Annotated in this window: 100 protein-coding genes and 1 tRNA gene (2 of these 101 cut by a window edge); 50 read left to right on the top strand and 51 right to left on the bottom strand. The window is 62.9% G+C overall.

Annotated features, from left to right (window positions below):
• From pyk to gcl, 5 genes are all read right to left on the bottom strand, one after another.
• Positions 1–419, bottom strand: the start of a protein-coding gene (gene pyk, locus ACFO3A_RS06230; protein ID WP_377724909.1) for a pyruvate kinase. It extends 1009 nt beyond the left edge of the window; 419 of the gene's 1428 nt are visible here — the first part of the coding sequence; the start codon lies at positions 417–419; its stop codon lies off the left edge, out of view.
• 42 nt (positions 420–461) lie between these two features.
• A complete protein-coding gene (locus ACFO3A_RS06225) occupies positions 462–1727 on the bottom strand; it encodes a glycerate kinase type-2 family protein (protein ID WP_377724907.1) in 1266 nt (421 codons plus the stop codon).
• 6 nt (positions 1728–1733) lie between these two features.
• Complete coding sequence (locus ACFO3A_RS06220; RefSeq protein ID WP_377724906.1) at positions 1734–2633, bottom strand: 2-hydroxy-3-oxopropionate reductase; 900 nt, start codon at positions 2631–2633, stop codon at positions 1734–1736.
• Between the two features lie 67 nt (positions 2634–2700).
• Complete coding sequence (gene hyi, locus ACFO3A_RS06215; RefSeq protein ID WP_377724905.1) at positions 2701–3477, bottom strand: hydroxypyruvate isomerase; 777 nt, start codon at positions 3475–3477, stop codon at positions 2701–2703.
• 39 nt (positions 3478–3516) lie between these two features.
• Entirely contained in the window at positions 3517–5322 is a 1806-nt protein-coding gene (gene gcl, locus ACFO3A_RS06210) for a glyoxylate carboligase (RefSeq protein WP_377724904.1), read from the bottom strand.
• Positions 5323–5435: 113 nt separating this feature from the next.
• On the opposite strand from gcl, the gene ACFO3A_RS06205 reads away from it, so the two are divergent.
• Positions 5436–6347 (top strand): LysR family transcriptional regulator, encoded by a 912-nt coding sequence (locus ACFO3A_RS06205; RefSeq protein WP_377724902.1) that lies wholly within the window; start codon positions 5436–5438, stop codon positions 6345–6347.
• A 163-nt stretch (positions 6348–6510) separates the two neighbouring features.
• Here the strand turns inward: ACFO3A_RS06205 and ACFO3A_RS06200 are convergent, their stop codons facing one another.
• Positions 6511–8466 (bottom strand): DEAD/DEAH box helicase, encoded by a 1956-nt coding sequence (locus ACFO3A_RS06200; RefSeq protein WP_377724900.1) that lies wholly within the window; start codon positions 8464–8466, stop codon positions 6511–6513.
• On the opposite strand from ACFO3A_RS06200, the gene ACFO3A_RS06195 reads away from it, so the two are divergent.
• Positions 8449–8781: a hypothetical protein gene (locus ACFO3A_RS06195; protein ID WP_377724898.1), complete on the top strand. Its 333-nt coding sequence runs from the start codon at positions 8449–8451 to the stop codon at positions 8779–8781. The genes ACFO3A_RS06200 and ACFO3A_RS06195 overlap by 18 nt on opposite strands.
• An 8-nt stretch (positions 8782–8789) precedes the next feature.
• Here the strand turns inward: ACFO3A_RS06195 and orn are convergent, their stop codons facing one another.
• Positions 8790–9386: an oligoribonuclease gene (gene orn / locus ACFO3A_RS06190; RefSeq protein WP_377724897.1), complete on the bottom strand. Its 597-nt coding sequence runs from the start codon at positions 9384–9386 to the stop codon at positions 8790–8792.
• A gap of 29 nt (positions 9387–9415) precedes the next feature.
• Here orn and ACFO3A_RS06185 point away from each other — a divergent pair, with 29 nt between their 5' ends.
• Both ACFO3A_RS06185 and rsgA read left to right on the top strand, forming a co-directional pair.
• Positions 9416–10759, top strand: coding sequence for a M48 family metallopeptidase (locus tag ACFO3A_RS06185; protein WP_377724896.1), 1344 nt, complete (start codon positions 9416–9418; stop codon positions 10757–10759).
• On the top strand, positions 10756–11724 hold the full coding sequence (gene rsgA, locus ACFO3A_RS06180) for a ribosome small subunit-dependent GTPase A (protein ID WP_377724894.1): 969 nt from the start codon (positions 10756–10758) through the stop codon (positions 11722–11724). The genes ACFO3A_RS06185 and rsgA overlap by 4 nt, the downstream gene beginning before the upstream one ends.
• 51 nt (positions 11725–11775) lie before the next feature.
• Here the strand turns inward: rsgA and ACFO3A_RS06175 are convergent, their stop codons facing one another.
• The 11 genes from ACFO3A_RS06175 to ACFO3A_RS06125 form a co-directional block, all read right to left on the bottom strand.
• A complete protein-coding gene (locus tag ACFO3A_RS06175) occupies positions 11776–13413 on the bottom strand; it encodes a methyl-accepting chemotaxis protein (protein ID WP_377724893.1) in 1638 nt (545 codons plus the stop codon).
• A gap of 173 nt (positions 13414–13586) precedes the next feature.
• Positions 13587–14507, bottom strand: a complete 921-nt coding sequence (locus tag ACFO3A_RS06170) for a cobalamin biosynthesis protein (RefSeq protein WP_377724892.1) — start codon at positions 14505–14507, stop codon at positions 13587–13589.
• Positions 14508–14565: 58 nt separating this feature from the next.
• Positions 14566–15273 carry a CoA pyrophosphatase gene (locus tag ACFO3A_RS06165; RefSeq protein ID WP_377724890.1) on the bottom strand — a complete coding sequence of 236 codons (708 nt, stop codon included), beginning with the start codon at positions 15271–15273 and terminating at the stop codon, positions 14566–14568.
• Positions 15274–15355: 82 nt separating this feature from the next.
• Positions 15356–15757, bottom strand: a complete 402-nt coding sequence (gene rplS, locus ACFO3A_RS06160) for a 50S ribosomal protein L19 (RefSeq protein ID WP_377724889.1) — start codon at positions 15755–15757, stop codon at positions 15356–15358.
• Positions 15758–15904: 147 nt separating this feature from the next.
• A complete protein-coding gene (gene trmD, locus ACFO3A_RS06155) occupies positions 15905–16690 on the bottom strand; it encodes a tRNA (guanosine(37)-N1)-methyltransferase TrmD (RefSeq protein WP_377724888.1) in 786 nt (261 codons plus the stop codon).
• Positions 16691–16711: 21 nt separating this feature from the next.
• Complete coding sequence (gene rimM / locus ACFO3A_RS06150; protein ID WP_377724885.1) at positions 16712–17281, bottom strand: ribosome maturation factor RimM; 570 nt, start codon at positions 17279–17281, stop codon at positions 16712–16714.
• 78 nt (positions 17282–17359) lie between these two features.
• On the bottom strand, positions 17360–17614 hold the full coding sequence (rpsP, locus tag ACFO3A_RS06145; protein ID WP_377724883.1) for a 30S ribosomal protein S16: 255 nt from the start codon (positions 17612–17614) through the stop codon (positions 17360–17362).
• 226 nt (positions 17615–17840) lie between these two features.
• Positions 17841–18851 (bottom strand): inorganic phosphate transporter, encoded by a 1011-nt coding sequence (locus ACFO3A_RS06140; protein WP_377724881.1) that lies wholly within the window; start codon positions 18849–18851, stop codon positions 17841–17843.
• A gap of 32 nt (positions 18852–18883) precedes the next feature.
• Positions 18884–19531, bottom strand: coding sequence for a DUF47 domain-containing protein (locus ACFO3A_RS06135; RefSeq protein ID WP_377724880.1), 648 nt, complete (start codon positions 19529–19531; stop codon positions 18884–18886).
• Between the two features lie 396 nt (positions 19532–19927).
• Positions 19928–21244, bottom strand: a complete 1317-nt coding sequence (locus ACFO3A_RS06130) for a replication-associated recombination protein A (RefSeq protein WP_377724879.1) — start codon at positions 21242–21244, stop codon at positions 19928–19930.
• Positions 21245–21251: 7 nt separating this feature from the next.
• Entirely contained in the window at positions 21252–22250 is a 999-nt protein-coding gene (locus ACFO3A_RS06125) for an integron integrase (RefSeq protein ID WP_377724877.1), read from the bottom strand.
• A gap of 68 nt (positions 22251–22318) precedes the next feature.
• Here ACFO3A_RS06125 and ACFO3A_RS06120 point away from each other — a divergent pair, with 68 nt between their 5' ends.
• The 11 genes from ACFO3A_RS06120 to wrbA all read left to right on the top strand — a co-directional run bounded on the left by ACFO3A_RS06120 (position 22319) and on the right by wrbA (position 28632).
• On the top strand, positions 22319–22636 hold the full coding sequence (locus ACFO3A_RS06120) for a DUF1010 domain-containing protein (protein ID WP_377724875.1): 318 nt from the start codon (positions 22319–22321) through the stop codon (positions 22634–22636).
• A 16-nt stretch (positions 22637–22652) separates the two neighbouring features.
• Positions 22653–22898 (top strand): DUF1010 domain-containing protein, encoded by a 246-nt coding sequence (locus ACFO3A_RS06115; protein ID WP_377725007.1) that lies wholly within the window; start codon positions 22653–22655, stop codon positions 22896–22898.
• 273 nt (positions 22899–23171) lie between these two features.
• Positions 23172–23618 (top strand): hypothetical protein, encoded by a 447-nt coding sequence (locus tag ACFO3A_RS06110; protein WP_377724874.1) that lies wholly within the window; start codon positions 23172–23174, stop codon positions 23616–23618.
• A gap of 58 nt (positions 23619–23676) precedes the next feature.
• Positions 23677–24114 (top strand): hypothetical protein, encoded by a 438-nt coding sequence (locus ACFO3A_RS06105; protein WP_377724872.1) that lies wholly within the window; start codon positions 23677–23679, stop codon positions 24112–24114.
• Entirely contained in the window at positions 24101–24859 is a 759-nt protein-coding gene (locus ACFO3A_RS06100; protein WP_377724870.1) for a hypothetical protein, read from the top strand. Before ACFO3A_RS06105 ends, ACFO3A_RS06100 begins: the two co-directional genes overlap by 14 nt.
• 179 nt (positions 24860–25038) lie before the next feature.
• On the top strand, positions 25039–25188 hold the full coding sequence (locus ACFO3A_RS06095) for a DUF1010 domain-containing protein (protein ID WP_377725005.1): 150 nt from the start codon (positions 25039–25041) through the stop codon (positions 25186–25188).
• 24 nt (positions 25189–25212) lie between these two features.
• Positions 25213–25533, top strand: a complete 321-nt coding sequence (locus ACFO3A_RS06090) for a hypothetical protein (RefSeq protein ID WP_377724869.1) — start codon at positions 25213–25215, stop codon at positions 25531–25533.
• Positions 25534–25605: 72 nt separating this feature from the next.
• Positions 25606–26367 carry a hypothetical protein gene (locus tag ACFO3A_RS06085; RefSeq protein WP_377724868.1) on the top strand — a complete coding sequence of 254 codons (762 nt, stop codon included), beginning with the start codon at positions 25606–25608 and terminating at the stop codon, positions 26365–26367.
• Between the two features lie 84 nt (positions 26368–26451).
• Positions 26452–27222 (top strand): hypothetical protein, encoded by a 771-nt coding sequence (locus ACFO3A_RS06080; protein ID WP_377724866.1) that lies wholly within the window; start codon positions 26452–26454, stop codon positions 27220–27222.
• Positions 27223–27357: 135 nt separating this feature from the next.
• The gene (locus ACFO3A_RS06075) at positions 27358–28008 is read left to right on the top strand and encodes a uracil-DNA glycosylase family protein (RefSeq protein WP_377724865.1); all 651 of its coding nucleotides are present in this window, start codon (positions 27358–27360) and stop codon (positions 28006–28008) included.
• A 30-nt stretch (positions 28009–28038) separates the two neighbouring features.
• Positions 28039–28632 carry an NAD(P)H:quinone oxidoreductase type IV gene (wrbA, locus tag ACFO3A_RS06070; protein WP_377724864.1) on the top strand — a complete coding sequence of 198 codons (594 nt, stop codon included), beginning with the start codon at positions 28039–28041 and terminating at the stop codon, positions 28630–28632.
• A gap of 154 nt (positions 28633–28786) precedes the next feature.
• Here the strand turns inward: wrbA and ACFO3A_RS06065 are convergent, their stop codons facing one another.
• Both ACFO3A_RS06065 and ACFO3A_RS06060 read right to left on the bottom strand, forming a co-directional pair.
• Positions 28787–30010, bottom strand: coding sequence for a multidrug effflux MFS transporter (locus ACFO3A_RS06065; protein WP_377724863.1), 1224 nt, complete (start codon positions 30008–30010; stop codon positions 28787–28789).
• Between the two features lie 85 nt (positions 30011–30095).
• Positions 30096–31580, bottom strand: a complete 1485-nt coding sequence (locus tag ACFO3A_RS06060; protein ID WP_377724862.1) for an ABC transporter substrate-binding protein — start codon at positions 31578–31580, stop codon at positions 30096–30098.
• A gap of 201 nt (positions 31581–31781) precedes the next feature.
• Between ACFO3A_RS06060 and ACFO3A_RS06055 the strand changes: the two genes are divergently transcribed.
• From ACFO3A_RS06055 to ACFO3A_RS06045, 3 genes are all read left to right on the top strand, one after another.
• A complete protein-coding gene (locus ACFO3A_RS06055) occupies positions 31782–33758 on the top strand; it encodes a sensor domain-containing diguanylate cyclase (RefSeq protein ID WP_377724860.1) in 1977 nt (658 codons plus the stop codon).
• An 11-nt stretch (positions 33759–33769) separates the two neighbouring features.
• Positions 33770–35173, top strand: a complete 1404-nt coding sequence (mpl, locus tag ACFO3A_RS06050; protein ID WP_377724858.1) for a UDP-N-acetylmuramate:L-alanyl-gamma-D-glutamyl-meso-diaminopimelate ligase — start codon at positions 33770–33772, stop codon at positions 35171–35173.
• 108 nt (positions 35174–35281) lie between these two features.
• Positions 35282–37582, top strand: coding sequence for an EAL domain-containing protein (locus ACFO3A_RS06045; protein ID WP_377724857.1), 2301 nt, complete (start codon positions 35282–35284; stop codon positions 37580–37582).
• A 44-nt stretch (positions 37583–37626) separates the two neighbouring features.
• Here ACFO3A_RS06045 and ACFO3A_RS06040 read toward each other — a convergent pair whose 3' ends face one another.
• A complete protein-coding gene (locus tag ACFO3A_RS06040) occupies positions 37627–37938 on the bottom strand; it encodes a hypothetical protein (RefSeq protein ID WP_377724855.1) in 312 nt (103 codons plus the stop codon).
• Positions 37939–38215: 277 nt separating this feature from the next.
• Here ACFO3A_RS06040 and ACFO3A_RS06035 point away from each other — a divergent pair, with 277 nt between their 5' ends.
• The 4 genes from ACFO3A_RS06035 (at position 38216) to ACFO3A_RS06020 (ending at position 48390) form a co-directional block, all read left to right on the top strand.
• Positions 38216–44170: an alpha-2-macroglobulin family protein gene (locus ACFO3A_RS06035; protein ID WP_377724852.1), complete on the top strand. Its 5955-nt coding sequence runs from the start codon at positions 38216–38218 to the stop codon at positions 44168–44170.
• Positions 44171–44193: 23 nt separating this feature from the next.
• Positions 44194–44496, top strand: a complete 303-nt coding sequence (locus tag ACFO3A_RS06030) for a YciI-like protein (protein ID WP_377724850.1) — start codon at positions 44194–44196, stop codon at positions 44494–44496.
• A 171-nt stretch (positions 44497–44667) separates the two neighbouring features.
• Positions 44668–46848, top strand: coding sequence for a penicillin-binding protein 1C (gene pbpC, locus ACFO3A_RS06025; RefSeq protein WP_377725004.1), 2181 nt, complete (start codon positions 44668–44670; stop codon positions 46846–46848).
• 72 nt (positions 46849–46920) lie between these two features.
• On the top strand, positions 46921–48390 hold the full coding sequence (locus ACFO3A_RS06020) for a diguanylate cyclase domain-containing protein (RefSeq protein ID WP_377724849.1): 1470 nt from the start codon (positions 46921–46923) through the stop codon (positions 48388–48390).
• Positions 48391–48403: 13 nt separating this feature from the next.
• Here ACFO3A_RS06020 and proB read toward each other — a convergent pair whose 3' ends face one another.
• The 4 genes from proB to rplU all read right to left on the bottom strand — a co-directional run bounded on the left by proB (position 48404) and on the right by rplU (position 51452).
• On the bottom strand, positions 48404–49534 hold the full coding sequence (proB, locus tag ACFO3A_RS06015; RefSeq protein ID WP_377724847.1) for a glutamate 5-kinase: 1131 nt from the start codon (positions 49532–49534) through the stop codon (positions 48404–48406).
• 138 nt (positions 49535–49672) lie between these two features.
• The gene (gene cgtA, locus ACFO3A_RS06010) at positions 49673–50740 is read right to left on the bottom strand and encodes an Obg family GTPase CgtA (RefSeq protein ID WP_377724844.1); all 1068 of its coding nucleotides are present in this window, start codon (positions 50738–50740) and stop codon (positions 49673–49675) included.
• A gap of 121 nt (positions 50741–50861) precedes the next feature.
• The gene (gene rpmA / locus ACFO3A_RS06005; RefSeq protein WP_377724842.1) at positions 50862–51122 is read right to left on the bottom strand and encodes a 50S ribosomal protein L27; all 261 of its coding nucleotides are present in this window, start codon (positions 51120–51122) and stop codon (positions 50862–50864) included.
• Positions 51123–51140: 18 nt separating this feature from the next.
• On the bottom strand, positions 51141–51452 hold the full coding sequence (gene rplU / locus ACFO3A_RS06000; protein ID WP_377724840.1) for a 50S ribosomal protein L21: 312 nt from the start codon (positions 51450–51452) through the stop codon (positions 51141–51143).
• A gap of 214 nt (positions 51453–51666) precedes the next feature.
• Between rplU and ACFO3A_RS05995 the strand changes: the two genes are divergently transcribed.
• From ACFO3A_RS05995 to ACFO3A_RS05940, 12 genes are all read left to right on the top strand, one after another.
• Positions 51667–52596 carry a polyprenyl synthetase family protein gene (locus ACFO3A_RS05995; protein ID WP_377725002.1) on the top strand — a complete coding sequence of 310 codons (930 nt, stop codon included), beginning with the start codon at positions 51667–51669 and terminating at the stop codon, positions 52594–52596.
• Positions 52597–52651: 55 nt separating this feature from the next.
• Positions 52652–52728, top strand: a tRNA-Pro gene (locus ACFO3A_RS05990).
• 842 nt (positions 52729–53570) lie between these two features.
• Positions 53571–54455 (top strand): replication protein RepA, encoded by an 885-nt coding sequence (locus ACFO3A_RS05985; RefSeq protein WP_377724838.1) that lies wholly within the window; start codon positions 53571–53573, stop codon positions 54453–54455.
• A complete protein-coding gene (locus tag ACFO3A_RS05980) occupies positions 54452–55501 on the top strand; it encodes a site-specific integrase (protein WP_377724837.1) in 1050 nt (349 codons plus the stop codon). Before ACFO3A_RS05985 ends, ACFO3A_RS05980 begins: the two co-directional genes overlap by 4 nt.
• A 221-nt stretch (positions 55502–55722) precedes the next feature.
• Positions 55723–56763: a Fic family protein gene (locus ACFO3A_RS05975; RefSeq protein WP_377724836.1), complete on the top strand. Its 1041-nt coding sequence runs from the start codon at positions 55723–55725 to the stop codon at positions 56761–56763.
• 14 nt (positions 56764–56777) lie between these two features.
• Positions 56778–62075 (top strand): DEAD/DEAH box helicase, encoded by a 5298-nt coding sequence (locus tag ACFO3A_RS05970; protein WP_377724834.1) that lies wholly within the window; start codon positions 56778–56780, stop codon positions 62073–62075.
• A 21-nt stretch (positions 62076–62096) separates the two neighbouring features.
• Positions 62097–64889 carry a helicase-related protein gene (locus ACFO3A_RS05965; protein ID WP_377724832.1) on the top strand — a complete coding sequence of 931 codons (2793 nt, stop codon included), beginning with the start codon at positions 62097–62099 and terminating at the stop codon, positions 64887–64889.
• Between the two features lie 62 nt (positions 64890–64951).
• Positions 64952–69865, top strand: a complete 4914-nt coding sequence (locus tag ACFO3A_RS05960) for an Eco57I restriction-modification methylase domain-containing protein (RefSeq protein ID WP_377724831.1) — start codon at positions 64952–64954, stop codon at positions 69863–69865.
• Positions 69866–69870: 5 nt separating this feature from the next.
• Positions 69871–71814, top strand: a complete 1944-nt coding sequence (locus ACFO3A_RS05955) for a chromosome partitioning protein ParA (RefSeq protein ID WP_377724830.1) — start codon at positions 69871–69873, stop codon at positions 71812–71814.
• 12 nt (positions 71815–71826) lie between these two features.
• Entirely contained in the window at positions 71827–73026 is a 1200-nt protein-coding gene (locus ACFO3A_RS05950; protein WP_377724829.1) for a HEPN-associated N-terminal domain-containing protein, read from the top strand.
• Between the two features lies 1 nt (position 73027).
• Positions 73028–74713, top strand: a complete 1686-nt coding sequence (locus ACFO3A_RS05945; RefSeq protein ID WP_377724828.1) for an ATP-binding protein — start codon at positions 73028–73030, stop codon at positions 74711–74713.
• Positions 74714–74748: 35 nt separating this feature from the next.
• Positions 74749–75528: an HNH endonuclease gene (locus tag ACFO3A_RS05940; RefSeq protein WP_377724825.1), complete on the top strand. Its 780-nt coding sequence runs from the start codon at positions 74749–74751 to the stop codon at positions 75526–75528.
• 617 nt (positions 75529–76145) lie between these two features.
• On the opposite strand, the gene ACFO3A_RS05935 is transcribed toward ACFO3A_RS05940, so the two are convergent.
• Positions 76146–76856 carry a metallophosphoesterase family protein gene (locus tag ACFO3A_RS05935; RefSeq protein WP_377724823.1) on the bottom strand — a complete coding sequence of 237 codons (711 nt, stop codon included), beginning with the start codon at positions 76854–76856 and terminating at the stop codon, positions 76146–76148.
• Entirely contained in the window at positions 76853–77134 is a 282-nt protein-coding gene (locus ACFO3A_RS05930) for a hypothetical protein (protein ID WP_377724822.1), read from the bottom strand. The genes ACFO3A_RS05935 and ACFO3A_RS05930 overlap by 4 nt, the downstream gene beginning before the upstream one ends.
• Positions 77135–77188: 54 nt before the next feature.
• Here ACFO3A_RS05930 and ACFO3A_RS05925 point away from each other — a divergent pair, with 54 nt between their 5' ends.
• The 5 genes from ACFO3A_RS05925 (at position 77189) to ACFO3A_RS05905 (ending at position 80650) form a co-directional block, all read left to right on the top strand.
• A complete protein-coding gene (locus ACFO3A_RS05925) occupies positions 77189–78196 on the top strand; it encodes a hypothetical protein (RefSeq protein ID WP_377724820.1) in 1008 nt (335 codons plus the stop codon).
• The gene (locus ACFO3A_RS05920) at positions 78174–78464 is read left to right on the top strand and encodes a hypothetical protein (protein ID WP_377724819.1); all 291 of its coding nucleotides are present in this window, start codon (positions 78174–78176) and stop codon (positions 78462–78464) included. The genes ACFO3A_RS05925 and ACFO3A_RS05920 overlap by 23 nt, the downstream gene beginning before the upstream one ends.
• A complete protein-coding gene (locus ACFO3A_RS05915) occupies positions 78461–78997 on the top strand; it encodes a hypothetical protein (RefSeq protein ID WP_041835895.1) in 537 nt (178 codons plus the stop codon). Before ACFO3A_RS05920 ends, ACFO3A_RS05915 begins: the two co-directional genes overlap by 4 nt.
• 205 nt (positions 78998–79202) lie before the next feature.
• Positions 79203–79475 (top strand): HNH endonuclease, encoded by a 273-nt coding sequence (locus ACFO3A_RS05910; RefSeq protein ID WP_377724817.1) that lies wholly within the window; start codon positions 79203–79205, stop codon positions 79473–79475.
• Between the two features lie 275 nt (positions 79476–79750).
• Positions 79751–80650 (top strand): SIR2 family NAD-dependent protein deacylase, encoded by a 900-nt coding sequence (locus ACFO3A_RS05905; RefSeq protein ID WP_377724816.1) that lies wholly within the window; start codon positions 79751–79753, stop codon positions 80648–80650.
• 79 nt (positions 80651–80729) lie between these two features.
• On the opposite strand, the gene ACFO3A_RS05900 is transcribed toward ACFO3A_RS05905, so the two are convergent.
• On the bottom strand, positions 80730–81212 hold the full coding sequence (locus ACFO3A_RS05900) for a hypothetical protein (RefSeq protein ID WP_377724814.1): 483 nt from the start codon (positions 81210–81212) through the stop codon (positions 80730–80732).
• Between the two features lie 190 nt (positions 81213–81402).
• Between ACFO3A_RS05900 and ACFO3A_RS05895 the strand changes: the two genes are divergently transcribed.
• The 7 genes from ACFO3A_RS05895 (at position 81403) to ACFO3A_RS05865 (ending at position 89976) form a co-directional block, all read left to right on the top strand.
• Positions 81403–81810 carry a hypothetical protein gene (locus ACFO3A_RS05895; RefSeq protein ID WP_377724812.1) on the top strand — a complete coding sequence of 136 codons (408 nt, stop codon included), beginning with the start codon at positions 81403–81405 and terminating at the stop codon, positions 81808–81810.
• Positions 81811–82004: 194 nt separating this feature from the next.
• Positions 82005–82781, top strand: coding sequence for a hypothetical protein (locus ACFO3A_RS05890; protein ID WP_377724810.1), 777 nt, complete (start codon positions 82005–82007; stop codon positions 82779–82781).
• Positions 82778–83164, top strand: a complete 387-nt coding sequence (locus ACFO3A_RS05885) for a hypothetical protein (protein ID WP_011804260.1) — start codon at positions 82778–82780, stop codon at positions 83162–83164. Before ACFO3A_RS05890 ends, ACFO3A_RS05885 begins: the two co-directional genes overlap by 4 nt.
• A 45-nt stretch (positions 83165–83209) precedes the next feature.
• Positions 83210–84835, top strand: coding sequence for a DUF2779 domain-containing protein (locus tag ACFO3A_RS05880; RefSeq protein ID WP_377724809.1), 1626 nt, complete (start codon positions 83210–83212; stop codon positions 84833–84835).
• Between the two features lie 8 nt (positions 84836–84843).
• A complete protein-coding gene (locus tag ACFO3A_RS05875; RefSeq protein WP_377724807.1) occupies positions 84844–85833 on the top strand; it encodes a helix-turn-helix transcriptional regulator in 990 nt (329 codons plus the stop codon).
• Positions 85834–85837: 4 nt separating this feature from the next.
• On the top strand, positions 85838–87550 hold the full coding sequence (locus ACFO3A_RS05870) for a DUF262 domain-containing protein (RefSeq protein WP_377724805.1): 1713 nt from the start codon (positions 85838–85840) through the stop codon (positions 87548–87550).
• Positions 87547–89976: a DUF262 domain-containing protein gene (locus tag ACFO3A_RS05865; protein ID WP_377724804.1), complete on the top strand. Its 2430-nt coding sequence runs from the start codon at positions 87547–87549 to the stop codon at positions 89974–89976. Before ACFO3A_RS05870 ends, ACFO3A_RS05865 begins: the two co-directional genes overlap by 4 nt.
• A 236-nt stretch (positions 89977–90212) precedes the next feature.
• On the opposite strand, the gene ACFO3A_RS05860 is transcribed toward ACFO3A_RS05865, so the two are convergent.
• The 3 genes from ACFO3A_RS05860 to ACFO3A_RS05850 form a co-directional block, all read right to left on the bottom strand.
• A complete protein-coding gene (locus ACFO3A_RS05860) occupies positions 90213–91304 on the bottom strand; it encodes a site-specific integrase (protein ID WP_313146012.1) in 1092 nt (363 codons plus the stop codon).
• Complete coding sequence (locus ACFO3A_RS05855) at positions 91213–91659, bottom strand: hypothetical protein (RefSeq protein ID WP_377725010.1); 447 nt, start codon at positions 91657–91659, stop codon at positions 91213–91215. The genes ACFO3A_RS05860 and ACFO3A_RS05855 overlap by 92 nt, the downstream gene beginning before the upstream one ends.
• A gap of 295 nt (positions 91660–91954) precedes the next feature.
• On the bottom strand, positions 91955–92980 hold the full coding sequence (locus ACFO3A_RS05850) for a helix-turn-helix transcriptional regulator (RefSeq protein ID WP_377724802.1): 1026 nt from the start codon (positions 92978–92980) through the stop codon (positions 91955–91957).
• Between the two features lie 129 nt (positions 92981–93109).
• On the opposite strand from ACFO3A_RS05850, the gene ACFO3A_RS05845 reads away from it, so the two are divergent.
• Entirely contained in the window at positions 93110–95113 is a 2004-nt protein-coding gene (locus ACFO3A_RS05845) for a TonB-dependent receptor domain-containing protein (RefSeq protein ID WP_377724800.1), read from the top strand.
• Between the two features lie 116 nt (positions 95114–95229).
• Here ACFO3A_RS05845 and ACFO3A_RS05840 read toward each other — a convergent pair whose 3' ends face one another.
• The 7 genes from ACFO3A_RS05840 to ACFO3A_RS05810 all read right to left on the bottom strand — a co-directional run bounded on the left by ACFO3A_RS05840 (position 95230) and on the right by ACFO3A_RS05810 (position 101667).
• Positions 95230–96324, bottom strand: coding sequence for a protein-glutamate methylesterase/protein-glutamine glutaminase (locus ACFO3A_RS05840; RefSeq protein WP_377724798.1), 1095 nt, complete (start codon positions 96322–96324; stop codon positions 95230–95232).
• A gap of 20 nt (positions 96325–96344) precedes the next feature.
• Entirely contained in the window at positions 96345–97037 is a 693-nt protein-coding gene (cheD, locus tag ACFO3A_RS05835) for a chemoreceptor glutamine deamidase CheD (protein ID WP_377725001.1), read from the bottom strand.
• Positions 97038–97151: 114 nt separating this feature from the next.
• Positions 97152–97985, bottom strand: coding sequence for a CheR family methyltransferase (locus tag ACFO3A_RS05830; RefSeq protein ID WP_377724999.1), 834 nt, complete (start codon positions 97983–97985; stop codon positions 97152–97154).
• A gap of 135 nt (positions 97986–98120) precedes the next feature.
• Positions 98121–98609 carry a chemotaxis protein CheW gene (locus ACFO3A_RS05825; RefSeq protein ID WP_377724796.1) on the bottom strand — a complete coding sequence of 163 codons (489 nt, stop codon included), beginning with the start codon at positions 98607–98609 and terminating at the stop codon, positions 98121–98123.
• A 15-nt stretch (positions 98610–98624) separates the two neighbouring features.
• A complete protein-coding gene (locus ACFO3A_RS05820; protein WP_377724794.1) occupies positions 98625–100760 on the bottom strand; it encodes a chemotaxis protein CheW in 2136 nt (711 codons plus the stop codon).
• 43 nt (positions 100761–100803) lie between these two features.
• Positions 100804–101166 carry a response regulator gene (locus tag ACFO3A_RS05815; RefSeq protein WP_377724792.1) on the bottom strand — a complete coding sequence of 121 codons (363 nt, stop codon included), beginning with the start codon at positions 101164–101166 and terminating at the stop codon, positions 100804–100806.
• Between the two features lie 48 nt (positions 101167–101214).
• The gene (locus tag ACFO3A_RS05810; protein WP_377724790.1) at positions 101215–101667 is read right to left on the bottom strand and encodes a hypothetical protein; all 453 of its coding nucleotides are present in this window, start codon (positions 101665–101667) and stop codon (positions 101215–101217) included.
• 118 nt (positions 101668–101785) lie between these two features.
• On the opposite strand from ACFO3A_RS05810, the gene ACFO3A_RS05805 reads away from it, so the two are divergent.
• The gene (locus ACFO3A_RS05805) at positions 101786–102934 is read left to right on the top strand and encodes a hybrid sensor histidine kinase/response regulator (RefSeq protein ID WP_377724788.1); all 1149 of its coding nucleotides are present in this window, start codon (positions 101786–101788) and stop codon (positions 102932–102934) included.
• Positions 102912–103541, top strand: a complete 630-nt coding sequence (locus ACFO3A_RS05800) for a response regulator (RefSeq protein WP_377724786.1) — start codon at positions 102912–102914, stop codon at positions 103539–103541. Before ACFO3A_RS05805 ends, ACFO3A_RS05800 begins: the two co-directional genes overlap by 23 nt.
• Before the next feature lie 89 nt (positions 103542–103630).
• Here the strand turns inward: ACFO3A_RS05800 and fliR are convergent, their stop codons facing one another.
• From fliR to fliF, 13 genes are all read right to left on the bottom strand, one after another.
• Complete coding sequence (gene fliR / locus ACFO3A_RS05795; protein ID WP_377724784.1) at positions 103631–104395, bottom strand: flagellar biosynthetic protein FliR; 765 nt, start codon at positions 104393–104395, stop codon at positions 103631–103633.
• A 26-nt stretch (positions 104396–104421) separates the two neighbouring features.
• A complete protein-coding gene (fliQ, locus tag ACFO3A_RS05790; RefSeq protein WP_377724782.1) occupies positions 104422–104691 on the bottom strand; it encodes a flagellar biosynthesis protein FliQ in 270 nt (89 codons plus the stop codon).
• Positions 104692–104715: 24 nt separating this feature from the next.
• Positions 104716–105462, bottom strand: a complete 747-nt coding sequence (gene fliP, locus ACFO3A_RS05785; protein ID WP_377724781.1) for a flagellar type III secretion system pore protein FliP — start codon at positions 105460–105462, stop codon at positions 104716–104718.
• Positions 105462–105800, bottom strand: coding sequence for a FliO/MopB family protein (locus ACFO3A_RS05780; RefSeq protein WP_377724780.1), 339 nt, complete (start codon positions 105798–105800; stop codon positions 105462–105464). The genes fliP and ACFO3A_RS05780 overlap by 1 nt, the downstream gene beginning before the upstream one ends.
• Positions 105793–106236: a flagellar motor switch protein FliN gene (gene fliN, locus ACFO3A_RS05775; RefSeq protein ID WP_377724778.1), complete on the bottom strand. Its 444-nt coding sequence runs from the start codon at positions 106234–106236 to the stop codon at positions 105793–105795. Before fliN ends, ACFO3A_RS05780 begins: the two co-directional genes overlap by 8 nt.
• Positions 106236–107231, bottom strand: coding sequence for a flagellar motor switch protein FliM (gene fliM, locus ACFO3A_RS05770; protein ID WP_377724776.1), 996 nt, complete (start codon positions 107229–107231; stop codon positions 106236–106238). Before fliM ends, fliN begins: the two co-directional genes overlap by 1 nt.
• 20 nt (positions 107232–107251) lie before the next feature.
• The gene (locus ACFO3A_RS05765; RefSeq protein ID WP_377724774.1) at positions 107252–107803 is read right to left on the bottom strand and encodes a flagellar basal body-associated FliL family protein; all 552 of its coding nucleotides are present in this window, start codon (positions 107801–107803) and stop codon (positions 107252–107254) included.
• A gap of 171 nt (positions 107804–107974) precedes the next feature.
• Positions 107975–109171, bottom strand: coding sequence for a flagellar hook-length control protein FliK (fliK, locus tag ACFO3A_RS05760; protein ID WP_377724772.1), 1197 nt, complete (start codon positions 109169–109171; stop codon positions 107975–107977).
• 3 nt (positions 109172–109174) lie between these two features.
• Positions 109175–109639, bottom strand: coding sequence for a flagellar export protein FliJ (locus ACFO3A_RS05755; RefSeq protein ID WP_377724770.1), 465 nt, complete (start codon positions 109637–109639; stop codon positions 109175–109177).
• Positions 109640–109665: 26 nt separating this feature from the next.
• A complete protein-coding gene (gene fliI / locus ACFO3A_RS05750; protein WP_377724768.1) occupies positions 109666–111072 on the bottom strand; it encodes a flagellar protein export ATPase FliI in 1407 nt (468 codons plus the stop codon).
• Positions 111065–111883: a FliH/SctL family protein gene (locus ACFO3A_RS05745; RefSeq protein WP_377724766.1), complete on the bottom strand. Its 819-nt coding sequence runs from the start codon at positions 111881–111883 to the stop codon at positions 111065–111067. Before ACFO3A_RS05745 ends, fliI begins: the two co-directional genes overlap by 8 nt.
• A gap of 21 nt (positions 111884–111904) precedes the next feature.
• The gene (gene fliG / locus ACFO3A_RS05740; RefSeq protein ID WP_377724764.1) at positions 111905–112900 is read right to left on the bottom strand and encodes a flagellar motor switch protein FliG; all 996 of its coding nucleotides are present in this window, start codon (positions 112898–112900) and stop codon (positions 111905–111907) included.
• 38 nt (positions 112901–112938) lie between these two features.
• Positions 112939–114630: a flagellar basal-body MS-ring/collar protein FliF gene (gene fliF / locus ACFO3A_RS05735; RefSeq protein WP_377724762.1), complete on the bottom strand. Its 1692-nt coding sequence runs from the start codon at positions 114628–114630 to the stop codon at positions 112939–112941.
• Between the two features lie 197 nt (positions 114631–114827).
• Here fliF and fliE point away from each other — a divergent pair, with 197 nt between their 5' ends.
• On the top strand, positions 114828–114914 hold the start of the coding sequence (gene fliE / locus ACFO3A_RS05730) for a flagellar hook-basal body complex protein FliE (RefSeq protein WP_377724760.1). 243 nt of this gene lie beyond the right edge of the window; the window shows 87 of its 330 coding nt (coding positions 1–87); the start codon lies at positions 114828–114830; the stop codon falls past the right edge of the window.

Here is a 114914-nt window from a genome sequence, read left to right as displayed (position 1 = left end):
GCGTCGCAGCGCTCGACACGCACGCGCAGCTTGCCGTCGTCCAGCAGCAGTTCGGCACCGGGGACGAGGGCGGCAAAAATTTCCGGGTGCGGCAGTTGCACGCGCTGTGCGGTGCCCAGGGCGGGATCCAGGTCGAAGCGGAAGGCTGCGCCTTGCGCCAGAACAATCGGGCCGTCGGCAAAGCGGCCCACGCGCAGCTTGGGGCCTTGCAGGTCGGCCAGGATGCCGATGGGGCGGGCGAACTCCTGCTCCACCGCCCGCACGGCGGCAAAGCGCTCGGCGTGGTCGGCATGGCTGCCGTGGCTGAAGTTCATGCGGAACACGTCCACCCCGGCGGTGAACAGGGTGCGGATCATGTCCTGGCTGGAGCTGGCAGGCCCCAGGGTGGCGACGATTTTGGCGCGGCGAGAACGGTGCATGGTGGTGCTCCTTAAGGGGCCATCGATGGCGATGAATGAAAGTCAGGCGGTGATGAGGATGGCGCGAAAGTCGTTCACATTGGTCAGCGTCGGGCCGGTGACGACGCTGGCACCCAGCGCCTCGAAAAAACTGTGTGCGTCGTTGCCGTCCAGGCTGCGCAAGGGGTGCAGGCCCAGGGCAAAGGCGCGTTCCAGCGTGTCCGGGGCGATCTGCGCCCCGGCAATTTCCTCCATGCCGTCCACGCCGTCGGTATCGCCCATCAGTGCGTGGATGCGCGGGTGGCCCCGGGTGGCAATGGCAAAGGAGAGCAGGCATTCCACATTGCGCCCGCCCCGGCCCTGGCCGCGCAGGGTGACGGTGGTTTCCCCGCCCGAAAGGATGACGCACGGTGCGGCAAACGGTTGGCCGCGCTCGGCCACCTGCAGGGCCTGGGCGGCGAGGACTTTGCCGACATCGCGGGCTTCGCCCTCGATGGCGTCGCTCAGGATGTAGGCGCTCAAGCCGTGGCCTTGCGCCACCTGGGCGGCGGCTTCCAGCGCCTGCTGGGGCGCGGCGACGATGTGGGTGGCGTGCCCGGCCAGGCGCGGGTCGTCGGGCTTGACCGATTCGCCCGTGCCGCTGTCCAGCACCGCCAGCACATGGGCGGGCAGTTGCAGGCCGTAGCGGCGCACGATGGCCAGCGCGTCGGCACAGGTGCTGGCATCGCCCACGGTGGGGCCGGAGGCAATGTCCGCCGGGTGGTCGCCTGGCACGTCCGACAGCAGCAGGGTGATGACGCGGGCCGGGTGGCAGGCTGCCGCCAGCCGCCCGCCCTTGATGGCGGAAAGGTGGCGGCGCACGGTGTTCATCTCGCCGATGCTGGCGCCGCTGGCGAGCAGGGCGCGGTTGATGGCCTGCTTGTCTTCCAGGCTGATGCCGGGCAGCGGCAGGGGCAGCAGGGACGAGCCGCCGCCCGAGATCAGGCACAGCACCACGTCGTCCGCCGTCAGGCTGTCGGCCAGCGCCAGCATCCGCTGGGCAGCTTGCAACCCCGCAGCGTCGGGCACGGGGTGGGCGGCCTGCACGATTTCGATGCGCGGGCAGGCCACTTCGTAGCCGTAGCGGGTGACGACCAGGCCGGTCAGGGGGCCGCGCCAGTGGTCTTCCACCGCGCGGGCCATGGCCGCCGAGGCCTTGCCCGCCCCCAGCACGACCAAACGGCCCTTCACGTCTTGCGGCCGGGGCAGGTGCGGCGGCACGCACCGTTGGGGTTGGGCCGAGGCGATGGCCGCCTCGAACATTTCGCGCAGGATGGGGGCCGTGTGCATGGTGGTTTATTCCTTGGCTTGGATTTCGAAGTTGGAGAGCTTTTCCAGCGCCCGCACCATGGCCGAGTGGTCCCAGGCCGCGCCGCCGTGCGAGATGCAGGCGCTGAACAATTGCTGTGCCGTGCTGGTGGCGGGCAGCGCCAGGCCCAGCTGGCGGGCGGCGGTCAGCGCCAGGTTCAAGTCCTTCTGGTGCAGCGCGATACGGAAGCCCGGATTGGGGTTGCGGGCAATCATGCGTTCGCCCAGGATGTCCAGGATGCGCGAGGTCGCCAGTCCGCCCATCAGTGCCTGGCGCACCTTGGCCGGATCGGCCCCGGCGCGGGCGGCAAACAGCAGCCCTTCGGCCACGGCGTTGATGGTCAGCGCCACGACGATCTGGTTGGCTACCTTGCAGGTCTGGCCGTCGCCCGTGCCGCCCACCAGGGTGATGTTCTTGCCCAGCAGCGCCAGCACGGGCTGCACGCGCTCGAACACCTCGGGCTTGCCGCCGCACATGATGGACAGGGTGGCATTCTTCGCGCCCACGTCGCCACCGGAAACCGGCGCGTCCAGGTAGTCGCAGCCCAGGGCTTCGACCCTGGCGGCGTATTCCTTGGTCTCCACCGGGGAGATGGAGGACATGTCGATCACCACCTTGCCTGCGCTCAAACCTTCGGCCAGGCCGTTGTCACCGAACAGGACGTTGCCCACGTCCGGCGTGTCCGGCACCATGAGGATGATGATGTCCGACGCCTGGGCCACTTCGCGGGCATTGGCGCAGGCTTTGGCGCTGGTCTGGGCGATGGTGTCCGGCAGCTTGCCACGGGTGTAGACGGCCAGGTTGTGGCCCCCGGCGATGAGGTGGCCCGCCATCGGGGTGCCCATGATGCCCAGGCCGATGAAGCCGATGTTCAGAGGTGCGGTCATTGTGTTGTCTCCTTGAATCGATGAAAAAATTTTTGCTTGCTTGCGGGTGAATGCGGACGGTTCAGGTTCAGGTCAGCGCCTTGATCCAGCCCAGGCCGTCCTCGGTCTGGCCGGCGGGCTTGTATTCGCAGCCCACCCAGCCCTGGTAGCCGATGGCGTCCAGGTGGCGGAACAGGAAGGCGTAGTTGATCTCGCCCGTGCCCGGTTCGTTGCGGCCCGGGTTGTCGGCAATCTGCACGTGGCCGATGCGCGGCAGCTGCTTTTGCAGGGTGGCGGCAATCTCGCCCTCCATGCGCTGCATGTGGTAGACGTCGTATTGCAGTTGCAGGTTGGGGCTGCCCACTTCGTCCAGCAGGGCCAGCGCCTGGTTGGTGCCGTGCAGGTAGAAGCCGGGGATGTCGAAGGTGTTGATCATCTCCACCAGCAGGCGGATGCCGTTCTGCTCCAGCGCCTGGGCGGCAAAGCGCAGGTTGTCCACCAGGGTCTGGCGCACCACGGCGGTATCCACGCCGGCCGGTGCCTTGCCTGCCAGACAGTTCAGGCGCGGCACGCCCAGGGCGTTGGCGTAGGCAATGGCCTGGGCCACCCCGGCGCGAAATTCCTCCACGCGGGCCGGGTCGCAGGCAATGCCCCGGTCGCCGCCCTCCCAGTCCCCGGCGGGCAGGTTGTGCAGCACCAGTTGCAACTGATGCTTTTGCAGCTCGGCCTGGATGGCTTCGGCGCTGAAGGCGTAGGGGAACATGAATTCCACCGCCTTGAACCCGGCCTGGGCGGCAGCGGCAAAGCGCTCCAGAAAAGGCCGTTCGGTGAACAACATGCTGAGGTTGGCGCTGAGTTGCGGCATAAAAGTCTCCTTGAAACAATGCAATAGGGGGGAAGTCAGTCAGTCGAGCATGGCTTCGGCCATTTTCGCGGCCAGAGCGGTGGGCGCGTCGGCGCTGGAGCTGGCCAGGTCCTCGAACTCGGTGACGTTGTCGATCTCGGTGCCCATGGCGATGTTGGTCACGCGCTCCAGGATCACCTCGATCACCACCGGCACGCGGTATTCCTGCATCCACGCGCGGGCCTGTTCGATGGCCGGGGCCATTTCCTCCTGGCGCTGCACGCGGATGGCCTTGCAGCCCAGCCCTTCGACCACCTTGACGTGATCGACGCCGTAGCCCTGGGGCAGATTTTCATCGGGGTTCACGTTGTCGAAGCCCAGCTGCACGCAGTAGTCCATCGAGAAGCCGCGCTGCGCCTGCCGGATCAGGCCCAGGTAGCTGTTGTTCACCACCACGTGGATGTAGGGCAGCTTGAACTGGGCACCGGCGGCCAGCTCCTCGATCATGAACTGGAAGTCGTAGTCGCCGGACAGGGCCACGACCTGGCGCTCGGGGTCGGCGGCACACACGCCCAGGGCGGCGGGCACCGTCCAGCCCAGCGGGCCGGCCTGACCGCAGTTGATCCAGTGGCGCGGGTGGTAGACGTGCAGGAACTGCGCGGCGGCGATCTGGCTCAGGCCGATAGTGGTGACGTAGGTGGTGTCGCGGCCAAAGGCGTTGTTCATGCACTGGTAGACGCGCTGGGGCTTCATCGGCACGGCGTCGAAATTGGTCTTGCGCAGGTAGTCGGTGGAGGTCTTGCGCTCCAGGCACTCGGCAGCCCAGGCCTTGCGGCAAGGCAGTTGCCCGGCGGCTTTACGTTCACGCGCCACTTCCACCAGCAGGGCCAAGGCAGCCCCGGCGTCGGAGACGATGCCGTAGTCCGGCGCAAACACGCGGCCGATCTGCGTCGGTTCGATGTCGATGTGGATGAACTTGCGCCCGGCGCAATACACCTGGGTGGAACCGGTGTGGCGGTTGGCCCAGCGGTTGCCGATGCCGATGACGAAGTCGCTGGCCAGCATGGTGGCGTTGCCGTAGCGGTGGCTGGTTTGCAGGCCGCACATGCCTGCCATCAACGGGTGGTCGTCGGGGATGCTGCCCCAGCCCATCAGCGTGGGGATGACAGGGATGCCGGTGATTTCGGCAAACTCCACCAGCAGCTTGTCGGCATCGGCGTTGATGATGCCGCCGCCAGCGACGATCAGCGGGCGCTCGGCCTGGGCGAGCATGTCCAGCGCCTTTTCCACCTGCTTGCGCGTGGCCTGGGGGCGGTGGATGGGCAGGGGTTCGTAGGTGTCGATGTCGAACTCGATCTCGGTCTGCTGCACGTCGAACGGCAGGTCGATCAGCACCGGGCCGGGGCGGCCCGAGCGCATCAGGTGAAACGCCTGCTGGAACACGCCGGGAATCTGCGCTGCCTCCAGCACCGTGACGGCCCATTTGGTCACCGGCTTGGCGATGGTGGCGATGTCCACGGCCTGAAAATCTTCCTTGTGCAGGCGGGCCACAGGCGCCTGCCCGGTGATGCACAGGATGGGAATCGAATCGCCCTGGGCCGAATACAGGCCGGTAATCATGTCCGTGCCCGCCGGGCCGGAGGTGCCCAGGCACACGCCGATGTTGCCCGGCCTGGCGCGGGTATAGCCTTCGGCCATGTGCGATGCGCCTTCCACGTGGCGGGCCAGGATGTGGGCGATGGTGCCGCGCTCCTTGAGCTGGGCGTACAGCGGGTTGATGGCCGCGCCGGGCACGCCGAAGGCCTGGGTGATGCCTTCCTTTTCCATGATCAGCACAGCGGCCATTGCAGCCTTCATCTTTGCCATTGTTATTACTCCTTGGACAGTGGTTATGTGTTGGCTGCAATGATGAAAGCGACACCTTCTTTCTGGAAGTCCCGCCTTGCGCATGATGCTTATTCCATGGTGGAATGCTGCTTATGGAACGTATACAGGATATCCGCCTCTTTGTGCGCATCGTCGATCTCGGCTCGTTCAGCAAGGCGGCGGCAGAAATCGGCATCGGCCAGCCCGCTGCCACCAAGCAGATCAACCGTATGGAGCAGCAACTGGGCGCCCGCCTGCTGCACCGCACCACGCACGGCGTCACGCCCACCGAAATCGGCCTGCTCTATTACGAAAAATGCCGCCTGATCTGCCTGCACGCAGACGAGGCCAGCTCCGTCGCCGCCCTGCTGCAAACGCAGGCGCAGGGCAGTTTGCGCATCAACACCTCGGTGGCCTTCGGGCGGCGCGTCATGGCGCCGCTGGTGATGGAGTTCATGCGCATCAACCCCGAACTGCACATCGAGCTGCATTGCGACGACCGCTACGTGAACCTGATCGAGCAGGGCGTGGACGTGGCCGTGCGCCTGGGCAAGCTGGCCGATTCCAGCCTGGGCGCGGCCTACCTGGGCCTGAACCCCTGGGTGCTGGTGGCTGCGCCCGGCTACGTGCAGGCGCACGGGCGGCCCGTGCTGCCGGAAGAGCTGGCGCGGCACGATGTGCTGATCTACAGCTCGGTGCAGGGCGACGAGCGCTGGCAATTGCAGGGCGTGGACGGGCGGCAGGCCAGCGTCACGGTGCGCGGGCGGCTGCGCTCGAACAACCTGTCCATGCTGCTGGCCGCTGCCCGCGAAGGCTTCGGCATCGCCGCCCTGCCGCGCTACGTGGCGCACAAGGCGCTGCACGCCGGGCAGGTGGTGAGCGTGCTGGACGACTGGGCCTTGCCCCAGCAGGAAGTCCACGCCGTCTTCCCCTCGCCGCGCCTGGTGCCGACCAAGGTCAAGCTGTTCGTGGCCTGGTTGCAGGGCCAGTTCGGCAACCAGTGGTGGGGGCGGGCGGATGCTTGAGGTTCTTTTTAAAGAATAGCTGCTTTCGCAGGTATTCAAACGATTTCAGATGGTTTTCTATCTGAAATCATTGTAATTAAAGCGGTAACAGCTATTGAAATAGAAAAACAGCGCAAAAAAACCGGCCTCGAAAGGCCGGTTTTTTCAGCGCGTAAACACGTGCTTAATGTTCGCGCACAAAGCGCTTGCCGCCACGCGGCTCGTAGGGCTTGCCGGCGGGTTTGCCGCCACCGAAGCCGCCGCCACGGCGCTCGCCGTCAAAACGGCGGCCTTCGCTGCGTTCGCCAAAGGGCTTGCCCCGGCCGGCAAAGCCTTCGCCGTCACGGCGCGGCGCAAATTCGCGCTGGGCGAAGTCGCGGCCACCGCCGAAACCCTCGCCCTCGCGGCGCGGGGCAAAGCCACGGCCTGCGCCGCCGCCGAAGCCGCTGCGCTCGCCGCCCTCGCGTTGTTGCGGCGGACGGTCGCCGAAGCTGCGGCGTTCAGCGCCGAAATCACGGCGCTCGCCGCCAAAGTCGCGGCGTTCGTCACGGCGCTGCTCGCCAAAGCGGGGGCGTTCGCTGCCGCCAAAGCCACCGCCGAAGCCGCTCTTGCGGCCATAGCCGTTGCTGCTGCCGTTACCGAAGCCGCCACGGCCCCGCGATTCACCGCCGAAGCGGTCGCCGCCCCGGCCCGGGCCGCCACGGCGGCCTTCGTTGGCGCTGGGCATGCGCTGCTGTGGTTCCAAGCCTTCGATCGTTTCCGGCTTGAATTGCTGGCGGGTAAAGCCTTCGATGTCGAACACGCGGCGGCGGTCGCGGAATTCGGCAAAGGTCACGGCCATGCCTTCGCGCCCGGCGCGGCCCGTGCGGCCGATGCGGTGGGTGTAGTCCTCGGCCTTCATGGGCAGGCCGTAGTTGAAGACGTGGGTGATGGTGGGCACGTCGATGCCGCGTGCGGCCACGTCGGTCGCCACCAGGATTTGAATCTGCCCTTCGCGCAGCGCCCGCAGGCGACGGTTGCGCAGCCCCTGGCTGAGTGCGCCGTGCAGGGCGGCGGCGGAGAAGCCGGCTTCGGCCAGATCCTGCGCCAGCCCGTCGCATTCGACCTGGGTGGAGGCGAACACGATGGCCTGGTTGATGGTGGTGTCGCGCAGCCAGTGGTCCAGCAGCTTGCGCTTGTGCTGGGCGTTGTCGGCCCAGTGCAGCTTCTGCTGGATGTTGTCGTGCTTTTGCTGGGGCGTGGCGATGGTGATTTTCTGCACGTTGGCACCGCCTTCGTGCATCACGCGCAGGGCCAGCTGCTGGATGCGTGCGGCGAAGGTGGCGCTGAACATCATGGTCTGCTTGCGCTGGGCGGTCATCTGGTGGATTTCTTCCAGATCGTCGGCAAAGCCCAGGTCGAGCATGCGGTCGGCCTCGTCGACCACCAGGAACTGCACCTTGTCCAGCTTGATCTGCATGGAGCGCTGCAAGTCCAGCAGGCGGCCCGGCGTGGCCACGACCAGATCGGCGTTTTGCAACTTGGCGATCTGCATCTGGTAGGGCATGCCGCCCACCACGTTGGCAATGCGCAGGCCCTTGCAATGCTTGACCAGCTCGATGGCGTCGTGCGCCACCTGCTGGGCCAGCTCGCGCGTGGGGCACAGCACCAGGGCGCCGGGCACGGCAGCCTTGAAGTTGCGCGTCTGCATGGGGTTTTTGCGCTTGGCGCGTTTCGGGGCCGGTTCGCCGCTGGCGGCGGCTTCGGCACGCTGGCGCTCGAACTCGGCCTGCTCGGCAGCGGCCTCGATGGCCTTTTGCGCAATCAGGGTATTGAGTACGGGCAGCAGGAAGGCGGCGGTCTTGCCCGAGCCGGTCTGGCTGGACACCATCAGGTCGATGCTGGCTTCGTCGGCATTGCCCGTGCCCATGGCCAGGGGGATGGCCTTGGCCTGCACTTCGGTCGGCTGGGTGTAGCCCAGGTCGGTCACGGCACGCACCAGGGCGGCGTCCAGGCCCAGGGCTGTAAACGGGTTGGGGCCTTGTTCCTGCACGTCCTGCAGGGTTTCCTGCGCCGTTTCCTGAACGGTTTCTTGTACGGAGATGGACACGGCCACGTCAGCAGCAGCCTGCAGGCTCTGCTCTTGATTTTGAGTATTCATAGTGATGCAAACAACAACGCGGCCACGCCACTGCACGGCAGTGGACGTAAAAAAGGAAATGGCTGCGTTTTGAACGGTTACGGGGAAACATCCACCGTCAAACAGTTCCGTCCGATGCGTGGGGCTGCAGGGTGCAGCGGCATCGCGGTGGGCCTTTGGCGTCCTGGTGCTGGCGGCTTCATGGAAACGGCCTTGGCACGAACTTGCCCGGTGTGTGTGATGGGAAGATGCGGCAAACTTGCCCTAGGGTTAGTCCTGATCAGGCAAGCCCACGATTATAGCCCGTTTGTTGTTTTTTGTCAGAACGTGTTGTAAACACGTTCTCATAGCGCCAGAAAATGCCGGCGGTAGTGCTGCAATTCGTCGATGGATTCCAGCACGTCGGCCAGGGCGGTGTGGCGCTGGGCCTTCTTGAAGGATTTCACCACTTCGGGCTTCCAGCGCCGGGCCAGCTCCTTCAGGGTGCTGACGTCCACGTTGCGGTAGTGCAGATAGGCTTCCAGCTTGGGCATGTAGAGGGCCAGAAAGCGCCGATCCTGCCCGATGCTGTTGCCGCACAGCGGCACTTTGCCCTTGGGCACGTAGCGGCGCAGGAAAGTGAGCAGTTGCTCTTGTGCGTCTTCCTCGGTCAGGGTGGAGGCTTTCACGCGCTCGATCAGGCCGCTGCGGCCGTGCGTGCCCTTGTTCCAGGCGTCCATGGCGTCCAGCAGGGCGTCGCTTTGGTGGATGACCAGCACCGGGCCGGGCACGCGCACTTGCAGGTTGGCGTCGGTCACGATCACGGCGATTTCGATGATGCGCTCGGTGGCCGGGTTCAGCCCCGTCATTTCGCAATCGAGCCAGACCAGATTCAGGTCGGATTTGGGCAGATCGGGCAGGGCAACGGCGGCCGGGGTTTCGCTGGCGGTGGGCAGGAGCATCGGCAAATTGTCGCCTACACTCGCGCCACATGCCGTCTGCCAGTCTTTTTTCCCCCAGTTTTTTCCTCACCGCCGCCTTTGCCTGCGCCCTGGCGCTGCAACTGCTTGCGCAGGTGGGCCTGCTTACCCGCCAGGTGCGCCATGTGGCACGGCACCGCAGCGCCGTGCCTGCCGCGTTTGCGGAAAAAATCCCTCTGGTCGCCCACCAGAAAGCCGCCGATTACACCCTGGCCAAGGCGCAAGTGGCCCTGCTGCAACTGGCCTGGGGCGCGGTGCTGTTGCTGGGCTGGACACTGCTGGGCGGCCTGGATGCGCTGCACCAGGGCCTGCTGGCCTGGATGGGGCCGGGGCTGGGGCAGCAGGTGGCGCTGGTGGCGGCGTTTGCGCTGATCTCCGGCCTGCTGGAGCTGCCGTTTTCCGCCTACCAGACCTTCGTGGTCGAACAACGCTTCGGCTTCAACCAGAGTACGCCGGGCCTGTGGCTGGGCGATCTGCTCAAAAGCACGCTGCTGGCCGCTGCCATCGGCCTGCCGCTGGTGGCCGCCGTGCTGTGGTTGATGCAGGCCGCAGGCAGCCTGTGGTGGCTGTGGGCCTGGGGGCTGTGGACGGGCTTTCAGCTGTTGCTGATGTGGATTTTTCCGACCTTCATCGCGCCGCTGTTCAACCAGTTCCAGCCGCTGGAAGATGCTGCCCTGAAAGAGCGCGTCACCGCCCTGATGCAGCGCTGCGGCTTTGCCGCCAAGGGCTTGTTCGTGATGGACGGCAGCCGCCGCTCGGCCCACGCCAACGCCTATTTCACCGGCCTGGGCAACGCCAAGCGCGTGGTGTTCTACGACACCTTGCTGAAAAAACTCGATGTCGACGAGGTGGAAGCCGTGCTGGCGCACGAGCTGGGCCACTTCAGGCACCGGCACATCGCCAAACGCATGGTGGTCATGTTTGCCATCAGCCTGGGCGGGCTGGCCTTGCTGGGCTGGGTCAGCCAGCAGCCGTGGTTCTACACCGGCCTGGGCGTGGCGCCCACCCTCGATCTGGCCCTGGGCGCCAGCAGCGCCATGCTGGCCCCCGGCGACAGTGTGCCGATGCAGGGCGTGGCGCTGCTGCTGTTCATGCTGGTGGTGCCGGTGTTCAGCTTCTGGCTGGGGCCGCTGTCTGCCCATTTCTCGCGCCGCGACGAATTTCAGGCCGATGCCTACGCCGCCGCCCAGGCGCAGCCCGCGGCCCTGGCCAGCGCCCTGCTCAAGCTGTACGAGGACAACGCCGCCACCCTCACGCCCGACCCGCTGTACGCTCGCTTCTACTACTCGCACCCGCCGGCGGTGGAGCGGCTGGGGCAGTTGCATCAAGCTGGCCGTCTGGAAAGCGCCGCATGAGCCGCAAGTACCGCGCCCCGACCCCTGTGCCGAATGCCGCGCTGGAAAGCGGCCTGATCGTCGGCAGCCACGGCCGCCACTGCGTGGTGGAAAGCGCCGATGGCAGCCGCCGCATCTGCCACCCGCGCGGCAAGAAGAACCAGGCCGTGGTCGGCGATCAGGTGCTGTGGCTGCCCGCCCCGCCGGGCCAGGGCGAGGAAGGCAGCATCGAACAGGTGCAGCCCCGGCGCAACCTGCTCTACCGCCAGGATGAAATCCGCACCAAATCCTTTGCCGCCAACATCGACCAGGTGCTGATCCTGATCGCGGCCGAGCCGGTGTTCTCCGAAAGCCAGCTGGCCCGCGCCCTGATTGCTGCGGAAGATGCGGGCATTGCCCCCATCGTCGCCCTGAACAAAAGCGATCTGGCCCAGCCCTTCGCCCAGGCGTGGGAGCGGCTGGCGGCCTACCGCGCCATCGCCGACGAGGCTGGGCAGCCGCACTATCGCGTGCTGGGGCTGAATCTGGCCCGGCCCGGCGCAGAGCAAGCGGCCCTGCTGCGCGATGTGCTGGCCGACAAGGCCACCCTGGTGCTGGGGCCGTCCGGTTCGGGCAAAAGCACGCTGATCAACCTGCTGATCCCCCAGGCGCAGGCGGCGACGGGGGAAATCTCCCAGGCGCTCAATTCGGGCCGCCACACAACGACGACCACCACCTGGTACTGGCTGGATGCCGCGCGGCGCACGGCGCTGATCGACTCGCCCGGCTTTCAGGAATTCGGCCTGCGCCACATTGCGCCGACGGCGCTGGCGCACCACATGCCGGACATCGGCCAGCACGCCCAGGGCTGCAAGTTCTACAACTGCACCCACCTGCACGAGCCGGGCTGCGCCGTGCTGGCCGAAGTGGGCCACAGCATCAGCGCCCAGCGCCACCGGCTGTATGCGGAGTTTTTTCAGGAGCTGGCAGCGCCTGTCAACTATTGATTTCAAGGTGTTTTATCCTTGAAATCTTTTATTTGTCAGCGGTAAAAGCTATCAAAAGCGGAACACATCCAGCGTGCGCCGCAGCACGCCGGTGCTGCCGTCCATGCGCTCGGCAGACTGGGCATATTCATGCGCCATGCGGGCGTTGTCCTGGGTGACGTGGTCCAGATCGGCCAGCGCCACGTTCACCTGGGCGATGCCCGCGCTTTGCTCGGTCATGGTGGTCAGCATCCCCTGCATTTCCTGGCGCACCTGCTGCACGGCCTGCACCGACTGGCCCATGGATTGGCTGGCCGACTGCATTTGCGCGGCGCTGCGGCCGATCTGCTCGGTGGAGCCGGCGATCAGTTGGCGGATTTCCCCCGCCGCCTTGGCGCTGTTCTGCGCCAGATTGCGCACTTCCGAAGCCACCACGGCAAAGCCCCGGCCCTGCTCCCCGGCACGGGCGGCTTCCACGGCGGCATTCAGCGCCAGGATGTTGGTCTGGAACGCGATGCTTTCGATGGTGGAGATGATCTGCCCCATCTGCTGCGACGATTGCTGCAACTGCTGCACCAGCGTCTGGGCCTGCTGCATGGCGCTTTCGCTTTCGGCGGTCAGGCGGGCGCTGTGTTCCGTTTCGCGCCGGATTTGCTCGGTGGCCTGCTGGCTGTGCGCCACGGTCTGGGCCATCTGCTCCATGGCAGCAGCGGTTTCCTGCAAGTCCTGGGCCTGGCGGTCGGTACAGCTGGACAAATGCACCGCCCCCTGGGTCAGTTCGCGGGCCACGGCGTTGAAGCCGTCGATCTCATGCTTGGCATCGCCGATCACCGCCCGCAGGTTGATGTGGATCTGCTTGATGCGCTCCAGCAGCAGCCCCAGCGGATGGGGCGATAGGGGCGGCGGCAAATTGCCGGACAACTGGCCGCTGGCAATGTCCGAAACCAGGTTCTGAATCGCGCCCAGGGGCCGCGTCACCCGCATATGCAGGCAGCCCAGGGCCAGCGCCGACCAGGCCAGCAGCAGCACCGCCAGCAGCGCCAGTTGCCACGGGGCCGTCCAGCCCAGGGCGGGAAACAGCAGGGCCAGCACCACCAGCGGCACTTGCAGCCCGGCCTGGCGCTGCGTCAGGCTCAGGCGCTGGAATTTGCCCAGGAGATTGCGCCAGCCATACACCCGCACGCGCCCGCCATGCAGTTCGAAACCTGGCCGTGGCCTGGCCCGCTCGGCCAGGATGCGGGCATACAGCTGCTCGGCCTCGGCGATTTCCTGGGCGCTGGGTTTGGCCCGCACCGACATGTAGCCGATCGGCTTGTTGCCCTGCATCACCGGCGTGACGTAGGCCCGCACCCAGTAATAGCCGCCGCCTTTGCGGGCATTCTTCACCGTGCCCTGCCAGATGCGGCCGTGGCCGATGGTGGCCCACAGGTCTTTGAAAATCTCCGACGGCACGTCCGGGTGGCGCACGATGTTGTGCGGCTGGCCCATCAGTTCGGCCTTGCTGAAGCCGCTGACCTCCTCGAAGGCCTCGTTGCAGTGGGTGATGCGCCCCTGCCTGTCCGTGGTGGACATGAGCAAGGCATCGGCCGGGAAATCGTAGCCCTGGGCAGACGCGGCGGCTGTCTGCCCCCCCAAAGAGGGGTCTTGCCGACGCTGCACAGGTGCAGGAGAGGGAAACTGCCGGGACGGGCGGTCAGAAGGAGTAGGCATGGCAAACCACAAAGCTGTAAGAGCCGGTTCATGGCCCTCGGCGCATCCAGTCAGCGCGAACCGCTGTGACCACTGCGCTTGTCAGCCGCGCATGCTAGAAGGTTTTGCCGCTGCGCAAACAAATTGTTGCATGACGCCCACTGATTCATTAATTTTCTTGACGAACGTCAAGATTACCCGAGTAAACGTCCCAGGGTCAGCAGCGCCAGAAGCAACAGCCAGACCGCTACCAGGCGCCAGACCAGCCCCACCAGGCTGTACAGGTGCTGGAACTGCGGCGCCGTGCCATTGGCCATGCCGTAGGGGCCCAGGTTCACATTCAGCGCCCCGGCAGTGGCCGCCACGATCACCCCGTCGCTGTCGTCCGGGGTGTGTTCGGCGTAGCTGCGCCAGCCGGCAATGGTGTCCTCGAAGCTGCCGACCACGGCAAACCCGATGCCGGTGAGCCGCGCCGGCAGCCAATCCCAGGCTTGCCAGACACGCTGGGCGGCTGCCTGCAACGGGGCGCTGGCCGGTTGCACCCCGGGGCCGGGCTGGGCCGACCAATCGCGCCCCAGATACTCTGCCGTGCGGTACAGCACCGCGCCAGCCGGCCCCAGGCCCAGCAGCATCAGCACCGTGAACCAGAAGAACACGCCAAAAACATGGCGGTGCGCCTGCACCACCGAATGCGCCATGACCTGGCCCAGCAGCGCCTGCTCGGACAGATCGGCAACGTCCCGCTGGCACCAGTGGGCAAAGGCGCTGCGGGCTGCAGGCAGGTCCCCTTCGGAGAGCGCATCCCGGATGGCGGTGAAATGGTGGCTGAACTGGCGAAAACCCAGCGTCAGGTACAGCACGGCGACGTTCCACAGCAAGGCCAGGGGCCAGCCCAGGCCGGACAGCAGTCCCCAGTACACCACGCTGGCAAACAGTCCCGGCACGACCAAGGCTACCCCCAGCGCCAGCCAGGGCGAAACCCCCTGCCCGCCATCGTCCAGCGAGCGACGCACGGAGACGGCCCAGGCTTTCAGCCCTTGGTGGGCGGGGTTGTCGCGTTGCAGGGGACGGGCCTGCTCCAGCATCAGGGCAAACAGGATGGCAAAAAAACTCATGCGCCGATCATAGCGGGCGCTGCTGCTGCCAGACTGCCCTCAGAGCGTGAACACGCCCTTATGCCGCCATGAAGCGGTAGAAATTGCGCAACATGCCTGCCGTTGCGCCCCAGATGAAGCGTTCCGCCCCCTGGGGGTCGTGGTAGGGCATGGAAAACCATTCGCGCTCGCGCCCCTGCCAGAACAGGCGATGGCGCCGGTGGTTGGCCGGGTTCAGGATGAAGGCCAGCGGCACTTCAAACACCTGGGCGACTTCCTGCGGATTGGGCACCAGCGGCTGCGGCGGTACCAGTGCCACCACCGGGGTGACGTTGTACGCCGAGCCGGTGGTATACACCGGCAAGCTGCCCAGCACTTGGGCATGCTGCGGGGCCAGCCCGACTTCCTCCCACGCCTCCCGCAAGGCGGTGGCCACCGCATCCTGGTCTTCAGGGTCGGTGCGCCCGCCGGGAAAAGCGACCTGGCCGGAATGGCTGGAGAGCTGTTCGCTGCGCTGGGTCAGCAGCACGGTCAGTCCCTCCTGCCGCTGCACCAAAGGCAAAAGCACCGCCGCAGCGGCCATGGGGCGCTGGGTAAATGCCGGTTCGCCGCGCAGTTCGGGCTGCCAGGCGGGAGGCCGGGCAAAGCGCTGGCGCACGGCCTGCTCGGTCTGGGCCTGTGCCGACACCGCTGGCAAATGGACATCGCACCCGTAAATCGGCACTTGCCGGGGATCGAACGTGGGGATACCCACCGGGCGCGAAAAGCATTGGGACGAAGAAGACATGCACTAAAACAAAAAAGCCGCCACAGCAAAACTGTAGCGGCTTTTGGCCGGTTGCGCCCGCCCCATCCGGTAGGGCGGATGCTTACTCGGCAGCGGCCGGGGCTTCGACAGCAGCGGCCTTGGCCACGCGCTGGGGCAGCTTTTCCTTGATACGGGCTTTCTTGCCGGTCAGGCCGCGCAGGTAGTACAGCTTGGCACGGCGCACGTCGCCACGGCGCTTGACTTCGATTTTGGCGATCAGGGGCGAGTAGGTCTGGAAGGTACGTTCCACGCCTTCGCCGTTGGAGATCTTGCGCACGATGAAGCCGCTGTTCAGGCCACGGTTGCGCTTGGCGATCACCACGCCTTCGTAGGCCTGGACGCGCTTGCGGCTGCCTTCGACCACGTTCACGCTGACGATCACGGTGTCGCCGGGGTTGAAGTCGGGGATTTCTTTGTTCAAACGAGCAATTTCTTCTTGCTCAAGGGTTTGCAGCAGATTCATGGTTCATCCACATTGATCGTAACCGCGCCGAAATTGGCAAGCGCCGGGATTGGCGCCATAGGCTGGAACGGTAAAAACCAGAAATCCAGCGGCCGGATAGAGGATCAAAGAACCCGCGATTATAACCATGCGGGATTTTGTCGGCAACTACTCTGCTGATACGGGTGGGCTGACCGCCTGGGTGCGCAGAAACGCTTCGTCCTGCGCCGTCAAGCGCCCCTGGCTGCGGGCCTGCTGCAACAGCTCCGGCCGCTGGCGGGCTGTCAGCAGCAGGCTTTGTTCGCGCCGCCAGCGTTCGATCTGTGCATGGTGGCCCGATAGCAGGGCTGCCGGCACGCACTGGCCCTGCCAGACTTCGGGGCGGGTGTAGTGCGGGCAGTCCAGCAGGCCGTCCAGCGCCGGGTTGAAGCTGTCCTGCTGAAAACTGCCGGCATCGTGCAACACCCCGGGCTGCAGGCGCGTGACCGCATCGAGCAGCACCAGCGCGGCCAGTTCGCCGCCGGACAGGACGAAATCGCCCAGGCTGATCTGGTGCGTGATGTTGGCGTCGATAAAGCGCTGATCCATGCCCTCGTAGCGCCCGCACAGCAAAATCGCCCCGGCACTCTCGGCCCACTGCGCCACGGCAGCGTGGTGCAACACCGCGCCGATGGGGGAGAACAGCACCACCGGGGCGGCAGCCGTCTCGCCCGCCTGCGCCCGGTCTTGCCGGGCGGCGTCCAGGCAGCGCTGCAAGGGCTCGGCCAGCATGACCATGCCGGGGCCGCCGCCGAAGGGGCGGTCATCGACGCGGCGGTAGTTGCCTTCGGCAAAGTCACGCGGGTTCCACAGCCGCACCTGCACCTGGCCGCTGGCAAAGGCGCGGCGCGTGACCCCGTTGTCCAGGAACGGGGCGAACATCTGCGGAAACAGGGTCAGGATGTCAAAGCGCATGGCCGGGCCGGGAATGTGACGTTAGTAATCGGGCTGCCAGTCGGCGACGATGGTCTTGCCGGGCAGATCGACGCTGTCGATGTAGGCATCGACGAAGGGAATCATGCGTTCCACGGGCTTGCCGTCCACTTCCTGCTCCAGCACCAGCACGGTTTGCGGGCCGGTGGCCAGCAGGTCTTTCACCACGCCCAGGGCGACGCCTTCGCGGTTGCGCACCTGCAGGCCCAGCAGGTCGATCCAGTAATACTCGCCATCTTCCGCCTGGGGAAAGTGTTCGCGGGCCACAAAGATGCGGGCGCCGCGCAGCGCTTCGGCCTGATTGCGGCTGGCCACTTCCGGGCTGGTGGCCACCAGCCCATCGCCATGCCAGCGGATTTGCTTGACGGGCAGCGCGACGGTGCCGGCGAAGGTTTTTGCGCCTTTTTCTGCTGGCAGCAAGAACCATTGCGGGGCCGCCATCAGGGCTTGCGGATCGGCGCTGAAGGCGATGACTTTGAACCAGCCTTTGACGCCCCAGGCATCGGCGATGCGCCCGACTTCGATGGCATCGCTGGGCAGGTCGGTGGCAGGTAGCAGGGGCAACTCGTGCATGGTCGGAAACAATGGAATCGATAAAAAAAGGCTCCGTCAGACATGCTAACGGAGCCTGGCTTGCGGCAGCAGCGCAGTTTAGGCAGCGACCTTGGCAGCAGCTTGCTTGATCAGGCGCTCGGCAGTGTCCGACGCCTGGGCGCCGACGCTCTTCCAGTAAGCCACGCGATCCAGCGCCAGGCGCAGGCCTTCTTCAGCGCCGCGGGCGTTGGGGTTGTAGAAGCCCAGACGCTCGATGAAGGCGCCGTCGCGACGCACGCGCTTGTCGGCAGCAACGATGTTGAAGAACGGACGGGCCTTGGAGCCGCTGCGGGAGAGTCGAATGACGACCATGGTTATTCCTTCGGGTGGTTGCAGTTGCACTGCAGTTGATTTTTCACGACGTTTGAGACACGCGACATGGCCACCCGGCCAGCGACACGCCGAAAGCGCGTGATTATACAGAAAATAAGAAAACCGATTTGAGGATAAAAAGAGAGCTGCTTGCGTTTGATTTGCAAGGATTCCAGAATGAAAACAACCTGAAATCCTTATGTTGAAAGCGCAAGCAGCTTCTTTTTCAATAAAGTTGCAGGCTGATCCAGTACGCCACGGCAGCGACCAGGGCACTGGCCGGAATCGTCAGGAACCAGGCCCAGATGATGTTGCCTGCCACGCCCCAGCGTACGGCGCTGGCCCGCTGGGTGGAGCCGACGCCGACGATGGCCCCGGTGATGGTGTGCGTGGTCGATACCGGTACGCCCAGGACGGTGGCAACGAACAGGGTGATGGCCCCGCCCGATTCGGCGCAGAAGCCGCCCACGGGCTTGAGCTTGGTGATCTTCTGGCCCATGGTCTTCACGATGCGCCAGCCGCCGAACATGGTGCCGCAGCCAATGGCGGCGTAGCAGCTGACGATGACCCAGGTCGGCGGCACGCCGTCGCTGACGGAGGCATAGCCCGTGGCGATCAGCAGCAGCCAGATGATGCCGATGGTCTTCTGCGCATCGTTGCCCCCGTGGCCCAGGGAGTAGGCCCCGGCGGAAACCAGTTGCAGTTTGCGGAACAGGCCGTCGACATTGCCGGGGCTGGAGCGGCGGAAGATCCAGGCGACGATGACCATCATCATCGAGCCGAGCAGAAAGCCCAGCAGCGGCGAGATGACGATGAACGCCACGGTCTTCAGAATCCCGCTGGCGATCAGCGCACTGAAGCCGCCTTTGGCCAGCCCGGCACCGACCAGGCCGCCGATCAGGGCGTGCGAGGAGCTGGACGGGATGCCGTAGTACCAGGTGATGAGGTTCCACACGATGGCCCCCACCAGGGCGCCGAAGACGACGTGGGTGCCGACCATGTCGGCCTCGATGATGCCTTTGCCGACGGTGGCGGCCACGCTGAGGTGAAACACGAAGACCGCAGCGACGTTGAAGAATGCGGCAAAAAGCACCGCATGGGACGGTTTGAGCACGCCGGTGGAGACGACGGTGGCAATCGAGTTGGCGGCGTCATGAAACCCGTTCATGAAGTCGAACACCAAGGCCATTGCCACCAGCAGGATCACCACCCACAGGGCAGCTTGTACGGGTTCCATGGTCAGGAATTTCTTTTTTGTGCGGGAAAAAATCAGGAGTTTTCGAGGACGATGCCTTCAACCACATTGGCCACGTCTTCGCACTTGTCGGTGACCGACTCCATCAGCTCGTAGAGCACCTTGAGCTTGAGCAGCTCGCGCATGTCCTGTTCCTCGCGGAACAGCTTGCTCATGGCGGAGCGCAGCACGCGGTCGGCATCGGATTCGACAATATCGATCTCGTTGCACAGCTTGAGTGCGGCTTCGGCGGTCTTGGCATCGCTGATGCGGTGCAGCAGCTTGACGACGTCACGCACCCGTTCGCAGCAGCGCATGTTCAGTTCGGTCAGTTGCACGACTTCGGGGGTCATGACGCGCACGTCGTACAGAAACATGGTGTCGGCGCAGTCCTGGATCAGGTCGGCCACGTCGTCCATGGTGTTGATCAGCCCGTGGATGTGCTCGCGGTCCAGCGGCGTGATGAAGGTCTGGTGCAGGGTGCGGTTGACCTCGTCGGTGACGCGGTCGGCTGCCTGCTCGGCTTCATCGACGGCCTGGTTGAATTTTTCGCGCAGCGCCACGTCCCCGTAATTGGCAACCAATTCAGAGAAGGCTTGCGCTGCTTCCACGATGCGCTGGGCATGCTGGTTGAACATTTCGAAAAAATTGCCTTCGCGCGGCAATAGCTTGCCAAACAGCATGAACGCTCCTTCGGATGGATTGCGTAAGACATTAAACCCGGTGTGCCCTTCACGCATGAAGCACACCGGTCACGTTTGCACCGCCGTGCCAGCGCCATGAATCACCTGCGCTGGCACCAACGGCCCGGACATATAGCCAGGCCCGCACGATGTGCGGGCCCGCCAAGTGCCGCAATTTTCCACGACAGCGGTGCCTCCCCCGGGGAGCTGCCTAGGCATAACCCTAGGACAACGTGGAAAAGCGGTTCGGAAAAAACTGGGTTTTCGGGAGTTTTTTTCTAGAAATCAAAAGCTTAGAGTTTTAATGCGAAAAAGTTGATGTTTTTTCATTACTTGTTGTTTCATCGCAACGAGGCACACAAGCCATGCCAAAGCGCGAAGCCCCTCTCCCTGCTTTCACTCTTGCGCAAGGTCTTGCTGCGCCTGGACATTGCGCTGGCGCAGCGCCTGCAGTTTCTCGCCAATCTTGATTTCCAGCCCGCGCGGCACGGGCTCGTACAGCATGGGCCGCTCCAGCCCCTCGGGAAAATAATTTTCGCCGGCGGCAAAGCCATCGGGCTCGTCGTGCGCGTAGCGGTAGCCCTTGCCGTAGTCCAGCTGCTGCATCAACCTGGTCGGTGCATTGCGCAAATGCAGCGGCACCGGGCGGCTGCCGTCGCCCTGCACCAGGGCGCGGGCGCGTTTGTAGGCCACATAGCCGGCATTGCTCTTGGGGGCCGCTGCCAGGTACAGCACGGCCTGCGCCAGGGCCAGTTCGCCCTCGGGGCTGCCCAGGCGCTCGTAGGTCAGTGCCGCCTCGTTGGCGATCTGCAGGGCCCGGGGGTCGGCCAGGCCGATGTCCTCCCAGGCCATGCGCACGATGCGCCGGGCCAGGTATTTGGGGTCGGCCCCGCCGTCCAGCATGCGCACCAGCCAATACAGTGCCGCGTCCGGGTCGGAGCCGCGCACGCTTTTGTGCAGGGCGCTGATGGTGTCGTAGAACTGCTCGCCGCCCTTGTCGTAGCGGCGTAGCTGCTGGCCCAGCACCTGCTGCAGCCAGTCCGTGGTGATGGGCGCAATGCCTGCTTGCTGGGCACTGGTTGCCAGCGTCTCCAGCGTATTGAGCAGCCGCCGCGCATCGCCATCGGCATAGGCCACGAGCGTCTGCACGGCATCCGGCTCGATTGCCGGCAGCGCCTGCACGGCCTGCGCCTTGGCGACGATTTGCTCCAGGTCCTGCGTGGTCAAGGCTTGCAGGACGTACACCACCGAGCGCGAGAGCAAGGCGGAATTGACCTCGAACGACGGGTTTTCCGTGGTCGCCCCGACAAAGGTGAACAGCCCACTTTCCACATGCGGCAAAAAGGCGTCCTGCTGGCTTTTGTTGAAGCGATGCACCTCGTCGACGAACACGATCGTGCGCTGCGGCATCAGGCCCGTGGCAACGGCCTGGGCCTGTTCCACCGCTTCGCGGATTTCCTTGACGCCGCCCAGCACCGCGCTGATGGTGATGAACTGGGCGTCGAAGGCCTGCGCCATCAGCCGGGCAATCGTCGTTTTGCCCACCCCGGGCGGGCCCCACAGAATGCAGCTGTGCGGCCGCCCGGACTCGAACGCCAGGCGCAGCGGCATCCCCGGCCCCAGCACGTGCTGCTGGCCGATGACCTCGGCCAGGGAATGCGGGCGCAGGCGCTCGGCCAGCGGTGGGTGGGATGACGGGAAAACGTGGTTCATAGGTGACTCATAACGCATCCAGCGGGCTTTGCACGCCGCGCCCGCCCTTGTTTAAAACATGGGTGTAAATCATGGTGGTGCTCACATCCTTGTGGCCCAGCAGTTCCTGCACCGTGCGGATGTCGTAGCCCGCTTGCAGCATGTGGGTGGCAAAAGAATGCCGCAGCACATGCGGCGTGCAGGGCTTGTCTATCTCCGCGCGGCGTGCAGCTAAAGCCACCGCCTTCTGCACCGATTGCTCCAGCAAGTGATGGCGCCGCTCTACCCCCGAGCGCGGATCGACCGACCGCACCGTGCTGGGAAACACATACTGCCAGCCCCAGGCCGTGGCGGCGTTCGGGTACTTCACGGCCAGCGCATCGGGCAGCCAGACAGCGCCCAGCCCCGCATCCAAATCCTTGCGGTGCAGCGTGCGGGCACGCTCCATCTGCTCGCGCAGCGGGGCGATCAGGTTCTCGGGCAACACCGTCACCCGGTCTTTGTTGCCCTTGCCCTGGCGCACGATCAGCTCGCGCCGCTCAAACTCCACATCTTTCACGCGCAAGCGTAGCGCCTCCAGAATCCGCATGCCCGTGCCGTACAGCAGCGATGCCACCAGCCACTGCGTGCCATTGAGTTGCAGCAGCAGCTCGCGCACCTCGCGCTGCGTCAGCACCACCGGCAGGCGACGCGCCTTCTTGGCGGAAACCACCTCGTCCAGCCAAGGCAAGTCTTGCTGCAACACCTCTTTGTAAAGAAACAGAATCGCCGCCTTGGCCTGGTTCTGCGTGGAAGCGGCCACATTGCGTTCCACCGCCAGATGCGTCAAAAACGCCGTAACCTCCGCCGCCCCCATCTCGCACGGATGGCGCTTGCCATGAAACAGAATGAAGCGCCGCGCCCAATCCACATAAGCCTGCTCGGTGCGGATCGAATAGTGCAGCACCCGGATGCGCTGGCGCAGCAAATCGAGCAACCGGGGCGGCTGCGGCGCAGCGGGGGTGGGCGAAACGGGTAGCACATCCATCAGCAGAATTTTAGGCGGCCTAAACAGGCAAGCGATCAGCGTAAGCTCGTAGCAACAGTGCATGCCGCATGCTTGACTTAGGCCGCACCAGTTTTGTAGGATGCGGCGCTCTAACTCTAGTTAGTCCCCTCATTTACTTTATGCAGGCCGCTATTTATTCCAGCGCTTCGCATTTCTCAAAGGGTTTTCAAGCCTTTTTGGCCTCTAGCCCTTGCGTAGCAAGCACCACAAGCTATCATTCTTGCAGCGCTGCCCCGCTTCCGTGGCGCAGCGCTTTTTCGTGGGCCGCGCCCTTCTCCAAGGCTGGGCGCTTCCTTTTGGCCTTCGGGTCTAACTCTACGTTCAAGCCGACCCGCCTTCGGCGGGCGGCTTACCTTGGCCGTTAGTCCCCTCATTTACTTTATGCAGGCCGCTATTTATTCCAGCGCTTCGCATTCCTCAAAGGCTTTCCAAGCCTTTTTGGCTGGTAGCGCTTGTGCAGCAAGCGCCACCAGCTATCACTCTTGCAGCGTTGCGCCGCTTCCGTGGCGCTGCGCTGTTTCGCGGGTCGCGCCCTTCTTCAAGTCAGGGCGTTCCCTTTTGGCCTTCGGGTCTAACTCTGCGTTCAAGCCGACCCGCCTACGGCGGGCGGCTTACCTTGGCCGTTAGTCCATTTAAAATCCCCATTCATGCAGGCCGTCATTCATTCCAGCGTTTCGCCTTTCTCAAAGGTTTCTCCTTGGGGCTTTTGGCGCTGCGCTGGGCTTCGCCTGCATGCGCTGCGTAAGCTTCAAGCATTTTTGGCCTCCAGCACCCACCCAGCAAGCGCTGGCAGCTATCATCCTTGCAGTCCCTGCGCCGTTTCAAGCGTCGGGTCTAACTATTCGTCGCAGCCGACCGCCTACGGCGGCGGCTGAACTCAGGGCGTTAGGTAGCCACTCTATGAACGATCTTATTTCGAAGCTAAAGACTCCAGAAGAGTGCGCCATATTTGAGAAGAATGTCATAGATCGTGGCCGACCTGATCTAGTTCTTGCTGCACGTAGACGATCTGTTGAACTCCAAGCGCTGAAGTATGGTGCTGCAACTAATGCTGAGCGTGAATGCCTTGAGGCTATATTTGCGTATGAGCAGGTGCTAAGCGCGAAGAATGGAAAGAAGACAAGAGCTTCGAGAACTTGGCCAATGGTAGAAAAATACGGAATCATCGAAGCGGCGCAGCGTGCAGTTGATAGAAAAGAAGATGCGCAGGGCTACTTGGCGTTGCTGGATATGGGTCTTCAAGACTATGCTTTCGAAGCAGTTATCCTTCGTCATCCTGATTCGTTCTCGCCAGCATCTGTTGAGCGCTCGCGCGAGCGTATGGCTGGTCGTAAATATACGCCCTAACCCGGCGCTCAAGCGGACTTGCTACGCAAGCCGCTTACCTTATACGTTAGCACTCAAGATGATCCGCACGTTCCTCAAAGACCTTCCGTACACATTGACGCAACCAATGTATCGTGAGTACGAGGACAAATGCCGGGAATTGGGTGGGTGGCAACAGCATTCGCGGCTTCAGAGAGCGAAGCCGTATCTCGCGCAACGTGATGCAATCCACTTCATTTTCGCTCTTGGCATTTACTATCGTTATGTCATCGCACCACTATCCAGTAGCGCGAACTTCTTCGAGCGTCTTGAAACAGAATTTGAGGCCGGTCTTACCGTTGGCGGCCGCAAAATTGGCGCAGACTTTCGCTCGTCAATTCAGAATGCGGCGGATCATTTCGGTGCCGTCCTAAAGTCATTCGGACTGGGGCCGTCTTTCTTCGCACAGACGGATGTTAAACGCATCGTCATGAACCTAATCGAATTGGAAGAGCGAAGGGCCAATGAGCAAGACTAAATCCCCCTTCAAGGACAACAATCTGTTGAAGCAGCAGATACAGACGTTTCTTTCTCAGCATCACTCCTGTTTTTCGCAGGAGGCCAATAGAACCTCCGCATTCTTTGAACTCGCTGCGTACAACGATCTTGTTAAGTTCTACGAAACGAATGGCTACTTGGTGACGCCTCAGAATCTTCGAGGGAAAGAACGGCAGTTTGTGTACGCATTGAGCCCCAAGGCAAAACCGAGCAACTGTTCTTTTTTCTACGCAGAGAAACGTTACTGCAACGGCGATTCAATGACGTTCGAGATTCGCCACAATTTGAGAATTCAGTCGGCGCATAATTCAGATATCTATGTTTCTCCTGACTACGCGGTAATTGAAAAGGATGCAATTACGTCAACCCATCAGCCGCACTATTACAACGGAAAGGTCGACTACTTCTTCGTCGCCGCAAAGGATGTCAAGACGTTCGCCGAGACCAAGCATTACCAGCCGAGCCCGGAACTCGTACTAAATTTCGTCGGCCTGATCAATGAACTCATGCCAGCACTAATGGGCGGGAAATTCCCAACAAAGAAGCCAAAGCATTGTGGCCCGGCACTTTTCGTTTCCGGTGTTGGGAATGCTCATCTCGTAAAGATCAAGGAAAGCTTGGGGAGTCGCTACAAGGCGAATATTTTCATGGGATTGTTCGCATACCCAAGCCAGGTGCATTCAGCCTCTAATCAAGTGAATATCCACAAGATTGGGAGCGCTTGAGTGCTAACACTGTGGTGCAGGGGACGCTGCGCCAAAAAGCAGCGCAGCGCCCCTGACCTTGAACGTTAGTCCCCTCATTTACTTTATGCAGGCCGCTATTTATTCCAGCGCTTCGCATTTCTCAAAGGTCTTTCAAGCCTTTTTGGCCTCTGGCGCTTGTTCAGTAAGCGTCAGAAGCTATCATTTTTTGTAGCGTTGCGCAGCTTCGGTGGCGCAGCAGTTTTTCGTGGGCTGCGCCCGTCTTCAAGTCAGGGCGCTCCCTTTTGGCCTTTGGGTCTAACTCTGCGGTCAAGCGGACGGCTTCGCCGCCGCTTACCTTGGGCCGTTAGGCCTAAATTATTAAAGGTGCAATAGTGAAAAAACTTAAGGCAAATGGAAGCCGCATCAGTAGCTATCAGGTCAGCGTCATTCCTTATACTGTCGAATCTGGCGAGACATACCAAAAAATTTCACTGGTGGTGGTTGCAGAATCCATCAAATACACCTATGACATACATCAAGACACCCGCCACCCCGATATTCAAAATATCAAAAAACACCTTGAGACTTCTTTGGCTAAGGCTGTTGAGGAATATTTAAATGTTGAGATCTCTGAGTACACAGAGCGTTTCTATCTTTTTGTTGATTTCCAAGGTATTGGGCAGGAGCAATATACAGGCCGTTGCACTGCCTAAACAATCAGTCAAGCCGACCCGCCTGCGGCGGTCGGCTTACTTTGTTCGTTAGGCCTCAGGGAGAATCATCTAATGCAGTCAGTGACGCTCTATCGCTATTGGCAGTTTGGGACAGGATTTCGCTACCTACAAGATGCCAAAGAAGGCTATAGTATCCATGGCTCGGCCGTTGTCATCGGCAACATCGAGGCTCTATTAAAGAAGTTGGAGGATCTCAATCTGTATGTCACGATCCGAGCCGCTGCCAATCTCCGTTCTCTTCTTAAAGACTTGAAGGCAACTCCGGGGGACTCCAAGCTCGATGCTGCACAGGCTCGAAAGTTAAGTAGTACGGTTCGAGCGCTGCGCCAGACACTAGAAGCCGAATTGAAGGGAGTCAACGCCTATGTGGTTTCGCCGAAGCGCATCGAGGTAGAGCGCTTGGTCTCGGACCCAGCGAGTCTGTTTGCACCAGATGTTTTCAATTCCCTTTCTGAGCTCGCACGCTTCGACATCGCTGAAGCAGCCAAATGTATCGCTTTTGAGAGGCCTACAGCTGCTGCCTTTCATTTGATGCGTGCGACAGAAGAAGCGCTCCGAAACTACTACTGCCACTTTGTCAAGCGTGACCGGCTTAGTGTCATGATGTGGGGCCCCATGGTTCAAGCATTGCAGAAGCACAGGCGTGCGAAGCAATACGATGTTCTAAACAAAAACCTGGATAACGTTCGCACTTCATTCCGAAATCCTACGCAGCACCCTGACAAAGTCTACGACATTCACGAAGTACAAGACCTTTGGGGGCTATGCGTTGAGGTGATCAATCGGATGGAGCGTGCAAAGGCCGAGGCCTAACCAGTCATTCCACCGGACGGCCTACGGCCGCCGTGAATTCATTCGTTAGCCCTCACAAATCGCAGCCGTCTTCCGGTACGCCTTATGAACAAGAAATGGTTCGAGATTGCTAAAGACCTTGTAGTTCCGCTACTGGTCGCTCTACTGCCGTTCGCTCCATCGCTTTACGCTCGACTGACCGAACCCACTCTGCATTTCGTCTACGATATCAAGAACGAGCGCAACCCCGTGGCTGAATGGAATCGACAGCTATCCAACATGTTCAAGCAACTGGATGTTTCCGATCAAAAGGCGTTCGAAAACCTTCCCGCTCCGCTTCTCAAGCGAATTGGCGCAGAGATATACAAGTCTCTTCCAGCAATGTTGTCTGGAATCGGGTTTCATCCGACTGATAGTACCAAGGTGCAAATCCTGAACGTCGCAGATCAGGAACTTCGAAATATCCGCGTCCACTTCATGGGCTGCGAGGGCTTCGATACATATGAGACGTGGCCGGACTCAATGGGTAGCCTAAACAATCCAAGTCGAAATGGCCCCAAGCCATCTGGTCAGGTGACTTTACGATACGACAAGCTATCCCCGTCGGCTGATCGTTCGACCAGCATGGCCCAGATTGCTTTCTACGGGGAGAGCACGTCCAAGTGCGAACCGACAGTGGAAGCGGAACTTGCCGATGGAAGAATTGCAGTTGGAAAGAAGGAACCACTTCAAGAGTACCTCAATGGGTCCGCCTGGGATCGTTACAAGAAAGAGCAACGTGTCGACTTCTTCTTCAAGCTCTTCTTGTCCTTCGCGGTGCTGTACATGTTCCTTCAGGTTCGCAGCCTAAAGAGGCGCGTCAATGATGAGGGCTAACCCTGCGTTCGAGGCGACCTGCGCGAAAAGCCGCGCAGGTGCCTCAACTTCGCGTTAGTCGGGCTGTCTCACCGCTGGTCTGATCTGCTCAAAGCATCTTTGGCATTACGCCTGGCGCTTTCTACACTTAGGGCCATGGATGCCTTGTATTTCACCCCGCCAGAGCAAGACCTGGACACCCTGCTGGGCCGCGTGCGCTCCTGCACCTTGTGCGCCGCACACCTGCCGCTGGGCCCGCGCCCGGTGCTGCAAGCGGGCCGCAGCGCCCGCATCCTGATTGCCGGGCAGGCGCCGGGGCGCAAAGTCCACGCCAGCGGCATTCCGTTCGACGATGCCAGCGGCCGGCGCCTGCGTGCCTGGCTGGGCCTGACGCCCGCGCAGTTTTACGACCCGTATCTGGTGGCGCTGGTGCCCATGGGCTTTTGCTACCCCGGCACCGGCACGTCGGGCGATTTGCCGCCGCGTCCCGAATGCGCTCCCACCTGGCGCCAGCCGCTGCTGGAGCGGATGCCGCAGGTGGCGCTGACTATCGTGCTGGGCCAGTACGCCCTGGCCTGGCACCTGCCCCGGGCGCCGCGCAACATCACCCAGATGGTCGAACAACTGCGCGGCAAGGACTTGGCCGAACTGCCCGATACCATCGTCCTGCCCCACCCCAGCCCGCGCAACAACGGCTGGTTGCGGCGCCATCCCTGGCTGGAGGCGCAGGTGCTGCCCTTGCTGCGCCAGCGCGTGGCCCGGTTGCTGGCCAGCCCGGCTTGCCCCACCGCCCGTGACGGGGGATGATGACCAGGTTTTTTCACCCAGGAGGTTTTTATGAGCGTCAAACTTGCAGTGGTTTATTACTCCACCTATGGCACCAACTACCAGATGGCCCGCATCGCCGCCGAAGCGGCCAAGGCTGCTGGCGCGGAAGTGCGCCTGTTGAAAGTCGCGGAAACCGTTCCTGCTGCGGTGGTGGAGGGGCAAGCGGCCTGGAAAGCCCAGGCCGACGCCATGGCCCATATCCCCACCGCCACGGTGGCCGACATGGAATGGGCCAACGCCTATCTGTTCAGCGCCCCCACGCGCTTTGGCGGCATGGCCAGCCAGATGCGGGCCTTCATCGATACGCTGGGCGGCTTCTGGGCCAAGGGCGGTCTGGCGAACAAGGCGGTGTCGGCCATGACTTCGGCGCAGAACGCCCATGGCGGGCAGGAGTCGACGCTGCTGACCTTCTATTACACGGCGATGCACTGGGGCAGCATCATCGTGGCCCCGGGGTTCACCGATCCGGCGATCTTCAAAACCGGCGGCAACCCTTACGGCTACAGCCATACCCAGGGGGCGGAATTCACGCCCGAGGTGCAGGCTTCGATCGGGCACCAGGCGAAACGGCTGGTGGACGTGGCCGGGAAGCTGGCTCCGTAACGGCACTGTTGTGCGATGCGGCTGGCCGGTGCGGGATACGGCCAGAAGAAGGTGAGAATGAAATAAATAAGTAGCTTCTTCCGCTTGTAATTGCTTGGTTTTAATGTGTTTTGTATTTGAAATTCAGTAAATACCAGCGAAAGCAGCTACTTTTTTAATTTTCCCGCCCAATCTCCGGCCAGCGCTGGTGCAGCACGATCCAGGAGACCAGGCCGATCAGCATCAGCCCCAGCGAGGCGCTGGCCAGCGCGATGGCCGAGTGCATGACCAGCGGCGCCAGCAGCCCGGCGACCAGTCCGTTGGCGGTGGAGCCGACCACTGCTTGCAGGGATGAGGCCATGCCCCGGCGCTGCGGGAACAAATCCAGCACCAGCAGGGTGACGACCGGCACCATCAGTGCCCAGCCGAAGGAAAAAATCGCAATCGGCAGCATGGCCCAGCCGGGATGCGGGGGCAGCAGCAGGTTGGCGGCAAGGTTGACCAGCGAGATCACCAGCATGATGAGCAGGCCGTGGCGGATCTGCTTCTTCGGCGCGATCTTTCCGGCCAGCTGGCCGCTGACCCAAGCGCCGCCCATGATGCCGCCGATGTTCAGCACGAACAGCCAGAAGAACTGCGTCGGCGCCAATTGCAGCAGCTCGCCCAGGAAGGCCGGGGCCGAGAGCACGTACAGAAACATGCCGTTGAACGGCACCCCGCTGGCCAGCGCCAGCAGCAGAAAGCGCGGATCGGTACACAGCTCCCAATAGCCACTGAGCAGGTGGCGCACGTTGAACGGCTGGCGCTGGCTGGGGTGCAGGGACTCGGGCAGCACCTTGAAATTGACCGTCCACAGGGCCGCCCCGATGGCGGTCAGCAGCCAGAAAATGCTGTGCCAGCCCAGGGCGACGAACAGCCAGCCGCCCAGGATGGGGGCAATTGCCGGGGCCAGGCCGAAGAAGATGGTGATCTGGCTCATCACCTTCTGCGCCTGGGTGGGGGGGAACATGTCGCGCACGATGGCCCGCGAAACCACTACACCGGCCCCGCACGAGAGGCCCTGCAAGGCACGGAAAACGATCAGCTGCGTCACGTTCTGCGCCAGGGCGCAGCCGGCGCTGGCCAGGGTGAAGGCCAGCAGACCCCACAAAATCACCGGGCGGCGGCCGAAGCTGTCGGCCAGCGCCCCGTGAAACAGGTTCATGAAGGCAAAGCCGAACAAATAGGCCGACAGCGTCTGCTGCATGTGTACCGGCGAGGTTTGCAGCGAGGCGGCAATGCCCGAGAAGGCGGGCAGGTAGGTGTCGATCGAGAAGGGGCCCAGCATGCCCAGCACGGCCAGCAAAATGGCCAGTGTCCAGCGCGGCCCGCGCCATAGCGTTTCGGCGTGAGGGTGCATAACGCAGTCGGAAAGTAAAGCGGCCCATTATCGGCCTGCGGCGCAAAAGGTGCCGGGCCGGGTCTCCCCTCCGGTGCCGCAGCGCTCATTCCCAATACATGGAAGAAAGGTCGTGCGCAAAGGTGGGGTAGTCCACCCACACACCCTGCAAGCCGGTGCGGATGACGGTGCCGATGCTGGCGTTGAACATCCATACGTTGGCCGCATCGGCGGCCAGAAAACGCTGGATATCGGCAAACAGCAGTTGGCGTTGCCGCGCCGAGGGGGCATTCTGGTACCGGGTCAGCAAATCCCGGTACGGCGGGCTGTCGTAGCCGAAGTAGTAGTCCGGCTTGGCGTAGATGCCGTAATCCAGCGGCTCCACGTGGTTGATGAGTGTCATCGCGAACTCCCCCTTGAAGGGGCCGTCCAGCCACTGCGGCCAGCTCAGGGGTTGCAATTGCACCTGGATGCCCACCTGTGCCAGATCGTCGGCAATCAGCGGCCCGCCGATCTGGGCGTAGGGCGTGGGCGGCAATGCCAGCGGCACCCTGACGGGGAGCTGGACCCCGGCAGCCCGCAGGAGCTGGCGGGCGCGTTCCGGGTCGTAGGGGTAGGTGCCCGCCAGCCGGATATAACCCGCTTCGTTGGGGGTGAAGTGGCTGCCGATGACGCTGCCGTAGCCTTGCAGTGCGATGGCGATGAAGCGCTCCCGGTCGATCGCATGGGTGAGCGCCTGGCGCACGCGCACGTCCTGGAACAGTGGCAGGCGGTGGTTCAGCGCCAGCAGCCCCTTGCCGCTGGAGGCGCCCACCAGCACCTGGTATTGCGCGTTGGCGCGAAAGCCGTCCAGCCGGCGGGAGGTGAAATTGAAGAACATGTCGATGCGCTGCGTATCCAGCGCCTGCACGTCCTGCCCTGCGTTGAAATGGAACACGCCCTGTTCCAGCGCGGGCCTGGCCCCCCAGTAGCCGGCAAAGCGGCGCAGGCGGATGCTTTGGCCGTGCTGCCAGTGTTCCAGGCGGTAGGGGCCGGTGCCTACGGGCGCGGTACTCGCCCGGGCTGCGGACTGGGGGTGCAGGATGACGGCGTAGCTATCCCCCAGGCGAAACAGCAGGTGCGGATCAGCGTGGCGCAGGTGCAGCACCAGGGTCTGCGCATCCGGCGTGTCGATGGCGGCGATGTTGTCGAACAGCCCCGGTTTGCCTTTGTTGCCGGAATCGGCCTGCTGGGCACGCAGAAAGCACCAGCGCACGGTCTGGGCGTCCAGCGCTGCACCGTCGTGAAAGCGCACGCCGGGGCGCAGGGCGAAGCGCCAGACACGTTGGTCGGCGCTGGTGTTCCAGGCCTGGGCCAGCAGGGGGCGGGTCTGGCCGTTCTGCTCGATCTTGGTCAGTCCTTCCAGCAGGTTGTAGTGGACCACTTCGGCATTGGCGGCCGCCGGTGCGCTGGTCGGGTCGAGGCTGTCCGGCTCCAGGGACATGCTGATGTGAACGGTATCGCGCCGTTCCTGGGCCTGCGCCGCCCAGGGCAGGGTGCTGGCCGCCAGCAGAACCAGTGCATCACGGCGACGGGGGTGCAAAGGGAGCATAAAAAATAATAATTCTCGGCAAAACTTGATATTTGTGTAATGTAATAGCCATTTTTAAATTTTGTTACTTTTAGGAATAACTCCAGTGGCCTAGGAGACTGCCCACGATTTTTCCATGCCGCCTGGCCTGAAGAGTGCTGGCCACGGGCGCCGTGGGGAAGTGCGTGAGCAGGTGCTCATGCCGGGAAAGCATGGTGGATCATGGAAGCCTTGACCCGTGAAAAAAATGCCGCCTATAAAAAGCAAAAGCGCGGGTACTGGCTCCTGGTGCTGGGGGTGGTGCTGCTGGCCTTGAGCAGCGTGGTCTGGGTCTATGAGCGCCGCTCCGATGAATACAGCCTGCAAGTGCAGGAACGTTTGCGCCTGGTCGGCGAGGTGCAGAGCAAGAGCGTGGCCGACTGGCGGCGTGCCCGCATGGCCGATGCCGGGGCGCTTTCACAGGATCCGCTGTTCTCCAAGGCGCTGGCCGAATGGCTGCACAGCCAGCAGCGTGACCACCGTCAGGAGGCGCTGCTGCGCCAGCGTCTGCGGGTGCTGGTGGAATACGACCAGTACGCGCTGGTCTATCTGCTCGACACCCGGGGCCAGTTGCTGATGAGTACCGACTCCGCGGCCCTGCCGCGCCCCTTGCCTGCGCAGGAGAGGCAGGCATTGCAGCAGGCCCTGGACCGCGCCGAACCCGTCGCGGTGGAGCCGCAGGCACCGGGCTATTTCGCCTTTCCCTTCTTCGGCGTGATGACGCCGCTGTACGACGGGTTCGAGCCGGTTGGCGTGGCGTGGCTGGTGATGGACTTGCGCGGCACCCTGTTTCCGCTGGTGCAGGCGTGGCAGGTGCAGAGCCAGAGCGCAGAAGCGGTATTGACCCAGCTGGAGGGCGAGGACAGCGTCATCAACATCAACCCCTTGCCCAAAAGCGGTGTCGCCGCCCTGAGCAAGCCCTTGCCGCTGACGCGCAGCGGCCCTGCGATGCAGGCCGTGCGTGGGGGGCGAGGAATCGTGCGGGGCGTCAACCACATGGATCAGCCGGTGATCTCGATGGTCAGCGCCATTGACGGCGCCCCCTGGTGGCTGATCGTGCAGATCGACGAGGCCGAAATCCTCAACGATGCCCGCCGCCGCGAGGGGCTGGCCTTTGGCCTGCTGATCGGGGCGCTGTTGCTGCTCCTGGCCTTGCTGGGCGGGATCTGGCAGTGGTCGGCATGGCGGGCCGAACGGACTTTGAAGCGGGAGCTGCAACTGCACATCCGCTGGCTCGACTCGGCGCAGCAGGCGGCAGCGCTGGGCTATTTCGTCTACGACCTGGGGAAAAAGGAGTTTTACATCTCGGAGATCACGGCCCGTATCTTCGGCGTGGCCGCAGGCGGCTGGCTTCCCCTCCATCGTTGGGCCGCGCTGGTGGAGAAAGAGGACCGGAAAGCGGTCTTTGCCGCGCATGAACAGACCATTGCCCAGCGCCAGCATCTGCACGTGCAGTACCGCATTCGCCGGGCAGACAATGGTGTGCAGCGCTGGATCCAGGTCTGGGCCGAGCTCGATGGGCGCGAGGGCGAGAGACCTTCCTGCATGATCGGCATTGTCCAGGACATCACCGAGCGCAAACAGGTCGACGAGCAACTGGAGGAATACCGCCGCCAGCTGGAAAACCAGGTGCGGCTCGATCCCCTGACCGGCATTGCCAACCGCCTGGCGTTGCAGGAGGCCTTGCACAAGGAATGGCGCCGTGCCGCACGGCACGGCCAAAGCGTGGCGCTGCTGATGCTCGATCTCGACTACTTCAAGGCTTACAACGACACCTATGGCCACGTCCAGGGCGATGTCTGCCTGTGCGAAGTGGCCCGGGTGCTGGCCGCCAGCGTGGGACGTGAGGGGGAGCTTGTGGCCCGCTATGGCGGCGAGGAGTTCATGGTGCTGCTGCCTGGATCGACCCTGGCACAGGCCCAGGCGTTCGGCCAGCAACTGGTGCTGGCGGTACAGCGCCTGGACTTGCCGCACGCCGGCAGCAGCGTGCCGGGGCAACGGGTCACCATCAGTGTGGGCGTGGCTTGCGCCAGGCCCGGCGGGCTGCAGGAGCCGGAGCAGACAGACGGCTTCACCGCCCTGATCGAACGCGCCGATGGCGCCCTGTATGCGGCCAAACAGGCCGGGCGCGACCGCTGCTGCGCGGTGCCCGGCCCGTAGAATCGCCGCCCATGCATATTCATATTCTGGGCATTTGCGGCACCTTCATGGGCGGCGTCGCGGCATTGGCGCGGGAAGCCGGGCACAAGGTAACGGGTTGCGATGCGGGGGTCTACCCGCCGATGAGCGACCAATTGCGGGCCCTGGGCATTGACCTGATCGAGGGCTACGGCGCCGAGCAGGTGCAGCTCAAGCCCGATGTGTTCGTGGTCGGCAATGTCGTCAGCCGTGCCCGGCGGGACGACGGCACGTCCAAGTTCCCGCTGATGGAGGCCATTCTCGATCAGGGACTGCCCTATACCAGCGGGCCGCAGTGGCTGGCCGAAAACGTGTTGCAAGGCCGCCATGTGCTGGCCGTGGCAGGCACGCATGGCAAGACCACCACCACCTCCATGCTGGCCTGGGTGCTGGAATGCGCGGGGCTGGTGCCCGGCTTCCTGGTCGGCGGCGTGCCGCTGGACTTTGGCGTCTCGGCCCGCCTGGGGGCCTTGGCCGCCGGGCAGGAACGTCCCCTGTTCGTGATCGAGGCCGATGAATACGACACGGCCTTTTTCGACAAGCGCAGCAAGTTCGTCCACTACCGTCCGCGCACGGCGGTGCTGAACAACCTGGAGTTCGACCACGCGGACATTTTTCCCGATCTGGCTGCGATCGAGCGGCAGTTCCACCATCTGCTGCGCACCGTGCCGGCCACGGGCCGCGTCGTCAGCAATGGCCTGGAAGAAGCCCTGGCCCGCGTGCTGCACCAGGGCTGCTGGAGCGAGGTGCGCAGCTTCGGCAGCGCCGTCAGCGACTTTACCGCCCAGGGGCTGCACCATGCGTTTGACGTGCTGCGTGCCGGGCAGGTGGTGGGCCGGGTGGAATGGGCTTTGAGCGGCGAGCACAACCAGCTCAACGCCCTGGCCGCCATTGCCGCCGCCGAGCATGTGGGCGTGGCCCCGGCCACGGCCTGCGCGGCGCTGGGGCGTTTTCGGAACGTGCGCCGGCGCATGGAGCTGCGCGGCACCGTGGCCGGGATTGCGGTGTACGACGATTTCGCCCACCACCCCACGGCCATCCGCACCACACTGGACGGGCTGCGCCAGCAGGTGGGCCAGCAAACCCGCATCCTGGCCGTGTTCGAGCCGCGCAGCAACACCATGAAGCTGGGCACCATGAAGGCGCAGTTGCCCTGGGCGCTGAAAGAGGCCGATCTGGCCTTCTGTCACACGGCGGGCCTGGATTGGGATGCTGCGCAGGCGCTGGAGCCGCTGGGTGAGGCGGGCCTGACGGCGGGCGATATTGCGACCGTGGTGCAGCAAGTCCTGGCGGCGGTACGGCCAGGAGACGCCATCGTCTGCATGAGCAACGGCGGCTTCGGCGGTATCCATGCGCAGTTGCTGCAGGCGCTGGCGGCGCGGTTCACGCCTGGCTAGGCCGACGGCAGGCGGGCTACGGGTAGGTGTTTCCAAGTAGGTTTGGCGGCGTGGCACCCAGCGCACAATGCGCGTGGAGTGTTATCGGTGCTATCCAGGGAGAAGGTTGTGGCCGTTAAAAAAATCAAACCATCCCTTACCCAGGCCATGGGCTTGCTGTGGGGGCTGGTTGCGGCCTGTGTCCTGGTGCTGCTGGGCAGTCTGTGGCAGTACCACCGTCAGCAAAAGGCGGTCGGTGCGGCCCTGGAGTATTTGTGGATACTGCCCGCCGTGGGCCTGCTCCTGCTGTGTGCAGCGCTGCTGTTGATGCACCGTGTGATGCGCGAGCGCCTGCAGTCGGAGCTCAAGGATTTGACCGACCACCTGCCCGTGGTGGTGTACCGCTACCGGCTGGAGGAGGGCAATCGTTCCAATCTGATTTACATCAGTGAGGGGATCCAGCGCTTTACCGGGAAATCGGCGGCCGAGGTGGTGGCGGACCCGACGCTGTTTTTCCAGAGAATCGCGCCGGAAGATTGCGCCAGGTTTTCCGATGTCGACCGAACCGCATGGCATGCCAAAGAGGAGTTCTTCTGTGAATTCCGCTTTTCCATGCCCGACGGAGCGCTGCACTGGCTGTATGCGAATTCCTCGCCGTTCGTCATGCCCAACGGGGAGATTGTCTACCACGGCTTCATTGAAGACATCACCGAGCGCAAACAGGCCCATGCCCGGCTTCGCCAAAGCGAATCCTTGCTGCAGCAGGTCTTCGATACGTCCAGTGCCGGGATCTTCCTGGTCGACAAAAAGGGCATGATCGTCCTGGCCAACCAGCGGATGGCGGAAATGTTCTGCTGCACGGTGGACGAGCTGATCGGGACGCCTTACGTGGGGCTGGTCGATCCCACCGAACGCAGCGTCAGCCACCAGAAAATGCTGGCCTTGCTGGCCAGCGATATCGATGCCGTCGATGTCGAACGGCTGTATTGGCGCAAGGACGGCAACCAGTTCTGGGGCAACCTGAGCGGCAAGCGCTTTCACGACACGCGTGGCACCGATCGCGGCCTGCTGGGCGTACTGCTGGACATCACCACCCGCAAGCAGGCAGAGCAAGAGGTCAGCAACCTGGCTTTCTACGATCCTCTGACGGGTTTGCCCAACCGCCGTTTGCTGCGGGATCGGTTGCAGCAGGGGCTGGCCATCTCGGCGCGGCAGAACGCCTACGGCGCATTGATTTTTCTGGATCTGGACAACTTCAAGACGCTCAACGACACCCTGGGCCACGATGCGGGCGACCAGCTCCTGGTGGCTGTGGCCAAGCGGCTGCTGCACTGCGTGCGGGAAGAAGATACCGTGGCCCGGCTGGGGGGCGACGAGTTCATCATCCTCCTGAACAATCTTGACCATGTGCAGTCCCGGGCCGTGCATATTGCCAAGGACATTGCCGAGAAAATCAACCGTGCCCTGAACCCTGCCTACGAGTTTGACAAGAACGTCGTGCGCATCACCCCCAGCCTGGGCGTGGCGCTGTTCTTCGGGCATGAGATCGATGCCGATGAATTATTGAAGCGGGCCGACCTGGCCATGTACCAGGCCAAGGAAGCCGGGCGCAATACGGTGCGGTTCTTCGACCCGCAGATGCAGGAAAAAATCAATGCCCATGCCCAGGTGGAGCAGGATCTGTACCGGGCCCTGGAGCGCCGGGAATTTTCCCTGTTCTACCAGCCCCAGGTCGATGCCTATGGCCGCTGCATCGGCGTGGAGGCGCTGCTGCGCTGGCAGCACCCGCAGCAGGGCCTGATTCCGCCGGGCCGGTTCATCCCGGTGGCCGAGGCAACCGGGCAGATCCTGGAAATTGGCCGCCAGGTGTTTCTGCAGGCCTGCCGCCAGCAGGCGGCGTGGCAGGCCTCGACGAATACCGCGCAACTGGAAATTGCCGTCAACGTCAGCGCCCGGCAGTTTCACGCCAGCGCCTTTGTCGACCAGGTGCAGCAGTGCCTGCAGGAAACCGGGGCGAATCCGGAAAGAATCCTCATCGAGCTGACCGAGAGCATCCTGCTCAAGGACATCAACGAGGTGATTGGCAAAATCCGCGCCCTGCAGGCGCTGGGCCTGCAGTTTTCCCTGGACGACTTCGGGACGGGCTATTCCTCTTTGGCGTACCTGAAACGGCTGCCGCTGGCGCAGTTGAAGATCGACCAGTCCTTTGTGCGCGACATCCTGACGGACCGCAACGACCGGGCCATCTGCCGCTCCATCATCGCCCTGGGGCAAAGCATGGGGCTGCGCGTGCTGGCCGAAGGGGTGGAGACGCAGGCGCACTGGCAGTTGCTGCGCTCGGACGGCTGCGAGGAGGCCCAGGGCTACTGGTTTGCCAAGCCCCTGCCACTGGCCGAACTGGAGCGGTGGCTGGCGCAGCACGCCTTTTGAGCAGGCGCCCGCGCTGCGCCCGGTGGGGCTGGAAAGGGTGGTGCTCAGTAGGTCACGGCCATGGCGGCCACGTCCACCGTGATCAGGGGCTTGACCAATATGGCGTGGGTCGCCCGGGCATAGGTGGTGCGCCAGTCCTCGTCGCCCAGCAGGCGCGGGCCGGCGGACTGGGCCACGACCAGTACCTTGTCGGCCAGCAGCACCTTGCCGCTGGCCCGCAGCGGCTCGCATTCCAGAGTGGTGAATTGCACGTCCAGCCATTGACGGGCCGCTTCCACCCCCATGGGCTCCAGGCGCGAGAGGTCGATGCGCCATTCCTGCTGGGGGTTCAACCGTACGATTAGTTCGCTGCTCATAACATCCTCACTGTGTTGTTGGACTGGGCTAAAAAACGGCCAGCTTACCGGAATGTCGGTGCGTCGTCGTGCGGGATTGTCAGCATAGGCGGGGAAAAACAACAAAAAAATAAGAGCTGTTCCCACATGTCCTATCAAGATCTAGCCCAGAAAGTCATCTAAAAGACAGTGCCAGTGTGCGCTGCAAGCAATGCTTTTTTGGTAATGGCCCAAGGCATGGCCCCCGGAGGATGGTGGTAGGCTTGCCCATCTTCGATGCAAGCGGAAGGGGCTTGGCATGTTTCATCGCCGGATAGGGCTGACACTGGGAATTTTTGCTGCCGGGCTGTTGGCCAATCCGGCACTGGCGCTGCAGGTGCAGAAACTCTCCCCCCAGGGGGTGGTGAACGAGGTGCGCCAGGTCGTGCTGCGCACGGATCGGGATGCCGTGCGGTTCGGTGATCCGCAAGCTCCGGCGCCGGCCCGCGTGAGCTGCTCCGTCCCCCAGAGTGCCCAGGGCACGGGCCGCTGGAACAGTGCCCGCGAGTGGGTGTGGCAGTTCGAGCGCCCGGTGCCTGCCGGGGTGCGCTGCCAGGTGCAGTTGGAAAAATCCTTCCAATCCCCTGAAAAATCCCCGCTGACGGGCGCAAGCAGCTATCAATTCGAGGTGGCCGGCCCCCATGTGCAACAGATCTTGCCGGACACTTACCAGCCGATCGACGAGGACCAGGTGTTCGTGCTGCGTTTCAACAGCGCACCGACCAGGGAAAGCCTGCTGGAGCATAGCTATTGCCGCAGCAAGGACGTGGGCGAGCGCATTCCCCTGCGCTGGGTGGAGGGCCAGGATGCGGCCGCCATCCTGGAAGGGCTGCGGCTGAAAAACGCCGTGGAAAAAGCCCCGGGCGAGTGGGCCTTGCTGGCCTGCAACCGGCGCCTGACGGCGGGCAGCGAGGTGCAGCTGGTCTACGGCGCCGGGGTGCAGACGGCAGGGGGCGTGGTCAATCGCAAGACGCGGACGTTCCAGTTCGAGGTGCGCAGCGCGTTCACCGCAGAGATGACCTGCGAGCGCGAGAACGCCCAGGCGGGCTGCCTGCCGATTCGGCCCGTCTACCTTGGCTTCAGTGCGCAAATAGAGAAAACCGTGGCGGCCCAGGTGCGCCTGGTGGGCGGCGGCAGCGCACTGGCGCCCAGGTTCGAGGAGGACGACGAGGGCAATACGGTCACGCGCCTGGCTTTCGGCCCATCTCTGCAACCCGAAACCAGTTACCGCCTGGAGTTGCCGGACAACTTTGCCGACGACAGTGGCCGGCCCCTGAGCAATGCCGCCAGCTTTCCCCTGACCGTCAAGACCGGCACCGCACCGGCCCTGGCCAAGTTCGCCAGCGACGAATTCGGCGTGCTGGAGCGCTTTGCCGAGGAACGTGATGGCGACGGCACTGCGGTGCTGCCATTGACCGTGCGCCATATCGAAGGCCTGGACAAGCGCGATGCGACGGCGCAACTGCGCGATCTGGTGCTGACGGAGGATGCCGCCATCATCGAATGGTGGAACAAGTTGCAGCGCTACCGCTGGGGCAGCGTGCGCCGCGAAGTGGCGGCCAGGGACGTGCAAGGCCCGTTGCCCGCGCCGATGAAGCCGCAGCCCCGGACGAATGGGGAGGATGAGCCGGATTACCGCGAGGTGGACGAGTATTCCGTCTCCACACGCAGCATCTCCCTGCTGCAAGGGCAGAAACAGGTGCAGCAGGTGCTGCTGCCTGCGCCCAAGGAGGGCGACCCCCGCCCCTTTGAAGTGATTGGCGTGCCGCTGAAGCAGCCCGGCTTTCACGTGCTGGAAATCGATTCGCCCAACCTGGGCGCAGCCCTGCTGGACGAGCGTATGGGGGCGCAGCGGCGCATGTTCGTGCGCACCACGGCGCTGGTGACGAATCTGGCCGTGCATGCCAAGTTTGGCCGGGAAAACGCCGCCGTCTGGGTCACCAGTCTGGACAAGGGCCAGCCGGTGGCCGGGGCCCAGGTGCAGATTTCCAGTTGCGATGGCCATGTGCAGGCCCAGGGGCTGACGGACAGCCAGGGCATTCTGCTGCTGCCCGACATCGCCCGGGAGGCACCGCGCTGCAGCCAGTCTGCGCAGAGCGGGACGTGGTTCGTCAGCGCCCGCCAGGATGGGGACATGGCCTTCATCTGGAGCGATTGGCAGCGCGGCATCGAACCCTGGCGCTTCAACCTGCCCCGAAGCTGGGACGACGAAGCGCCGGTCGTGGCGCACACGGTGCTGGACCGCACCCTGGTGCGGGCGGGCGAAACGGTGTCGATGAAGCACTTCATTCGCCGCGAAATGATGGAAGGGCTGGTCGGGGTGAAAGCGCCCCCGGTGTTCGAGGCGGTCGTCACCCACGTCGGCAGTGGTCAGACCTACACCCTGCCCCTGGAATGGAGCGAGGAAGGGGGCTATGCCCGCTACGCCCTGAGCCGCTTTGCCGTGCCCCCTGCCGCCAAGCTGGGGCAGTACCGCATCGAGCTGCGCTGGGATGACGAAGGGCGGGCCATGGCCCTGTCCTCGGGCCAGTTCCGGGTGGAAGCCTTCCGCCTGCCGGTGCTGGAAGGCAGCATCCAGCCCGTGCCCAAGGCGCCCCTGGTGCAGCCGCAGGCGCTGCCGGTGGCCGTGAGCCTGCAATACCTCAACGGCGGCTCGGCCAGGGGCCAGGAGGTCAAGGTCAATGCCCTGCTGCGCAGCCAGGGCGTCTATTTCCCGCGCTGGTCGCGCTACAGCTTTGCCGCACCCGACGGCGCCGTGACCGAGCAGGAACGCCTGCTGGCCGACAAGCTGCCCGTCACCCTCGACGCGCAGGGCCAGGGCCAAGTCCAGCTGCCCAGCGCGGGGCCGGTGCAGCAGCCCCGCGAGCTGTTGCTGGAGGCCAACTTTGCCGACCCCAATGGCGAAATCCAGACCCTGCGCAGCACCCATACCCTGTGGCCGGCGGCGGTGCTGCCGGGCATCCTGGCGGACAACTGGGTGTCCGTGCAGCGCAAGCTGAAGCTGCAAACCGTCGCGGTCGATACCAAGGGCCGCCCGCAGGCGGGCGTGGCCATGAAGGTCGAGGCCGTGCTGACCCGCACCACCACCACCCGCAAGCGGCTGGTCGGGGGCTTCTACAGCTACGACAACCAGACCGAGCGCACCCCCCTGGGGCAGTTGTGCAGCGGCAAGAGCGATAGCGCCGGCCTGCTCTATTGCGAGGCCGACCTGACCCAGCCGGGCCAGGTCGAGCTGATCGTCACCACCCAGGACAAGGAGGGCCGCGTCGCCCAGGCCGCCGATACCGTCTGGGTGACGGGCCAGGGGGAGCTGTGGTTCGGCGGGGAAGACCACGACCGCATGGACCTGCTGCCGGAGAACCCCGGCTACGCAGTGGGCCAGACGGCCCGCTTCCAGGTGCGGATGCCCTTCCGCGAAGCCACGGCCCTGGTCAGCGTGGAGCGTGAAGGCGTGTTGTACGCCGAAGTCGTGCAGCTCAAGGGCCGCAAGCCGGTGGTCGACCTGCCCGTGCAGGCCGGGTGGGGGCCGAACGTGTACGTCAGCGTGCTGGCGCTGCGCGGGCGGCTGTACGAGGTGCCGTGGTACAGCTTCTTCACCTGGGGCTACAAGGCGCCGCGCCAGTGGTGGGATGCCTACTGGCATGGCAACAAGGAATACGCGGCCCCCACCGCCATGGTCGATCTGAGCAAACCTGCCTTCCGCCTGGGCGTGGCCGAAATCCAGGTGCAGGATGCGGGCAGGCAGTTGCAGGTGAAAGTCAGCACCGACAAACCGCGCTACCAGGTGCGCGAGCAGGCCCAGGTCGGCATCCAGGTATTGCAGGCCGACGGCCAGCCTGCGGCCCACGCCCAGGTGGCCCTGGCAGCGGTGGACAAGGCCCTGCTGGAACTGATGCCCAACACCAGCTGGAAGCTGGCCGAAGGGCTGTGGCGCCATCGCAGCTGGAGCGTCAGCACCGCCACGGCGCAGTCTGAAATCGTCGGCCGGCGCCACTATGGCCGCAAGGCGGCTGCCCCGGGCGGCGGGGGCGGGCGCAGCACTACGCGCGAACTGTTCGACACCCTGCTGCTGTGGCAGCCCGTGGTGCAGCTCGATGCCCAGGGCCGTGCCCAGGTGACGGTGCCTCTCAACGATGCCCTGAGCAGCTTTGAAATCGTCGCCATTGCCGACGAGGGGCCAGACCGCTTCGGCACCGGCAGCGCCACCATTGCCACGACGCAGGACTTGCAGCTCATCAGCGGCCTGCCGCCCGTGGTGCGCGAGGGCGACCAGTTCACCGCCATGTTCACCGTGCGCAACACCACCGGTCAGGCCATGCAGGTGCAGATCAAGCCCCAGGTGAGCAGCCTGGAGCTGTCCGCCCAGAAGGTCGAGGTTGCGGCCGGCGATGCGAAAACCGTGCAGTGGGCCGTGCAGGTGCCCACCGCCCTGGCGCAGGCCCATGAAGGGCTGCTGCACTGGCATTTGCAGGCCAGCGACGCCAAGACCGGGGCCAAGGATGCCGTGGCCGTAAGCCAGCGCCTGCTGCCCGCCGTGCCCCTGGCCGTCCAGCAGGCGACGCTGGAGCAGATCGATGGCCGCGTGCAAATGCCCGTGCAATGGCCGCCGCAGGCCGTGGTGGGCAAGGGCGGCTTGCGCCTGACCTTCAGCGAGCGTCTGGCCGACCCCGATGAGGGCGTGCCCGGCCTGCGCGACTGGTGGCAGCGCTACCCCCATAGCTGCCTGGAGCAGACCACCAGCCGGGCCGTGGGGCTGAACGATGCGGCGCTGTGGAGCAGCATCATGGGCCGCCTGCCGACCTACCTGGACGGCGACGGCCTGGCCCTCTACTTCCCGCCGCAGGACGGGGTGCGGGCGCAGGGCAGCGACACGCTGACGGCGCACCTGCTCACGCTGTCGCACTTCATGCGCAAGACCGACCCGCGCTTCACCCTGCCCGAGGCCGAACATGCGCAGATGCAGCAAGCGCTGATCGCCTTCGTCACCGGGCGGCTGCAGCGCAAGTTCTGGAGTCCGCGCGAGGATCTGGCCGAGCGCAAGCTGGCCGCCATCGCCGCCCTGGCGCTGGATGGCAAAGCCACCCCGGCCCTGCTCGACAGCCTGGACATCGACCCCATCCGCTGGCCCACGCACAGCGTGCTCGACTGGCTGACCGTGCTGGCCCACGTCCAGGTGCCGGGCCGGGCCGAGTTGCAGCAGGAGGCGTGGCAGATTCTGCGCAACCGCCTGTCCTACCAGGGCACGCAGGTGGTGTTCTCCACCGACAAACAGGATTACTGGTGGTGGCTGATGCAGGGGCCGGACGTGAATGCCGCCCGCCTGCTGCTGGCCACCCTCGGCAACCCCGATTGGGATGACGAGCGCCCGCGCCTGGTCACCGGCCTGCTGGCGCGCCAGCAAAGCGGTTCCTGGCGCACTACCACCGCCAACCTGTGGGCGGGGCTGGCGCTGCGCCAGTTCAGCAGCGCCTATGAGCGCGACCCGGTGACGGGCGACACCACCGCCATGCTCAACGCCAGCACGCAAACCCTGGACTGGAAAACTCTGCAGCAAGCCAGCAGCCCCTCCAGGGCCGCAGCCGCTGCCGCACAGGCCCAGCCCAGCCGCCTGCTGCCCACCGGCAGCAGCGCCCTGGATGCGCCCCTGCCGGCCAACACCCTGTTCCTGCCCTGGGGCGAGCGCACGCTGGGCCAGTTCAGCGTGCAGCACCGGGGCACGGGCAAACCGTGGGTGGCCATCCAGTCCATTGCCGCCGTGCCGCGCACCGCGCCGTTCGATGCGGGCTACCGCCTGCGCAAAACCGTGACGCCGTTGCGGGGGGCCGACCTCAAGAACCTGCAACGGGGCGACATCGTGCGCGTGCGCCTGGAGGTCGAGGCCAGCGCCGACATGACCTGGGTGGCCGTGACCGACCCCATCCCTGCCGGGGCCACCATCCTGGGCAGCGGCCTGGGCCGTGATTCGGAGATCGCCACGCAAGGCGAAAATCGCAACGCCGACTGGTGGCGCACCCCGGCCTTCGTCGAGCGCGGCCAGGACAGCTACCGCGCCTACTGGAGCTACCTGGGCCAGGGCGCGACCAGTGTCGAATACACCCTGCGCCTGAACAATGCCGGCAGCTTTGCCCTGCCGCCCTCGCGCGTCGAGGCGCTGTACGCCCCGGAGATGTTCGGTGAAGCGCCCAACGCCCGCTGGACCATCGGCGCACCGTAAACACTTTTCAAGGAGAACCCCCCATGCACTACCTCTTGACCTACCACTACAGCGCCGACTACCTGCAACGCCGGGGCGAATTTCGCAACGCCCACCTTGCCGCCGCCTGGGCCGCCCAGGGCCGGGGTGAAATGGTGCTGGGCGGCACCGTCGGCGACCCGCCGGACAGCGCCACCTTTTTGTTCGACTGCGCCGACCCCGGCGTGATCGAGGCTTTCGTCCGGGCCGACCCCTACGTGCAAAACGGCCTGGTGCTGCGCCACACCATCCTGCCGTGGAACACCGTGATCGGCGATGCCGCCAAAACGCCGGTGCGCCCGGAATAAGGTGTTCTCGATAACGATAGCTTGTTCCGCTTGTTTAATAAGGTTTTCAGATATGAAAGTATCTGAAAACCTTTCCATTCAAGCGGAACAAGCTATTTTTATTCAATCTTCCAGCCACACCATGCTCTGGCCGACAGGGGCGCCCGGGTGAAACGCAGCGCCGCCATCCTCATGCTGCTGGGCGGCCTGCTGCCCGGCGCGGCGCAGGCGCTGCCCAGCTACCGCGAGGTGGTGGCCGCGCACCGCCCGTCCGAAACCCTGGTGCTGGCCCACGACGGGCAGGTGCTGCAGCGCGTGCGCACCAACCGTCAGGTGCGCCAGGGCGACTGGGTGGCGCTGGCCGACGTTTCCGCCGCCCTGCGCCTGGCCCTGCTGGCCAGCGAGGACCAGCGCTTTTACGCGCACAGCGGGGTCGATTGGCAGGCCGTATCGGCAGCCGCCTGGGGGAATGTGTGGCACCAGAAAACGCGCGGCGCCAGCACCATCACCATGCAGCTGGCCGGGCTGCTGGATGAAGACTGGCGCACCCCGGCAGGCGGGCGCAGCCTGGGGCAGAAGCTGGGCCAGGCCGTGGCCGCCACGCGCCTGGAGCGCAGCTGGCGCAAGGATGAAATCCTGGAGGCCTACCTCAACCTCGTGCCCTTTCGCGGCGAGCTGGTCGGGCTGGACGCCCTGAGCCGCACTCTGTTCGGCAAGGCCGCACACGGGCTGGATGCGCAGGAGGCGGCGATTGCCGCCGCCCTCATCCGTGGCCCCAACGCCAAGCCCGGCGTCGTCGGCCAACGCGCCTGCGGCGTGCTGCAAAGCGTTGCCGCCGTGCAGCAGCGCCCCCTGCCCGATTGCAGTGCCGTGCGCTGGCGTACCGAGCAGGTGCTCGGCGCCCGGCTGTGGCCAGCCAGCGCCGGCATCGCCCCGCACTGGGCGCAGCGCGTGCTGGCGCAGTGGCCGTCGGGGCAGGCGCTGCCCGGGCGCATCGTCACCACCCTGCATGCCGACGTGCAGCGCGTGGCGGTGGACAGCCTGCAGCGCCACCTGCGCGAGTTGCAGGGCCGCAATGCCGAGGACGGCGCCGTCCTGGTGCTGGACAACGCCAGCGGCCAGGTGCTGGCCTGGGTCGGCTCCTCGGGCAGCCTGAGCCAGGCGCAGGAGGTGGACGGCGTGCTGGCCCAGCGCCAGCCCGGCTCCACCCTCAAGCCTTTTCTGTACGCCCAGGCGCTGCAGCAGCGGCGGCTGACGGCGGCGTCGCTGATCGAGGACTCATCGGCCCACATCAATACCGGATCGGGCCTGTATATCCCGCAGAACTACGACCGGCGCTTCAAGGGCTGGGTGTCGGCCCGCGTGGCGCTGGCCGCGTCGCTGAACGTACCGGCGGTGCGCACGCTGACCATGGTCGGGGTGGAGGATTTCTACCAGCAGCTGGCGCAGTTCGGGCTGGACCTGCCCCAGCCCGCCGGCTACTACGGCTATAGCCTGGCGCTGGGCAGCAGCGAGGTCGATCTGCTGCGCCTGGCCAACGCCTTCCGTGCCCTGGCCAATGGCGGACTGTGGCAGCCCGTGGCCGGGCCGCTACCGGACGCCGCCCAGGCTCCTTCGCCAGCGCTGCCGCCGTCGCACCGGGCCATCGGCCCCCAGGCCGCGTTCATCGTGGGCGACATTCTTGCGGACAGCCTGGCGCGGGCGCCGACCTTCGGGCTGGACAGCGTGCTGACCACCCGGTTCTGGAGCGCCGTCAAAACCGGCACCAGCAAGGACATGCGTGACAACTGGGCCATCGGCTGGTCGCAGCGCTACACCGTCGGCGTGTGGGTCGGCAACGCCAGCGGCACGGCCATGCACGACGTCAGCGGCAGCAGCGGCGCGGCCCCGGTGTGGGCCGACGTGATGGACTACCTGCACCGCCAGCAGCCCAGCCGCGCCCCCGTGCCCCCGCCCGGGGTGCAGCAGCAGTGGGTGCGCTTTGACGGGCAGGGGCTGGATGCCGACCGCCAGGAGTGGTTTGTCACCGGCTCGGCGCAAACCGATTTCGTGCGGGCGGGGGCCACGGAACACGGCAGCGGGCAGGCCCAGGGCTTTGCCCCCCGGATCCTGGCGCCCGCCTCGGGCACCATCCTGGCGCTGGACCCGGACATCCCTCCCGCCCAGCAGCGCCTGTGGCTGCGCTCCAGCAGCAGCGCCGTGCGCTGGCGCCTGAATGGCCGCATCCTGGGGGGCGGGGCGCAACTGGCCTGGCTGCCCATGCCCGGCCAGCATGTGCTGGAAATCGTCGACCGGCAGGGGCGCAGGCTCGATGCCGTCACGGTGCAGGTGCGCGGCGCAGGCCTGGCAGCGACGGCCCCACGCAAACCCTAGGCAAGGAATAAAACCTTATTTTTACAATGGGCCGGATCAATGTCTGGGTGCTGCTGGTCGGCATTGAACGGTATGTTGCTCGCCCGTTATTTTTTCCATCGCCTCGTGCTGTTGTCCTTGCTGGTTTCGCTGGGCATGGGCGGGCTGTTGGCCCGCAATCTGTGGGCCATGCACCAGAATTTGCTGGACAACGCCGAGCGGGCCAGCCGCAACCTGAGCCACACCCTGGCCGTGGGGCTGGAATGGGTGCTGGCCGATGTCGATCGGGACGTGCTGCAAATGCGCAGCACCTTGCAGAACGACGGGCTGCAGGGGATCGACGCCCAGGCCATGCTGGCCGTTTCGGGCAGCGCCCTGCTTCTGCTCGATGCCCAGGGCCGGGGCGTGCGGGACATGGCCTTCGGGCAGGAGCAGATCGACCTGGTCCAGCGGGACTTCTTCCAGGCGCTGCAACGCCAGCCGGATATGGGGCTGGCCATCGGGGTGCCCCAGGTACTCGTCCAGGATAGCCCGCAGGTGCTGCCGCTGGCGCGGGCCTGGCAGCAGGCCGATGGCCGCCTGGGCGGCGTCATTGTGGCCTTCGTGCCGCTGCAGCGGTTGCAGCAGTGGGTTTCGGGCATGCACATGGCGCCCGGCAGCGCGATCAATCTGATTCGGATGGATGGTCAGGTGCTGCTGCGCTTTCCGGCCCTGTCGGCGCTGCCCCGGGCCCATACGCTGGCCGGCAGCGAGAACTTGCGGCGTTACACCGCCAGCCAGGCCGGGGTGTTCACGCGGCCATCGGTGCTGGACGGCATCGAGCGCATCCACAGTTTCGAGCATGTGACGGCCATGCCCCTGCTGGTCAATGTCGTGCAGGCCCGGGACGCCGTGCTGGCCCCCTGGCGCAGCAGCGCCTGGACGCTGGGCGGCATCGCCCTGCTGCTGTTTCTGGGCAATCTGGGGCTGGCCCTGCTGTTCGTGCGCGAGCTGGAGCGGCGCCGGCGCACGCAAAAAGCCCTGCAGGTCGAGAAGGACCGGATGCAGGAAATGGCCCTGCACGACCCGCTCACCGGGCTGCCCAACCGGACGCTGCTCCAGGACCGCATCGAGCATGCCATTGCGGCAGCGCAGCGCGAGGCGGGCGCCATCGGGCTGCTGTACCTGGACCTGGACGGGTTCAAGGAAGTCAACGACCGCTGGGGACACGCGGCGGGCGATCATGTCCTGGTTCACATTGCCCGGCAGCTACAGCAGGTGGCGCGGATGAGCGATACGGTGTGCCGGCTCGGCGGCGACGAGTTCGTGCTGCTGCTGCCCGGCTGCACCCTGGTGGACGTGCGCGAGGTCATCATCCGCGTACTCCAGGCGTGTGCCACGCCGTGCTGGTGGCACGGGGAAAATCTGCAGGCGGTGTACGGCGTCAGCGGCGGCGTCAGCATCTACCCCGAGCATGGCACCAGCTTTGCCGAGCTGTTGCGCCATGCCGATACGGCCCTGTACCAGGCCAAGGAAGCCGGGCGCGGGCAGGTGTATTACTTCCAGGCCGTGCCGTCGTATTGAAGTAGACCCGCTCTCAGTGCAGCACCACCATGTTGTCGCGATGCACCATTTCCGGCTCGGCGCTGTAGCCCAGCACCTGGGCGATTTCGTCCGAACTGTGCTTGCACAGCAGCCGCGCCTCGGCGCTGGAGTAGTTGGCCAGGCCCCGGGCAATTTCCCGACCCTGCGGGTCGCGCACGGCAATCACGTCGCCCCGGAAGAACTCGCCCGCCACCGCCACCATGCCCACGGGCAGCAGGCTTTTGCCCGCAGTTTGCAGCTTGGCGGCGGCCCCGGCATCGACCTGCACCGCACCGGGCAGTTGCAGGTGGTCCATCATCCACTGCTTGCGGGCCTGGATTTTCTGCGTCGGCGCGATCAGCGCCGTGCCGATGGCCTCGCCCTGCGTCAGGCGCAGCAGCACGTCCGGCTCGCGCCCCCAGGCGATGACGGTGGAGGTGCCCGAACCGGCCGCACGCTTGGCGGCCAGAATCTTGGTCAGCATCCCGCCCTTGCCGATGGACGAGCCGGCGCCGCCCGCCATCGCCTCCAGCGCCGGGTCGCCCGCGCGGGCCTGGTGGACGAATGCGGCATCCGGGGTGCTGCGCGGGTCGGCGGTATACAGGCCGGGCTGGTCGGTCAGGATGATCAGCACGTCGGCATCGACCAGATTGGCCACCAGGGCGCCCAGGGTGTCGTTGTCGCCGAACTTGATCTCGTCATTGACCACGGTGTCGTTCTCGTTGATGACCGGCACCACGCCCAGGCGCAGCAGGGTCAGCAGGGTGGAGCGGGCGTTCAGGTAGCGCTCGCGGTCGGCCAGATCGGCGTGGGTCAGCAGCACCTGGGCGCTGCCGACCCGGTGATCACGCAGCTTGGTTTCGTACATCTGCACCAGCCCCATCTGGCCGACGGCGGCAGCGGCCTGCAGCTCGTGCAGCTCCGTGGGGCGGGTTTTCCAGCCCAGGCGCTTCATGCCCTCGGCGATCGCGCCGCTGGAGACCATGATCAGCTCGCGGCGCGTGCCGTCTGCGCCGTGTACCAGGGCGGCCAGCTGGCGTGCCCATTCCCCGATGGCGGCTTCATCCAGGCCGCGCCCTTCGTTGGTGACGAGGCTGGAGCCGACCTTGACGACGATGCGCCGTGCTTCTTGTACAACTGACATGGCTGGTAGAGGTTTCAGGAATGAATGCAGGGTGGCAATAAAGATAGCTGTTTCCGCGTGTTATTCCTTGATTTCAGATGTTTTCATATCTGAAATCTTTTATTTACCAGAGGAAGCAGCTACTGATTTTTCAAATACTCAATCGTCTTGCGCAAACCGGGGGTCTTGCTGCGCCGGGTCGGGCTGCTCGGTGCGCTGCTGCTGGCGCACGTGCTGGTAAATGTTTTTCGCCAGCAGGTCGGTGCCTTCGCGGGCCAGGGCCGAGATTTCAAACACCGGGCCTTTCCACTTGAAGCGCTTGACGAAGTCCTTCACCCGCGCGGCGCGTTCGGCCTGGGGAATCATGTCGATCTTGTTCAGCACCAGCCAGCGCGGCTTGCCGAACAGTTCGGCGTCGTACTTCTTCAGTTCGCCCACGATGGCATGGGCCTGCTCCACGGGATCGACCCCGTCGTCGAACGGCGCCAGATCGACGATGTGCAGCAGCAGCCGCGTGCGCTGCAAGTGGCGCAGAAACTGGTGGCCCAGGCCCGCACCTTCGGAGGCGCCTTCGATCAGGCCGGGGATGTCGGCCACGACAAAACTCTGCTCCGGCCCGACGCGCACCACGCCCAGATTGGGGTGCAGCGTGGTGAACGGGTAATCGGCAATCTTCGGGCGGGCGTTCGAGACGGCGGTGATGAAGGTGGACTTGCCCGCATTGGGCATCCCCAGCAGGCCCACGTCGGCCAGCACCTTCAGCTCCAGTTGCAGGCCGAAGCGTTCACCCGGGCGGCCCACCGTTTTCTGGCGCGGCGCACGGTTCACCGCGCTTTTGAAGCGCAGGTTGCCAAAGCCGCCGTCCCCGCCCCTGGCCAGCACGATGCGCTCGTCCGGCGTCAGCAGCTCGTGCAGCACCTCGCCCGTGGCCTGGTCACGCAGGATGGTGCCCACCGGAAAGCGCAGCGTGATGTCCTTGCCCGCCGCGCCGAACATGTCCGAGCCCATGCCGTTCTCGCCGCGCCCGGCCTCGTAGCGGCGGGTGTAGCGGTAGTCGATCAGGGTGTTCAGATTGGGGTCGGCCACGCCGTAGACGTAACCGCCGCGCCCGCCGTCGCCCCCGTCGGGGCCGCCGAATTCCTTGTATTTTTCGTGCCGGAACGATGCGGCGCCGTTGCCGCCGTCCCCGGCAACAATTTCTATGGTGGCTTCATCGACGAATTTCATGGTGGGGCGTGGCTTTCACAAAAAAATGCCGCTTCGTGCAGCAAGGCCCGCAGCATACGCCAGCAGGCCCGGAAAATAGCAAAGCCCCGACCAGCGGGGCTTTGGCGTCGCTCAGCAGTGCTTAGGCAGCAGGGCTGATGTTGACGGTTTGCTTGGACAGGGCGCCTTTGGTTTCAAAGGACACGTGACCATCGACCAAAGCAAACAGGGTGTGGTCGCGACCAATGCCGACGTTGTTGCCGGGGTGGAACTTGGTGCCGCGCTGGCGCACGATGATCGAGCCTGCGCTGATCAACTCGCCGCCGAAGGCTTTCACACCCAGCATTTTTGGCTTGGAATCACGTCCGTTGCGCGTAGAGCCGCCGCCTTTTTTCTGTGCCATGACTTAGCTCCTGACAGATTAACCGGCAATCGCCACGATCTGCAGTTCGGTGAACTGCTGACGATGGCCCTGGTGCTTGATGTAGTGTTTGCGACGACGCAGCTTGAAAATACGCACCTTGTCGTGCTTGCCATGGGCAACAACGGTTGCCTTCACGCTAGCGCCGGACACCAGGGGCGTGCCCACCTTCAGCTCGGCGCCGTTACCGACAGCCAGAACCTGGTCAAGCACGATTTCCTGGCCTACGTCCGCAGCAATCTGTTCTACCTTGATTTTTTCGCCAGCAGCAACACGATACTGTTTGCCGCCGGTTTTTATGACCGCGTACATAAAACCTCTTTCAGAGTTTTGAATCTTCCACGTGAACCCATTTCCACGGGAACCGCAAATTCTACTGTGAAACCGGAAATTCTGCCAAGTGCAGCCCTGCGCCTGGCCCTGCCGACGGCGGTGGCCTTCCTATAATGGCGCGGTCTTACCGGTGGCCACTATCTTGACTTCCTCAGCTTCTTCCCCCTCCCCCCTCGCCCTGATCGCCAGCGACATGCAGGCGCTCGATCAAGTGATCGCCCAGCGCCTGGACACCAGCGTCGCCATGATCGGGCAGGTTGCCCGCTACATCATCGCCGCCGGCGGCAAGCGGTTGCGCCCGGCCCTGGTGCTGCTCACGGCCGGTGCCCTGGGCGTGAGCAGTGCGGACAAATACAAGCTGGCCGCCGTGGTGGAGCTGATCCATACCGCCACCCTGCTGCACGACGACGTGGTCGATGAATCGACCCTACGCCGAGGTCGCCCCACGGCCAACGAAACCTTTGGCAACCCGGCCAGCGTGCTGGTGGGCGATTTTCTGCACACCCGCTCTTTCCAGATGATGGTGGAAGTCGGCAGCCTGCCGATCCTGAAAGTGCTTTCGGACGCGACCAACATCATTGCCGAGGGCGAGGTGATGCAGCTCATCAACACCCACGACGCCGATCTGGACGAAGCGGGCTACCTGCACGTCATCCGCTCCAAAACCGCCAAGCTGTTCGAGGCCAGCGCCCAGATCTCCGCCCAGCTTGCCGGTGCCAGTGCCGTGGTGGAAGCTGCCTGCGCCACCTACGGGCAGGCGCTGGGCACGGCCTTCCAGATCATCGACGACGTCCTCGACTACGACGGCGACGCACAGGAAATGGGCAAAAACCTGGGCGACGACCTGCGCGAAGGCAAGAACACTCTGCCGCTCATCATCGCCATGCAGCGTGCGGATGCCGCTGACGCTGCCGTGGTGCGCAGCGCTATCGAAAACGGCAGTGCCGACCAGTTGCAAGCCATCCTGCAGATCGTGCGCAGCACCGGGGCCCTGGATGCCACCCGCGAAGCCGCCCACGCCGAGGCCCAGCGGGCCATCGACGCCCTGGCCCCGCTGCCCGCCAACGCCTATACCGATGCCATGCGGCAACTGGCCGGCCAGCTTTTATTGCGCCGAACCTGAAATACGTCACGCTTTCGCGCTAAAATCCGGCGCTTTGGCGGACAACGCTAAAAAACGGGGTGTAGCTTAGCCTGGTAGAGCGCTACGTTCGGGACGTAGAGGCCGGAGGTTCGAATCCTCTCACCCCGACCAGGACACCATAGAAAAAGCCTAAGTGAATCAATCACTTGGGCTTTTTGCTTTGAATCGTCATTCATGCCGATTGAGAGTAAATTTGTCCCACCGTTGTCCCAAGGTTGTCCCAGCCGACCGATGTTGTTTTGACTCTTGGACACGGACTGGGACTTGACCCCGTTTATGGATTTATCTATACTGCTATCCACGGGTGAGCACACAGTGGACCTGTCGGACACCCTCGTAAACACTGTGTGGACTGCGCTGTTAGGGATGCGGTCAAGGGCAGGTGAAGATTGGTGAAACGAGAGATAGCCGATCTGAGAGAGAACGCAACGCTCGGCGAACGTGACGCCGGGGTGGAAGCGTAGTGGACTCAAGCGCACAAGTCCTTACGTCACACCTGAGTGCAACAGTACCGTTTGAGGTGTGGCGACGACTTCAGCACGAAGTGCCACAGCAATGGCGGCTCTCACAAGCGCGTTTGCTTGTGAGGCACTCATGCCATCAACATCCCCTGTCGCCGTGACCGGCGAATTGCCTAAGCTCCTTTTCATTGAGCAACTATCCGCCCTCATCGGGAAGACAGAAACGACTATCCGCACTTGCGCCACGAACGCCAAGTACGCGCACCTGATTCCCCGTCCTTTCAAGCTGCCCAATAGCCGTCGCTTGTGCTGGTACGAACATGACGTTCTGGCGTGGATCAGCTCAACCCGCCCCACCGAGCCTCCACCACCTAGGCGACCACGAGGACGCCCCACCAAAGTGGAGCAGCTTTCCCGCGCGCGCTGGCAGCAGCACGCATCCGCACAACATCGTGCAGCGGGCAAAAAATGAAGCCCCAACGATCCCTCGACATGCTGCTTGAGAGTGGCGGACTGATAAGCGCCAACGCGCCTTTCGGCGATGACTTAGCCTTCCACCACTCACTCTTGTGTTCGCTGTGCTTCCCCCGTCGGGCCGTCCCGAATCGCGAGTTTCTGCGACAAACTGGGGATGGATGGTTACACCTACAAGCCGGTGTTCTTGACTTGGGCGAAGGCCCGGTTCTGCAGCCCGTGCCTTACGGGCCCTTGTCGCGTCTTGCACTCATCTGGATTTCCACCGCTGCCCGACGCTCCAAATCCCGCGAGGTATTCATAGGTCGCAGTGCATCGCAATTCCTCGGGATGCTCGGCTATGACAAACAAGGACGCAGATACTGCACATTGCGGCAGCAACTCCATGCTCTGGCCGCGTGCCGGATACAGCTGGGATTTCGTGGCCGCACCGTCAGCGAGGCAGTGATCAAACGTATTGATGCATGGCTCCCGCTTGCTCAATTACAGCGTGCGACATGGCCAGGCTCGCTCTTGCTCGACGCCGATTTTTTTGACGAGCTTGTGCAGCATTCAGTCCCACTGGACGCGCGCGCTTTGCATGCGCTGCGCGGATCGGCACTGGCTCTCGATATTTACGTCTGGCTTGCGCACCGCCTGCATCGACTCAACCATCGACCACTGTGGCTTCCGTGGCACACGATCAAGTTGCAGTTTGGAAGTGAATATCAAGGCAAGCACGCGCACGGGGATTTCTGCACCAGCTTCAAGCTCGCCTTGAGCAAGGTTTTGATGGTTTACCCAGATGCCAGGGTATGCGTTCAGCGCGGCGGGATTGAACTGCGGCAGTCACCACCACCTGTACCGACCAGAACCTGGCTACCGGCCAACGCTCCTTTGCCAGTCGCACGGGAGGCCGCATGAACGAACTCGACCTCAAGATGCAGGAATTGGTGAAACGCTGTCGGGCGATCCTTGATGCCATGCGGTCGCCAGATGTTCACACTCCGTACAGCCCCTCGCCCAAGACCGAAACTGAATACAAGCGTCAAGCAGAACAACTCATTCATCGCGCGCGACACGCTGAAGGCGGCCTGTTCTATGTGGTTCAGTCAACCGCCAGTGCTTCCACGTTTCGCAAGCGCCTAGCTGCACTCCAACACTTCTTCAGCACACAGCAAGAGCAACTGACGCGACAGCTGAACGCGCCTACTGTGCAAGCCGCCGAAATTTTGCATCTGCAGCTATTGTTGCAGCTGAAACACTTGCAAGCGCTGCAACGACTGCGGAACGAAGGGATGAAAGCTCCACGAGCCAAACGTCGCAGCAAACGCCAGGCCTTGCCTGGGCTACCGGCCAACTGGCGCACCGCTCTGTGCAAGCGCGCAGCAAGGAGCCGATATTTGTTCCCGCTTATCGTTCTGGCCTTGACTGGGTGCCGCCCAAGCGAGTTGGTGAGTGGTATTCACCTATGGCGCAGCAGGGACGAAGCCACCGGTAGATTGCTGATCCATTTCAGCATCGCGGGCGCAAAAGTCAAAGTCTCCCAGGGTCAGCCGGTTAGGACGATCTCGTACGACGCGAAAGACCCGCATCCCTTGGTTGTTGTCATCAATGGATTGCTGGATGCTCAGCCAAAGCCACAGGTTTTCGCTCAGATCAGCAGCGCTGTCAATTTGACTGTGGAGATACGCCGTCTGGCACGCAGTCTGTGGCCCAAGCACAAGCAGCCGATCACGGCCTACTGCTTCCGCCACCAGTTTGCCGCAGACATGAAGGCCAATGGTGACGACGAGGCTACAAGCCGTGGCTTGGGACACATCAGCGCCGAAACCCGACGTGTGTACGGCACTGCTGGTCAAGCCAGCAACGGGGAGCGCGTTCGTCCTATGCGCGTTGACTCACAGCGCCCAGTGAAACCACGTCGTCGAGAGCCATGCACAAAGCGGCGTGGCGACCTGGCACCATAAGACCTGACTGCCCGGACTGCCATGTCGATTTTTCTCATGGCAGCCCGCTTTCTAGGATGCATCAGCCAGCGCCTTAGGCATCGCGTCGCGCCCATGCTGGTGCATGAAGTCTTGCGCCTGCGCCGCAGATGTAGGATTGTCAATAATTGGGGTAATTTCCACAAAAATTCCCTCGATTTTCGGTACTATTACCTCAATTCATCGTATCCAAATGCTTCTGCATGCACTCGCTCTCACCCGAATACATCGCCAAACTGCGCTTCAATGCACGGCAACTGGCGATGCTGCGCACCCTGGGTGAGCAGCGAGGTAGACAACCCCTCCATATAGCTCAGCTGCCCGAGGTCTTGAATGACGTGCGTCGCGTAGCCATCGCCGACTCCATCGAATCGTCCACCCGACTCAATGGTGTCACTGTGGCCGGGCACCGGCTCAAATCCCTAGCGTTGGAAAAGGTGACGCCGCAGAATCGTGCAGAGCAAGAAATAGCTGGCTATCGCGATGCCCTGAAATTGATATGTGACGGCGGTGATCGGATGCCTCTTTCAGAGAGCATCATCTTCCAACTCCACGCCACTCTGCACCGCTACATGCGACAGCCAGGCGGGCAGTGGAAGACCACCGACAGCGACATCATCGAGGGCCTCTCCGGCTACAGTTTTCACCCGGTCGCTGCACACCTCACACCCGTGACGATGGCAAGCTTGGTCGCACGCTACCGTATGGCGCTCGATCAGCAACTTGCCGACCCGTTGGTACTGGTCCCACTGGTCATCTTCGACTTCCTCTGTATCCATCCATTCCCGGACAACAACTGCCGCATGGCCAGGCTACTGAGCTTGCAGTTGCTTTGCCACTTCGACTATGCAGTGGGCCGCTTCATCAGCCTGGAACGCATTTTCGAAGACTCGAAAGAGGACTACTGCACAGCGCTAGGGGCCAGTTTGCAAGGCTGGCATGAGGGTATCCACAACATTACGCCCTGGTTCGATTACTTCTGGGGAACATTAGTGCGCGCCTACGAGGAATTCGAGGATCGGATAGGCACTATCGAACGAGGGCGCGGCGCCAAAGGCGACCGAGTGCGCACAGAGATCCTGAAACACCGATTGCCTTTTTCCATCTCGGAGATCGAGAAGGCTTGTCCCGGTATAAGCCGCGACATGGTGCGTTTGACTTTGCGCACCATGAAAGCCGAGGGGCTGATAGAGCCGACGGGCAAAGGCAGAAATGCCAAGTGGCAGCACACGCAGAACAGGTAAGAAAGGGTTGCACCGTGGATGACGTTTTTCAGTTTCGCAATCAATTAGTCGAGCGCTATAGCAACTTCTCACGCAGCTTTGTCCGCATTGCCGCTCCCGACATTCAGCGAGAAGTCGAGAGCCAGTACCAAGATGGCCGCTACTGGCCAGAACCTCTCGTACAGATCAACCCCAACTACCAACGCAAAGGCACGGTGCAAACGCTGGCAACCGAGGGCGTGCTTCATCCCGTGTGCGCCGACGTATTCCAGGCAGGCAAGCCGGAGGGAAACCCGCAACCCCTGCACCTCTATGCCCATCAGTTGCAGGCACTCGCCAAAGGCCAGTCAGGGCAAAGCTATGTCGTGACCACCGGGACCGGCTCCGGCAAATCGCTGTCATTCTTCATTCCGGTCATCGACCGCATCATCAAGGCCAAGACAGAAGGCGGTAAACAACGCACCCGAGCCATCGTCATCTACCCGATGAACGCCTTGGCCAACAGCCAGTTGGAAGAGCTGGACAAATTCCTGCACGGCTATGCCCCCGATCAGCGGCCCTTCACCGTCGCCCGCTACACCGGGCAAGAAAGCAACCCTGAGCGCGATGCCATAGCCGACAACCCGCCGGACATTCTGCTCACCAACTTCATGATGCTGGAGTACATCCTCACCCGCTTTGACGATGTGGATCGCAAGGTGGTGGACCATTGCGAAGGGCTGGAGTTTCTGGTGCTCGACGAGCTCCACACCTACCGAGGCCGCCAGGGGGCGGACGTGGCCCTGCTCGTGCGCCGCCTGCGTGAGCGCCTCAAGGCCGACAAGCTGGTGTGCATTGGCACCTCAGCCACCATGTCCAGCGCAGGCACCCAGGCGGATCGCAATCGCACCGTTGCAGAAGTCGCCTCCAAGCTCTTTGGCGCATACATCAGTGAGCATGACGTGATCGGAGAGACCCTTGAGCGCGTCACCGACCCTCTCAAGGACGTTTTCGCCATCGCAGCCGAGCTGCCTGCCGCCATCGCACGAGAAACCCACCAATGGCCTGATTTCCAAACCTTCCAGCGTGACCCTCTAGCCATCTGGGTGGAACTCAACCTGGGCATCGAGCTACCCGACCACGAACCACCACGCCGCGCCAAGCCAAAAACCATCCAGACCGCCAGCGAAGATTTGGCACAAGATGCCCAATGCTCCGTCTCTCAGGCCCGCATAGCCCTGCAGCGTTTTCTGGTGGCCGCGCATGACGTTCGCACACCCCAAGGTCGTCCGCCTTTCGCCTTCAAGCTACACCAATTCATCAGCGGCCCTGGCAAGGTGCTCACCACGCTGGAGCCGACGGGCCAGCGCCACATCACCCTGGATGCACAGCGCTTTGCCCCAGGGCGTCAGGCCGAGAGCGTACACCTCTACCCCGCCCACTTTTGCCGAGACTGTGGGCAGGAGTACCTGCCAGTTTGGCAGTCTGGGCAGCATCCCACCATCTACTTGCCGCGAGAAATCGACGACGTCAGTGCCGACGACAGTGAGGATGCCAGCTACGGTTTTCTGTGCCCAGTCAACCCCAGGCAACCGTACACCGGTCAGCTCGAAGACCTGCCTGAGACTTGGCTGGATCTGAGTCGCAATGAGCCCAAGATCAAACCCGCTTACAAAAAGGCGATCCCTTACCATGTGGCCGTTGATCCCCGGGGGCACGAAGGTGCCGGAGAAGCCTTCTGGTTTATCCCCGGCAAATTCCGCTTTTGCTTGAGTTGCGGCACGGTGCATGAGGCACACGGCAAAGACGCCAACCGCCTGTCCAGCCTCTCTGGAGAGGGCCGATCATCGGCCACCACGATGATCGCGCTCAGTGCCCTGCAGCAGCTCTTTGCACTGCCCAATCCCGCACATGGCCAACCCGATCCCCGCAAGTTGCTGGGCTTCACGGATAACAGACAGGATGCCGCCCTGCAAGCCGGTCACTTCAACGACTTCATTTTTCTACTCACCTTGCGCGCGGGCCTCATCGGCGCATTGCAGAACAACTCTGGCGTACTCGATGAAGAACAATTGGCCGAAGCCGTTTTCAAGGCGCTAGGCTTTGACCAAGTCGATCAGGGCACGCTGGTCGAATACCTCCGATCACCCAAGCTCATGGGACCGGCACGACAGCAGGCGCAGCGCACATTACGCTTCATCATCGCCTATCGATTGCTGCGCGACCTGCGCCGTGGCTGGCGCTACAACAACCCGAATCTTGACCAGTTGGGGCTGTTGACCATTCGATATCGTGGCCTGGACGAATTCTGCACAGACACTGGTGCATTCGCAAAAAACAAAGTGCTTGCCAAGCTCAAACCGGCCGACCGTGCCCGCTTGTGCAACCTGCTTTTTGACCACCTGCGCAGCCACCTGTGTCTCGAAACCCGTTATCTCGATCCCGTCGAGCACGACAAAGCCCGTACCAGCGGCCACACCTACCTCACAGAACGCTGGGCATTTGCTCCTGATGAAAAACTGGAAACGGGCCGCTATCTCATCCTTGGCAAGCGCCCTGAATACAAAGGCAAACCGCGTGCTGACTTGGTCACTGGAGGCCCTCGCTCACGCCTTCTGCGCCTCGTCAAAACATCCAGCCTTTGGCAAGACTCGGTCTTCGCCACCGAAACCAAACACTGGAAAGATACCGAGTGGGTAGAACTGATCCAAGACTTGCTGCACGCCGCGAGTAACTGCTATGTGCAAAAGTACGCCATCGATACGGACCTCACCGGCTGGCGCCTCAACGCTGCCGCATTGGATTGGTGCCTGACGGCAGAACAGCCCCAGGACGAGAACAGCCGGATCAACACCTTCTTCCGTGAGCTCTACCTCAGCATCGCTGACCTGCTGCGCTTGCCGTCGCACCCCCTGTTCGAGTTCGAAGCGCAGGAACACACCGCGCAAGTGGATGCGCCGCGCAGACAACTACTGGAACAGCGCTTTCGCTACACCGACAAAGACCGCAACGACTGGGCACAAAACCCCGCACACGAAGCTCCGCTGGAGCGCCTGCCCATCATGTTCTGCTCACCCACCATGGAGCTGGGCGTGGACATTTCTGCGCTCAACACCGTGTACCTGCGCAACATGCCGCCCACCCCCGCCAACTATGCACAACGCAGCGGGCGTGCCGGGCGCTCAGGCCAGCAGGCCCTGGTAGTGACCTATTGCGCAGCACTCAGCCCGCACGACCAATGGTTCTTCCACCACGCCAACGACATGGTGCATGGCGTGGTGCGTGCGCCGACCCTGGACTTGGCCAACCGCGACCTGGTGGAAAGCCACTTGCAGGCGGTCTGGCTGGCCAGCACCCAGATGAAGCTGGACCCCAGCATTGCCCCCATGCTTGATCTCGATCAGGAAGGTAAACCGCTGAAGCCGGAGTACCTGAATGCCTTCAAGGCCCCAGAAGTCGAGTCTCGCGCGCTGACTAGCGCCAACGGTGTGATCAAACAGCTTCAAACCGAACTCGACGGCAGCCACTGGTTCACGCCGGATTACGTACACCAGGTCATCGACCGCGCGCCCCAACAGTTCTCGGGTGCTCTGGAGCGCTGGCGCGTGCTTTTCGATGCGACCCGCCAACAAATGGACATGGCCGACCACATCGTCAAAAGCCATACCGCCTCGCACGCCGAACGCCAGAATGCCCAGCGCCGCTATGGCGATGCTGCGCGCCAGTACGCCGTGCTGCTCAAGTCAGGCAATGGCCAAAACACCGACTTCTACACCTACCGCTACCTTGCCAGCCAGGGTTTTCTGCCCGGCTACAACTTCCCCCGCTTGCCCCTCATGGCCTGGATTCCCGCGCGTGGCGGACAAACCGCCAGCGGCAAGGACGACGAAGGCAGCATGGTCAGCCGCCCGCGCTTTCTGGCGCTGTCCGAGTTCGGCCCACGCAGCCTCATCTACCACCAGGGCCGCATGTACCGCGTGGTGCGTGCCAAGCTCAACGTCGGCAATGCCGACCACATCTCCGGCAACAGCCAGCTCTCCACTATCAGATCCCTGGTCTGCAGCCAATGCGGCTACGCCCACATGGGAGAGCTGGGTGGCAGCCAACCCTTGGTCAACCGCTGTGAAAACTGCGATGCACTACTGACTGAAACCGACTGGGTGCGCGATCTCTACCGCATCGAAACCGTGGAAACCGTGCCAGTCGAGCGCATCTCCATCAACGACGAAGACCGCCAACGCCAAGGCTTCGAACTGCAAACCACCTACCGCTTCCTGCCCGGGCCCGACGGGCAGATTCAAAAGCAGAAGGCCGATGTGCTGCAGGCAGAGCAGGCCCTTGCCGAACTCACCTATGCGCCCGCCGCACGCATCTGGCGCATCAACCGGGGTTGGCGCCGCCGCAAGGACAAGGAACAACTGGGCTTCTACATCAACCCCATCACCGGCACCTGGAGCAAGCAGGACGCCCCCGATGCAAGCGATGACAACAGCAACGACGATGCACTCCTGGACAAAGTGCCCAACCAGCGCATCGTGCCCTTTGTGGAGGACCATCGCAATCTGCTGATCCTTGCCCCGGTGCATGCACTCCCGCTGGAGGCCATGGCCACGCTGCAAGCCGCCCTCAAGCGCGGCATCGAGATGACCTTCCAGATCGAAGAGTCGGAGCTGGTTGCCGAGCCCTTGCCCAAACAAGCGGAGCGCCGTGCATTGCTGTTCTACGAAGCCGCTGAAGGCGGTGCGGGTGTGCTCACCCGCCTGGCCAATGACCCCGCCAGCCTTGCTCAAGTGGCCAGCAACGCACTGCAACTCATCCATTACCGTCCCCCTGCCGACGGCACCTGGCGACTGGAAGACTTGCCCTCCCGAGAAGCCACCGACGCCCTGGGCAACCACATTTGCGAAGCAGGCTGCTACCAATGCCTGCTGTCGTATTTCAACCAGCCAGACCACGAACACATCAACCGCCGCAACCCCGAAGCGCTCGCTCTGTTGGTGGCACTGGCCAACGCCCAGGTGAAGCCCCGCCTCCTTGAAGATGGTGAGCTGGCGGCCGCCAATGGCACCCAGGCAGCCATAGCTGGCGATTCACTGGATTCACGCTGGTTGGCAGCCCTGAACCAGGCGGGCCTCGCCCCACCCGATGCACTGAATCTTCCCGTCAACCAGGGCACAGCCACCGCCGCAGCCCAGTACAAGGCAGCCCGCGCACTGGTTTTTCTCACTCCGGTCGATGCAGCCACCACAGCAACCTTGCAGGACAAAGGCTGGCAGGTGCTGGACTTTTCCGATCCCGAGCATTGGTCCGCGTGCTTTGCCGAACACCATGCCGTGTTTGGCGCCACCTGCTGACGTACCTCCATCACGCATTTCATGACCACACTTGCCCACGACTTCCTGCCTGGCAACCTGGTTCGCGCCCGAGGCCGCGAATGGGTTGTGCAGACCGAATCGCGCCGCGACTGGCTGCGCCTGCGGCCCCTCGGAGGTGTGGAGGACGAGACCATCGCCCTCATACCAGAACTCGAACTGCTGCCCGTAGAGCACGCTACCTTCGAAGCACCCGATCCCACACGCGCCGGCAACCATGCCGCCGCCCTCCTGCTGCGCGATGCCCTGCGCCTGACCCTGCGCGCCGGTGCGGGCCCCTTCCGTTCATTCGGCAACATCGCCGTAGAGCCGCGCGGCTACCAGTTGGTGCCTCTGCTGATGGCGCTGCGCCTGTCCACCGTGCGCCTTCTGATCGCCGACGACGTGGGCATTGGCAAAACCATCGAGGCCGGCCTCATTGCCCGTGAATTGATGGACCGAGGCGAAGTCACCCGCCTGGCCGTGCTTTGCCCGCCGCACCTGGTGGAGCAATGGCAATCCGAGCTGGAAGAACGCTTTAACCTGCACGCTGCAGCCCTCACCGCCGCCTCGGCCGCGCGGGTGGAGCGCGAACTGCCCCACGGCGTACCCCTGTTCGACCACCACCCCGTCGTGGTGGTGAGCCTGGACTACATCAAGAGCGAGCGTCACCGCGAGCAATTCATCGCCACCGCGCCCGAATGCATCATCGTGGACGAAGCCCACACCTGCGCCAGCAGCGGCGCCGGCAAGCAACTGCGCTTCGAGCTGTTGCAACGCTTGGCCAGCAACGCGCACCGCCACCTGATTCTGCTCACTGCTACGCCTCACTCGGGCGATGAAGCAGCGTTCTACAACCTGCTGTCCCTGCTGGACACACGCTTTGCCGCCCTGCAAGGCCGCATGTCCACCAGCGACCCGCTGCGCCAGGAACTGGCCCGCCACTTCGTACAGCGCCGCCGCAAAGACATTGCCGAATGGCAAGCCGAAACAGAGGACGGTCGCGGCTTCGCCCGGCGCATGAAAACCGAGCTGACCTACCAGCTCAGCGGCGACTGGGGCAACTTCTTCGACGCCGTGCAGGACTACTGCCGCGAACTCGCAGAAACCGCCGAACGCCAAGGCACCGCAGGCGGCACCGGGCTAATGTGGTACGCCACCCTGGCCCTGCTGCGCTGCGTGGCTTCCTCCCCGGCGGCGGCCGTCAAGGCACTCACCACCCGCCTGGAAGGCAGCGAGACCTCAGAAGACCTGTTGAGCGACGAACGCCTGCACGATGGTGAAGCCGACGACCTCTCCAGCAGCGACCTGGAACCCCCCGCACAGGTACAAGACGCATCGCTCCTGCAAGCGCTGATTGCCTCGGCCCAACGCCTCTCGGGCCAGAAGGACGACCCCAAGCTCACCGCGCTCATCCAGCACGTGGGCCAGTTACTGCGTGATGGCTACCACCCCGTCGTGTTCTGCCGCTACATCGCCACGGCGCACTACGTGGCCGAACACCTCAAAACCGCATTTCCTCAGGCCACCATCGACGCCATCACCGGCGAGCTCACGCCCGAAGAGCGCCGCGAGCGAGTCGAAGACATGGCCGAAGCCGACAGCCGCACCCTCGTGGCCACCGATTGCCTGTCCGAGGGCATCAACCTGCAGCACCTGTTCACCGCCGTCGTCCACTACGACCTGGCCTGGAACCCCACGCGCCACGAACAGCGCGAAGGCCGGGTTGACCGCTTCGGCCAGCAGGCCCCCGAGGTGCGCTGCACCATGCTCTACGGCCAGGACAACCCCATCGACGGCTTCGTGCTCAAGGTCATCCTGCGCAAAGGCGAGGCTATCCAGAAAGAGCTGGGCGTGATGGTGCCGCTGCCTGAAGACGACGCCCGCATCAACCAGGCCCTGATCAAGGCCGCACTGATGCGCCGCGAACACCGGGCTCAAGCCCCCATGCGGCAAGAATCCTTCGACTTTGGCGAACCCGAGCGCCTCCTCGCTCCCCTGCAGGCCCAATGGCAAGACGCCCTCGAAAAAGCCAAGGCCAACCGAACCGTGTTCGCGCAGCGCCGCATCCGCCCCGACGAAGTGCTGCCCGAATGGCACAAACAGCAGCAGGCTCTGGGCACCCAGGCCGACGTGCAGCGCTTTCTGCAAAGCGCCTGCGTGCGCCTGGGCACGCCGCTGGAGGGCACACGCCGCCCCCACCAGATGCGCCTGCTGCCCCAGCACCTGCCCGAAGCCTTGCGCCTGCGCCTGGCCGACGAAGGGCTGGCCGCGCCTCAACTGATTGACTGGAGCGAACTGCACCGCAGTCACCCCCTGGTCGGCCTCTTCGCCCAGCACCTGCTGGAAGACGCCCTGGGCGCGGCGCAACCCCTGGCTGCCCGCTGCGCCGCCACCCTCACCAACGATGTGGACGTGGCCACCACGCTGTACCTGCTGCGCCTGCGCCACCAGCTCAGCTACGTGCGCCGACGCGAGCCCTTCCAGATGATGGCCGAGGAAACCGTGGCCCTGGCCGTGTACGGCCGCACCCAGCCCGAATGGTTGGTGAATGACCGGGCCACCCGCCTGCTCGAATGCACGCCCAGCGGCAACCTGCCCCCGGACGCCGTGCAGCGCGAAATACGTCAGGCCATCGCCTTCCTGGCCGCGCACCCCGAGCAACTGCAGACCCTGGCCCAGCAACGCGCCAACACCCTGCTGGCCGACCACCAGCGCGTGCGCGAGGCCGCGCGCGACGTGGGCCAATACAGCGTCAGCCCCTGCCTGCCCGTGGACGTCATGGGCGTGTACGTGCTGCTACCTGACGATTTATGAGCAAAAGCGCCATAAACCCATAACACAAAAGCGCTAGCAGCTCATAAATCAGGAGCATTTCCATGAAACGCATACGCCACCACCGGCAGCAAACCGCCCTCAACCTGCCCACCCTGCAGCTTGAAGGCGGCCTGTTCCTGCCCGACCAGCTCGAAAAAGCCGCCCAGGGCCGCGCCCAGGACCAGGCTGATACCGACTACGGCATCCCCAAAGGCACCAAGCTCAAGGACGAATACAGCCGCGCCTTCCAGATCGCCTGCGCCCAGTGGCAGCACTTTGCCGCGCAAAGCGAGCGTACCGACGTGGACGCCCACGCGCTCACCCAAGGCTTTGTGGCCGAACTTCTGCGCGATGCGCTGGGCTACGCCGCCGTGCAACCCACAGCCACGGTGCAGATCGGGGCATTCGCCTACCCCGTCAGCTTTGTGGCGGGGCCAGCACCTGCAGGCGTGCCCGTGCTGGTGGCCCCCCACACCCTGGCGCTGGACGAAGCCGATCCACGCTTTGCCGTGGCCGGCAGCGGCAGCCGTAAAAAGTCCGCCTTCCAGGCCATGCAAGAGCTACTCAACGCCAGCCCCGACCACACCTGGGGCATCGTCAGCAATGGCAAGCAACTGCGCCTGCTGCGCGATGCCGCCAGCCTCACCCGCCCCGCCTACCTCGAATGCGATCTGGCCGACCTGCTCAGCGGCCAGCGTTATGCCGAGTTCGCCAATGTCTGGCGCCTGCTGCACGCCAGTCGCGCTCCGCAAGCGGGCGGCGTGTGCATTTGGGAGCGCTGGCGCGAAGCCGGCAAGGTCGAGGGCACCCGCGTGCGCGACGGCCTGCGCCACGGCGTGGAACAAGCCCTGCTCACCTTGGGTGAAGGCTTTTTGCAGCACCCCGCCAACGACGCGCTGCGCGCTGCCCTGCACGATGGGCACTTGAGCCAGGACGCCTACTTCCAGCAACTGCTGCGCCTCATCTACCGCCTCATCTTCGTCTTCACCGTCGAAGAACGTGGCGTGCTGCACCCGCAAGACGACAGTGCCGATGCACTGGCCGCCCGCAAAGCCTATGCCGAAGGCTACGCCCTGGCCCGCCTGCGCCAGCTCTGCCTCAAGCGCCGCGCCCGCAACCGCTTCGACGACCACTGGCAGGCCATTCGCATCGTCTGGCGCGGCCTGGCCCAGGGCGAGCCCCGCCTGGCCCTGCCCGCGCTGGGCGGCCTATTCGCACCCAGCCAGTGCCCGCACCTGGACGCCGCCAGCCTGCACAACACTCACCTGCTGGCCGCCTTGCAGCACCTGCGCTGGGCCGTCACCACCCAGGGCAAAGCCAGCAGCCTCACCCCCATCGACTACCGCAACATGGGGCCGGAAGAGCTGGGCAGCGTGTACGAAAGCCTGCTCGAACTCGTGCCCACCATCGACCTGCCCGCGCGCCGCTTCGGCTTCGTCGGCCTGACCGAAGAAGGCAGCACCGCTGGCAACGCCCGCAAGCTCACCGGCAGCTACTACACCCCCGATAGCCTGGTGCAGCAGCTCATCCACAGCACGCTCGACCCGGTAATCGCGCAGCGCCTGGCCGCCAACCCCGCCCAGCCCGTGGAAGCACTGCTCTCCATCCGCGTCATCGACCCAGCCTGCGGCAGCGGCCACTTTCTGCTGGCCGCTGCACGCCGCCTGGCTGAAAAGCTGGCCCAACTGCGCGCACCCGAAGGCGCCGTGACGCCCCAGGCCTACCGCCACGCCCTGCGCGAAGTGGTGGGCCGCTGCATCTTTGGCGTGGACCGCAACCCCATGGCCATCGAACTGGCCCGCACCGCACTGTGGCTGGAAGGCTTTGAAGAAGGCCGCCCCCTGGGCTTTCTGGACCACCACCTGCAATGCGGCGATGCCCTGCTGGGCCTGACCGACCTGCAGGCGCTGGAACGTGGCATTGCCAAGGACGCCTTCAAGCCCCTGAGCGGCGACGACAAGGAGGTGTGCAAACAGCTTGCCAAACTCAACAGTGCGGGCCTCAAGCAACTGGCCAAGGATGTGCAAAGCGGCCAGCACCTGCTGGCCTTTGCCGCCGACACTGGCCTGCAAGCCCTGCAGGCGCTCGAAGCCCTGGGCGCCGACACCGCCGAAGACGTGGCCGCGCAAGAGCGTGCGTACTATCAAATTTGTGAGCAGCTAGCACACAGCCCGCTTGCACTGGCGGCCGATTTGGCTGTCAGTGCCTACCTGCTACCCAAAACGCCGGACACCGCTGCACTGGTAGCGACCAGCGAAACCCTGCACACCGCCCTCACGGCCCCGCAGCTTCTGGCCGACCCTGGCGCAGACCAGGCCGCCACCGTGGCCGCCGCCCGCGCTGCTTGCCAGCAGGCCCGCGTGCTGCACTGGCCGCTGGCCTTTCCGCAGGTGTATGCCGCAGGCGGGTTTGACTGTGTGCTGGGCAACCCGCCGTGGGAACGCATCAAGCTGCAGGAAGAAGAGTTCTTTGCCACACGCCACCCCGCCGTGGCCGCCGCGCAAAACAAGGCCGAGCGCACGCGCTATATCAACGCGCTGAGCCAAGGCCAGTTGGCGCATCTGCTGGCCAGCGCAGGCACCGGCACGCCCCTGCCCGAAGGCGGCAGCGCCGCTGAAAAGCGCCTGTACGCCGAATTCATCGCCGCCCGCCGCGTGGCCGAAGCTACCAGCGTCTTCATGCACGTGGATGGCAGCAATGGCGGACGCTACCCGCTGACCGGTGTGGGCGACGTCAACACATACGCCCTGTTCGCCGAAACCATTCTGCAAATCACCGCGCCCACGGGCCGGGCAGGGTTCATCGTGCCCACGGGCATTGCTACCGACGACAGCACCAAAGCCTACTTTGGCCACATCAGCCAAACGGGGCGGCTGGTCAGCTTGCTTGACATTGAGAATCGCTCCAAGCTTTTCGCTGCGGTGGACAGCCGCATGAAGTTCTGTCTCATCACACTGGGCCAAGCCGAGGCTGCAGAGTTTGTGTGCTTTGCGGAGCAAGTCGAGCAACTGGCCGACCCGCGCCGCCGCTTTACCCTCACGCCCGACGAATTCCGCCTCATCAACCCCAACACGCTCACCTGCCCCGTCTTCCGCAGCGGCGCCGACGCCGCGCTCACCAAAAAGATCTACCGCGCCGCCCCAGTGCTCATCCGCGAAGCCGTGTGGACCGGTGAAGGCAAGCAGGCCAAGCTGGTGGAACCCGAGGTCAACCCTTGGGGGATTTCGTTCTCGACCATGTTCCACATGTCGAACGACAGCGGCCTGTTCCTCAACGCCCCCGCCCCCGGCAGCCTGCCCCTGTACGAAGCAAAGCTTATCCACCAGTTCGACCACCGCTGGGCCACCTACACCTCCGATGGCGACAGCCGCGACCTGCTGCTTTCCGAAAAGCAAGCCCCTGCCACGACCGTCACCCCGCGCTACTGGGTGCAGGCGCGCGAAGTCTGGCTGCGCGTGGCCCGCCTGCCCCAGGGTCTGCACAAGGCCCTGAAAGACGGCAACGAAGACGCCACCGTGCTGTGCGCCACCCAACTGCTGTTCGGCTGGTGGCTGCAGGAGGCCCGCCGCCGCGACCCCGCCGTGGGCACCTACACCGCCTGGCAGACCTTTGTGCGCCAGCACCCCTACGCCAGCGAAGTGGCATCCGTCAGCCTGGGCCTATGCGGCAACAACCCGGCCAGCATCCAGCCCTTGAACGACAACTACCTGCCTGCCGAGGGCGCGGTGGAGGTCTTCATGTCCAACGAGCGCCACGGCACTGCCTGGTACGCCGTGGATGCGCAGGCCGAGCAAACCGTGCTCGACTTCACTGCCGACCACCGCCACCTTCCCGCACCCAGCGGCCCCTTGCACGACCGCGACGCCGTGCTGGCCCTGGCCGAGCGCTGGTTGCAAGCGGCTTGCCCGCAGTGGTTGATGGGGTGGCGAGACATTTGCCGAGCGACTGACGAGCGCACGGTGATTGCGTCGGTAGTGCCGCTGGCTGGGGTGGGGCACACCATGCCGCTGTTTTTCACGTCGCAGACGGCCGCACACAACGCCGCCTTACTGGGCAATCTGGGAACTTTGGTGCTGGACTTCTGCGCACGGGTCAAAGTGGGCGGTACGCACTTGACCTACGGGTATCTCAAGCAATTTCCCGTGCTACCTCCCGACCTCTACACCGAAGCCGACCTGGCCTATATCGTCCCGCGCGTGCTTGAACTCACCTACACCGCGCACGACCTGGCGGGCTGGGCCAAAGACCTGGGCTACAACGGCCCGCCTTTTGCCTTTGGCCCCGAGCGTCGTGCCATTCTTCGGGCAGAGTTGGATGCCTATTACGCCCGCCTCTACGGCCTCACCCGCGACGAGCTGCGCTATATCCTCGACCCCTCTGACGTGATGGGCGAGGACTACCCCAGCGAAACCTTCCGCGTGCTAAAGAACAAGGAGTTGCGCGAATTTGGCAGATACCGCACACAAACACTGGTGCTGGAGGCCTGGGATACGCTGCAAGCACAACCCCCTGTCACCATTCCTGTGCCCCAACCGGCACGGCGCACTGCGCTGCTTCCCATCGAGCAGGGCAAAACGCCAGCGTCCAATGCCGAGGACTGGTTGGCAGGCCTGGTGTGCGACGTGCTCACGCAAACGGGGCCGTGCGATGACAACCGCCTGCGGCGCATCCTCTTGGCCCCGTTACCTGAAAACACTCCTTCTATCGAGGTGCTGCGCTCTTGGCTTGCACCCGTGAACACGGAGCGCTGGGCACATATCCGTAGCTGGCTGCACGGCCTGCTGGACGTTCCCGTGACGGCCCCACTGTCCATCCGCAATCCGGAGGCGCTCGCCAACGTCATCGGAGATCACCGCACCCAATCACTGGCCGCCGCATTGATCCAGGCCAGAGATCAGCAGGAGGCGGCGCTGAAAGAAGTACTGGCCGGTTCCGCATCAGCCGTGCAGTCCCACGAGTTACGCAAGCAAGGGTAAATCTTATGAGCGACATCAGCACCTCCGTATCAAACCCAGTCAGGCCCCGTCTGTGGGTGGAAACGCTGTGGCTGCTGGACTCGCTCACAGCCACTCAGCCCTTACGAGAAATTCCCCTGCAGCGCGGGCTGAACTTGATCGTGTCGCCGCCGGGTAGGGGCAGTTCCGGGCACGGTGTGGGCAAAACAGCGTTCTGTCAGTTGCTGCGCTTTGCGCTCGATGATCCGCTCTGGTCCGATGGCTCCACCTTGCGCGACGAACTGCTGCACAGCCACGAGTTGAAAGAGGGTGCCGTCGCCGCGCGTGTGCACGTGGGTGGTGAAACCTGGACAGTGCTGAAGCCCTGGCTGCACCAGAAGCAATACCGTGCATCGCGCACAGCGGACTGGCGGCAACTGGCCGCGAATGACGCTGAGAATGAATTCGCCGCCTACCAGGCAGCGCTGCGCCGGCATCTGGTGGAGATATTGCCCGTGCAAAAGCTGCCGGGGTCCGAGCAGTCCATCGAATGGCATCAGATTCTGGCCTGGTGCTCGCGCGACCAGAACGCCCGATATCACAGTTACTACCAGTGGCGTGCGGACGGCTCAGGCTTCAGTTGGCCCGCCAAATCACCTGCCGCATTGATGCAAATCGTGCTTGGCCTGCTGCCCGATGGCACCACTTTGCGCGAGCTGGACGGCACCACCAAAACGCTGGAGAAACACAAAGCGGATTTGCAAACGCTGCGTGAGGAGCCCGCACGCTTGCTGAAACACGTGCGCCGCCAGTTGGCACGCCACCTGAACGTTTCCGCCAAAACGCCATTCCGGCAAGATGGCTTGTTTGAACACCCCAACCTGATTGGTATCGCCAAGCAACGGCATGAGGCCTATCAACAGGAACTGGTAGCCATCGATGCCGAACGGCAAGAGCTGGCGGCACAACGCCAGGCATGGATGGAAAAGCGTGCGCCACTGAAAGCGGGCATCGATCTTCTGACCAACCGGATCCAGCAAAACGAAGCACTTGCCGCTGGTGATATGCAGGCGGTCAAGCGGCTGCAAAACGAAGCCTCGTCGTTGCAGCAGTTGCTGCCCACGCGCTGCGATGCAGGAAGCCGCTTGCTCAGAGATTGCAGCCACGTGATGGAGCGGATCGAGTTGACGCAGATTGACCGAGGGCAGCGCATTACACAACACCAGCGCTCCAAAGAAACGCTTGAAAACGAACTGCTGCCCCTGCGCCGCCGACTGGCCGAGCTGGAGGCCGAAACGGCTCCCATGAATGAGCGACTGACAGCGATTGATCAACAGGATGCCGCGCTGACGACAAGGCATGCACAGTCCTTGTCCGCCGACCAGCTTCTCAGCGATGCCATAGAGGACTATGAACTGTATGAAGACATTGCCACAGGCAAGTCAACCTCGCCGGAGATCGGGAAGCTGGAGCGTCAACTGGAATCGGCCCAGCGCCGCCATGGCCAGCTTCAAATCCAGCTCGTCAAAGAGCGCGATGCAGTGGCGGGGCGCCGCCAGGTCATCAGCGCCGCCATGCACGCCGTTGCCAAGTCACTGCCCTCTTTTCACTGGGGCTTGCTCAGCGATGACGACAAGCACCGCAACCGACCGTTCCAGATGGGGCCCAGGCACTCGACGACCTTCAAGGTGCTCGAAATTCTGGCCGGAGATATTGCTTGCCTGATGGACAGCACCGCCCCTGAAAGCTTTCATCCAGGCTTTCTTCTGCATGACTCGCCCCGAGAGGCGGAGATGAGCGAATCCATGCTGTGGGCACTGCTGGGTCACGTGGCGTCGGGCAATAGTGATGCCTTCCAGTACATCGTCACCACCTCGACAGAGCCCGCAGAGGCGTTCAAGCCCTTTGAGCGTCTCAGACTTTCTTCGGATAGCGAGGACAGCCTTCTGCTTTGCCGTCGTGTGGGGGCAGAGCAGAGGCCGTTGGCGTGAAGGAACTGACCTATGGGGATTGATGACGAATGGTTCGCGCAGGATGAACGAGGGTGGCGAGACCCCAAGCGGTGGGTCTGCCAGCGTTGTGTGGGTGATGATGGATACCTGCTGCATTTGGTGCGCAAAAATCTTGCATTTAAAACTTGTTCATACTGTGGCAGCCAAAAACGCAAAGCGGCGGCGCTTTCCGCACTGATGGATGTATTAGTGCGTGGAATCAAATATAGCTACAACGATGAAGCCAACGCTGGCTGTCCGTACGATAAGGATTTTTCAATTGAATACCTTTCTTCTGAGGATGTGCTTCGGCAAGTCCTGGATGCGCAGGGTCTTGATTGGTCGGAAGCGCTCATAAGGGATGTCGCGAAATCGCTCACAAACACTGGATGGGTGGATGCCCCAGATGGCGACTGGATGGGTGCACACCACCACGAGCGACTGCACTGGTCATGGACATCATTTGCCAATGCCGTGAAGCACCACAGCCGCTTTCACTTTCAATTCAACCGTCGCTTACACCGTTACGGTGATGATTTGATAGGGGTGCATGAAATGCTGCCTTTTCTCGGTAGGCTTATACGACGGCATCGCATGGTGCGACCATTGCCGGCAAAAATTCCTCTATTTCGCGTCCGGCCAGGAACCCATCCTCATACCGTAGAGGATTTGGGTGCGCCCCCCAAAGAACAGGCCAGTGCAGGAAGAATGAACCCAGCAGGGGTTCCGTACCTCTACCTGGCTTTTGATGAAAAAACGGCTCTGGCGGAGACGCGAGCCAGTCAAGGGCAAAAAGTTACAGTCAGTCAATGGTCTCCAAATCGTGACTTGCATGTGATCGACCTGAGTCACGGGCCAAATATCCCGTCCATATTCTCAGAGAAACGACAGGAACACGAAGTGGCGCAATTTCTTTACGCATTCAGGGATGAAATATCAAAGCCTGTAGCACACGATGGCAGTGAACATATTGAGTATGTGCCGACTCAGGTCGTATCGGAATATTTTTCGCAGGTATTTAAGCATGGCTCCGGCAAGCACGTAGATGGTTTGATCTACCCAAGCGCAGTGGCCTCAGAAGGTAAAAATTTAGTAGTTTTCCCTACTTATATAACAGATGTACCACAAGGGGGAAAGCAACCTTTTCCGATGATGCATTTCGAGACTGCACGCACTGGTCGTGTGTTTTTCAATGACCATTCAGTGATTTGAAGTGAAGACACTGATTCCGCAAACCGAATCCCTCACCGTCGAATTCAAAAGCGACCGCAAGCGCCTGCCCGACTCGGAGCTGGTCGAGGCCGTGGTGTGTCTGGCCAATGCCGAAGGCGGCGAGCTGTGGCTGGGCGTGGAAGACGACGGCACGCCTACCGGCTTGCACGCCGACCACCGCCTGCTTGCAGGCTTGGCTGGCATGGTGGCGGCGCGCACGTCGCCCTCGGTCAGCGTTGCTGTATCCGCAGTGGAAATAGCTGGCGTATCAGTGGCCTGCATCCAAGTACCCAAAGCACACGGTGAAGTGGCCACGCAGAGCGGCGTGTATCTGCGCCGTCGCATCAAGCACGACGGCACGCCCGAATGCGCACCCATGCTTCCGCACGAGCGCACCAGCCGAGCATCGAGCTTTGGCCTGGTGGATGTGTCGGCCCAGCCGGTAGCAGGTGCCACACTGGCCGACTTTGACCCCTTGGAGCGTGAGCGCCTCCGGCAGGCAGTGAAGCAATACGGCGGCGACCGCGTGCTGCTGGAGCTGGACGACGAGGCGCTGGATGGCGCCTTGAGCCTGACGGCCCGCCAACCAGATGGCAGTCGCCTGCCTACGTTGACGGGGCTGCTGCTGGTGGGACGGGAGACGGCGCTGCAGCAACTGGTGCCCACGCACGAGTTCGCGTTCCAGGTATTGGCACAGCAAGCCGTCAAGTTCAACGAGTTTCGCCGCTACCCACTGCTCAAAGCCGTGGACTGGCTGGAGACCAACTTCCGCCCCTACAACCCTGAGGAAGAGTTGCAGGTGGGGTTGTTCCGTGTGCCGGTGCCGATGGTGGACATGGGCGCCTTCCGAGAGGCGGTGGCCAATGCGCTGATCCATCGCGATTACCACCGCCTGGGCGCGGTGCACGTGCGGCTGGAGGACGATGCGCTGGTGGTGAGCAACCCTGGAGGCCTGGTGGATGGCGTCACGCTGGCCAATCTGCTGGTGACCGAGCCGCGCCCGCGCAACCGGGCTTTGGCCGATGCGATGAAGCGCATTGGTGTCGTGGAGCGCTCAGGCCGGGGCGTGGATACCATTTACCGGGGGCTGCTCAAGTTTGGCCGCCCCGCGCCTGACTACACCCGTACCGATGCGCACAACGTGGTGCTGCGCCTGCCTACCATACCGGCTGACCTAGAGTTTCGCCGCCTGGTGGTGGATGAGGAGCGCCGCCGCAATGCAGAACTGCCCATTGACTCGCTGATTGCTCTGGGAGCGCTGCGCGAGCTCAAGCGCCTGACGGTGGAAGAGTTGGCCCATCGCATTCAGCGCGATGTTGCCTCCGCTAAACGCACACTGGAGGCCCTGACGGAGGCGGGCTTTGTGGAAGCGCACGGCGCCACGCGGGGGCGTACCTACATGCTGTCGGCATCTGTCTATGGCGCGGTAGCGGACAAGGCGGCGTACACACGGCAGGCCGGCTTTTCCCCCATTCAGCACGAGCAGATGGTGCTGAGCTACGTGCGCCAGCACGGACGCATCAAACGAGCGGAAGCGATGGAGCTGTGCCGGCTGAGCGAAGGCCAAGTGAAACACTTGCTCAAACGCTTGTGCAAAGCGGGTATGCTTACTCTGGAGGGATCTGGGCCAGCGGCACATTACCGGATCGGAGCATCGGATCAGATGGTATCGGATCAAATCGGATGAATTCGGATGCTCCATCCAATACCGCAGCGTTGCCCATGAATCCGCTGCAACGCGCCTTGGTAGAAAAAACCGGCCACGACCACGGTTTCGAGCATGTGCTGGCCAGTAGCCAGGAAGGAGTGACACTGGCCTCGGCACGGCACGCGGCGCGTGCTCGGGTTTCGGCGCTGCCAGCGAGCGGCTATCTGCTACACCTGCAAGCAGCCACCCCAGCGCTGCTGCCCGAAATGCAGCGCTCGTTTGCCCAGGCGCTGCATGCGGGAGGCTTTGCAGTTGGCAATGAAGCTGCGCTGGCATCGCTGCTGGGCCGCAGCGCCAGTTTGGCACGGGCCTTGCCCAGCCAGGCGGCGCTGGATTTTGAGGCTGCCGTATCCAGCCAGTTGGCCCAGCTGCCTGCAGGACTGGGTGGCACCGAGGTAGAGCGCTTGGTGCGCCAGCGGGTTGGGCAACAAAAATTCCGCGCAGCCATGCTGGACTACTGGGGCGGCGCCTGCGCTGTAACCGGCCTGGCCCTGCCTGCGGTTCTACGCGCCAGCCACGCCAAACCCTGGGCGGAGTGCGCCAACGATGCCGAGCGGCTGGACGTGTTCAACGGTTTTTTGCTGGTCGCCAATCTGGATGCGCTGTTCGACCGTTTTTTGATCAGCTTTGACGACGCGGGGCGGTTGTTGGCGTCTTCCGCCCTGCACGTTGATGATCAGCGCCGTTTGGGGTTGCAACCGGACATGACACTGCGCTGGCTCGGCGAGGCCCATCGGGGCTATCTGGCTTGGCATCGAAGGCGGTGGGAAGAAGGGACGAGGTGCTGGAGGTAGGCGGATTTCGGGCAATTAACCATTGCAGCCCCTTGGCAGCATGCATCTGGCACCATGGCGGAGCACATCCGACGCTTGGCAGCACAAAGTTGGCTCGCTGATGGCGCGTCCATGGCACAGACTGGCGTCATGCAACACCCTTAGCCAGTTGCCGTCCTGGCACCATGGCGGCACGCAATGGCCGCCCACATGGCTCCGTTACAACACGCATGACAGCATCTGCGACACCAATTGCATAGACAGCACCACCGTGGAGCCAATTCGGTACGCTGGCTACACGCTGGCGGCTCCATCGTGGCGTCTTCGCAGCACGCTCACTGGACGCAACTCAGCCCAAAGAGCCCCTGTCCCCAGTGCAAAAAACCCATTCTTTGTGCTATGGCATGCAGCACAAAGAATGGGGCCGCTGGGTCAGATTTAGGGAGAAATCAGACACGGCGGCATCCTGGGGACAAAGCCACCCACTCCTGCGTCCAAACCGACGCCTCCATTTGCGGCTACTTGCCGCGTTGCCGCCACTCGCGGTCTTGGGGCCTGAAGCGACGGTGTTTCCTTGGTCCCGGCCATCCGCCACAGCGGTTTCGACCTTGTAGGCGCAGGGCAAGTCATGCGTTCCTTTACCGCGTGCGCCCCGCACGAGCATGGTCAAACGTCCCCGGCTGTATGCAGCCGCCATTCATATCGGTCACCCCACAAAACCCCACGCCAAAGGCCGCAAACCCCAGCCGCGCCCGATCACAGCTGTAGTCCAGACAGTCATGATGGTGGCCGTGGAACGCCTTGCCCGCACGCAGGCTGCGCGCCAATTCGTCAATGGCCTCAAATCCATGCGGATGGGCGCTGGGTGCCTCGTGTGTCACCAGAATGTCGGCGTGCTGTGAAACCAGGCGAAAGTAATCCTCCGGGAAGATGGAGCTGCGGTGCTTGCGTGGCAGGCCATCGCGCCAACGATTGCCCTTGCCGCAGCGCGTAGTGAAATCCTTGGAGCTCTCGTACAGCCAGTCCATCGGCGGCGTCCATACCTGCCCCCGGAACACACCGCCCAGCCCGGCAATGCGCACACCATCGACCAGGACAACGCGCCCATGCAAGTTCCTGTCTGCCAAGGCCGAGCCAAACAGGTGATCGTAGTCGGCATCGGAATCCGTGTCATGGTTGCCATGGATGAACCAGACTTCGGTCATTCCCAGGATGGAGTCCAACTCGGCATCCAACGGGCGCTGTGCCTGCAAATCGCCCAGGAAAACGATGGCTGCCGGGCGATCTCTGGAGACGATCTCCAGCACATGCCGGAAGTGGCCGTGGGTGTCGCCAAAGAAGTAAATCATTGAGCTCCCCTTGGCGGGACAACGTCCACGTTGACCAGCACTTCTCGCCGGGTCAATGCCCGAGGCAGAGCCTGGCCCGCGTGCAGCAGCAGAGCGGCGATTTCATCCTGGCGCGCCATCTTCTGTGCGGGCGTCCATTGGCTGGCATAGCCCATCTTGAGCAGCAACGCCCACTCCTCACGCAGGGAGTCTGCCTGCCTTTGGCTCATGGGCTGGGCATCGTTGGCTGTCATGTTGATCTCCGGCGAAGGATTGTTGCCACAAGCACGAGCTTGCATGGAGCGGCAATTTCATGGATAGTTAGTTTAACTAGTGTTGTTAATTAAACAAGCATGGCACGTCCACGAATCGGCAGGCAGTCGTCCGCCGAATACCAACGTCGCTACCGCGAGCGCAAGAAGGCCCAGGGTGCCATGGCGCAAACCAACTGGATGCTGGACGTGCGCCTGACGGATGCGATCCGGCACGAGGCCAAGGCTCGGGGCCTGCGCGAATCTGAACTCGCCACGGAAATCCTGGGCGAGTGGTACGAGGCCCGATTTGGCGGCCGATTACCACCGGCGCAGGCCGTTCCGCCCCAAGACACCGCTGCGCCTCCCCCTCCACCGACGCCCATCAACGCCACGGTCGAACTGTTGCTGGGCAAGCTGGAGGAGCTGGGTTTCGTCATTCCGCTGCAGGGCATGGCTACGCAGTGCCTGCATGGGGACGAACGCAATGGCCTGTGGGCCACGGTCTCCCTCAACGGGCTGGATGCCATCGAGTTCGGCCTGGACGAGCGCACCGACAGCCTGGCGCAGAACATCCTGCATTGCGTAGTGGACACGGTGACACGCCATGCCTGGCTGACCAGTGACGTCTATGGCGAGCTGAACCAGGACAGGGACATCGGCACCAAGATCAACACAAAAGGCCTACAGGCGCTCGACGATGCATTTATGCAACTACGCGAGTTCATCATGGCCAAGCGCAAGCCACTGCACTATGAAGAAACGCTGGCCGCTCTGCCGGGCTATCTGGACCAGGAGCCGTCACGCTCGCTGCTGGCTCTGGCATTTCAGCGGGTGGGTCTGGAGCTGGTGCATGTGCCCTCTACCGATCTGGTGATTTCTGCGGCAGAGCCGCCGCAGAACATTGCGCTGCATGACCTGGAAGCACTGGCGCAGTACGTGCGGCAGGAGTTTTTGTGCATGGGGCGAACGATCTACACCGTCCCCCTGTGGGATGGCGGAGAACTCATCGCCTACGCACCCGAGGCCCGCGCCACCGTGTATGCAGGACTACGGATGCCCCCCCTGATGCAGAGGAAGGACAGCCATGAACACCACCGAGGCCGCTGATCTGGCTGCCGAGCTGCGCAAAGCAGCGCAAGACCTGCTGCTGTGTGTCAACGCCATCGTGGGGCAGGAGCAATCCCTGGCCACTGATTTGCTGAGGTATTTTCCGGGACGATTGGAGTTGTTGGCCTTGCGTATCGCGCCACGCCCACAGGCCGATATGCTACCTGATTGGCCACAGTGGAATGCATCCGGTGAAGACCATTTTCAGGCCCTGCTGGAGCGCCAGCGGTGGCGGTTGCAATGTCGTTCGGAAAGGCGCGCTCTGTGAATCGGAATCTTCGCACCCTGCGCCACTGGATTGCTTGCGGCCTGGCCTTGTCTGGCGTTGGCCTCGCGTGTGCACAAATGCCCGTGCCGCTGCTCGATACCGCTGCCGCACCAGCCACAGTGCAGCAGCTCGAAGCCTTGCTTCAATGCAAGGCCGGAACGGTGTTGACGACCGATGAAGTGGAATCCAAGCTCCGCGCCATCGGCCTCATCAAAGGGGCGGATGGCTTCTTGATGCCTTCACAGAAAGGCCCTCTGCCATCGCTGTTCGGAGACGAGGTGGTGGCAGCGCTGGTCACAGCCGCTGACGGTGAGAACAGGGCAACCGTCTATCTGAAACGCCTGGCAGGCAAGCAGCTGGCCAAGCGGCTGGGCGTCAGCCAGATCGACGAACAGGCGGACACTAACGAGCCGTCGTACTTCAAGCAAACCAGCAAAAAGACGACCTTGCTGGTCGGCGCGGCATCTGAGGTTTTTGTGGGCATCGACGGCGTCAGGTACCAATCGGCGGTGGCTTGTCAGCAGGTCAGATGAACATCAACACGCACATATTGGATGCATAGACACTTCGGATTCCTCGCTCATTGGCTTAGTTTGCTAAAACGCAGATCAGGATCGACAGCCAGGGTCTTTCTGGATACCGAATTCACCGGGCTCGACTGGCGCTATCCACGTCGCCTGATTTCGATCGGACTGGTGGCCAGCGAGGAGAGTCTGGGCGAATGGTATGCAGAGGTCGATGGCTGGTCAGTGGAGGATGGCCCTGCCCGAAGTCTTGCACGCGAGCCACGCCAAACCCTGGGCAGAGTGCGCCAACGATGCCGAGCGGCTGGACGTGTTCAACGGCTTCTTGCTGGTCGCCAATCTGGATGCGCTGTTCGACCGTTTTTTGATCAGCTTTGACGACACGGGTCGGTTGGACGGCTTTCAAGAAGCCACCGTGAAACTGGCGCTGCAGCTCCGGCAAATGGGCGGATCTTTCCGCGAATACCTCAAGGGCCTGGTGTTGTAACACTGCGGCACCCTGCCGCGACACAGTCTGTCGCGGCTCTCCAGACAATCCCCTCATTCAGCCCAAACAGGCTCTTGCGCGTGCCCCAAAAAGCGCAAGCAGCTATCAAGAGAGGAGTATTCATGCCCACAGGCGCGTTGCCCGACCCGCTATACCACCTGGCACGCCAGCACTTGCTATTCTCGGGTGACACCCGCATTTCCTCTTTACAGCGACGGCTGCGCATAGGATACGAACACGCCCGTGCCCTACGTGAGGCTCTGCGAGGCGACGCATTGGACTACCACGCAGACACCGACACCTGGCATATCCATCCCAACGCCGACCGACAGACCGACTATCTGTTGGCCGACAAACTCCAACGCGCCGCACACTTGCTGCAAGGCTCCAGCGCGCTGATGATCGCTACCGGCGAGGGCATGGCTGCCGACAGCGGCCTGCCAGACTTGCGCGACGCAGCCACCTTTTCGCACACCTGGCCAGCGCTTGCCAGACAGGGGCTCGGCTTTGAAAAAATGACCTCGCCTCAAGCCTTCGATGAACACCCCGCCACGGCGTGGGGCATGTATGGCCAGCGGCTGAACCTGTGTCGCGCCACAGAGCCCCACGCCGGATACACCCTGCTGCGCCAGTGGGGTCAGCGCATGCCGCACGGCTGCTTCGTGTTCACCAGCAACGCCGACGGGCGCTTTCACAAAGCTGGTTTCCCGGCCGCCCGCATCTACGAATGCCTCGGCTCCATCCACCGGCTGCAATGCACAACGGCCTGCGGCGCCCACCCATGGCAGACCGGCCACCTGCACCCACAGGTGGACAGCGCCACCTTGGAGTGGCAAGGCGATTTGCCTCACTGCCCCCGCTGCGGCGCTCTGGCACGGCCCAACCTGTTGATGATCGATGACGGGCAATGGAACCCCATCCGCAGCACCCAGCAACGGATGCTGCTGGACATGTGGCTCGACAGCACCCCCTCCCCGCTGGTGTTGGAGATAGGCGCCAGCCGTGCCGTTGCCACCGTACGCAACTTCACCCGGCGCATGCAGCGGCGCGGCAGCCCTCTGATTCGCATCAACCTGCACGAGGCGAACATCCACAACCCCGGCGACATCGAGCTGGCGCTGGAGGCCAAGGAGGCACTGGAAGCGATTGCGACGCACCTTCCTCAGGGCGGCTGAGCATGCCCCCCAGACATTTTTCTGCAAAGCGTTCGGGCATTCACTCGGGCAGAACCGCCACCGATTCCTGCACCGGCCGTCACCACGATTCGATACGCTGCTGGATCAGCATCACATCCGTCCAAATTTTTCCAATGCCCAAGAGCGCGCCCCAGTCGTAGCCCAGAACATGATCGCAAAGGTCATGGAAAAGCCAGCAGTGGTATTCACCCTGCAAGGGGTGGCCATCCCAGTGCTGGTATTCGTTCCAGTTGCGCCGGGGATTGCCTTCGTCCAGGCAAGCGCTTGGGAGTAGCAGCGTGGCGACGATGTTGTCGTCATCTTTCTTCCAGCCGGGGTGGTCTTCGCGCAGGATGCACTGCACCGCCACCTCGGTTTCCACATTCTCGAACAGGGCATCGCCATGGCGGCGCAAGCCACCTGCGCCGTAATACCACTCTAGGCTGCGGGCATGGCGCTGGCGTATCCACTCTTCGGCGGCCCACAATTTCTCGTTGAGCAGGCGCAGGCGCTCCTGCTCTTTCGAGGTCAATGCGGAAAATCTTTCGGCGGGCGTGGTCATGGGCTTCCTCTGTGCCATTGCGGTGGCGCCAGACTATTCGGCATTGCGACAAAAAGTGACGCACTCGCCACCCACGGAAAGCGACACATTTTGTCGCAGCCACGCCGGATGATGCAGCCATACAAGGAGTTGAACCATGCCCCAACTGTTCCACACCATCGACCACATCGCCCGCACCTAACAGCGTAGCGTGCTGATGCTCTCGTTCTACGACCGCGCACTCAAGGAGCGGTTGGACGCTGCCCCGCCAGACAGCCAGTTTGACGCATGGCAGCAGTGGCGGGATCACCGGCAGGAGGCTTGGGAAACCCTACCCATCCGCCAGCTAATCATCAACTGGCTGAACGCCAAGGGCATTGCCTGGCAGCCCTGCGCGCCTTTCATGTCAAGCGGGGTGATGATGTGCGGCTACATGGGGGATATTTACCTTGACATTCCTTACGACAAGGATTTACCGCTATACCAAGAGTTGGAAGCATATTTGCAATACTCGGACGACCGCATACGCTTCGACAATGTGATGTTCCTCCACATGCCTCTGGAACTGGCAATGGAAAACGCCGAGCAGGATGAACCAGGCTTCCTTGACAATATGTGAAAAAAGAAAAATAAGAAGCCCCGAACGAATTCCTGCAATCCTTCATACGCTCCAAGAATTTTGGGAGAAACATCCTGACTGGCGGCTTGGCTAACTGCTGGTCAACATCGCAAAACCCTCTGAGCCATGCCCTCGGCTTTTCTACCTTGAGGATGACGTATTCTTGGAGCGGCTCCAAGAAATGTCAAAATCTGATGACAGCAAATCCAAACTTTGAGACATGGGCCACATCCTATTCGGGCTGCGACGGCGGGGACATTGGCAGTCCTGAACGGCGTGCCATATGGCTATGCGGCATCGAGTGGGGCGGTGCCTGCACCGCCGAGCAACTCCAGAACGAAATGCGGCGCGGCGAGCCCTGTCCGCCCAGAGGCTATGGCGATGCCTCGGAAAACCTGACTTACATTTTCAACCGGCAAGCCATGAAGATACTCGCTGCCATTCATGGCCGCCCCGTGTCTGAATACCGCGATTTTTGCCAACAGGCCAAACCATTTACCCAAGGTTCATCGGGTTACTTCAAGATTAATCTCTACCCCATCGCCTTTAAGGACACGAACCAGGCCCGGTGGCATTCCAATTTTGCAGAAGCGACCGGCTTGGAGAACAAATCCGACTATCTCGATTGGTGCAGAAAGCACCGTTTCCCACGCATGCGCCAGTGGGCTGCAACGGCACGGCCCAAGCTTATCCTGTGCCTTGGCAAGAGCTACCGAGATGACTTTCAAAAGGCGTTCCATGACAAAAACTCAACTTTCACTCACGAACCACCCATCGACGGTCGCGACCTGTGGTGGGGCGTCAATGCCGAGAGCACCCTGGTCGCTGTCATTCCTTTCATGGTCAACCGCTATGGGCTGACCCGCAACGACAGCATCCAAAAATTCGGCTACCGGATTGCACAACTGATGCAGCAGCATGGCTGCCGACAGGCGCAAATACCTGAACTCAATACATCAACGATCCTATGACCCCAGCACTTGACGCGCTTCTGTGCCAGCGGTACCCGCAGCTATTCCAGCACCGTCACGCCGAGCCGCAGACCTGCGCCATGAGCTGGGGCCTGCAATGCGGTGATGGCTGGTTCGACCTGATCGACATCCTGTGTGAAAGCCTGCAACAGGAAACCGAGCACGGCGACGCACCACAAGCGGTCGCCATGCAGGTCAAGCAAAAATGGGGGCGGCTGCGCTTTTCCGTGGAATCCGCCTCCGAACGCCAGCAAGCCATGATCGACCTGGCCGAAGCGCTGTCCGCACGCCTGTGCGAGCAGTGCGGCAAGCCCGGCAAGATGCAATCCATCAAAGGTTTCCGCACTGTGCGCTGCGAAGAACATGCGTCGACTCAACCATGACGGGCGGGAGCTCACCCACTCGAGGGACCAATTGCAATCGTTCCCATGTATGAGCGTGATGGCCGACTGCTCCACGTTAGTCTTGAGGACGTTCCCCAGCCGGAGCTGTATCAGTTTTGGACGGCGCTGCGCGATCGCAGCGCAGTAGATGATGAGCCCATCACCACACCAGCCACACAATCTGCCATGCGCGTGCTGTCCAAATCCAAGCTATTGGCTTTTCGCCAATGCCCCAAGCGCCTGTGGCTCGAAATCCACCAGCCTGAGCGGCGCAAGGACTCCGGTGCCAGCCTGGCCAGCTACGCCACGGGCCACCAGGTGGGGGACATTGCACGGCGGCTGTACAACCCGTTCGAGCAGGGTCAGTTAATCGACCCGCAGGCCGAAGGCTTCGATGCAGCTTTTGCCCGCACCCAGGTACTGCTGCGGTCCGCACAGCCAATCTTCGAGGCAGGTTTTCGTGCCGAGGGCGCACTGGCCTTTGCCGATGTGCTGCTGCCCACCGCCAAGGGCTGGCGCATGGTGGAGGTCAAGTCCAGCGCGAGCGTGAAGGACTACCACCGCGACGATGCCGCCGCGCAGTCCTTCCTGGCCCGTGCCAGTGGAGTGCCGCTCCAATCCATCGCTGTCGCACACATCGACAGCGGCTGGAGCTACCCTGGCGGCGGCGACTACCGGGGCCTGCTGATGGAGGTGGATGTGACTGCTGATGCATTGGGCCGCGACCATGAAGTGCGCAGCTGGATCGCCAGCGCACAGGCCGTAATGGCCCTCGAGAAAGCCCCACCCATCGCCACCGGCGGCCAGTGCCATGCGCCCTATGAATGCGGCTTCATCACTCACTGCCAAAGCCAGGAGCCATCGGCGGAACACCCCATCCACTGGCTGCCGCGCCCCAGCAACACGCTCAAGACATACGTCGCGGAGCACGGCATCCGCGAACTGCGCGACGTGCCGGACGATCTGCTCAACCCCACGCAGCAGCGCGTGAAGGCTGCTACCTTGTCGAGCCAGGCGTATTTCGACCGTTGCGCTGCCGCGCAGGCACTGGCGGCACACAGACTGCCGGGTTATTTCATCGACTTCGAGACCATCCAGTTCGCTGTGCCGATCTGGGAAGGCACCCGGCCCTACCAGCAAATTCCCTTCCAGTTTAGCGTCCATCGCCTGGGGCGCACGGGACGGGCCACGCACCATGCGTTCCTCGACCTCTCTGGCGGCAACCCCGGACGTGCTTTTGCCCAAGCTCTCATCACCGCCTGCGGCGAATGCGGCCCTGTGTTCGTCTACAACGCCGCGTTCGAAACCACCCGCATCCGCGAACTGGCCGACCGCTACCCAAGCCTGGCCCCTGCGCTGCACGCCATCAACGACCGCGTGGTCGATCTGCTGCCCGTGGCACGCCAGCACTACTACCATCCCAGCCAGCAGGGCAGCTGGAGCATCAAGGCCGTTCTGCCAGCCCTATGCCCTGATCTGGGTTACGACCAACTCGATGGCGTGCAGGACGGCGGTATGGCCCAGCAGGCCTATCTAGAGGCCATCGCCTCCACCACCAGCGCGGGGCGCAAGGCCGAGCTGGAACGCCAGTTGCTCGCCTACTGCTGCCTCGACACCTGGGCCATGGTGCGCCTGTGGGCAGTCTTCACCAACACCCCCTTGAAAGGCTGACGCACTCCATGGCCAAGCGACCCGACACCCTGGACACCGCACTGCTCATGGTGGAGCTACTTCGCCGCATACCGCGCGGGCGCAAGATCACCACGGCAGAGCTGCACCAGCAGCTGCAGAGCGCGGGTTTTGAGCGCGATCTGCGTACCATCCAGCGCCAAGTGGAAACTCTGAGCGAGCATTTCGACATCGAGCGCGACGACCGCAGCAAACCCTACGGTTACCGCTGGCGCGAGTGCGCTCAGGGCCTAGCCGTGCCCCAACTGCCCCCCCAGGAGTCGCTGCTGCTGCAACTGGCCGAAGAACACCTCAAACATCTGCTGCCAGCGCGGCTGATGCAGTCCATGGACGGCTTTTTCAGCCAGGCCCGGCGCAACCTGGGTGACAGCCACAACCAGCGCAGCGACACAGCGGCTCTGGAGCGTGAATGGCCACGCAAGGTGCGGGTTGTGGCCACAAGCCAGCCGCTGCTGCCGCCGGCCATCGCCCCTGACGTGCTGGAAGCCGTGAGCGATGCGCTGTACGCCAACCGCTGGCTGCATATCGACTATCAAAACGCTGCAGGCAAGCGCCGCCAGGCAAAGGTCATGCCCCTGGGCCTGGCCCAACAAGGCCCGCGCCTGTATTTGGTGTGCCGCTACGAGGGTTTTGCCAACGAGCGCAGCCTTGCACTTCACCGCATTAACCAGGCCGAGGCATCCACTCTGGCTTTCGAGCGCCCTGCGGAATTTGATCTACAGAAGTACGACGAGGATGGGCGATTCGGCTTTGGCGAGGGGCAGAGGGTGCAGCTCACGTTCTGCATTGATAACGACGCCGGTTTCCATCTGCGGGAAACACCGCTGTCAAAAGACCAGCAGGTGCATGACCAGGAGGATGGCTGGATGAAAATTACCGCGACGGTGGTGGACAGTGCGATGCTGGACTGGTGGCTGCGCGGGTTTGGGCAAGCATTACGCGACGTGCAGAAAACGCCATTGACGACCAAGGAACAATGACCCGATGAGCTACAAACTCGAATACCGAACCATCTGCTTTGGTGTTGATTCAGCAAGCCGCCTGCCCACCCAGGGCATAGAGGGAACCTTCTTCATCCCCTCCTACCAACGCGGCTATCGCTGGACTGCGGACGAAGTCACCAAGCTGCTGGACGACATCTGGGAGAGCGCAGGCCAGCGCTACAGCCTGCAGCCTATCGTCGTGAAAAGCCTGGGCACCGGCGCATGGGAGCTGATCGACGGCCAGCAGCGCCTGACAACCCTGTGGCTGCTGCTGCGCTTCATGAACAAAGGTGAGCCCCGCTACCACCTGGAATACCAGACCAGGGCTGGCAGCCAGGCGTACCTGAGAGAACTTGATGCCGCGCAAGCTGAGGAAAACATCGACTACTTCCACATGCACCAGGCCTATGCAACGATTGCTGGCTGGTTCGCAAACAAGATGGGGCTGCAGTACCAACAATTTCTGGTCGATGAGATGTTCCGTTTTCTCTCGACCTCCGTGCGCATCATCTGGTACGAAGTTCCAGAAAACGAAGAGCCCATCCCACTGTTCACCCGCTTGAACCAGGGCCGCATTCCGTTGACCGATGCGGAGCTGCTCAAGGCGGTCCTGCTGTCGAAAGTGCAGGAAAAGCACCCTGGCCGCGAGACCGAGATCGCCGCGCAGTGGGACGGGATTGAGCGTGATTTGCAACGGCCGGATGTCTGGGCCTTCGTCACAGGCCAGGCAGCTGCACAGGGCCGCGTCACCCTGCAGCACGGCACGCGCATCGACCTGTTGTTCGATACCCTGGCAAAGAAGCCCGCCACGGGCGCGCCGGCGTATCACACCTTTGACCAATTGCGCCCTCAGGCCGAGGGCGATTCACTGGCCTTCTGGGCGAAAGTGGAAGCACTGCACGCGCAAATCCTGGGTTGGTTCGAAGAGCCGCTCTGGCACAACAAGATCGGTTTCCTGGTGACCTGTGGATTGTCCCTGCAGGCCATTTTCGACCTGGCCCAGGGGCAAGGCAAGAAGGCCTTCGACAATGCCCTCACCTCACGCATCAAGGCCACACTGAATACCCGCGCCGACGATCTCGACGGCACCCTGCACTACGAGAACAGCAGCCATAAAGTCACATTGCAGCGTCTGCTGCTGTTGTTCAACATCGAGGTCCGCCGTGACCGCTTTCCATTCAAGGAGCACGTCGGCGCCACATGGTCCCTGGAGCATATCCATGCGCAGAACGCCCAGGACTTGATCCGCGCAGAGCAATGGGAGACGTGGCTTGCAGAGCATCGCCAGGCCTTGAGCGACATCCGGGCAACAGGCAACATGGCCGCTATTGACCCGTTGCTGGCCGACATCAACGCAGCTACTCCGCACCTGCATACCAAGCAGTTTGGTCTGGAAGAATTCAAGGCGCTGGCAGGGAGGGTTCTCGTGGAACTCAATGACGGCGTGGAAGAAGAGGCGGACCACAGCATTGCCAACCTGGCATTGCTATCCCTCGGCGCCAACGCCGCGCTGAGCAATGCAGTTTTTGAAGTCAAACGCAGCAAAGTGCTGGCGATGGACAGGCGCGGCGACTACATCCCGGCCGCCACGCGCAACGTGTTCCTGAAGTACTACGCGCCTGCATACCGGCTGCAACCTCATTTCTGGGGAGACGCCGACAAAGACGCCTATCTCCGAGAAATCAAGAAAAAACTGGCCGCATACCTGCAATGACCGATACCCCCATGACCACACCGCCAGCACAAGGCGACGGCACCCTTACCAGTCTGGCACAACTGTTTTCCCGGCCCATCAATGGCACGCAAGTGCAAGCCATCGAGATCCCACTGTTCCAGCGCGACTACGCCCAAGGCCGCAAGAACGAGCAGGCACGCCAAGTGCGCGAACGCTTTATTGCCGACCTGTGTGCCGCGCTGGACAGCGATGGCAAGAGCCTTCACCTCGACTTCGTCTTTGGCGACGTAGTGAACAAGGAGGACGGCGGCAAGCAAATACCTACGCTGTACCCGCTGGACGGCCAGCAGCGCCTGACGACCCTCTTTCTGCTGCACTGCTATCTGGCCTGGCACCAGCCACAGAGCAGCGCAAGCGCGCAGCCGTGGCACGCATTTCAATACGCCACGCGCCCCGGCGCGCGGGCGTTCTGCCAGTTCCTGACCCAATGCAGGCCCCGCATGGATGCTCAGCCGGTTTCAGCATGGCTGTGCGACCAGGCCAACTACCTGCCCACCTGGAAGCACGACCCCACCATCCAGGGCATGCTGGTGGTGCTGGATGCTCTGCACCGGCACTACCAAGATCAACCCAGCGAACTCCTGCATGCCGCCTGGCTACGGCTGACCGACCCTGTAAACCCGGCGATCCGCTTCCTGCTGCTGCCCGTGGCCGCGCAAAAGCTCGACAACACGTTGTACGTGAAGATGAATTCACGCGGCAGGCCCTTGACCGGGTTCGAGAACTTCAAGGCCGACCTGGAAGCCCTGCTGCACAAGAACCCGGCACTGCTGGAAGCGGCCGGCGCAGCCGTGAAGGCGTTCTCGCACAAGATCGACACAGACTGGGCCGACCTGTTCTGGCCCTACCGGGGCGACAACCACCTGATCGACGAAGAATGCGTGCGCTACCTGCGCTTTCTCTTCGAGGTGCGGGCGTGGAAACAAGGCCTGTCCGTGCAGACGAGCCTGGGCGACCTCAGCGCCCTTTCAGTTCTTTCGAAAGCTCTGCTGGGCAACCAGGCGTCAGCAGCCCACGACAACCTCGATTGGATTGCACGCGCACTCGATGTCTGGCTCACCGTGCAATCCGCTGGGTTGTCTGGCCCCCAAGCCATTGCCCCGCTGTTTACCAGCCTTTTTACCCGAGATACCGAGAGCATCGCTTCAACGCCCCTGCGCATCTTCAACTTCCGCGACTTCGGGGACGCCCCGGTGGGCGTGAACATGTTCCATGCCTGCTGCCGCCTGTATGGCACGCGCCCCTGGTCGCTGGCGCACACCGTGCTGCTGTATGGCGTGCTGCACGGCCTGATGCAGGGCACGCCGCTGGCAGACATGCACCACCGGTTGCGCATTCTGCGTAACCTGATCGAAGCCTCGCGCAGCGAAATCCGCGCCGACTCCACCCGCAACAATATGCCCGCTTTGCTCGCGGAGGTGGAAACCATCATGGCGGGCGGGCCGCTACATGCCGTGGAAACCTTCAACCAGGTTCAGGTTCGCAACGAGCAGGCCAAGCAAGCCCTGGTAGGGGCCCACCCCACGCTGCACGAATCCGTGTGCCAGCTCGAAGACCATGAACTGCTGCGCGGGGGATTGACAGTGTTCGACCTCAGCCCCGCACAGGATCCTCGCGCCTTTGCCAGCCGCGCAAGGCAGTTTTTCACGTTGTTCAAGCACCCTTACCACCAGGTCAGCGCCGCCCTTCTGGCCAAGGGCCATACAGGCAGAAGCCGCCAGCGCAGCTCGGGCCATCGCCTGACCTATATCGGAGCCCCGCGGCAGCGGCAGGCAGGGCTGTGGGAAAACCACTGGCGTATTCGCTACAACGAAGCCATCCACCCCAGCGCCGCTGCCCTGCAAGGCCTGCTGGACGACCTGGCCTTCGGACAAACACCGCAAGCCGTCATCGACACGTTCGTGCAAGCCCCTTCCACGCCAAAAGACTGGCGCTACTACATCGCCAAATACGAGGCAATGCGCGGTGCGAGCCTGGATTTCGCTGGCAACTACGTTCTGGGGCCCGGCCCAGGCTACGCCATCTGTATGCCCTTGAGCGACTCCTGCGACAACCGCAGCAACCACCATGACGCCTATTTGCTGGCTCTGGCCAGCGAAGCGGGACTGCCCCCATCAGACATTGGCAACCACGGTTGGCCGCGTTGCTTTCCAGGCCACGAAACCAATGAACGCCATCTAATACTACGACGCAGCGGGCTCAAGATCCGCTGTGTGGAAAACGGCTGGGCGCTGAGCGATATCCCCGGCGAGCCGGCACTGCGCAGCGCCTTCGATACCGTGGCAAGCAGGTACGCCATTCAGGATGGCTTATTTGCCGTGCCGCAAACCCAGGGCATAGACATTGAAGACCGCATCATCCTAGGCGCGCAGTTACTGCATGAGTTGATCGAAGCCGGACTTTGAGACTTGGCTTGCGCCCGAGAATACCCACAGACATGGCAAGCGCTACCAGCAAAAATTAAAGGAATGCTATAGGAACACCTTATAGGTATAGAGAAGGGGTGATCTAACGAACCGACAAGGGGCGATCTAACGAACCCCGCCCCAGCACGCAATGAGGGGCGATGTATCGAACCACAAAGGGGCGATGTAACGAGGACAACCGGAGCAGAACACAGCCTTGTCCACAGCCAGCCGATCTACCCCAGCTTCTTCGCCAGGTCTTCGGCACGGGGATGGTAGTAACGCTTGAGCATGCGCAAATCCTTGTGACCTGTCACGGCAGACAACTCCAAGACGTTGCTCAGCTTTTCCGACAAACGAGACGCGGCTTCGTGGCGAGTGTCATGAAAATGGACATCCTCCAGAAAGCCGCGAACAGGCCGCTTTCCGGCTGCTCGGCAATCTTCCTTGTACTGCTGCTGGGCGCGCTCCAAAGCACGCTGGAATCCTTTGCGCAAGGCCATGGCCGTCGTGGGAAATACCGGCCCTTCAAGAACATCGCCTACACCAGCCAAAGTTTGCAGCCCCTGCAGGATGACTACCGCCCTGCGTGACAAAGGTACCATGCGCGAATCGCCATTCTTGGTATCTGGCAAAAATGCTGTCTGCCGCGCCAGATTCACATACTCCCAGCGCAAGGACAACAACTCCCCCCGGCGCATCGCCGTCTCCACGGCTAATTCGACCAGGGGTTGCAACCATGGGTTGCGCGCCCCCTTGCTGAACGTGCCATCGGCCAGGCGCTCACCGCCCGTCAAGGCTGCGAGCAAATACGCCATCTCCTCATCCGTAAAGCGCCTGTCCCTGGCTTTGGCCTTCTCCGGGCGGCGCACCAGGGGCACGGGGTTCTCGATATGGATGCCCCACTCACGCCGTGCGTGGTTGATTGCCGCCGACAGAACGTCGATTTCTCGGTTAACCGTCGCCCCACTGACCTGCTTGAGGCGACGGTCACGCCAAGCAGCGACAATCGAACTGTTCAAAGCCGAAATCTTGATCTGGGTTAGAGCGGCATCCTTGAGCAAGACTTTGATCTTGGTGGACTCGATCACGGCGGACTTTTTCTGCGGAGTGACTTCCTGCTGATACCGCAAGAGAATGTCGGCCAATGTGTTGCGTTCGGCCTCCCGACGGTCGATGAAGCCGGTTGTCTCCAGCTCTCGCTCCATCGCTCGCACCCAGCGCTCGGCATCTTCCTTATATGAGAAGGTTCTTGACTGAGCAGGGAAGCCACGGCGCCTGACCTTGGCTTGCCACTGCAGTTCTCCGCGTTTTGTGATAGTACCCATCGGCCCGTGTCCCCGAAGTGTCCCAAATAATGGATTCCATCATACAACCCATTGATTTTATTGACAACACAAAGGCGTTCGGGACGTAGAGGCCGGAGGTTCGAATCCTCTCACCCCGACCAGAATTGCCTTGTAAATCAAGGGTTTGGAACAGCCGCCGCGACGCGGCTGTTTTGCTTTCTGGCGGTTCTGTGCCAATGTTGTGCCAAATGGCCAGGATTCTCTTGGCGTCTATCAGCCAGCCCACCTCCCGGTTGTTGACCAGCACCACCAGGACACGGGGTTCAATGCCCTCTGCCAGAAGCTCACGCACGCGCTCACTGCGCTCGGCAACCAGCGGTAGGCCGGGTGCCATGTATAAAAGCGGCGCCAGCGATATGGAGCGCTTGGCCCGTGGCTGGGTTCCTGAAAGAAAGCGTTCCCCGAAACAGATGACCTGGGTGCCATGCGTTGGCTTCAGGCTGATCTGAGAACTTGTTCACGATCTCCGCGTGGGTGTGCCGTCGCGGCCTCGGGCGCTCTGCGTCGTTGCAAATTCTCGCCATAGCACCGCTATGACTGCGGTTTGCGCCTTGCAGCCCATCCCGATCCGCAGGTCCCGCTTGGCTGCGCGATTCGTGCAGAGCATCCCTAGGGAAGCAGAAAAAAGATCACCCCTTTTTCCCCACCAGCCCCCGAGGCGAAAATCCATAAACCCGCCGAAACGCCGTTGAAAAATTCCCTGGGCTGCGGTACCCCGCCAGCTCTGCCGCCTGTGCCATGCTGATGCCCTGGGCCGTGATGGCATCGGCTGCCCGGCGCAAGCGGCTTTCGCGCAGGTGGTCGAAGATGGCCTTGCCGAAAGCCTGGCGGAACTGGCTCTGCAAGGTGCTGGCGTTGCAGCCCATGTGCTGCGCGATGGCGCCCAGGGTGAGCGCATCGGCGGCGCCGCTGTCCAGCCAGTCACGCAGGCGGCAGGCGCGTTGGTATTCGGCAGGCCGCAGGGTGGTGGTCGTTTCAGCAACGGCCATGCCGCACTGGGCCGGTTCCAGTTGCGCCAGGGCTTCGATGACCAGCTCCAGCGCCAGGCGCTCCTGCACCAGCCCCTGAAGCGGCCCGTCCTGCGTCCCGGGGGCGGACAGCAGTTGTTCGGCCAGATAGGCCGTCCGGGGCGAAGGCGTCCAGGCCGTCATGGACAGGTGCGGCCTGGCGTTCAGCTCCCCCAGGCCGGCCTGCTCCAGCCAGTGCGGCATCAGCGTGATGACCAGCATCCGCTCCCGCGAGGATGCCCGGCAGCGGTGTTCGTACAGCGCCGATTCCCGCAGCGTGACCAGCGCCGCCCGCGGCCCCGGCCCAGTGGGCAGCGGCAGGGCCAGGCCGCCGATGCGCAGCCTGCCGCCGCCTTGCAGTTTCAGCACGATCTTGACCCCGTTGCCGGACAGGGGAAAACGGCTGGTCATGCCGCGCAGATAGGTCACGTCCGTGCGGTGCAGGAAGAACCCGTCGCGCAATTCGGTCAGGGACAGCGTGCCGTTCAATACCCGGCCACCGGCGGCCTGCTCCGATGCGTTCAACGCGCCGCCATCGCCCAGCCGGTCGAGCAGCGTGGCCGTCTGCGTCTGTGCCTCGGCCGGGGCCGATAACGAAACCGCCCGGCGGTTCACGATCGAGGCAAAAGTTTTTGTGGCAGCAAACATATTCCTTGTCGGCGCAAAAGAAGCGGGTTGGAGGGCTGCGGATACTACGCGATTATTTGGTAACAGTTCTCAATCGCAACGGGTTTGTGTGCCATTTTGGCCAAGACCCCGTCCATCCCCACCATGTCTGTGAAAAACCTCCGCCTCCATCCCCTGCTCCTGGCCCTGCCGGGCCTTTTTACGGCATCCCTCGCCCTGGCGCAGGAGCAAGCCCTGCAAACCGTCGATGTGCGCGGCAAGCTCATTTCCGACGTGACCACCGCCGTCTCCAGCGATGACGTGCAGACCCGCGCTGCCCGCAGCCTCGGCGAGATGCTGCGTGACGAGTCTGCCGTCTCGGTCGGCGGCGGCGCGGCCATCGCGCAAAAGCTCTACATCCGGGGCATCGAGGATTCGATGCTCAACACCACGCTGGACGGCGCAGCGCAAAGCGGCCGGGCCTTTCACCACCAGTCGCGCCTGCTGGTCGACCCCGAACTGATCCAGAGCGTGGAGATCGACCGGGGCGCCACCCCCGCCAGCGCCGGGCCGGGGGCACTGGCCGGCTCCATCCGCATGACGACCAAGGATGGCCGCCAGCTTCTGCGCGAGGGCCAGACCATCGGTGCCAGCGTGCGCGGCGGCGTGGCCTCCAACGACGGGCACCGCTGGGGTGCGACGGTGTATGGCCTGGCGGGCGAGAGCGTGGACTTCCTGCTCTCCGCCAACCGCGATAAGAACGACGATTACAAGGCCGGCGACGGCACCCGGCAAACCTACAGCGGCTCGACGCAAAGCAGCCAGCTGGGCAAGCTCAACTGGCGCATCGCCCCCGGCCACCGCCTGACGCTGGGCTACCAGAGCGTGCAGGACAAGGGCACGCGCTACCTGCGCCCCAACTTCTGGCAGATTCAGCCGGGCAATTCGCTCATGCCGCAAAAAACCACGCGCGACACGCTCACTGCCACCTACCACTTCGACGGCGCGGGCCACCTGCCGGCGATGGAGCTGGGCCTGTTCTCCGACACGCTGAAGGTCACGCGCACCCCCACGACGGCGCAGCCGCAGTTCAACAAACCGGCAGGCTATACGTTCGGCGAGGAAATCACCTCCAGCGGCCTGAACTTCAAGGCCGCCAGCCGCGTGGCGGGCGCGACGGTGCGCTACGGGCTGAACATCCATCGCTTCGAGATGGACGCCATCAATGCCCGTCCGCCGGTCATCTCCACCAGCAACGGGCACGAGAAAAGCGACGTCAAGGGTCTGTTCGCCGAAACCAGCATCCCGCTGGGCGATCAGTTCCTGCTGGGCGCAGGCACGCGCTACGACTGGTACAGCTATACCGACAACCACGGGCAACGCATCACCAGCAATGGCCTGAGCCCCAACGCCTCGCTGACCTGGATGGCCACCGACGCCCTGAGCGTGCGGGCCTCCGCAGGCCGCACCCTGCGTGGCGCGGGGCTGAAGGAAGCCTTCTACGTGGACAACACCCGCTGGCGCAACAACCCCGACATCCGGCCGGAAAAAGCCGACAACTTCGAGCTGGGCGTGAACTACAACCAGGGCCCCTGGAGCGCCAAGGCCACGGTGTTCCGCCAGCATATCCGCAACTTCATCACCACCACCACGAACGCAACCTGGCTGGTGGACAACGTGGGCACGATGAAGTCCTCCGGCTACGAACTGAGCGCCGCCTGGGACAACGGCACCTGGCGCAGCGGCTTGGCCGTGGCCAGCGCCAGCCCCAAGCTCAATGGCTATGACCTGGGCGACGAGGCCTACGGCCTGGGCGTCTCCACCGGCCGCAGCTGGAACCTGAACCTGGGCTACCGCCTGCCTGCATGGAATCTGGACTTCGAGTGGTTCGCCCGCTTCATGGAAGCCAAGACATCCACCGAATACCTGATCTCCGAAGGCCGCACCGCCACCAAGCACAAGCCCGGCTTCGGCGTGCATGACGCCTACGTCAACTGGCTACCCACCGGCAACGACCGCGTGCGCGTGACCTTCGGCGTGCGCAACCTGTTCAACAAGTTCTATTACGACCAGGGCAGCTACGCCTACTACGTGGACGCCGCCGGCAACAGCACGGGCCGGGGCTTTGCCGAGCCGGGCCGCAACGTGCGTCTGGACGTGACCTGGAAATATTGAACCCGGCAAAAGCAAAGGCCAGCTCCAACGGCACCCTTTAGGGAATATTGCCGTTGGAGCTGGCCTCGATTGGAAAACAGCAAACGAGGAGCGCCGCTTAGGGCGCCAACACGCTCTCAAATGCGGTGACGCACCTCGCCACCTGCCGAGCGCAGACGGCCCAGCAAGGCCTCTGCAATCTTGCCCAGCGGCAGGACCTCATCGGCAGCGCCATGGGCAATCGCCTCACGCGGCATACCGAACACAATGCAGCTGGCCTCGTCCTGCACATAGTTGTAGCTGCCCGCATCCTTCATCTCGCGCATGGCAGCTGCGCCATCTGCGCCCATTCCGGTAAGCATCACGCCAAAGGCGTTGCGCCCGACAAACTGCGCCACTGATTTGAAGAGTACCTCGACCGAAGGCTTGTGCCGGTTGACGGGAGGGTCGTCGTTCACCACGGCCACATAGTTTGCACCGCTGCGGCTGATGGAAAACTGCTGCCCGCCAGGAGCAATGTAGGCGTGCCCCGGCAAGATACGCTCGCCATGCACCGCCTCTTTGACCGTGATCTGGCACAGGCTATTGAGCCGGGCCGCAAAACTGGTGGTGAACCCCGGGGGCATGTGCTGGGTAATGACAATCGCCGGAGCGTCCGCGGGCATATGCACCAGCACCTCCTTGATCGCCTCGGTGCCGCCCGTAGAGGCGCCGATGGCAATCAGCTTTTCGGTCGAAACCCGGCCCAGCAGGCTGGCGCTGGAAGGGGCCGGTTTGGCCGCCGTCGTCGCTGCTCCGGCCGTGGCCGAACGCACCATGCGATGCACATGCGCCTTGGCCGCAATGCGAACTTTGTCCACAATCTCGGCGGCCAGTTGCTGGAGCCCGTTGGCGACACCGATGCGCGGCTTGGCGACAAAATCGACGGCACCCAGCTCCAGAGCCCGCATCGTCACTTCGGCGCCACGCTCGGTCAGCGTGGAAATCATCAGCACCGGCATCGGCCGCAACCGCATCAGTCGCCCCAGGAAGTCAATCCCGTCCATCCGCGGCATTTCGACATCCAGCGTAATCACATCCGGATTCAACTCACGAATCATTTCACGGGCAACCAGTGGATCGTTGGCAGTGCCAACGCACTCCATATCGGCTTGGCGATTGATGATTTCGGCTAGCAAACTCCGCACCAATGCAGAGTCATCCACCACCACCACCCGAATCTTGCTCTTCATGCCTTCTCAGCCCTTTTTCATCAAAACAAATCTACGCTGCCACCTGCACTGCTCTTGGCCAATTGCACCGCACTGCCCGTTGCACGTTCGCGCTCGACCAGCGCTTCCGGGTGGGCGTGCGCCAACCGCTTGACCATCGCTTTTCCCGTCGTGGGGAAATACACCACCTTGCGCGGATAAATATCCAGAACATCTTCCGAAACGATGGGAATCCGTTCGGTTTGCAGGTACTGGGTGACGAAGTCGGTATTGCGCTCCCCCACATTCATGGTGGTAAAACTGGCCATCACCTGACCACCCCCAAAAATCTTGGCCTGCATGCTTTCCCGGCGGGCACCGAGCTTGAACATCTCGTTGATCAACACTTCCATGGCGAACGAACCATAGCGGCCGGAAGTATCGGTACTATCCCCTTCGGGCAGCATGAAATGGTTCATCCCGCCAATATTCAGGCTGCGATCCCACAAACACGCAGCAATGCAGGACCCCAGGACGGTACAAATCATCATATTTTCAGTGGTGACGTAATACTCGCCCGGCAGCACCTTGACGGCACCGTACTGGAAATGATGGTCAAAATAATAGAACGATGCCTCTCCCGGTTTATGGGCACGCTGGCGCAACACGCTCAACGCATCCAAAGAAACCGGCCCGGCACTACTGTGCGCCTTCCCTCCAAACGAAGAAACACTCGGCGTAGCAATACGAGGCATGGCGCTGCGCTTACTTTCCCAGCCCCCTCCTGAGGAGTTTCCCAATCCTGTTTGCATAGGATTCATGGTTTTGCCCTTATTGCACTATCTGGTCTATTTTTTGCCGCAACGGCATCAAACACGCTCGTAGACTGTTTTTCCCTTTAAGACAAACAAATCCCTTGAATCACTGAAATTTTCTGCATGCCCCACAAACAAGGTGCCTCCGGGCTTCATGACCCTATGGATTTTCTCCAGCACCTTGCGCTGCGTTGGCGCATCGAAATAAATCATGACATTTCGGCAGAATACAACATCGAATGTTTCCTTGAAAGGCCAGTCATCCTTGATCAGATTGACCTGAATAAAATCAATCATCTTGCGCAATTCTGGCTTCATGCGTACCAACCCTGCATTTGTGCCCTTGCCGCGCAAGAAGAATTTCTTCAGACGCTCCTGACTTAAGCTCTTGACGCCTTCCATCCGATACACGCCATGGGCACCCGTAGCCAACACTTTGGAGTCAATATCGCTGGCAGTCAGCTTGAAGTTGGCCTGTCCCCCCAACGCTTCCAATGCGGTCATCACAATGGAATAAGGTTCTTCTCCGGTGGAAGCAGCACTGCACCAGACCCGCCACGGAGTGCTTGGCGGCTTGGATTTCAACAATTGGGCAAGCGCTTCAAAATGGTGATTTTCCCGGAAAAAAGCAGTCAAATTCGTCGTCAGGGCATTGACAAATTGCTGCCACTCATTGGCATCGCCCTGGCGCTCAAGCCAATCCAGATAGGCATCGAAGCTATCGTAGCCCGTTTCACGCAAGCGCCGCGACAGACGGCTGTACACCATTGCATGCTTGCCATCGTGCAGGCTAATGCCTGCATGTTTATAGATTAGCCCCTGTACCCGGGAAAAATCTGCTGAAGTCCAGGCAAACTCACGCTCCTGTAAAGCAGAACCGCTGCCCATTGCGGTAGCCGACTGTGCAGCCGAGGGCGTAGAACGATCAAATTGGCGCATGAACTCCACCTACTACTGCAATCATCTGCAGTACCGACGACCTCTTAACCCCACTTACAGAAGAAAGCCTTCCGCCCTCCCGATTTATTCGGCGGATGCCACCAGCCCCATGTCCACGTTGGACATGAGTTTTTCAATATCCAACAAGATAAGCATCCGCTCCCCCACCGATCCCAGGCCAAGAATGCAGGAGCTATCAATGGCGCTCTCGATATCCGGTGCCGGGCGAATAGCGTCCGATGCCAGCTCCATCACATCGCTGACCGAGTCCACAACAATGCCAACGACCCGATTGCGCAAATTCAGGATAATCACCACCGTGAAACTGTTGTACTCGACTTTGGAGCAATTGAATTTAAGCCGCATATCAACGATAGGAACAATCGTGCCGCGCAGATTCACGACGCCCCGGATGAATTCAGGCGCATTCGCAATACGTGTGGGCTGTTCATACCCACGAATTTCCTGCACCTTGAGAATATCAATACCATACTCCTCTTCCCCCAATCGGAAAGTAAGATACTCGCGCGTACCAGAAGCTGTATTTTCTGTATTTTTACTTAACGTTGCCATTTCTGATCCCTTGCTTTATCGAGATTTACGTACCAGACTGCTGGTATCCAGAATAAGTGCCACAGTACCATCCCCCAGAATAGTGGCACCAGATACGTTTTGCACCTTCCGGTAATTGCTTTCCAAATTCTTGACCACCACCTGATGCTGGCCCAATAATTCATCCACCAACAAAGCCACCCGGCTGCCGTCAGATTCAATAACCACCATGATATCGCTGCGTTTATCGCCTTCGGCACGCGGTACGCCAAAGACGCGCTCCAGCTCAATCACGGGCATATATTCATCGCGCACCTTCACCAGTTGCGAACCTTGGGTGACGGTGCTGACGTCGGCAGGATTGACCTGGAAAGACTCCACCACCGAGGACAACGGCAGGATATAAACTTCCTTGCCCACGCCGACGGACATGCCGTCCATGATCGCCAAGGTCAGCGGCAGGCGAATGGAGACGCGCATCCCCACCCCTTCGACGGAATCGATCTCCACCGAGCCATTGAGCGCAGCGATGTTCTTGCGCACCACGTCCATGCCGACGCCACGGCCCGAGACATCGGTCACCTGCTCTGCCGTCGAGAAGCCTGGCGCAAAAATCAGCATCCAGACTTCGCTGTCGGGCATGTTGTCCGAGACGTCGATGCCACGCTCGCGGGCTTTTTTCAGCAATTTCTCCCGGTTCATGCCACGGCCATCGTCCCGCACTTCAATGACGATCGAACCGCCCTGGTGCGAGGCCGACAGGGTCAGCGTCCCCTGGTCGCTCTTGCCGACTTTGAGGCGCTCTTCGGGCAGCTCAATGCCGTGATCCAGGCTGTTGCGCACCAAGTGCGTCAAGGGGTCGGTAATCTTCTCTACCAGACCTTTGTCCAGTTCGGTGGCCTCGCCTTGCGTGACCAGATTGATTTTCTTGCCCAGCTTGTTCGCCAGATCACGCAGCATCCGGGGAAAGCGGCTGAATACCGTGGACATCGGAATCATCCGGATGGACATGACGGCTTCCTGCAAATCCCGGGTATTGCGATCCAGATCGGCCAGGCCCGCGAGCAATTGCTGGTTGGCGGTGGGATCCAGGGTCTGACTGTTCTGCGCCAACATGGCCTGAATGATGACCAGCTCTCCGGCCAGATTGATCAGCTGGTCGACCTTCTTCACATCCACGCGAATACTGGTCGATTCCATCTGCGCCATGTTCGGGCGAGCAGCCGCCTTGGCGGCGGCTGGCTTGGGAGCGTCGCCGTCATGGGCTGAACCACCTGCACCGGGTGCCCCCGGGGCACCATCGAAAATCCCATAAGGCTGGACATGGTCGATGGCGGCCTCGGCCAGACCGGCATCCGGATCATCGAGGCCCACCGGTTGCCCCGCCGGCGCAGCAGCCTGAACCGCGACGTCACGTTCCAGAATCTGCACCTGCTCCTTGCTGACGTGGAACACCATCAAGTCGAGCAGATCGTCATTGCTCGAATGGGTTTTCACCAAGAACAAGCGGTACTGCGGCTCGTCGCACGGCTGGTCCTCGATACTGCCCAGTCCGGGGATGTCGCGGAACAGCTCTTTGACGGCATCCACGGACTCCAGGCTATCCACCGGGCCGATCTTGAGCTGCAACACCCGCTCTGCATTTCCTGCCGCCGGAGCAGGCACAGGCATTTCCGGCACGGCGACGACCGGCGTAGCCACGGGGGGCGGCGGAGCGGCCACGACCGGCTGTGGGGCAGCGGAAGCAACGGGGCCATTGCCCGCAGCCAGTTCGACGATGCGCTGAACCAGATCGGCTGTCGGCATGGCCTCGCCTGTATCGCCGGCCTGGTGGCGAGCCAACAGGCTGCGCGAGGCGTCGGCAGACTCCAGCAGCACATCCACCATTTCGGGAATAGGCGTGATTTCATGGCGCCGCAGCCGGTCGAGCAGCGATTCCATCTTGTGTGTTAGTTCCGCGACATCGGTAAACCCGAAGGTTGCCGAACCGCCCTTGATGGAATGCGCACACCGGAAGATGCCGTTGAGCTCTTCGTCATTGGCCTGCGTCAAATCCAGATTGAGCAGCATTTGCTCCATCTGATCCAGGTTCTCTGCGGCCTCTTCAAAAAAGACCTGATAAAACTGGGTCAGGTCGAAATCGCCATCAGATCCGCCATGGGTATCTGCCATATTTAAACTCCTTGAACGCCGCAGTTGCCAAGCACGTCAGCGCTTAGCGAATCACTTTCTGGATGACCTCAATCAAACGATTGGGGTCGAAAGGTTTGACCAGCCAGCCCGTTGCTCCAGCAGCACGGCCAGCCTGCTTCATCTGGTCGCTGGACTCGGTCGTCAGAATCAGGATGGGGGTTTGTTTGAAACGGGGGTTTTCACGCAGCCGTTTGGTCAGGCCGATCCCGTCAAGGCGGGGCATGTTCTGGTCGGCCAGCACCAGGGCAATCTGGTGTTCTTCGGCCTTTTCCAAGGCGTCCACGCCGTCTACGGCCTCGACCACCTTGTAGCCTGCCCCGGTCAGGGTGAAGGACACCATTTTGCGCATGGATGGTGAGTCATCAACAGTGAGGATAGCGTGCATGTACAAACTCCAGCAGTAGGGGTGTTTAGGTAATTCTGTGCTTACAACTCAAAACAGCTCGATCGAGCCAACGTCCATCTCGCTTTGCGTCACCGGGTTGGGACGTTCGGGCATGATGGGCTCGATGGGCAGCTCCAGCTCATCCTCATCGCGCTCCATCGTCTCTGCCGACAAGCGAAAGGCACAGCCCTGCAGTACCTGGGTGGTGTGCCAGATCAGCTGGGTGGCCATGTCGTGAAACTGCAATTCCGTCACCGCACTGCGCAGGGCAGTGCGGGCCGCTTCCAGCTCTGCGGTATCGCGTCCCAGTTCGGCCCCGTCGTTGAGCAGGCCGCTGGCTTCGGCAAAGCGTTCCATCAGATTTGTCGTGGCATGGTCCAGAAGGCCAATCAGACGCTGCAGATCACGCATCACGACCAGCAAGGAATCTTGCAATTCGGCCGCAACCATGACTGGCACCTGTACGACAGGCTCAGCGGATGGTATTTGCGTTTCTTGCATGACTTCTCCAGGGTTGGGGGACATAGTGTGGCTGTCCTCGTTTTTTTTCGGTAGGGGGCCGCACAATGCGCCCCATGCAGAAACTCCAGCGTTGCTCAATTATTTCAAAATGTCTCCAATGATAGCGTCCCTGCAGGGAAAAACTTTGGCAGAACAACCATTGCAGCTCTTGCACCTGGAAGATTGCCCTGCCGATCACAAACTGCTGCAGCACAGCCTGCGCCAGGCAGGGATAGTCTGCCGCATCCGCTGGGCCGACAATCTGCAGGATTTCACTACTGAGGTTAGTACCAACACCTTTGACGCCATTGTTGCCGACTACTACCTGCCCGGTTTCACCGCCATGCACGCCTGGCAGGTGCTGCAACAGCAGCCTGCGGGAGCGCAGACGCCGTTCATCCTGCTGTCCGGGGCCATTGGGGAAACGGCTGCGGTGGAGGCCATTCAGCAGGGGGTGGCCGACTACGTCCTGAAAGATGCCATCGTGCGCCTGCCCCATGTGCTGACCCGCGCCCTGGAGATGGCCGAAGCACGCCGCACCAAGGCGCAGGCCCTGCAGGAGCTACAAAACTCGCAGCAGCAGCTGGCAGCCCTGACCGAACACCTGCAGGCATCGATCGAGCAGGAACGCGCCAGCATTGCCCGGGAGATTCACGACGATATCGGCGGCGCCCTGACGGCGGTGAAGTTCGACCTGTCGTGGATGGTGCGCAACGCCCACAACCAGGCGGGCGTGCTGGAGCATGGCCAGGCAGCGCTGCAGATGCTGCAGCACGCCCTGGGCGCCAGCCAGCGCATCATGATGAACCTGCGCCCGCCGGTACTCGATCAGGGGCTGGTAGCTGCCGTGCAGTGGCTGGCGCAGAGCTTTTCCCAGCGCACCCAGATTCCGGTGCAATGGGTCTGCCCGCACACCCGGCTGGACGAGGTCGGCCCGGCCCTGCAGGTCGTCGCCTACCGCACGGCCCAGGAGGCACTGACGAACATCAGCAAATACGCCCAGGCCAGCCAGGTGACGATCGAGCTGGCCTGCGACAGGGATTTTCTGACCGTGGAAGTGCGCGATAACGGCTGTGGCATCAGCGCAACAGCCCGGGCCAAGCCCAAAGCCTTCGGCCTGCGCGGTCTGGCCGAGCGGGCCCGCACCGTGGGCGGCTGGCTGGACGTGAGCAGCCAGCCCGGGACGGGGACGAGCATCATCGTTTCGCTACCATTACACCCCCCGGACTGCGAAGGAGACGAGATTGATCCACGTTGTACTGTGTGACGACCATGCCGTGCTGCGCCGCGGCATCCGCGACACCCTGGCTGAGGCGGTGGACATCCGCGTCACCGGCGAAGCCGGCAATGCCACGGAGCTGCGCGAACTGCTGCACAGCGCCGCCTGCCAGGTGCTGCTGCTGGACATCGACATGCCGGGACGCAACGGCCTGGAAGTGCTGGCCAGCGTGCGCGAGAGCCACCCGCACATCCGCGTCCTCATGGTTTCGATGTACCCGGAAGACCAGTACGCGCTGCGCTGCATCAAGGCCGGCGCCCAGGGCTACGCCAACAAATCGGGTGATCCGCTGCAACTGGTCGAGGCCGTGCGCACCGTCCACAGCGGACGCAAATACCTGACGGCAGAAGTGGCACAAATGCTGGCCGACAGCCTGGCCCACCCGACGCAGCAGGCGGCGCACATGGCGCTGTCCGAGCGCGAAATGCAGACATTGCAAAAAATTGCAAACGGCAAGCGCCTGACCGATATTGCGCAGGAGCTGATGCTCAGTCCGAAAACCGTCAGCGTCTACCGCGCCCGGGTGCTGGAGAAATTGCAGCTGGCCAACAATGCGGAACTGACGGTGTACGCCATCCGCAATCAGCTTGTCTGAAAAGATAGCTTATCCCGCTTGCCAATCAACAAATTCAGATAGATTAATCGCCGAATCCATTGCCAATCAAGCGCAAGCAGCTCTGTTTTTTATACACCAAACACGACAAACGCCCGCTCCAGCAGGCGGAAAAACGGCTGCTCCATGACCGGCAGCGTCGCGGTAATGCCCACCATGCCCAGCGTCAGCGTGATGGGGAAACCCACCGCAAAAATATTCATCTGCGGAGCGATGCGGGTGATCACCCCCATGGTCAGGTTCACGAACAGCAGCAGCCCCATCATCGGCAAGGCAATCCACAGCGCACTGGCAAACAGGGCGCTGCCCAGCTCGTGCAGCCGCATCTGCGCGACGGCATCGAGAAAATGCCCGTCCACGGGAAACACCTCGAAGCTCTTGAGCACGGCCATCAGCACAAAGATGTGGCCGTTGACCGCAATGAAGAACAGGGTGAAGGTCTGCACCAGGAAGCGCGAAACCGCACTCAGCTGGCCGCCGCTGACCGGATCGAAAAAGGAGGCGAAGTTCAGCCCCATCTGCAACCCGATGGCCTCGCCCGCCATCTCCATCGACGCGATGATGAGCCGGGCGGCAAACCCCACGGACAAACCGATCCCCACCTGCTGGATCGCTACCGTCACGGCCTGCGGAGCATTCACCGCAATCACCGGCTGGCCGGCCAGCGTGGCTTGCGCCCCCAGGGCGATCACCAGGGCCATGCCGACCTTGTAGCGCATCGGCATCGCCCGCTGCGAAAACACCGGCGCCACGGAAAACAGTGCCAGCACCCGCAAAAAGGGCCAGATGACGGGCGAGAGCCACGCCATGATCTGAGCTTCGGAAAAACCAATCACACTCGCCGCCCGGCCTGGCCCCGCTGCTAACCCAGCGCCATCGGGATGTTCTCGAAGGTGCGGCGGATGAAATCAACAACGATGCTGATCATCCACGGCCCGGCGACCAGGAACACGATCACCGCCGCAATCATCTTGGGCACGAACGACAACGTGTTTTCATTGATCTGCGTGACGGCCTGAAAAATACTCACCACCAAGCCCACCACCATGACCGTCAGCAGCACGGGCAGCGACACCATCAGCAGCAGCGACAGCGCTTCGCGGGCAAAGGTCAGGACGGATTGGGGGGTCATGGCTGCACTCCTGCGCTCGATGGCCTACGTGGCGAAACTGGCGGCCAGCGAGCCGACGAGCAGATTCCAGCCATCTGCCAGCACGAACAGCATCAGCTTGAACGGCAGCGCCACCAGCACCGGCGAGAGCATCATCATGCCCAGCGACATCAGCACCGAAGCGACCACCATGTCGATGACCAGGAAGGGAATGAAGATCATGAAGCCGATCTGGAACGCCGTTTTCAGCTCGCTGATGACGAACGACGGCACCACCACCCGAAACGGCGCCTCCTCGATCGACGTGCCCTCGGGCAGCTTGGCCAGACGGGCAAACAAGGCGTAATCGGACTGGCGCGTCTGGCGAATCATGAAGGCCCGCACGGGCGCCTCGGCCCTGGGCAATGCCTCTTCAAAGCTCAAGGTGTTTTCGCTGAAGGGCTTGTACGCATCGGTGTAGACCTTGTCCAGCGTCGGCCCCATGACAAACAGCGTCAGGAACAGCGACAGGCCGATCACCACCTGGTTGGGCGGGGACGATTGCGTCCCCAGCGCCTGGCGCATCAAGCCCAGCACGATCACGATGCGCGTGAAGCCGGTCATCATCAGCAGCACGGCGGGCAGAAACGACAGTGCCGTAAAGAACAGCAGCGTCTGAATCGGCACCGAAAAGCTGTTGTTGCCATTGCTGCCGACCATCAGCGGCAGGCTGGGCGCGGCCTGCGCCCACGCCAACGCCGGCAGCACGCCGACCGCCAATAATCCCAGAGATCTTGCCCAGCGCATCGCCATCAATCCTTGCCCTGTTCGGTGACCAGTGCCTGAGCGAAATCCGCCGTGGCCCCTGACGATGCTGCGGGCGCATCGGGCAACACATGCAGGCACTGGATGCTCTGCGCCGTCACCCCCAGCACCAGGCACGCCATGGCGTCCCCGCGTTGCACCTGCACCGTCACCACCCGCTGCCCGGGCCCAATGGCCACAGCCCCCAGCACCTGGGTCTGCACCTGCACCACGCCCTGGGTCACCTGGCGGCGCAGCTGCCAGCGGCGCAGTCCCCACGGCAAAGCGGCCATGGCAATCACCATGGCCACCAAAACCAGCAGGGAGGTACTCAGACTGTCAGCCACGGCTGACGCGGCGCAGGCGCTCCGAGGGCGTGACCACGTCGGTCAGGCGGATACCGAACTTGTCGTTCACCACCACCACCTCGCCCTGGGCGATCAGATAACCATTGACCAGAACGTCCATCGGCTCACCGGCCAGGGCATCCAGCTCCACGACCGAACCCTGGGCCAGCTGCAGGATGTATTTGATCGGCACCTTGGTACGCCCCAGTTCGACCGACAACTGCACCGGGATGTCCAGCACCATGTTGATGTCGTTGACCGGCACTTCCGCCCCGGCTGGTGCGTAGGCGCTGCTGGGCGTCCCGGTCAGCGGCCCGCCCTGCTCGGCGTCCAGCGTCGTCGTGCCATCCACCTGTTTCTGCTCTTCCAGAGCTTCGGCCCAGTCCGAAAACGGATCGTCGCCGCCTGGGGTGTCGTTGTTCTGGTCTATCGCCATTATTTCTCTCCGGTCCAACTGGACTCCACACTGCGCAGACACTGCTCAATGCGGATTGCGTATTTGTTATTGTGGGTGCCATATTGGCACTCAAAGATAGGAACTCCCCCGATGAAGGCACGAATGCGCGGCTCGCGCACCAGCTCGATGAAGTCGCCGGGCTTCATCGCCAGCAACTGCTCGACCGACGCATCCGCGCGGGCCAGCTCGGCCACCAGGGTGACTTCGGCAGACTGGATTTCCCGTGTCAGCACCTTCACCCACCGGCGATCGACTTCCATCGAGTCGCCCTGGGTGGATGAATACAAAATATCACGAATCGGCTCCATTGTTGCGTACGGCATACAAATATGGATGGAGCCGGAAACGTCGCCAATTTCCAACTGGAATGCGGTGGACACCACGATCTCGCTGGGAGTGGCGATATTGGCGAACTGCGGCTGCATCTCCGAACGCTGGTAGGCCAGCTCCAGCGGATAGATGCCGTTCCAGGCTTTTTTGTACTCTTCGCTGATCACATCGACCAGACGGTTGATGACGCGCTGCTCGGTCGCGGAAAAATCACGCCCCTCGATGCGCGTCTGCAACCGCCCGGCACCGCCGTACAGGGTGTCGATGATGCCGAACACCAGCGAGGGCTCGCAGACCACCAGGCCATTGCCGCGCAAAGGCCGGATGCCGACGATATTGAAATTGGTCGGCACCGCCAGACGGCGCAAAAAAGCGCTGTAACGCTGCACGCTGACGTTGCTGACGGAGATTTCCGGGCTGCGCCGGATGAAGTTGAACAGACCGATGCGAAAGTTGCGGGCAAAACGCTCGTTGACGATCTCCATCGTCGGCATCCGCCCGCGCACAATGCGCTCCTGGCTGGAAATGTCGTAATTGCGAAACGATCCCTCTTCCGCCTCGGCAACATCCGTTTTCTGGCTCTCGCCCGTCACCCCTTCCAAGAGGGCATCGACTTCTTCTTGCGACAGGAAAGAATCACTCATGACAACCGCTCCAGGTTCAATTACTGGATGATGAAGCTGGAAAACAGCACCCGGCGAACCGGATTGGCCGGTTTGCGGCGCGGTGCATCATCGAACTCCTCATCTTCGTCATCACTGGCGCGGGCACGCTTCTGCCCGGCCGCCAAGGGACGTGCCACCTCTTCCCGAATGGCGGCCGCCAGCTGCTCCTTGCCTTCGCGGCCCAGCAAATCTTCCGCCGTATGCTGCGAAACCAGACGCAAGATCCCGTCCCGAATGCTGGGCATGTACTGCTTGACCTGATCGGCCACCTTTTCGTCCCGCAGCTCCAAGGTGATTCCCAACTGGATGAAGCGATCTCCGCCGGGGTCGGCCAGGTTCACGACCAGATTTTCCAGCGGCAAAAAGGTCGGCACGACGACGACGGCCGCCTTGGCGCTATCGTCCGCATCCTCGTTCCGTTGCTGGTTCAGCATCAGCAGCGCCCCGGCAGCCGCCACCACCAACAGAACCACAATGGCACCAATCACAATTAATTTTTTTCCGCTCTTTGCTGGCGGTTTATCGCCTGCTACCGCATCAGAAGTTGCCACGTTGGTTTCCTTGTTTGAACCGACTCATCCCCACCAACACAGGGTTGGGGTTTCATTCATAGGGGGCGGATTTTCTCTATTTACTACCAAAGTGACAAATCATAGCCAAATTAAGCCAAAGTTCCGGGGTGGATACTTGCCAGCACGCTTGATTTCTCTGCCGTCACCGGTTTAAGCATACACATTCAAGCGCCCGTTCGATGGCAGAGACTGCGCGGGGGCCTGTGCCGCAGGAACCTCTTCCACGACGACCCGTCCCTGGCGCGACTGCCCCCACGCCGGGGCCTCCTGGCCCTGGCCCTGCCGGGCATCCGGCTGAACCTGGGCATCGGCCAGGGCCAGTCCCTGCTGTGCCAGCAAATCGCCCAGTTGGTTCAAGCCCGCATCCAGAAGCTGGCGCAGATCCGCCTGGTCAGAGCGGAAAACCACGTGCGCCTCATTGCCCCGCATATGCACCTGGACACGCACAGGCTGGCCATCGCGCTGCAACAGCACCTCGCCGCGCTGCTGGTCGCCTTTCAGCCAGAAGCGCAAGTCTTCCTGCTGCTGCGGCTCGGCATCGTTTTGCGCATGTTCGCTGGCGGTGGCGGCCTGCACCGCCTGCTCGGTCAAACGGTGCGGGCTGGCACCCACGGCCAAGCCCCCCGGCACGGTGCCGTCATGGCGGCCCTGGTCGGCTTGTTCCTGGGCCGGCCCGGCCCCCTTGGTGCCCAGCCACTGTGCAGCCCACTGCCCAATCTGCCCAGCCAGCGCCGCCACAGGCGCCGCCGCTGCGGGCGAAACCAGCTGCCAGACCCCGGTTTGCAACACGACCCGGCCGGCCTCCGCATCGGAGGCGGCCTCCTGCTGAACTGCCGCACCGCCCATGGCCTGCGCATCGTCCGCAGCCTGCTCCAGCTGGGTCAGTTGCGCATCCGCAGCAATGGCCTGAGCGGCCGGTGGTGGCGCTGCGGCATCCCGGCCCTGCGGCTGCACCCCGAGCGCCACAATCGGCACGTCCCCGGCAGAGCGGCCCGCCGCTGGCATGGCCGAGGACAAGGCGGCTGCATGGGCGGCAAAGCTGCCGTCACGCTGGGCCCGATCGGCCTGGGTATCCAGGCGCAAGGTCTGCCCAACCAGGCTGTGCATATGCTCCAGCCCCAGGACGGCACCGGGTGCCAGCAGGGCAGCATCGGCATCGGCTCCGCTGGCCAGGTCTTGCCCGCCATCCCCGCTCTGCTCCGCGACCAGGCGGGCAAGCCCTTGCAGCAACTGTTCAAAAGGCACTGCCGAGTCCTCGCCGGCCGGCGATTTCTTGTCCACCGCAGCCGCCGAAGCCTTGCCCGCAGCCGCCGTAGCGGACAACGTGGAGGAGGAAGTGATCGTCATGGCCTAAACCTCCTGAAACTGCATGCCAAAGGTGCGTCCGATGAATTGCAGCGCCGCTCGCTCATCGGTTTGCTTCTGCTCGCGCCGCTGCTGGGCCAGCGCCATGTCGCGGCGGCGCATCTGCACGACTTTTTCCAGGCTGGACAAGCGCAGCTCGGTGGTCATCAGCGCATGTTGGGCCGCTTGCAGGCGCAGCTCCTGGTCGCGCATGACCCGGGTCTGGAGTTCCACGGCGTGCTGCAGGCGCTGCATGAACTGGTCATGGTGGTACATCACCTCGGGCTTGAACTGGGCGCCTTCCTGGGCGCCCCAGCGCTGCTGCATTTCCTGCATGTAAGACTGCAGCTGGTCCATCTGGGCCTGGGCTGCAGCGTGGGATTGCTGGCGCTCGCGCAGCACCTGGCGGGCTTCGTCACGCTTGCGTGTTGCCAGTTCAATGGCAACCATCAACGCATTCAATGCAGACATAACCACCCCTTTCCGTCTTCGTCATTTCAAGCAGCGGGGGCCAGCACCGCTGCCATATCCGCAAGGCTTTGCTCCATCGGCGCGGCCTCGAACATGGTTTGTTGGAGAAACTTGCTCATATTTGGTTGCAAGCGGATGGCCTCGTCCACTTGCGGGTCGGAGCCATTCACGTAAGCCCCTACTTGTATCAAATCTTTACTTTTTTGATAGCACGAATAGACGGCTCTAAACCGCCTAGCTAACTCGAAATGCTCGCGCGAGACCACGTTGTGCATCACCCGCGAGGCCGATTGCTCGATATCGATGGCCGGATAGTGCCCCTGCTCGGCCAGGGCGCGGGAAAGCACGAAGTGCCCGTCCAGAATCGCCCGCGAGGCATCGGCGATCGGGTCCTGCTGGTCGTCGCCTTCGGACAGCACGGTATAGAACGCCGTGATGGAGCCGACACCGTTCAGGCCATTGCCGCTGCGCTCGACCAGCCCCGGCAGCTTGGCGAAGCAGGACGGCGGGTAGCCCTTGGTTGCGGGCGGCTCGCCGATCGCCAGGGCGATCTCGCGCTGCGCCTGGGCGTAGCGGGTGAGCGAATCCATGAGCAGCAGCACATGCTTGCCCTGGTCGCGGAAATACTCGGCAATCGCCGTCGCGTAGCTGGCCCCTTGCATCCGCAGCAACGGCGGTGCATCGGCCGGTGCCGCCACCACCACGGCGCGGCCACGGTCCTGGGCGCCCAGAATGTCCTCGACGAACTCCTTGACCTCGCGGCCCCGCTCGCCGATCAGGCCCACCACGATGATGTCGGCCTGGGTGTAACGGGCCATCATGCCCAGCAGCACGGATTTGCCCACGCCCGAACCGGCAAACAGCCCCAGGCGCTGCCCGCGCCCCACGGTCAGCAGGCTGTTGATGGCCCGCACGCCGGTATCCAGGCTCTCGCGCACCGGGGCACGCTCCATGGCATTGAGCGGCTCGCGTTCCAGCTCACGGGCCTGCACGTCACGCAAGTCGCCGCCATGGTCCAGGGGGATGCCCTGGGAATCGACCACCCGGCCCAGCAGGCCATCGCCCATGGGCAAGCGCAGCACCCCGGGCGCCATGTCCGGCACTTCGGTATCGCCCAGGCGCAACGGCGGAATGAACGGCTGCGCCGGTGTCACCGTGGCGCCGCAGGACAGGCCCTGGATATCGCCCGCCGGCATCAGAAAGGCCCGGTCGCCGGCAAACCCGACCACCTCGGCCAGCACCGGCTCCTGCCCCGGCATTTGCAGATGGCACTGCGCCCCGACCGGCGCCCGCAGGCCCGATGCTTCCAGCACCAGCCCGGTCAGCCGCGTCAGGGTGCCGTGGCTGGGCAGCGGCAAGGGCTGGCGCAGCCGCGCACTGCCCTGTTGCAGCAGGGCTTGCAGTTGTCCGGCCATATCCGTTGTTTCAGCCATGCTGTGCCCCTTCGTACCAGGTGGACACCAGGCCCAGCGCAGCCACCGCCCGCTGCCAGCGTTTTTCCAGGCTGCCGTCCACCTGGGCGCCCTGGCTTTCCACCAGGCAGCCGCCGGGCGGCACGCCGGCATCCTGCAGCCATTCGATCTTGGGATTGGGCAGAGCGGCGCGGATATGCGGCTCCAGCACCTGCCAGTCGTCCGGGTGCAGGCGCACCACGGCGGGTTTGGTTTCCGCACCCAGCATGTCCAGGGCCTCGCGCAGCACCGGCATCAGCGCCTGAGGGTTGGTGCGCAGTTCCTGGCGCACCACCTGGCGGGCAATGTCGCAGGCCAGTTGCAGCAAATCCGGCGCCACCTGCTGTTGCAGGCCCTGGATGCCGTTTTGTGCCTGGTGGACGATTTCCGTCAGGCGCTGCCCTTGCTCCCGGCCCTGGTTGTTCTGATAGTCCTGCATCCGCTGCTGCCACTCCTGGGCGGCCTGCTGGTGCCCTTGCTCCAGACCCTGCTGGTAGGCCTCCTGACGGGCTTGCTCCAGCAGGTGCTGCACGGTTTCCTCGTCCATCCCGGCGGGCTGGGGCGGCGAGTCCTCCTGCACTGCCTCCACCGCCTGGGCGTCTTCTTCCATGGCCGGGTCGGACGGGTGTTCGCTCATCAGCGGGTGGAGCTGCTCGGAGGTATCCGGCGGCAGCGCCTCGCCCCCCAGGCCGCCCAGGCCGACATCGCCAAAGCGCCAGACGCGCACCTGACCGGCCGGCAGCTCCTCGCTGGGAATGAAACGCGCTTTGGAATAGGGGGTGTTGCCTGCCATGTCCGCTTCCTGACCTTCCTGTTAGACGAATGCGTCTTCGGCACCGCCGCCGATGGTGATCTGCTGCTCGTCGGCCAGACGGCGCACGATCTTCAGCACTTCCTTCTGCTGCGCTTCCACTTCGGACAGGCGCATCGGGCCGCGCCCTTCCAGGTCTTCCTTGAGGGCTTCGGCCGCCCGCTTGGACATATTGGCCAGAATCTTGTCGCGCACTTCCATCGAGCCGCCTTTCAGCGCCACGATCAGCGTCTCGGACGCCACCTCGCGCAGCACCAGTTGCAGCGACGGGCCGTCGAGCTTGACGAGGTCGTCGAAGACGAACATCTTGTCCATGATCTTCTGCGCCAGATCCGCGTCGTAATTGCGGATGGTGTCCAGCACCGCCACGTCGGCATTGCCGCCCAGCAGGTTGAGCATTTCCGCAGCGGTCTTGACCCCGCCCAGCGAGGTCTTGCGAATCTTGTCGCCCCCGGCCAGCACCTGGTACAGCACCTCGTTCAAATCCTTCAGGGCCGAGGGCTGGATGCCTTCCAGCGTCGCCACGCGCAGCATGACTTCGCTGCGCATCCGCTCGGGCAGCTGCATCAGGATGGCAGCCGACTGCTCGTACTCCAGATGCACCAGGATGGCCGCGACGATCTGCGGGTGTTCGTTGCGCAGCAGTTCGGCCACGGAAACCGGGTCCATCCATTTCAGGCTTTCGATGCCGGAGACATCGCCGCCCTGCAGGATGCGGTCCAGCAGCAGCGAGGCCTTGTCGTCGCCCAGGGCACGGCGCAGCACGGACTTCACGTAGTCGCTGGCATCCTCGACCAGCAGACTTTGCGAGGCGCAATCGTCCGTGAAACGGGCGACCACGAAGTCCACCTTCTCCTTGGTCACACCGCGCATCCGGGCGATGGTTTCGCCCAGCTTCTGCACTTCCTTGGGGGAGAGGTGCTTGAACACCTCGGCTGCCTCTTCCTCCCCCAGGGACATCAGCAAGATGGCAGCATCATTCAAACCACGGTCGTCCATATTCAGCTCTTTATGTTCGTCATGCCACGGCCAGGGTGTTAGGCCTCGGCGCCATTGACCCAGGTTTTGATAATGTTGGCCACCGCAATCGGGTTCTGCTTGGCCAGTGCCCGCGCCTGGTCGAGGCGGATCTGTTCGGGCGGCAGTTCACCCGGTTTCTGCGGCAGGGCGGGGCGTTCCAGCTCCTCGGCTTCCAGCAGGTCGAGCTGGGCCTGCATCTCCTTCTTGCGGCGGCTCTTGACCAGGGGCCGCACCACGCCAAACATCAGGATCAGCGCCGCCAGCACAAAGCCCACGGGCCAGCCAATGGTCTTGACCATTTCGATCGTCTCGGGCTGCTGCCACACCGGCAAGTCCGAAGCCAGACGCGGCGCGGCCTGGAACGGAGTGTTCATCAGGTTCACCGAGTCGCCGCGCTCAGCGCTGAAGCCGATCGTCTCGCGCACCAGCGCCAGCATCTGCGCCTGCTGCTGCTCGGTCATCGGCTGGGGCGTGGCCACGCCACCGGCCTCGGCCGGGGTGCCGGGCAGGTAATTGACCACCACCGCCGCCGTCATGCGCTTGATGCCGCCGGTGCTGTTGCGGGTGACGCGCACCGTCTTGTCCACCTCGTAATTGGTGACCACCTCGCGCTTGCTGCCCGGGATTTCCATGAAGTCGCGCTGGCGCTCCTCGGCCGAGCGCAGCGGCTGCGCCTGCCCGTTGATCGGCGCAGCGGCCACCTGCGGCGGCTGGTTGGTCGTGGCGCCGGGGACGCCGGTGGGCGGCAGGTCTTTCGGCGCTCCGGTGCTTTCCAGCATCTGCTGGCTGCGAATGGCGCTGCTGGCCCGCTCGCCCTGGTTGGGCGCGTGCAGTTCGGAGGTCGATTCGGACTGCGAGAAATCCAGCTCCGCCGTCACCTGCGCCTTGACGTTGCCGGCACCGACCACCGGTTCCAGAATGTCCAAAATGCGCTGCACGTACTGCTTTTCCAGTTGCTGCTGGTACATCAGTTGCTGGAGATCGACCGGGCTGTTCTGGCCGTCCGGCTCCTGCGAGAGCAGCTTGCCGCTTTCATCCAGCACGCTCACGCTGCTGGGCGCCAGTTCCGGCACGCTGGAAGCGACCAGATGCACGATGCCCGCGATCTGCGTGCGATCGAGCATCCGCCCCGGAAAGAGGTTCACGATCACCGAGGCCGAAGGCTTCTGCTGCTCGCGGAAAAAACCGTTCTGGTTGGGCAGCGCCAGATGCACGCGGGCATCCTGCACCGCCGACAGGCCCTGGATGGAGCGCGTCAGCTCCCCTTCCAGCGCCCGCTGGTAATTCACCCGCTCCTGAAACTGGGTGATGCCGAACTTGCTGTTGTCCATCACCTCGAACCCGGCAATCGAGCCTTTGGGCAGCCCCTGCGTGGCAAGTTTGAGCCGCGCATCGTGAACCTTGTCGGCGGGCACCAGAATCGCGCCGCCGCCCTCGGTGTAGCGGTAGGGCACGTTCATCTGCGTCAATTGCGCGACGATGGCCCCCGCATCCTTGTCCGACAGGCTGGAGAACAGCACCTTGTAATCCGGCTGGCGGGCAAACAGCGCTGCGGCTACCACCGCCACCACGGCCAGGGCGGCCAGACCGCCCCAGCGCATGCGCTGGCTGCGATCCATCTGGTTGAAGCGCTGCTGGAGCGAGACGCCAGGTGCGCCGGCAACGGCAGGAGGATTCTGAGCGAGAGGTACTTCAGCGACGGCGGACATATTGTTTTTCCCAACAGAGTTCAAGAGCTGGCACGCAGCCCAAGGTGCAGTCGATTATTCGGATTTGTCCTGCCGCCATTCACACGATAAGGCGCCCCTTTGCCCACTTATTTCCGCCGCTGGCGCACCCCCTGAATGCTTACGATTGCGGCCAAGTTAGCTATTTCCTGCGTCCATTTTTCCCGAGGGAGTCCACCATGGATCTGCGTATTCAGAACACCCAAAGCGCCTTGTCCGCCCTGCGCGGCACCACCGATGCCGCCGCCCGCCTGACCAAACCCCTG

This window comes from Comamonas nitrativorans (assembly GCF_042654765.1).
GTDB lineage: Bacteria > Pseudomonadota > Gammaproteobacteria > Burkholderiales > Burkholderiaceae_C > Comamonas > Comamonas nitrativorans.
This window is presented reverse-complemented; position numbering and strand designations above follow the sequence as displayed.

Excerpts from the sequence above, each read along its gene's own strand:
- ACFO3A_RS06225 (WP_377724907.1), bottom strand. The coding sequence starts at position 1,727 with ATGCACACGGCCCCCATCCTGCGCGAAATGTTCGAGGCGGCCATCGCC.
- ACFO3A_RS06220 (WP_377724906.1), bottom strand. The coding sequence starts at position 2,633 with ATGACCGCACCTCTGAACATCGGCTTCATCGGCCTGGGCATCATGGGC.
- hyi (WP_377724905.1), bottom strand. The coding sequence starts at position 3,477 with ATGCCGCAACTCAGCGCCAACCTCAGCATGTTGTTCACCGAACGGCCT.
- gcl (WP_377724904.1), bottom strand. The coding sequence starts at position 5,322 with ATGGCAAAGATGAAGGCTGCAATGGCCGCTGTGCTGATCATGGAAAAG.
- ACFO3A_RS06205 (WP_377724902.1), top strand. The coding sequence starts at position 5,436 with ATGGAACGTATACAGGATATCCGCCTCTTTGTGCGCATCGTCGATCTC.
- ACFO3A_RS06200 (WP_377724900.1), bottom strand. The coding sequence starts at position 8,466 with ATGAATACTCAAAATCAAGAGCAGAGCCTGCAGGCTGCTGCTGACGTG.
- orn (WP_377724897.1), bottom strand. The coding sequence starts at position 9,386 with ATGCTCCTGCCCACCGCCAGCGAAACCCCGGCCGCCGTTGCCCTGCCC.
- ACFO3A_RS06185 (WP_377724896.1), top strand. The coding sequence starts at position 9,416 with ATGCCGTCTGCCAGTCTTTTTTCCCCCAGTTTTTTCCTCACCGCCGCC.
- rsgA (WP_377724894.1), top strand. The coding sequence starts at position 10,756 with ATGAGCCGCAAGTACCGCGCCCCGACCCCTGTGCCGAATGCCGCGCTG.
- ACFO3A_RS06175 (WP_377724893.1), bottom strand. The coding sequence starts at position 13,413 with ATGCCTACTCCTTCTGACCGCCCGTCCCGGCAGTTTCCCTCTCCTGCA.
- ACFO3A_RS06170 (WP_377724892.1), bottom strand. The coding sequence starts at position 14,507 with ATGAGTTTTTTTGCCATCCTGTTTGCCCTGATGCTGGAGCAGGCCCGT.
- ACFO3A_RS06165 (WP_377724890.1), bottom strand. The coding sequence starts at position 15,273 with ATGTCTTCTTCGTCCCAATGCTTTTCGCGCCCGGTGGGTATCCCCACG.
- rplS (WP_377724889.1), bottom strand. The coding sequence starts at position 15,757 with ATGAATCTGCTGCAAACCCTTGAGCAAGAAGAAATTGCTCGTTTGAAC.
- trmD (WP_377724888.1), bottom strand. The coding sequence starts at position 16,690 with ATGCGCTTTGACATCCTGACCCTGTTTCCGCAGATGTTCGCCCCGTTC.
- rimM (WP_377724885.1), bottom strand. The coding sequence starts at position 17,281 with ATGCACGAGTTGCCCCTGCTACCTGCCACCGACCTGCCCAGCGATGCC.
- rpsP (WP_377724883.1), bottom strand. The coding sequence starts at position 17,614 with ATGGTCGTCATTCGACTCTCCCGCAGCGGCTCCAAGGCCCGTCCGTTC.
- ACFO3A_RS06140 (WP_377724881.1), bottom strand. The coding sequence starts at position 18,851 with ATGGAACCCGTACAAGCTGCCCTGTGGGTGGTGATCCTGCTGGTGGCA.
- ACFO3A_RS06135 (WP_377724880.1), bottom strand. The coding sequence starts at position 19,531 with ATGCTGTTTGGCAAGCTATTGCCGCGCGAAGGCAATTTTTTCGAAATG.
- ACFO3A_RS06130 (WP_377724879.1), bottom strand. The coding sequence starts at position 21,244 with ATGAACCACGTTTTCCCGTCATCCCACCCACCGCTGGCCGAGCGCCTG.
- ACFO3A_RS06125 (WP_377724877.1), bottom strand. The coding sequence starts at position 22,250 with ATGGATGTGCTACCCGTTTCGCCCACCCCCGCTGCGCCGCAGCCGCCC.
- ACFO3A_RS06120 (WP_377724875.1), top strand. The coding sequence starts at position 22,319 with ATGCTTGACTTAGGCCGCACCAGTTTTGTAGGATGCGGCGCTCTAACT.
- ACFO3A_RS06115 (WP_377725007.1), top strand. The coding sequence starts at position 22,653 with ATGCAGGCCGCTATTTATTCCAGCGCTTCGCATTCCTCAAAGGCTTTC.
- ACFO3A_RS06110 (WP_377724874.1), top strand. The coding sequence starts at position 23,172 with ATGAACGATCTTATTTCGAAGCTAAAGACTCCAGAAGAGTGCGCCATA.
- ACFO3A_RS06105 (WP_377724872.1), top strand. The coding sequence starts at position 23,677 with ATGATCCGCACGTTCCTCAAAGACCTTCCGTACACATTGACGCAACCA.
- ACFO3A_RS06100 (WP_377724870.1), top strand. The coding sequence starts at position 24,101 with ATGAGCAAGACTAAATCCCCCTTCAAGGACAACAATCTGTTGAAGCAG.
- ACFO3A_RS06085 (WP_377724868.1), top strand. The coding sequence starts at position 25,606 with ATGCAGTCAGTGACGCTCTATCGCTATTGGCAGTTTGGGACAGGATTT.
- ACFO3A_RS06080 (WP_377724866.1), top strand. The coding sequence starts at position 26,452 with ATGAACAAGAAATGGTTCGAGATTGCTAAAGACCTTGTAGTTCCGCTA.
- ACFO3A_RS06075 (WP_377724865.1), top strand. The coding sequence starts at position 27,358 with ATGGATGCCTTGTATTTCACCCCGCCAGAGCAAGACCTGGACACCCTG.
- wrbA (WP_377724864.1), top strand. The coding sequence starts at position 28,039 with ATGAGCGTCAAACTTGCAGTGGTTTATTACTCCACCTATGGCACCAAC.
- ACFO3A_RS06065 (WP_377724863.1), bottom strand. The coding sequence starts at position 30,010 with ATGCACCCTCACGCCGAAACGCTATGGCGCGGGCCGCGCTGGACACTG.
- ACFO3A_RS06060 (WP_377724862.1), bottom strand. The coding sequence starts at position 31,580 with ATGCTCCCTTTGCACCCCCGTCGCCGTGATGCACTGGTTCTGCTGGCG.
- ACFO3A_RS06055 (WP_377724860.1), top strand. The coding sequence starts at position 31,782 with ATGGAAGCCTTGACCCGTGAAAAAAATGCCGCCTATAAAAAGCAAAAG.
- mpl (WP_377724858.1), top strand. The coding sequence starts at position 33,770 with ATGCATATTCATATTCTGGGCATTTGCGGCACCTTCATGGGCGGCGTC.
- ACFO3A_RS06040 (WP_377724855.1), bottom strand. The coding sequence starts at position 37,938 with ATGAGCAGCGAACTAATCGTACGGTTGAACCCCCAGCAGGAATGGCGC.
- ACFO3A_RS06035 (WP_377724852.1), top strand. The coding sequence starts at position 38,216 with ATGTTTCATCGCCGGATAGGGCTGACACTGGGAATTTTTGCTGCCGGG.
- ACFO3A_RS06030 (WP_377724850.1), top strand. The coding sequence starts at position 44,194 with ATGCACTACCTCTTGACCTACCACTACAGCGCCGACTACCTGCAACGC.
- pbpC (WP_377725004.1), top strand. The coding sequence starts at position 44,668 with ATGCTGCTGGGCGGCCTGCTGCCCGGCGCGGCGCAGGCGCTGCCCAGC.
- ACFO3A_RS06020 (WP_377724849.1), top strand. The coding sequence starts at position 46,921 with ATGTTGCTCGCCCGTTATTTTTTCCATCGCCTCGTGCTGTTGTCCTTG.
- proB (WP_377724847.1), bottom strand. The coding sequence starts at position 49,534 with ATGTCAGTTGTACAAGAAGCACGGCGCATCGTCGTCAAGGTCGGCTCC.
- cgtA (WP_377724844.1), bottom strand. The coding sequence starts at position 50,740 with ATGAAATTCGTCGATGAAGCCACCATAGAAATTGTTGCCGGGGACGGC.
- rpmA (WP_377724842.1), bottom strand. The coding sequence starts at position 51,122 with ATGGCACAGAAAAAAGGCGGCGGCTCTACGCGCAACGGACGTGATTCC.
- rplU (WP_377724840.1), bottom strand. The coding sequence starts at position 51,452 with ATGTACGCGGTCATAAAAACCGGCGGCAAACAGTATCGTGTTGCTGCT.
- ACFO3A_RS05995 (WP_377725002.1), top strand. The coding sequence starts at position 51,667 with ATGCAGGCGCTCGATCAAGTGATCGCCCAGCGCCTGGACACCAGCGTC.
- ACFO3A_RS05985 (WP_377724838.1), top strand. The coding sequence starts at position 53,571 with ATGCTGCTTGAGAGTGGCGGACTGATAAGCGCCAACGCGCCTTTCGGC.
- ACFO3A_RS05980 (WP_377724837.1), top strand. The coding sequence starts at position 54,452 with ATGAACGAACTCGACCTCAAGATGCAGGAATTGGTGAAACGCTGTCGG.
- ACFO3A_RS05975 (WP_377724836.1), top strand. The coding sequence starts at position 55,723 with ATGCACTCGCTCTCACCCGAATACATCGCCAAACTGCGCTTCAATGCA.
- ACFO3A_RS05965 (WP_377724832.1), top strand. The coding sequence starts at position 62,097 with ATGACCACACTTGCCCACGACTTCCTGCCTGGCAACCTGGTTCGCGCC.
- ACFO3A_RS05960 (WP_377724831.1), top strand. The coding sequence starts at position 64,952 with ATGAAACGCATACGCCACCACCGGCAGCAAACCGCCCTCAACCTGCCC.
- ACFO3A_RS05955 (WP_377724830.1), top strand. The coding sequence starts at position 69,871 with ATGAGCGACATCAGCACCTCCGTATCAAACCCAGTCAGGCCCCGTCTG.
- ACFO3A_RS05950 (WP_377724829.1), top strand. The coding sequence starts at position 71,827 with ATGGGGATTGATGACGAATGGTTCGCGCAGGATGAACGAGGGTGGCGA.
- ACFO3A_RS05940 (WP_377724825.1), top strand. The coding sequence starts at position 74,749 with ATGAATCCGCTGCAACGCGCCTTGGTAGAAAAAACCGGCCACGACCAC.
- ACFO3A_RS05935 (WP_377724823.1), bottom strand. The coding sequence starts at position 76,856 with ATGATTTACTTCTTTGGCGACACCCACGGCCACTTCCGGCATGTGCTG.
- ACFO3A_RS05930 (WP_377724822.1), bottom strand. The coding sequence starts at position 77,134 with ATGCAAGCTCGTGCTTGTGGCAACAATCCTTCGCCGGAGATCAACATG.
- ACFO3A_RS05925 (WP_377724820.1), top strand. The coding sequence starts at position 77,189 with ATGGCACGTCCACGAATCGGCAGGCAGTCGTCCGCCGAATACCAACGT.
- ACFO3A_RS05920 (WP_377724819.1), top strand. The coding sequence starts at position 78,174 with ATGAACACCACCGAGGCCGCTGATCTGGCTGCCGAGCTGCGCAAAGCA.
- ACFO3A_RS05910 (WP_377724817.1), top strand. The coding sequence starts at position 79,203 with ATGGCTGGTCAGTGGAGGATGGCCCTGCCCGAAGTCTTGCACGCGAGC.
- ACFO3A_RS05900 (WP_377724814.1), bottom strand. The coding sequence starts at position 81,212 with ATGACCACGCCCGCCGAAAGATTTTCCGCATTGACCTCGAAAGAGCAG.
- ACFO3A_RS05890 (WP_377724810.1), top strand. The coding sequence starts at position 82,005 with ATGACAGCAAATCCAAACTTTGAGACATGGGCCACATCCTATTCGGGC.
- ACFO3A_RS05885 (WP_011804260.1), top strand. The coding sequence starts at position 82,778 with ATGACCCCAGCACTTGACGCGCTTCTGTGCCAGCGGTACCCGCAGCTA.
- ACFO3A_RS05880 (WP_377724809.1), top strand. The coding sequence starts at position 83,210 with ATGTATGAGCGTGATGGCCGACTGCTCCACGTTAGTCTTGAGGACGTT.
- ACFO3A_RS05875 (WP_377724807.1), top strand. The coding sequence starts at position 84,844 with ATGGCCAAGCGACCCGACACCCTGGACACCGCACTGCTCATGGTGGAG.
- ACFO3A_RS05870 (WP_377724805.1), top strand. The coding sequence starts at position 85,838 with ATGAGCTACAAACTCGAATACCGAACCATCTGCTTTGGTGTTGATTCA.
- ACFO3A_RS05865 (WP_377724804.1), top strand. The coding sequence starts at position 87,547 with ATGACCGATACCCCCATGACCACACCGCCAGCACAAGGCGACGGCACC.
- ACFO3A_RS05860 (WP_313146012.1), bottom strand. The coding sequence starts at position 91,304 with ATGGGTACTATCACAAAACGCGGAGAACTGCAGTGGCAAGCCAAGGTC.
- ACFO3A_RS05855 (WP_377725010.1), bottom strand. The coding sequence starts at position 91,659 with ATGGCACCCGGCCTACCGCTGGTTGCCGAGCGCAGTGAGCGCGTGCGT.
- ACFO3A_RS05850 (WP_377724802.1), bottom strand. The coding sequence starts at position 92,980 with ATGTTTGCTGCCACAAAAACTTTTGCCTCGATCGTGAACCGCCGGGCG.
- ACFO3A_RS05840 (WP_377724798.1), bottom strand. The coding sequence starts at position 96,324 with ATGAAGAGCAAGATTCGGGTGGTGGTGGTGGATGACTCTGCATTGGTG.
- cheD (WP_377725001.1), bottom strand. The coding sequence starts at position 97,037 with ATGCCTCGTATTGCTACGCCGAGTGTTTCTTCGTTTGGAGGGAAGGCG.
- ACFO3A_RS05830 (WP_377724999.1), bottom strand. The coding sequence starts at position 97,985 with ATGGGCAGCGGTTCTGCTTTACAGGAGCGTGAGTTTGCCTGGACTTCA.
- ACFO3A_RS05825 (WP_377724796.1), bottom strand. The coding sequence starts at position 98,609 with ATGGCAACGTTAAGTAAAAATACAGAAAATACAGCTTCTGGTACGCGC.
- ACFO3A_RS05820 (WP_377724794.1), bottom strand. The coding sequence starts at position 100,760 with ATGGCAGATACCCATGGCGGATCTGATGGCGATTTCGACCTGACCCAG.
- ACFO3A_RS05815 (WP_377724792.1), bottom strand. The coding sequence starts at position 101,166 with ATGCACGCTATCCTCACTGTTGATGACTCACCATCCATGCGCAAAATG.
- ACFO3A_RS05810 (WP_377724790.1), bottom strand. The coding sequence starts at position 101,667 with ATGCAAGAAACGCAAATACCATCCGCTGAGCCTGTCGTACAGGTGCCA.
- ACFO3A_RS05805 (WP_377724788.1), top strand. The coding sequence starts at position 101,786 with ATGATAGCGTCCCTGCAGGGAAAAACTTTGGCAGAACAACCATTGCAG.
- fliQ (WP_377724782.1), bottom strand. The coding sequence starts at position 104,691 with ATGACCCCCCAATCCGTCCTGACCTTTGCCCGCGAAGCGCTGTCGCTG.
- fliP (WP_377724781.1), bottom strand. The coding sequence starts at position 105,462 with ATGGCGATGCGCTGGGCAAGATCTCTGGGATTATTGGCGGTCGGCGTG.
- fliN (WP_377724778.1), bottom strand. The coding sequence starts at position 106,236 with ATGGCGATAGACCAGAACAACGACACCCCAGGCGGCGACGATCCGTTT.
- fliM (WP_377724776.1), bottom strand. The coding sequence starts at position 107,231 with ATGAGTGATTCTTTCCTGTCGCAAGAAGAAGTCGATGCCCTCTTGGAA.
- fliK (WP_377724772.1), bottom strand. The coding sequence starts at position 109,171 with ATGACGATCACTTCCTCCTCCACGTTGTCCGCTACGGCGGCTGCGGGC.
- ACFO3A_RS05755 (WP_377724770.1), bottom strand. The coding sequence starts at position 109,639 with ATGTCTGCATTGAATGCGTTGATGGTTGCCATTGAACTGGCAACACGC.
- fliI (WP_377724768.1), bottom strand. The coding sequence starts at position 111,072 with ATGGCTGAAACAACGGATATGGCCGGACAACTGCAAGCCCTGCTGCAA.
- ACFO3A_RS05745 (WP_377724766.1), bottom strand. The coding sequence starts at position 111,883 with ATGGCAGGCAACACCCCCTATTCCAAAGCGCGTTTCATTCCCAGCGAG.
- fliG (WP_377724764.1), bottom strand. The coding sequence starts at position 112,900 with ATGGACGACCGTGGTTTGAATGATGCTGCCATCTTGCTGATGTCCCTG.
- fliF (WP_377724762.1), bottom strand. The coding sequence starts at position 114,630 with ATGTCCGCCGTCGCTGAAGTACCTCTCGCTCAGAATCCTCCTGCCGTT.